Below are 114,270 nucleotides of genomic sequence, written 5' to 3'. Positions count from 1 at the left end.
GGGTCAAACGCCAGACCCAATGCAGCTGGATAACATCAAAGCCCAGCTGGACTTGGTTCTGCTGGCGCTAGAAGCCTTAGCGGACATCGGCTCTGAGGCAATGCTTCAGGCTGCTGCTGACTTAAATTTAGAGTCAATGGTGTCCGATCGTGTGGGCTTGTGGCGTCTGCGTCAATCCAACCCGATGCGTAAAAGTTCGGGAGGGCGGAAAAAGCTAGATGTGGAAGAGGCGCGATCGCTTGTTCTGATCATTTGTCACCTCGCCAAACAGCAACAGGAATTAATCCGTCGTGCTGTGGCACTCCTGGAACAAATGGCAGAACAAAACAGCGAACCCCATCGTGCTGCGCTGTTGGGAGACTATCTTGATAAGTTCAGCAACACTTATCAAGAGCGCATGGAGCAAGGAGAGAACGTATCGCCTGAGTCGCTCACGCAACTAGCGCTCAAATTGCTCATTGATTTGCTGTTCTATAGCGGTCCCAATGGTCATCGGCGTCTGTGGCTCGCCTTGCTAGAGCGAACAAGAGACTAAAGCGCCCGATTTTCTTGGAGTGAGGAGTGAAGCTGAAACGTATTTGGGTGAGCCTATTTCAAATCCTCCGCAGTTAGTCCTTAGTCCTTAGTCCTTAGTCCCAAGCTAAAGACCAATGTGACCAATGTGACCAATGACCTACGACCATTTTGTAAATCTCATGCCCTTATCAAATTCAGTCCTACGACGCTATACCCCTCCTACCTGCACACTAGAGATTGTGGCAAAAAGCTCACCCTTATCTCGTTGGGTGGGCCAATCGGTGCTGAAGGATTTACGCTTTGAGCTACGTTTTGATGACCCACGCAAGCCAGAAGAAGAACGGGTAACAATTCGAGGCGATCGCACAGAGCTAGAAATGTTGTACGACGCTGTTAATAGCTATGTACAGGAATTCCTCGACCCCTCGCCAACACAGTTACCACTCGCGCTTCGTACTTCCCCGACTACTGACGGTTCAATGCCTAGGGCTGACCCGAATCAGGACTCTGGTCCATATCCTGCCTCCGGTGTCAAGCCCTTTAATTCAGTAGCCGCTCAAGCGTTTGAGGAAGAACCAGACACTTCACCCTCAGCCCCTCGCTTGGAGTCCAACTCGAAAGTGCGATCGCTAACCCCCCGCACTCCGTCCAATATTTACCTACAACCCAACGGCTTACTCACCCACAACCTCTTTTTAGGTCATCTGGCAACTCAGGAGTCAGGACCATTTGTTGACCTAAGTGTGCTACAACTATTCGATTTAGCAACCGCTCTCGATGAATACGCCGCTGAAGTCGTTGCCTTACCAAACCTGAGTAGCCCACTCGGCTGGAAAAAAGCCCCACCCCCATGGGCGAGTGCAGCAGCCGTTGTGCTGTTAGCAGTAGGTGTCACAACGGCTGGCGTGCGATACCTGAATCAACCAAGCACTGTGCAGGAAGCGGCTGCCCCTTCAGAAGATCAACAAGCTAGCGCTACGCCGCAACTGCCAGTCACATCTCAAGTACCTGTAGCGCCAACGACACCCTTACCGTCGCCCTCAGCTTCTCCTCTACAAACGCCAGTACTACCACCCGGTCTGTCCTCTGCACCCACGTTGGCGCCCCCGTCTCCAGTTATTACCCCACCTCCGGCAACGGGTAATTTGCCCTCAACTGCTCAACGTCAGACTTTGCCAATTCTCCCAGCGCCCCAGAGGATACCAATTTCACCAAACCGTCCTGCTCCTCAGATTCTGGCGGGTGCAGGAGCATCTCGCTCAACACCTTCAGCTTCTAGTAGCAGTGGTTCTCCTCCCTCATCTGGAAGTACTACAGCTCAAAAAACGACACCAAGTACACCAACAACTCCTCCAGCGCTACCAGATTTGCCTACGCTCAGACCAACTCCCGCTACTGGTCAGGCTGCGGATACAGTTAATCCGTCATCTGCTGCCCGCAGTGCTAGTGAAGCGGCGGAAAACTCGCAGGCAGCGACAAGTGGAAATGGCAGTAACAATACCTTGTTTGACAATATTCCTCAGATTGCAGAAGCCAGAAGCTACTTCCAGCAGCGCTGGCAACCGCCTGCGGATTTAAGCCAAACCCTGGAATACAGCTTGTCGCTGAATCCAGATGGTTCAATTCAACGAATTATTCCTCTAGGACAGGCAGCAGGACAATATATAGACCGCACAGATATGCCTTTACCTGGTGAACCATTTGTCTCAGCACTACCAGGAGGAGGTAATCCAACAATTCGTGTGGTTCTTACTCCAGATGGCAAGGTCAATACGTTTTTAGAGAAATGAGCTGTAGTTCTAGTCGTAGAGACGTTCCGCCGGAACGTCTCTACAAAGTTTTATGGGTTGCCCAAAAAGGGGTAGGTAATATAACCCGGATTTGGTATGAAGCCTCACAAACCGCTTTCGTTCCTCAAGCCTAAATACTTTCAAGTGGATGACAACACTCTTGAAAACGCAAAATATTTTTTTCAAGTCGCTTTGAAGTAGCTGAACTCCTCAGCGAAGAAGCTACTCGATATCGTTGCCAAAGCAGTTGCCAAGCGGCTGGTGATAAGCTTGCAGGAAAAGATAGTTTTACCGCGCTGAGTAACTTTCCTTGTTTGAGAGCTACTAGACTCCAATGAAGTTTGAGATAGGCTTGAATATCTTGAAGTTTTGGAATATAGCTTTGATGTTTTTGATTTATTTTTGGGTAAATCTTTTCTTTGATTAGAATATTAGTATCTAGACGTTTTTGTAGAGAAAACTTTTGATTATAGGCACCAGCCCAAATTGTTCGATAGCCTAGACATTCGTTAATAAAAATAGCATCGCCAAACTGTGCAATCTTAATCCAAGAATCAATATCATCAAAGTTTGCATCTAAGCTAGAGTCCCAGCCACCAGTTTTGAGAAAAGCACTTCGCTGGAAGGCAACTTGAATTGGAGTACCAAACGGCACCATTTCCAAAAGCATTCCGTAATGAATGTCTTCCTGGGGAATATAAAATGATTTTGCAGAACCGACTTGGCGACTTCTGCTTAGTTCAACTCCGTCAGCATCAACTTGAGCCGCCTGACAAGAGCAAATCACGGCTTGGGGACGTTGTGCGATCGCTTTTGCCATTACTTCAATACAGTTAGGGGCAAGATAGTCATCATCATCTACTGGCTTAATCCAATCTCCAGTTGCTTTTTCCACGCCAGCATTCACGGATTTTGAATGACCAAGATTCTCGAAATTACGATGATAAACCAAACGTTGGTCACCAGCATCGGCTAACGCTTCACATCGCTCTTGGACATAAGCTTGCGTACCGTCTGATGAACAATCATCAACAACGACAACTTCACAAGGCATTGTTTGAGCAAGAGCGCTATCAATCGCTCGTTTTAATAAGGTTAGGCGATTATAAGTTGTGATGACAATGCTAAATTTCATCGCGTTTTCCTACAAAACACATCTGCCAAATGCACCCCTTCAGGAGCTTCTCTATCACTTCATCTCATAGGTGCTTTCTCTTCACTATGCGCGAAGCGTCGCTATCCCCTAGGAAATCCTTCCTCAACCTAATAATTCATCAACGGGTACACTGAACCCTTCTAAGATAGTTTGAGTGCTGACTACTTCCCCTTTAGAGAATAAAAGTCGTTGCTGCCCTGCGATGACAACAATCCATTGACTATCAGGCAAGACTAACCAAATTTCCTTGCAACCGGATTCTAGGTATTCATTAGCTTTGGCAAATACATCTTCGGCTGTATCTGTAGGAGAGATAATCTCAGCAATTAGTGGGAAACTCTGGGGTAGGACATTGGAGTCGCCAAATTGGGCAAGTGATTCTGGTGTGAGATAGGCAACATCTGGACGACGTACTCGATTATTGGTGCGACAGGGTGCTTCTGTGTAAACTTCTCCCCCCAAATTGTGGTTGTCCTTATAATTTCTCCAATAGGTTGCTACTTTGGCTTGAATCCGACCATGCTTTAGTGTCATTCCACTTTTCTCCACCAGTTGCCCATCCACCCATTCCATGTGTTCAGGGGGATTTTGCAGATAGTCTTCTAGAGAAAAGGCTTCTATCTGATTTGGGACAACTATAGAGGCTACCATTTCTTCTGTTCCTCGTTGCGATTCTTTCTTCTTATGATGCCTCAGCGATCGCGTAATCTCACTTTTGCCGAAATAATACTCTTGTAGGGTGGGCATCTTGCCCGCCCTCCCCTAACCTCATAATAAGGATTTCAGCGCCTGTTCTTTAGTCAGCTTATGGTGCTATGTCGTTTGAGGCTTCGGGACTAGGTGGTTCCGCCAGTGGTGGGGGTTCTATAAGTCCTTGTTCTTCAGACTGCACAGACAACTCCAAGTTGGGCGAACCCGCTTCAATAATTTTTGTCAGTGTCAGCAAGTCAAATTTATTGAGCAATGCAACCAACTCGTTGAGTAAGAGCCATTTTTCCTCAGCATAGTCATCGGCTTTCACGTCTAAGAGTTTGCAAAATTCCTCAAAGTTAATACGCGAAGACACTGTGCTGACTGAGTTGACAAAAATCTCGGTCACTACTCTTGCTGGAGATCTTTCTATATCGCAGGGTGGGCTGCTAGGTTTTTGCTCAGTCATAGTGAAAATCAACTCCTCTGCTGACATCATGGACTACTACTTTGTAAGCGATATAATCCGCCCTGAAATAAATTTCGAGCAATCGCTCAAGTCCATTAAAAAGATTACAGCGTTATCAGCGCGATCGCACTTCCAGAACATCTGCAATATATTAAAATGCGATCGCAAAACAAATGTACAGAACGTAAAGCTCAATAGTCACCAAGCTACCTCTTCAAATATGCAGAAACGCCGCTGAAATAGCTATCAGCGGCGTTACACAGTTGAATATAGCAGTGACTAAGGCAGACTCTTGACTCTCGCTTTCATACTGAAACCAAGACCCATCAATATGCATCCCTTCTGTCTTTTGCTATATGTCAAGGACAGGATTGCGCCATCCTATCTTCTTATTGATTGGGCAGAAGTTGGCTGGAGTAGGCATCTATCTGATAAGCCGGAGTGCGCTGAGTGTAGTCTATTTCAGTACCAGTAATTGATTCAGCTAGCTTTTCAAAGGACTTAGAGCGCCAGTTCCGCTCATGGATTGGCTTAGACTGCTCACCCCGGAAGTAGGCTTGGGTACCTAAGAGGACTGCTGCAACGAAACCAACAACAAATAAGGCAATCACAATAATCATGGAGACGTTCCTCTAAGAATTCTTTAGTTTTGTAACTTTATCTGTAAATAAATGTAACAAATACTTGTTAAAGGTGTCAACTTTTTGGTAGACAAGAGTGAGAAGCTTTAGTGTAAGGGATTGAAGCCTTCCCTACTACATCCTTGAAAGGATATGGCTTACAGCAACTTGTTGATGTAAATCAACGACAGGAACATCACCGAGAAAAATAGACATCATTAGTAGCGTGGACAGCAGCCGGGAGCGCAGTGTTATGCTGTGGCATTGCATTGTAGAGGCGGAAATGAAAGTCCATAGTAATCACACTTATCCCAGTTTGGATTTTTGCGGCTTTGCCAGTCGTCAATTACAGAAATTTAAACACGGCAAGATTACAGGAAAACCCCATCAACCAATTGCTCACATGGCGCTTGTCCTAGTAACTTGCTTAAGCACTGGACTAACACTCAGCGCCTGCCAAACGTCAGCGAGTAACAGCAATCCAAACTCGCCAGCTACTTCCCAAGCTGACGCAACACCCCAAGAAAATCCAGCAGAAGCAGGGGCTAGAGAATTTATTGGTACTATCTCCAAGGGACAACAAGCTTATCAACTAGAGAATCGAACATTTACATCTAAAATCGATGACTTGGGAATTGGGGAAACGAAGTCAAATGATTCCTACGAGTACCAAATTTCCCTGAGTGACGAAACGAAAGCGCAAGTAACAGCAACAGCAAAGAAGCCAGGTTTAAAGAGCTATACTGCTGGGATATTTGTCGTTGGACAGAAAGGCAATGAGCTGACAATCCGGATTCTATGTAGGACGGATAAGCCTTCTCAAACACCTCCTAAGATGCCAACTCTATCTGAAGGGCAGGCAAAGAATCCTCAATGTCCGACTGACTCTTCTGAAGTGATTTAAGCCTATTCTGAAGATGATAGCCCTAGACCTTTTGGGGCAAAAGTTTCTCACCAGTTCTGAAAGCAGGGGAAGCAGGGAGAGAGTTTATGCTGATGGTTATTTGTGCCAAGTTGGTCTAGTAGCGCTCTCTTGGAATTGTTACATCCAAAATCCGGTCGAGGTACTGCAAAATTACAATGCCAAGAATAATACTGGCAGCGGCAGCAAGCCAAAAACTATGAGCAGTTGCTTGCGACTGATCTAATACCCAACCCCCAAGGGGAGGCCCAATAAAGTAACCAATTGCCCAACATTGGGAGTTAATTGATAGATAAACCCCGCGCAGAGATTCAGGGGCTAAATCTACCACAAGGGCAGAAGCAGAAGGGGTATAAGCTACAGTAGCGATCGCTAAAACTCCCAGTGCAAAAATTGCCCAAATGATTGAGTGAGTTGAGGTAACTCCTGTAGCCCAGATCAAGATAAATCCGACTCCCCACAGTACCATCGAAATAGTTAGGGCACGCGGACGGCTAAAACGATTCAGGGTGCGGGCAATTGGTAATTGACACAGTGCGGCACAGACAATATGCCAGGTAAACAACCCACTGATAACTTTTGGTGAAAATCCCCCCTTTGCCGTTTCTCCTGATATGAAGTTAGCGAAATAGAGCGGCATCGTGCTATTGACCTGAGCCAGGTAGGTTGTAAAGATGATATTAACCAGAACATAAACCATAAGCTGGCGATCGCGTAATGCAATAATCCAGCCCTTACTCACTTGTTTAGAATGATGGTCATCAAACTTGCCAGTTTCTGCAATCACGGCATACACAATGGCAAAGAAAACAACAAACGAGATGCTATCAATCACAAACAAAGAACGATAGCTACCCGTTGCCGCAATTAATGCGCCTCCGAGTACTACCCCCATCCCTAAGCCAAGACTATCGGCTAAGCGCGTAATTGCAAAGGCTTCATTGCGCTGTTCAATTGTGGTCAAATCGGCTACAGCAGCTTCTGTTGCTGGCCAATAGAGACCAATTCCCAAACCCATGAGCAAGTTACCGATAATAAAAACAGGGAAGTTAAAAGTTAACGCCAAAATCACAGAAGAGATCGCAGAAATCGCCGCTGAGAGTAGCAACGTCGGTCTGCGTCCCCACGATTTAGAATCAGCAAACGACCCTCCTAAAAAGCGACCAATTACCCCAGTAATTGAACCACTGCCTAAGCCAATCCCAACTGCCGTTGCTGATAAACCAACTTGATTAACAAAAAATATCGGCGCATAGAACAGCGTAAAACCTGAGCCAATTTGGGATAGCAATCGACCAGCCGCAAGAATCCAAACCTGATAGCTAAGTTGCGGTAACCAGGATAATAGCTTTTGTTTTAAAGAAAAGTTCATTCAAGTTCGGGAGAAAGTAAGGACAGTTAAGGGGTAGGAGTGACAAAAGCGATTTGCCTAGAATGCTCGTATTAGAAAAACAGAGGCTGAGATGGCTGTAGTCCTGTTTATGCTCAACTGCGGGTCTTAGCTAATCATCCCAAACTTCGTCGAAGCTTATAACGATCAAGGTCTTGTTTTCGTCTCTCTTAGGGATAAGCAAGAAGCATTGAAAGCTCAGAAGGGATAAAACTTAGCTGTCCATAGTGCTGAGGTTGAGGAAAATTTTGCTACAACAGAGTTTTCAAAATACAGAGCACGAGAGATATGGATGCTGATGAAATTCGGTCGCGCTATGCAGCCGGGGAAAGAGATTTTCGTGATGCCGACCTAAGTGGGGCTAACCTTAGCGGAGTGAACCTGAGTGAAGCTAATTTGAATGAAGCGAACTTGAGTGAAGCCAATCTGAGTGGAGCTGACCTGATTGTATCTAGCCTGAGTGATGCCAACTTGAGTGAAGCGGATTTAAGTGAGGCAAATCTGATTGGGGCAAAATTGGGTATTGCCAATCTGGTTAATGCCAATCTGGTGGGTGCAAACTTGAGTGGGGCTGAACTGAGTGGGGCAAACCTGCAAAACTCTAGCTTGAGTGGGGCAAATCTAATCGGTGCCAGCATGATCAGGATTAACCTACGCGATGCCAACTTGAGTGGCGCAAACCTAAGTATCGCCAATATGATTGGGGCTGACTTGAGAGGCGCAAATCTGATTGGAGCTGACTTGAGTGGGGCAAACCTGATTGAAGCTAATTTCACTGGCGCAAACTTAAGTGGCGCGAAGTTGTATCGCTCTAACTTAGCAAATGTCAAGTTTAATAAAGCTGATTTGTCTAATGCGGACTTAACTGATGCAAACTTAGCCAAAACCGACTTGAGTGATGCCAATCTGGATAACACCAACCTAGAAGGAACAATCCTCACTTTGGGTAAAAGTGTGAATCCTAGTCCAGTAAGCTAACTACTGCGCTACAAAGAGCGATCGCACTTCAATCGAATCTAGTAAGCTAACAGATTTGAGATTACTAACTTTTTGGTCAAAGATGCGATCGCCCCTGATCAGGCAAAAATAAAATAAAGTAAATAATTTTAAAAAATTTAAGAAAGCCACCTTCGGCAGTTCAAGCTTTTATTAATCTGACCAATAATAGAACCATGACTAATCCAACTCCCACACCCAATCCAGATAGCCAACCCACAAAGAAGGCTCAAACACTACCGGGGCCACTGCAATGCTTGGCTAGTGCTTTGATTTCTAGTGGATTTGCGATCGCATTGTACTTCCTCACATCCTCCATTGCTCAAACCTTTGCGAGAAAGCCTCTTACCTCGACTAATCCAATCGCCCAGAATATCTCAGCGGCTGTTCGTACCTTAGTTGTCGGTGTCAGCACCCTCGCCACGGCTATTTTTGGGATTGTGGCTGTTGGTTTAGTCGCGCTTGCCATCCAAATCACAATTCAACAACTGAGAAATCGTCCATCTCAACCCTAAATCAAGCGCAATAATCTCCACATCTGAGCAAGCTTTAACAAGTGTCAAGGGAGCGAGGGGAGAGTAATGCAAGAAAATCACCGTCAACGAGCCATTACAGCGTTTCAAGATTTCTTGAACACACCCTTAGAAACGCTACTGGAACAACATCAGCACGTCTCTTCCCCAGCATCGGCATTAGCCTTGTTCCACTCTGTTGCAACCACAGTTCCCGCTTACCAAGCCTTCCTGAGAGAACAGGGTATCGAACCAACGTCCATCCAAACTCTAGAGGACTTCCAAAAACTGCCACTAGTCAGCAAGGAAAACTACCATAGGCGGCATCCACTAGCAGATTTGTGCCGTAATGGGGAATTAGAAAGCTGTGACATGATTGCTGTTTCCTCTGGTTCAACGGGGAAGCCGACATTTTGGCCGCGTTTTTTGGCAGATGAACTCCAGATTGCTACCCGTTTTGAGCAGATATTCCACGATGGTTTTCAGGCTGACACCCGCCGCACGTTAGCGGTAATTTGCTTTACCTTGGGAACTTGGGTAGGTGGGATGTACACGGCGAACTGTTGCCGTTACCTTGCTAGCAAAGGTTATCCAATTAGTGTCATCACTCCCGGTAATAACCAAGAAGAGATATTCCGGGTTGTGCAAGAATTGGGTTCAATGTATGAACAGGTAGTGCTATTGGGTTACCCGCCTTTCCTCAAAACGGTAATTGATACTGGGATTGCACGGGGAGTGGAGTGGCAGCAGTATCAGATCAAAATGGTGTTTGCTGGAGAGGTTTTTAGTGAAGAATGGCGTAGTCTAGTAGGCGATCGCGTTGGCTCAACTAACCCGTGTTATGATTCCGCCTCACTTTATGGAACGGCAGACGCGGGTGTGTTGGGTAATGAAACGCCTTTGAGCATCTGCATTCGCCGTTTCCTGGCAAACAATCCAGACGCGGCTCGTACTTTATTCGGGGAATCACGCTTGCCGACATTGGTACAGTATGACCCCTTGAGCCGCTTCTTTGAAGTTCACGAGGGGACGCTACTGTTTTCGGGAGACAATGGCATCCCGTTGGTGCGCTATCACATCTCGGATAATGGGGGGCTGATTCCTTACGAGGTGATGCTCAAATTCCTGGCAGAATGGGGATTTGACCCACTAGGAGAGTTACAGAAACAGGGTGGACGCGGAATACATTCTCTACCGTTTGTCTATGTATTTGGACGCTCTAACTTTACTGTCTCGTACTTTGGGGCGAATATTTATCCAGAGAATGTTGCTGTTGGGTTAGAGCAATCAGAGATTCAAGAATGGGTGACGGGTAAGTTTGTCTTGCAGGTGAAGGAAGATGCAGACAAGAACCGATTTTTATCAATTGTTGTGGAGTTAGCGCCACTTGTGGAGAGTAGTGAGGAGAAACAAAAAGCGATCGCGTCTTCCATACTCTCTCAGTTGCTGCGACTCAATAGCGAGTTTGCTAACTATGTTCCACCACCGTACCAGATGCCACAGGTGACGTTAGCCCCAATAGGTGACTCGGAGTATTTTCCGATTGGTGTCAAACATCGCTATACTCGCCAGTAAATTGTTTGAGTGGAAATGTGCGATCGCTTTCGTTTAGTTTTTTCAGTAGCGCTCAGTTGCTCGAAGCTCAGAAACAATTGAAACAGCAGAACAGCGCTTTTTGAGCGATTCTGCTAGGGAATCGTTCAATTTCTTAATGATTGTTCTGAACTTGTCAACTTCTTCCTGGGTTAATTCAAACTCAGCTAAATCAACTTTGGCTTCAGCTTCAACAACTTCTACCGCTGACCGATTTGACAATCTCACAGCAATAAGAAGATTTTCAACTACAGCCAATTTACTTGCAGGTTCCACGATCATGCCTTTTGTACGTGCATTCACTTCTCATCATCTTTCTCACTGAAGGCATTGTCACCTAACCAAAGGCTGACAGGGAAGCGACATGAGTTCTTCGGCATGGTGATGAAGAGTACAATTGCTCAAGCTATCTTACGGATATAGGGCAGGACTTCTTCATAGAACCACTTCTGAAACTGAAGTGAAACAATTAGGGAAATGGTGGTAATCAAACCGTAAAGCTTGGGCTAATAAATTGAGAAATGAAATAGTCAAATATCGTAATATTGGTCATGAATTGCAGTTCAGCAATCAACAGAGGCGAACATTAGAACAGTATTATGATGCAACTCTTTTGTTGGTGGACTGCCTAAATAATGCTTCTGATGTGACTCCCGAAATACGATCGCATATCGAAGACACCTTACTTTACCCATCGCTGAGATTGAGAAACGGAGACTCAGCAGTTGAGTGCGATCGCATCCTTCCTCAAAAAGCGATCACTGCCCTATATAAAACGCGATCGCATACGGCTTTATGATTAACTACGACATCAAATAGTACAGGGGTCAGAATGCACAGGAGGAATAAGATTGGACTTCAGACTCTCTCGCCATGCCCAGAAAGAAATAGAACGACGCGAAATTCCACTGGACTTAGTTGAAAGTGTTTTGAACAATCCACAGCAGATTGTTAACGAAAGAGAGGGTAGGAAAGCCTACCAATCCCAAATTGATTTTGGCAGTGGTAGAGTTTTTCTGTTACGGGTTATCGTAGTAGATGATGTTGAGCCAGCCGTTGTCATCACTGCATATAGAACCAGCCGAATAGATAAGTATTGGAGATAGATATGAAAGTTGTATATGATCCTGAAGTAGATGTTTTGCGTATCATTTTTAAAAATGCTTCAATAGAAGAAAGCGACGAAGAGAAACCAGGCGTTATTTTTGATTACGACAAAGACGGTAAAATTGTAGGATTAGAAATCTTAGATGCCTCAAAGCAAATGGAAAATCCTCGTTCAGTTGAGTATTCCATCACATGAAATCAACTGACCAAGTTATCGGGCGATCGCCTCCTTCCCCACAACAGCGATCGCTTTTTATCTAATTTACATTTACTTATATTTTGCACCAACCCTTTCGCCCGCCAGAGATTTAAATCCCTGGCTAATAGATCAAGTCCTCTGAAGAGGACTAAACACTGATTCAAAAGGATTTTCAGTCCATTTCAATGGACTTTTGCTATGAGCCGTGGAATTAATTCCACGGCGGGTGAATGGGTTGGTGCAAGCTCTAAGTTTACACACTAAATTTCTTTCAATGATTTTGCTTATCTTTTTAAGAACAAATACATACATTTAAACCTTTATTTTCAATTCTCCAACTGTAGAGCTATGTGAATCTAACCGACGTGGTAGTTCGGATTGTTTTCTGCAAGCTTTTTTCCTCAACAAATAATCAAACTAAATGCCTATATCCCTCGGCTGACTGGAGGTTTGGCAATATCCCCCTTTAGCACAACGTCAAGCCTAACCTGTTGTTGTTAAGTTAGCAGTAGATAAGAAGACAATTTTGGCGTAAGGGAGTTAAGGATATTATGATGAATACTAACGGACAATTTTTTGACGAGTATAACAACAACGTGGAACCCATTCCACCAGTAGTTCACTCTGATGATTATGTAGAACCTGCTATTACGGTTCAAGCTGAAGACGCTTTACATGAGACAGAAGGCGAGGCAGGAGCTGGTAATATTGCGGCTGGAGTAGCTGGAGCAGCAATTGGTAGTGTAATTGGTGGCAGAATCGCTGGTAGAAAAGGTGCAGTAATTGGTGCTGTTGCTGGTGCAGTAGCAGGTGGTTTTGCAGCTAAAGCGGCACCCGACGATGCAGGGGAAAAGCTTAAGAACGTTACTGAAAACGCAGCAGAAAAAGTGAAAGATGCGGCTGAACACGCCAAGCCATCACTCGAAAGTGCAGCAGATAAAGTAAAAGGTGCCGCACTCAACACCGCAGATCGAGTTAAAGAAGCTGCTGAGAAGGCTAAGCCCTCAATAGAGAATGCCGCAGACAAAGCAAAAGAGGCAGCTAGCAATACAGCAGACAAGGTTAAAGATACCGCTGAAAACGCTAAACCCTCAATAGAGAACGCTGCAAATAAAGCAAAAGAGGCAGCTAACAACACAGCAGATAAGGTTAAAGATACCGCTGAACAGGTCAAGCCATCGGACAACATTCAGGATGTTCACTCTGCTGATGTAAAAGAGCGAATCGTCATTGAACCAACGGCGGATGTTGTGACTGAACCAAAGTTCGTTGCTGGTACAGGGACTTATTTGGGAAGCGAAGTTGCTCCAATGGATCTTTACGAAGAGGAAGAGATAGTTACACCTGAAGTCGAAAGACAAAACATCTACACTCGTGAACCTGAGCAACGTTTCTAGTGAAGTCAATGGTGGTTGAAGCCGAAGAAGATATCAGTTGACGTGAACTAGATATCACACTCCAAGGCATAGTATCATCAATAAAAATCAATAAAACTATAGGGGCAACCATTTGTGGTTGCCCTTACAACTATAGGTACCCAATCCGCTTCACAACGCGATCGCAGGACGATTTGTACTCCAAGGTTTAGCCGCTTCTATCTGTGCCGCTAGGGCAATAATTGTCGCTTCAGCCGCTGGACGTCCCACAAGTTGAACACCCACGGGTAAACCATTCGTATCAAAACCTGTAGGAATTGCGATCGCAGGTAATCCCGATGCATTAAAGGGTGGACAGGGCGCAATCCAACTAATAATTTTCTGCAACGTCTCTTCGGGATTCAAATCAGCCCACTCGCCAACGCGAATCGTTGGAAACATATAGGTTGGCAGCACCAAAACATCATAGGCTTCAAAGAACATCACAACCCGTCGTGCAACAATCTGCATTTGGGAAACAGCTTGCAGATATTCTCCCGCCGAACCCGATTGCTCAACAATCCAACGATTCATTGGAGAGAGTGCCTCCTTCGGAATCCCTACTGCTGCCACACCCGCTTGCCAAATCTTGATAAACGGTTCAATTAAACCTGTAAAATCCGGGCAACCCGCCTCAACAATATGCCCCATTCCTTCCAACTGTTGTACCGTTTCCTGCACAGCTTGTTGACATACCATTTGTGCCTCACCAATTGGGGGAAGTGACGTTGCAAAAGCAATCCGCAACTGTCCTGGCGGTTGACGTGCTGCCTCGATGAATGAATTCTGTGGGGCAAGCAACCAGTAAGGGTCACCTGTAACATAACCCGACATCACATCCAGCAGTGCAGCAGCATCCGCCACAGTACGTGCAATTGGCCCATTCGTGGAAATGCCACTTTGATAATCACCCACAGGCGCCCAAGTTACCCGACCCCGTGAGGGTTTAATCCCCACCAATCCACAGCAGAACGCTGGCCCCCGAATTGAACCCCCAGCATCAGAACCTTGAGCAATTGGCGATAACCCAGCCGCTACTGCCGCAGCCGCACCACCACTTGACCCTGCAGCGGTATACTCAAGATTCCAAGGATTGCGAGTTGGTGGAAACCCAGGTGCCTCACTGTAAGGCAATGAACCCAGTTCTGAGGTTGCAGTTTTACCGAGAATCGTAAACCCTGCCCGCTTCATTCGCATCACCACCCCATCATCGTAGGCAGCGATTTTATCCTTCAAAACGTTTACGCCATAAGTGCAGTGAATCCCTTCAACAGCGTTGAGGTCTTTAATCGCAATTGGTACACCAAAAAAGGGTGGCAAGTCTGAATTACTCTTACTCAGTTGCTCAGTCTTAGCTTTTGCATCAGCGATCGCTTGCTCAGCGGCTACGGTAAAATAACTACCTACCTTGGAATCTAGGCGTTGAATGCGCTCCAGATAAAGCTCTACTAGTTCCAAAGGTGACACTTCGCCTTGACGGATAAGCTGTGCTTGTTCTAAAGCAGGAGCAAACGCTAAATCAATCTTATTCATGATTTTCTAAAGTTGGAGAAAACAGCTAGGGCTGACTAGTCGAGTGCCTTTAACAACGTTGCAGTTTGCAGTGATTGTGACACTTATCAGGCGATCGCTCAACCTTCAAAAGGGCGAAATGATAGATTGGGAATCTCTAAAGCCCAGCAATAGTCTACTATCTCAAAAATTCTCCAGTAGCCGGAACCCTTGTTTTATCAATGGTGACCCGCGTACCATTTGAATAATAGTAAGTTGTGGAACCATCCCCATTTCTTATAGTCACGTTCGGGAAAACCACTTCACCTTGTGGTGTGGTAATCGAACCGGATGATCTAACACGCGAACCATAGGGATAAGAACGGTTAGTGCCATACCGATTTTGCACACCTGGATTTATTCGCTCAATCGGGTCGTTTAAGAGAGTCCGATTCGGGCTTGGATTGTTTCTACTGAAGGGTTCATTCTGGGAATAAGCAGGCAAGGCGATTATAGTAGTAAAGCCCAATACTCCTAGCCAACCTGCCAGGATTCTGATGTAAGCCAGCATATTGATTAAACAACTGATTTCTAGATCTTTAGCCTAATTTCGTCAGCATTAAGAAACACCACTCCATTGGGTGAGCTACCAGAAACATTCCTGTTTAGATCCATACTAGTAGGGTGCGTAGTGATGCACCCTACTACAACTAAGATTAGTTGTTTGTTATTCGTTGTTTGTATTTTTTACAACGCATTAATAAAATCCAATAAATGATGAGCTAGCTGTAATTTGCTACAAGGTGAAATCTCTACTTGGCGTCCTTGGTTATCGAGAAAGATCGCTTGATTGGTATCGCTGCCAAAACCTGCATCTGGTTGGTCAATGGGATTAGCCGCGATCGCATCTAATTTCTTCTCTTTCAACTTCTGCAATGCTGGCTTGACAATATCACCAGTCTGTGCGGCAAACCCAATCAAACGTTGATGGGGCTGCTTGCGCTGTCCCAACTCTGCCACAATATCCGGCACAGGTTCTAAGGGTAAGGACGTCGGGAGTAATTTCTTCGGTAACTTCTCGGTAGCGTATTCTGCTGGTTTTATATCTGCCACCGCTGCCGCCATTACAATCAGATCAGCATCTGGAAAGCATCCGAGCATCGCCTGTTGCATTTGGGCAGCACTCACTACGGGAATGGCTCTAACACCCTCTGGGACTTCCCAAGTAGCTGGTGCGTGAACTAGCGTTACATTGGCTCCCCGATGCATCGCTGCTTGTGCCAAAGCCAGCCCCATTTTGCCCGTAGACGGATTACCAATAAAGCGTACAGGATCGAGATATTCCCGTGTTCCTCCTGTACTGATGAGGACTCGCTTACCCACTAAATCTTGCTTACCACCCGTGTGCAACAACGATTCAACCGCTGCCAGAATCTCTGCGGGTTCTGCCATACGTCCCGAACCAACGCGATCGCACGCTAATAATCCTGCACCAGGCCCAACACTGTGATATCTTTGCTCACTCAACAATTGTTGCCAATTTCGCTGCACTGATAGCTGTTCCCACATTTGGGTATTCATCGCTGGTGCTAGCAGTATCGGGCATTCAGAAGCTAACACTGTATTCGTCAGCAAGTTATCCGCCAAACCGTGTGCTAGCTTTCCCAGCGTGTTAGCTGTTAGCGGTGCAATGACAAAGACTTCCGCCCATTCTCCCAACTCAATATGCACAGGGCGATCATGAATCGGTTGCCAAAAGCCCTCATCGGTATACGCTGGATGACGTGAGAGCGTTGTTACCGTTAGGGGAGTAATAAACTCTTGAGAGGCTTCGGTAAGAATTGCCCTAACCTTTGCTCCCGCCTTAAACAAAGTAGAAACAACCTCACAAACTTTATAGGCGGCGATGCCGCCGCCTATACCAATTAAAACTCGTCTACCACGAAGTATCTGCATAGATATTAGTAGGAGTAAAGAGCTAAGCGATATTGGCGGCAAGAGGCAAGACTTCAATCGCTAATCTGTCATGAGGTTCTCAGCTCACAACTTATCACTCTTCAACTCATTACTTTACTTACGCTTCGTCGTAGCCTTCCAAGTCGAGTAAATAGAGATATGGTTCGGCTAACTCTGGACGTTGAAACGCCAGCGCCCGGAGTAGATGCCAATCATCCAGCCCTTCAAAGGCACTAGCATAATCATCCCGCTCTAAACGTGCAGCGAGTTCTGCAACGTCATCTACTGTGAGAGCCGAAATTTCACGCCGGGAAATGGTTAAAGTTGCCATCGCTAACGCCTCCCTTAACTAGCATCTATGTGAAACGCTGTACAGATTTAACAGCCGTTTTTATATTATCGTCATTTTCTTGCAGGACTATGTTTAAATACTACAAAGTATTATGTAAAGTAATGATGAGGTTTTGATTTTAACGTTGAGTTATTCACTAATGGATGAAAAACAAAAAACTCATTCTTCTCAACTCTTAACCACTAGTCAGAGATTCACCAGGATAAACTCTCGGATTATTTCTAAAACATCTGGTAGTATCTCATGCCCCATCTCAAATTCTTTGTATTGCATGGGTGTTCCTAGACCCATTAAGTGATCCCTTACTCTTTGCGCTGCACTTAGGGGCACAACATTATCGTGTTTACCATGCACAATTAAGACTGACGGCAATGGTGGCTCAAGTTCTTGAGGTGTCCGATGGAGATAACCGCTCAGGCAGACTAATCCTGCTAGTGGTAAGGTTAAGCCGACATCTAAGGTCATGGCTCCACCTTGAGAAAAGCCACATAAAATTGTCGATGCCAGAGGAATGTCTGTTAGATTCTCCAAAGATTGAAGCCATTCTGTTAGCATTTCCTGACTTTGGGTTAATCCCTTGTAGTCTTCCCGCTCAAGGTCATACCACATCCTGCCCTCTGGAACTTGAGGGTGAAGAAATGGCGCATTAGGAAGTAAGAACTGATAATTGGGCAAGTTTAGGACTGACGCCAGAGATGCCACGTCTTGGGCATTGGCACCCCAACCGTGCAAAATCACGATTAACCCAGCAGGTACCTGACCTGTTTCTGGGGGAATTGAAATAAAGTCGAGAGACAGGGCCTTACTCCAGAAGAATGCAACTCACCGATCAATATATTTTTGAAGCTGTCATTCTAACAGGATAATGTGGTAATTGTGCAAGAAAATCACCAATCAGAGATATCCTTGAAACTGTCGTTGTTCAGAATCAAATGGCGATCGCGATCAAAAGTAATTGCTCCTTCACTGCGTAGCTTGCTCAACAGTCGTGTCACTGTCACTCGTGTCGTTCCAATCGCATTCGCTAGGTTCTGATGGGTTAGCCGCACTCCTAAACGAGTCCCTTCCTCCACAGGTTGACCAATTTCCCGCTTCATCAGCATCAGCAGATGTTGCAAACGGTCTTCCACTCGGCGTTGACCGGATATCGCTAGGAGTGCCTCTGTCTGACGCATCCGGCGAACCAACTGTGGTAATATTACTTGCGCTAGTCGTGGGGAAGCATTCACTTCAGCTAAAGAAAACCAAGTGAGATGGACATCAGACAGTGCTGTTGCCTGATAGCTTTGTAGCAAGGAAAACCAATGACCAAAGAACGTTGAAGGTTCTGCCCAACCTAACCATATTTCCTCTCCATTCTGGCAAAGTGTAGTTAGCCGCACTAAGCCCTGGCAGACTTGCCATATACCTTGAGATACTAAAGGGATTTCTTCCCCTTTGGCATAAAAATGCAAGCGGCGTCCTTCATTCGGTTCGCGTTGATCGATTTCGAGAATTGCTCTGGAAGCTTGGGGCATGAGGTGCAACATTTTCCAGTTTTTCAACTACTGGCTTAGATAGCCAGCCTCAATGTAAGCTACTCAGGTAAAGACTCGGTAATCACGAGATTAAGTGATTAATATTACAAAAATCTTGTTAGGTGAGTTGAAAGACTATTCGGAAGGGCTTGTAGGCTATGGGTTGGACGGATTGAGCTTTTCTTCCCATAGCCTTTAGTCTTTTCCGAGCAGGTAAAAATTATTCCTCAACACCGCCTGAAGTGTCACTGACTGTTGTTGAAACAGGTTGCAGCACTGCCAGATGAAAGTCTTTCCTTACTTGAGGATTGAGATAGCGCTGTTGCAAACGCTGCCACTCCTGCCATGCTTGGTAACGAGCTTCGGTTAGCTGAGCAGCAAGTGTTGGCAGTTGAACGGTAATCTCTGAATTGAGGGCATCAGCAAGAAAACCTGCCAAGACGAAACTGTCTTGAATATCCCCTAAAATCCTTTGGATTTCTTTGATGTCGTTAAGATAGTCCTGGTATGCGGAGCTGTAGAAGTCGGTAAATAGCTCCATCTGATAGCGTACTCGCTTGGCTTGCTTACGCAGATCATGAACCAGATCTCCGTGAGTGTTTAAAAGTTGCACCACACTGTCTGAGTTAATACCGCGGGGAATTTCTATCTCTCCAGCTTCGAGTTTGACCCCAACTAGCCAAGCTGGACTGAGAAAGAATTTACTCACTGAGGGGAGTAGCAAATCTGGCAAGATTTCGTAGATTGAAATTTCAGCCAACTCTCCGTAATTCGGTTCCTCTAGCCAGTCTTTGAAGGCTCGCTTCAGTTTCGGATAGGGTTGCTCTTTGAGGGTACTCTGAACTTGCTCAAGGGACTTTTGACGCTGCTTTTCTAGCGTCGATAAAACTTTCTTGAGAGTGCCTTGTTCTTGCGTTGGTAGTGCTGGAAGGTAATGATTTTTGAGAGCATCTTGCAGTACGTCGAGGTCTCTTAGTTCGCCCAGTCGTCTGGCAACTTTGGCAATTTTGTTCTCTTGGGCAGCTTTCGGCAACTCTAGGGCGGGTGCGAAACCTGTTACGGCTGTACGCAAACGCCGCATCCCCACGCGCATCTGGTGTAAAGCTTCTGGGTCTTTATCTTTGAGAACGTCGCTTTCGTGTTTGTTCGTTTTCTGGAAGTGTTTTTGTAGTGCCAGATAAGCCCAATCACCAAAGGTTTTTGGGTCTGAGTTTTTAGTTTTTGTCATTTGAGCAGATGCTGGCTTTTAATGGTGAATTTGAATTAAAAGCCTATTTAATGAGGAATTATAGGCTAATCCTTTACTATACTATGTTTTTGACTCAATGCTTGTAGTAGAAATTACTTAATACCAAGGTGGTTGTGTGATGTCTAACGGACGAGAAACCCATAGATCATAGCGGGTTGATGTTTCGCCCGTATGGAGATGCTTGACAAAAGGCTTACCGGTCCAGATTTGGCAGCTACAAACAGGTTTCGGCTCTTGCATTTCAAATCCACCGTTGGTAGTGGCTAGTTTGAAGAATTCAATATGCCAATGCGCGGGTTCAACGGCGATATGACCAAGATCTGTCTTATCTTTCGCTGAATTGGAATGCCGATTATCGCGCTTGATGGCGGTGGGCAAAAAGTCGATATCAAGTAAATAAGACTCAAATCCCTGCTGACGGGCAAAGGCTAGGACTTCCTGCCAGTCATGAACAGGCAGACGATCGCCTTGGCGGTGGCAGTGTTGGCTAAAGCAGTATCCTCCAAATAGCCAGACGAGTTTTTCTAAGATGCTTTCGAGGCGATCGCGATCGCGTTTCATCAGTTCGGCATCTTCGGGGAGGAGAAGGCGATCGGGTACGCACCACCAATACTCCCAAGACACCTCGTGATCTAAGGGTATGGTTCGCTTAACGACACCAGGAATGCGATCGCGTCGTTGAATCTCTCGCACTTCCTCAGCATTTTGGGTATCAGGAATCGGCAATTCTAGATTTTGCTCTAGAGGATGTTTAGGTGCGATCGTGATTTCATCAGGAATAAAAGAGTCAAAGTCAATCATCAATCATCCTCTCAAGTCTTTGGTGCCGACAGCTTGCTCATTGCTTACCATAAAAGGTTGAAAATAGTAACTCTCGCTTGCCTAGTTTGCCACGCAACCATTATCTTTAAAGGATAAGTTTTTTAGACGCACTAACTACACCGAACACAATCCTTCTGTATGATGCCGAGCCAAGACTTGGGAGCAGCAGAGTCCATCGGGGCAATTAATACAAGAGACTTTTCCAGCCTAATGCCGAGACCTGGCTGGAATTGGAGCCGTCCTACAAAAGATAGATTTTTGTAGCGGTTGCTACAGCAGGAATGTAGTGAACTCAAGTAGCAAATAGCCATTATTTACTGCTTCCGCTTCACAGAAATCGTGTAGTAGTGCAGTTTTAGGGGAGGTGACATAGGCTGAGCTGTCAAAAAAAGCTTTCTGCGTTTGACAAACATCATGGATATCATGAATCGCGGCTCCACTAAGAGTTGCCATTACTATCGCAGGCTTGAAACACTCAGTCTTGGTACAACTCGTAGGTTAATCAGGAAACGACCTTTAGTTAGCGAGGCTGTTCTAAAGGGAAGGCAAAGGTTTCAGATTGACGACTTGCTTCACAAAACGTCCCTTGTTTCCTTTTATTGACATCACATTGTTTCCATCACTTTTCCCCTTTTAACTGTAGAGCCATCAGCCAATCGTGATGATTCTTGGTTAAACCAATCAAGAGTTTACCCTTGGCTCACTACCGCCTTCAATTAGAAGGGATTGATCAATCGTACTCATTTCCAAAAAACTATTAGCTAACCCCTGCCACATGAACTTTCTTTTTATCCCAAGTTGCAGTCTAGTGCAGCATTTGACGCGGAGCTTTCCGCTTTTGGTTCCCCGTGTCTTGGCATCAAATATCACAACAGAATGCAACTGGGTATTAGAAATTCATGGCGAGCCTGGGGCTGATTAACAGCCAATAAAATCAGGCAATTTTTATGAAAGCCAGTGAATTTTCAAGTGAAGATGTACTTTTGAGTCGGCATGAGACAGGAGAAAAAAATTTCTCCTGTGCCAACCTCATTGGAGCCGATTTAAGTGAAGTCAATCTCAATCGAGTCAATTTAACTTCAGCCCGTTTGAAGGGAGCAGATTTAACAAAGGCTAAACTCATTAGAGCAAATCTTAGCAATGCAGATTTGCGGTTTGCCAATCTTAAGGGCGCTCAATTGATTGAGACAACTCTTTCACGAGCTGACCTGACGAAAGCAATACTCAGTGAAGCCGATTTGAGTGGAGCGATTCTTTCTGGAGCGATTCTCTGTGGAGCAGACTTGAGGGCAGCTACCTTAATTGGCACTAGTCTGGTTGCAACTAGACTCAAAGGCGCAAAACTGACAAAAGCAAACTTGACTGGGGCAACACTCAGTCGAACGATTCTTGTGCAAGCCGACTTAAGAAAGGCAACGCTGAGTCGAGCGATTCTTAGTGAAGCTGACTTAAGTGGGGCAAACTTGAGTGGAGCGAGTTTGATGCGAACCTATTTGCATCGAGTGGACTTGCGGGGAGCCAATCTGGAAGATGCCGACTTGAGTGAAGCTGACCTTAAGGGCGCAAACCTAAGTGGGGCCAATCTGAGTGGGGTTGACCTACGAGGTGCAGACTTAAGGGAAACTAATTTGAGTGGTGCTGACCTCAGTGGGGCTGATTTGCAAGGCGCTAATCTGAGTCTAGCGAGTCTCAAGGGACTACTCCTAAAGAAAGCGAATCTCCGGGGGGCAGAACTGAGCAAGGCAAACTTGCACAAAGCCAACCTCTATAAAGCGAATCTCTCAGGGGCAAATCTGCTTGAAGCTAATTTGCGTGATGCTAACCTGAGTCATGCAAATCTGCTACGAGCGGGTTTGCTGCTAACTTATTTGACGGGAGCTAACCTCAGTGGCGCAAATCTCAGTGGTGCTAACTTAATCGGTGCAAATCTCAGTGAAGCCAATTTGAGTGATGCGGCTTTGGAAGGGGCAATTATGCCCAACGGTACAACCTATAGTTAAACGGCTTCGATTCCCGTTTTCTAGCCCCCAATCAACACTATATCGGTGTTTGTTGGGGGTTAATGTTTGCTACATATCTAAGGGAAAAATTTTCTATCAACTCAAATGCCCACACAGATGAGCCAAGGTTTTAGGAAATTGGTACTACCCCTGATTTTCGGGCTGCACTCCAAGAATTAACAGCATCGCCTCCCTGTTCTTTTGCCTGATGCAGTGCTTGTTCAGCCGCAGTAATTAGCATCTTTGGAGAATACTCATAGCTAGGAATAATGCTAGCTACTCCGAAACTCGTGGTGAGATATTGGCTAGCTGAAGGATTTGTTGGAATTTGTAATGCTTTCACTCCCTGACGAATTTCTTCTGCTACTTGGACAGCCCCTTCAGCTTTTGTCTGCGGCAGAATGATAATGAATTCCTCAAAACCATAACGTGCGACTAAGTCCGCAGGATGCCTAGCGGCTTTGAGAATCATTTGGGCAACTTTCTGTAAACATCTATCACTAGCTTGGTGACCGTAGGTATCGTTATAAACGTTAAAAAAGTCGAGGTCACAAAGAACTACAGATAAAGGTGCTTGCTCCTGCGCCATACGTTGCCACTCTTGCTCAAGATAAGCTTCAAAACAACGACGCTTTGCAACCTGAGTCAGGCAATCCAAGAAAGTTAGATGCTGCAACTCTCTACTCACTTCAAAGGAACAATTTAGTTCTGTACTTTGCTGCCATCCGCCTAAAGGTGGATGATATTCAGGAAGAAATTGACTATTCCAATGTTGTGAAGACGCTTGAGTTTCTGAAATATTTTCTATGTCTGGCATCTCTTGGTGACATTGGCTACAAAACCAGTAGGTTCTCTTGTAGGAGACATGACGAAGTAAAGGGTGGGAACAGCAAGGGCATAAATGTCTATTCATAGTAGTTTTTATCACGTTCTCTGAAGATCTAGAATGGATGTGTCAGATTTGTTGACTTAGTAACCTTATTTATCTACTTATATTTTCCTTGTTTTTTATAACAATAAGGATGTAGTTATTAGAATATTTATTGATAAGTATTAACTTGCTTCGGAATTAGGTCAATAGATGCAAAACCTCAAAGAAAGAGTCTGTTGCATTATTTGGCGATCGCTTTTCTGTCGGCAAGAATTTTTATCAACTCCAGAGGGGTGCCTACTCTAGCCATAGCGTAGCTAGATCGGCTAGGGTTTTTAATCGAGGGTAAACTGAGTCCTGCGCTCAAAACTTCAATCAGACGAGTTTGCCCTGATTTAATCGACGATGCTCAACAACCCATGCCGAACGCCGTAAAACACCCGATCAATTAGTGTCCGCTCTTGTTCATTCAGTGTTTCATCACTGAGTAAGGCAAATCTCAACAGTTGCTGATCGGTGTATGTAATTCTACGATGCATTAAAATTTGGGCAACGAGTTCCTCAATACTAACTTTGGTAGAACGAAATTTTTGTGGAAATACTTGAGCTGACATAGTATTTTCCAAAGTAAGTTTTTTCTACTCTTAATATGAGGTCTTCCTGAAGATGATTCTGTGATCCCAAAGTGGCAATAAAAGTGACACGAAGCCAACTTTATCTGTGATGTATGTCACGACAACAGACAGTATGTAAAGAAATTTGACCAAAAATCGAGGTAGGAAGAGTCGTAGTTATAATTAATCCCGCTTAACTACTTAAAATCATCACTCTGTGGCAAAAAAGAATGAGCAAAAATTGCTGCTTGAGTGCGATCGCGTAAATTCAACCGAGTCAAAATATTCGTTACGTGATTTTTGACCGTTCCTTCAGAAATATATAAAGACTGAGCAATTTCCCGATTACTCGCTCCCTTGGCAATTAGCTGCAAAACATCCTGTTCTCTAGGTGTCAAGTCATCCAAACCTGGTGGTGGTACTGGCGAGGCAGTTGGCACTTTTGCAATAATTTTCTCAACTAATCCCGGTGCTAGCTGAGTGTAACCCTTATGAATCGCTCGAATTGCAGCAGCTAACTCTTCTGAGGGTGTGTCTTTGAGCAAATATCCCATCGCCCCATGACGTAACGCGGCGGCTACATATTCATCATCATCAAACGTCGTTAGCACTAAAATTTTTGTCCCTGCAAACCGTTTTGTAATCTCTCGTGTTGCGGCTACCCCATCCATAACAGGCATCCGAACATCCATTAGCACGACATCCGGTAGACGAGAAGTAGCTTGTAATGTCTCAATTAGTTGAATAGCCGTTTGCCCATTTTCCGCTTCTCCCACGACTTGCAAATCTGTCTCTAATTCCAACAAGGCTTTTAATCCTTGACGGATGAGACTTTGATCATCAACTAACAATATGTGAATCATTGCAGCACACGGGGTAAAGGAATCGTAGCTGTAATGCAGCAACCCGCATCGGGTGCGGCATCAATTTTAAATTGACCTCCTAAAGCTAGAGTGCGATCGCGCATACTTTGGAGTCCAAACCCTGTGGTATTTTCGTCTAAATTAAACCCTTTGCCATTGTCCTGAACCGTTAGCTGCAAATCAGTCGGTGTTGCCTCTAGCCGAATTTTCACTTGGGTTGCCTGACTGTATTTAGAGATATTAGTCAGTGCTTCCTGCACAATTCGGTAAACCGCTGTTGTCACTTCGGTAGGGAGGGGACGTCCCAAGAGCATAATAAAAGCGGGTGAGATGCCAGTTGAGGAATGAAACTCTTCGGTTAGGGAAGCGATCGCTTCTTCAAAAGAATTGCCTTGCAATGGGTTAGAACGCATTGCCGAAACAGATTGACGAACATCTTGCAGTGCCGTTGAGCCTAATTTCTTCGCTTGTACCAAAAATTTAGTTGCTTTAGCAGGGTCAACTGACCATAGTTTTAGAGCAGTTTCTAACTGAAGATTCAACGCTGTCAGGGAATGTCCTAGAGAGTCATGAATATCACGAGCAATGCGATTGCGCTCTTGCAGCGTTGCTTGGTCTTCAATGCGTAGTGCATACTCCCTAAGTTGCTCATTAGCACTTACAAGTTTTTCTCGACTCTGGCGCTCAGTCAGTAGAGCATTCATTAATAGCAGCACAAAGGCTAAACTTAAGCCGAATAAAAGTGCATAGCTCAAGAGAAAAAAACGCAATCGATTTTGCAGAACGGGGCGTGCAGGGAAGTTTTGAAACCAGCGTAACAGTGTTAATAAAAATAAAGAAAATGATAAACTTGTAACGACTAAACGCCCTGGCAATTGAAAGATTAAACAACTGCGAATGACAAGCACAATGTAAGGGAATGGAAAGAGCCGCATTCCTCCTGCAAATGTGGTTACTGAAATTAAAAGGATTTCCAGGCAAGTGTATAGTAGCTTGGAAATCTGCTTCCCTGTCGGTAGTCTCAAACCAATTGCCCCATAGGCGGCAATACTTAAAAATGTTAACAGTGGCAACCGAGGAATTCTACGAAACGGGTAAGGTGAAACTTCAGAGAGAGCAGCAACAGCCAGTAGTATCCACTCTAGATAGAGCAGAAACGGAAATGGATGGTTGTGGATTTGTATAGGTCGGCTCATCAGGAACTCTTCGGTTTTATTTAGGATAAAAATTTCAGCTAATAATTGTTTGATGGTTAATCGTTTAACTCTATAAGGAGGTAAATCTAGGGTCGTGGACAACATTAGACTAATGGGTTGTCTTTTAACCCATGACTATAGTCATGATGTAGAACATGACTTTTTGGGCATGTGGTCTGACGGTTGAAATTTCTATGATGATGACATCGAACAAAGGCTCTTACAGGAGATTACAGATGAAACTCAAATTAATGCCTATGTTAGTTGGTGGAGCCGCTGCACTCGCCCTTGTTGCTACTCCCTTCGTTCTCAAAGCCGATGCCAACACTTCTGAGCAACCCTTACTAGCGCAAGCACAACGTCAAGGTCAAGGTCGGTATGCAGGACTAGACCTTACCCAGGAACAACAAGACAAAATTGCTCAAATTCGGCGGGAGAAGCGATCGCAAATTGAAGCACTCCTCACACCAGAGCAACAGGAGCAACTAAAAACCCTCAGACAGAACAACCGACAGCAGCAACGAGAAGCATCCCGAGCCGCTCGCGAGGCAGTGAATCTCTCTGACACTCAGATAGCTCAAATGCGAGAGATCAGAAAGTCTGCAAGAACCGAGATTCAAGCTATTCTAACTCCACAACAACAGGAACAGTTGCAGCAAAACATCCAAGAGCGGCGTCAGCAGCGAAACAGTAACACTAATTAATCTGTCATGCATTTAAGAAAGTGATACGCACTCATGGGACAAAGGTTAAAGGGAAACCAGCCTTTCCCTTTTCCCCTACTCTTGATCTCTACTACATTTGAACGCAACTTGGTATTAGTTCTATTTACAGGCTCAGATCGCTTGTATAGCTGTCGCCATAAATGTTAGGACATTAGCAGGAGTTTGCGTTCCTGAGCTAGAGCCGATTTGACCAAAAGCTGACCGCTGAAAGCTGACTGCTGATTGCTATAGCATAGGTTGAAGCAGTAGATGAAAATGAGATTGAAAGTCTGTAATGAAAAAAGCATTGTGGTCGAGTCTGTTGATTTTGTTGTTGCCACTGGTAGCTTGTTCGCCGCAACCAAGGGAAACTTCAACAACAGGTAAAACCGAAGCAAAACCCCTAGTTATGGGTGCGATTCCAGACCAAGACCCACAAAAGTTGCAGCGACAATACGAAAAGCTAGCAAGCTATCTGGAGAAGGAACTGGGTGTCCCAGTGGAATATAAGCCAGTAACTGACTATGCCGCAGCCGTGACTGCCTTTAAAGTTGGCGATTTGCAGTTGGTTTGGTTTGGGGGATTAACGGGTGTTCAGGCACGGTTACAAGTGCCAGGTGCAGACGCGATCGCACAGCGGGATGTCGATGAGCAATTCCACAGCCTCTTCATTGCTAACAAGCAAAGTGGGCTAACCCCAATTAAAGATACTACCGAACTCCAGCAGCTTAAAGATCGTACCTTTACCTTTGGCAGTGAGTCTTCCACTTCTGGGCGTCTAATGCCGCAATACTTCCTGGAACAAGCTGGTGTCAAACTGGAAGACTTCAAAGGTCAACCCGGCTTTTCTGGCGATCATGATAAGACAATCAAACTGGTTGAAGCTGGCACCTACGAAGTGGGGGCTGTGAATGAAAAAGTTTGGCAGAAGCGAGTTGCTACCAAAGAAGTAGACCTAAGTAAAGTGGATGTGATTTGGCGATCACCTGCCTATTACGATTACCATTGGGTAATTAATCCAGATGTCACAGATTCATACGGAAAGTATTTTATCAAGAAAGTGCAGGATGCTTTTTTGAAACTAGACCCTAGTGTGCCAGAACACAAGGAAATTCTCGATCTGTTTGAGGCGAAGAAGTTTATTACCACTCAAAATTCCAACTATACTCAAATTGAAGAGATTGGGCGAAAAATTGGCAAGATTAAGTAATTGCTAATCTGAGAGTGTTAAATGGAGACAAGCTTCAAACGAGCAGAGATGTCTGATATAGAAATCCTGATGGAGTTCATCCGGGAGTTCTGTGAGGTCGATCAGCATCCATTTGATGACTCTAGTATTCGTGTTGCCTTGGAAAAGATTGTGCGCGATGACTCTCTAGGGAGAGTGTGGTTAGTCCAACACAATAGCCAAGCAATCGGATATATTGTCCTAACGTTTGGCTATAGTTTGGAATACCGAGGGCGTGAAGCCGTTATTGATGAAATCTACATCCGCGAGAGTTATCAAGGGCAAGGAATAGGCAAAAGAGCTATAGAGTTTGTAGAAGAAGTTTCTCCCTCTCTCGAAATAAAAGTCCTTCATTTAGAAGTTGAGCGGGAAAATACCGCCGCCCAAAACTTTTATCGGAAGGTGGGTTTTGAAGCTCAGGATAGCTATTTGATGACCAAATGGATAGCAACCTGAGTGGTGAAATGAACTCAAGTTTACCCATCTTTGAACTGAAAAACGTTACACAACAATTTGGGAGTTTTCAGTCGTTAGTTGATATAAATTTGCAAATTCAAGCAGGCGATCGCGTTGCACTGGTTGGTTCTAGTGGGGCAGGGAAAAGCACCCTGATTAGTTTGCTCAACGGTACACTATTACCAACACAGGGCGAAGTTTGGGTACTCGGTCGCAACCTTGCTCAGCTTCGCCCAAAGGTGCTGCGCCAAGTCCAACGGCAGATTGGGACAGTTTACCAGCAATTTCATTTAGTCGATAATTTGCGGGTGATTCACAATGTGAATGCTGGACACCTCGGTCGTTGGTCGTTTCTGAAAGCTGCTGCCTCACTCATGGTTCCAATGGATGTTGAAACGGCTTTCAAAGCGTTGGCACAGGTTGGAATTCCCGAAAAGCTGTATGAGCGCACTGATAAGCTTTCTGGTGGTCAACAGCAACGAGTTGCGATCGCGCGTGTCCTTGTCCAAAATCCTACAGCTATCCTTGCTGATGAACCGATATCCAGCCTCGATCCAGAACGCAGCCGTGAGATTATGGACATATTGCGCCAACTAAGTCAGGACACAGGCAAGACGTTGGTTACCAGCCTTCACGCGATCGAGTTTGCTCGTAGCCATTACCAACGCATTATCGGTCTGCGACAGGGACGCATTTTGTTTAATACACCTGCTGAAGCCCTGTCAGACTCGATGATTGAAGAGTTATATCATCTTTCGAGATAAAACTAAACTCACCGTTACGGCTTTCCTGATGTGCTTTCTGAGTCCAACTATCATTAGACAAAGGCTCATCAGAAATTTTGGGATAAAACGGATGAGGAGGTTCCTGGGCAAATAAGGCAGAACCTTGGTCATGGGATTTAACCAAGCTGACTAGCCAAGGCAAAAAGTCTAGAATCTCCTCCGGGAGAAGGGTTAACTCAAAGTGCCAATCCTGATTAAGTCCTTGATGGTCTCTTCTCCACTTCGTAGCTGTAGCCACACCGCCACCTTTATTAAGAGATAACCGAAGAATAAAAGGACGCTCAGGGATTAATTGATCAGGTGCAGTGTGAACATAAATACGCAAATAATTCAGTCGTTGCTGGTCATCTATCCAAGATGCCATTGGAGGATTACCAGTGGATGAACTACCGTTAGTAACGTTCACTGGTACTTCCATCGCTGCGGCAAATAGAGAGTAGAACTCACGCCTTAGCTGAGAGATAATGCGTATCGCTTCTGGAGTCATGGTTACTGGACCTTTTGGAAAAACATATGCTAAGTGACTCTTTTTATAACTACTGAAGAGCTTGAGCCAAATAGCCTTTCATCTCGTTTACCATTTAGAGCGGGAATGTCTCTTAGATTGCTTGTGCCTTGCAATTAGTTTGCGCTTGCGTTTTTCAAGAGGCGTTTCAAAGTGGCGATGCTTCCTCATGTCGGGAAAAATTCCTGCTCTAGAAACTTGTCGCTTAAATCGACGAAGAGCTGACTCAATTCCTTCATTTTCGCCAAGAATTACTTGGGTCATCTGTTTTCCTCCATTGTCTTAGTTAGTAGCGTTTTTTGTACTGAGTAATCCAGTAAGCCGGTGTATAAAAAAGGACAGACTCGGAGCCTGCCCTTTAGACCTCAGAGCTAAATTTTTAGTCTCAAGACTCTTAGTTGTAGTTGCGCCGAGACGTTCTATTGTTGTTGCCCCAGTTACCACCGCCACCACCAGATGGTTTTCTATCTTCGCGAGGCTTAGCCTTATTTACCTTCAGATCACGCCCCATCCATTCAGCACCATCAAGTGCCTCAATTGCAGCCGCTTCTTCTGCCTCTGATGCCATTTCGACAAATGCAAAACCTCGGACTCTCCCAGTTTCGCGGTCTGTGGGTAGTTGAACCCGACTCACAGTTCCGTACTCTGCAAAGACCTGGCTGAGATCTTCTTGGCTGACCTCATAGGAGAGGTTCCCGACGTAAATTGACATAAATGTCTCCAAATCAGAGGGTGTAGAGAACTAGATTCGGAGAGAGGCTTGTCAATGCTAAAGAGCAAACTACGCAGCCGAATTTAAGCTTCCCTGGACATATTAACACACCAAGGAGAGGTAGGGTGGGAGAAAGAAGGCATAGGAGCTATAGGCTAGATCGATGGACGTGAGCGAGTGTTTTTGGATGTGATATGAGACGAAATCTAAATCATCTATCATATCCTCTCCCTCATCGCCCCTCACTCCTCAACGTTAGAAGCTTGTGGAGCTTAGTATTAGTAGCCTCTCTTGTCTGGTCATTGCACACAGCAGGTTTATTTCAGGGGGATTTGATTAACCAAGGGGGCTGGACACTTGTCCTACGTTTTCTTGCTGCGGCTATTCATCCTGAACTGAGTGCAGAATTACTGAAGCTGACACTGGAGGCATCCCTCAAGACACTCGCTTACGCTGTGTGTGGTACAGCTTTGAGTGTACTTATCGGTTTGGTCGGTGGTGTTCTCTCGTCTGAGGTGTGGTGGCAGTCTGTCTTAGCTGTGAGTCGGGGCACGACATATCGCACTCCTACTTATTGGTTGGTGGTACGAGCCGTTTTAGCAATTCCTAGAGCAATTCATGAACTGATTTGGGCATTGTTTTTCGTCAACATCTTTGGACTTGACCCACTTGTCGCAATTTTAGCGATCGCAATTCCCTTTGGTGCCATCACTGCCAAAGTCTTCTCAGAGATTTTAGATGAAACACCTCGCCAAGCCTTACTCGCACACCTCAACAGCGGCGTTCCACCGCTCAATGCCTTTATCTACAGCCTAATTCCGCAAGCCTTTCTCAATCTCCTCTCCTACAGTTTCTATCGGTTTGAGTGTTCCATTCGTTCAGCCGCCGTTCTTGGCATCATCGGTGCGGGTGGACTCGGTTATGAACTTTTCCTCAGCCTCCAGTCTCTACGCTATGAGCAGATGTGGACGTTTTTGATTGCTCTAATTCTATTAAGTGGCATCACTGATTTCTGGAGTGCGATGCTGCGCCGCCGTTTAGGGGCACCTAGTCGCCTAGATTTGAATGTCCTCAATCTTCAAGAACGCAAAAACCCAGTTTCCCAAACTGATCCAGTCGTAAAGGGTTCATTTTTGGGTGGCATTGTTTTAATTCTCTTCTCCTTCTGGTATGTTCAAGCTGACTATTCCAAGCTTTGGGCATCACGAACCGCCCAACTGTTAGCGGGAGTCGTTCAGGATGCGTTTCCACCGGATGGTAGCCAGCTAAGCCAACTGTTCACCTTGTCATTGCAGACGTTGGCAATGTCTATTCTGGCAATGGCAGTAGCAGGCTTAGGGGGCATCTTGCTTTCTTTTCCTGCCGCAAGTAACTTCCTTTTACCAGGAGGAATTTTTGACCGTGGCAAATCTGCCCAACCCTCCTTTTTCAGGGGAGATCTAAATCGCTGGTGGGGAACCAGTGTTTTGGTATGTACCCGATTCCTACTGCTTTTTGTTCGTGCGGTTCCTGAACCAATTTGGGCGTTAATCTTCCTATTTGTCTTATTTCCAGGAATTCTACCCGGAGCGATCGCACTCGGTTTGCACAATCTAGGCATTCTAGGGCGTCTGATGGCGGAAGTGACGGAAAATTTAGATGAACGCCCAATGCGATCGCTTAAAGCCTTAGGTGCAACAAGTCCTCAAGTCTTCCTGTACAGCGTCTTACCCCTCACCTTGCCTCGCTTTATTGCGTACATTCTCTATCGTTGGGAAGTCTGCATCCGCGCTACCGTAATTGTTGGCTTAGTGGGGGCTGGAGGATTAGGTCGTCTACTGACAGAGCAACTAAGTAGCTTTGACTACAAAGGACTGCTAACAACTTTAATCGTTTTTATTGCCCTTACCTTCCTCGTAGACCTAATCAGTGCCTCAGTGCGACGGACATTAAGGTAGTAGTAACAAGCCTGTCCTCACTTCGACAAAGCAGAAAATCTCGATTTTAATAGAGCAGTTGAGAGATTTTTGAGGATAATCCCTAGATGCGAGTACTAAAAAGTTTTTTTTATAGACTCCGAAGACGTAGAAAAGACTGGGTTATCTGGCTTGTTTTTACTGGCGCGATCGCTTTCTTGTTTGCGGTTATCCTCAACCCTCAAAAGCTTCCCATAAGCATTGCAACTAACGAAACAGCTACAAAAACTCGCGTTGTAGTGATGACAGATATTGGAGATGACGCTGATGATCAGCAATCAATGATTCGCTTTCTCAGCTATGCTAACGAATTTGACATTGAAGGGATTACAGTTACACCTCTCTACAGACCCGGAAGACCTAACAGTGTTGCCGCTAGTATGGCAATTATGGAAAGCTTGCTAAATGCTTATGGAACTGTTCATAGCAATTTAATTTTACATAGTTCAGACTTTCCTACAAAGGCTTATCTAGAAAGCGTGACCAAGACGGGAAATCACGGATTGAAGTTTTATACCTATGGTTACGAATCAAATATTGGGGATTGGATTGGGGAAGGAAATACACCATCGGGACCGGAGTGGGTCGCACAACCTAAGGACTCAGAGGCTTCCAATCTAATTGTTTCAAGTTTGGAAAAAAATGACCCTCGCCCAATTTGGTTTCTAGCTTGGGGAGGAACTTATCCGCTTGCACAAGCCCTTTATCGAATTGAACATTCCGGGCATAGCAAAACGGAGATTGCGGCAATGAAAAGTAAGATAAGACTTTATGACATCGACAAACAAGATACAACGTTCCCTAATTATATTCAAACGAATCACAAGGATATTAAAATCATTGCCAGTGGTATAACTTTCAACCAAATTCATACCCCTAATGAACCCGATCACAACTACAAAGATAGTAATTGGGTAGAGACAAACATCCGTAATAATCACGGAGAATTAGGTGCTAAATACCCAAACTATACAGGCGATGTAGTCGGAGTAAAAGAGGGGGATAGCCCAACATTCTTGCACCTAATCCCTAATGGCTTGAATGACTCAGAAAGACCGGATTGGGGGAGTTGGGGAGGGCGATACCAGCTAAATACAGCAAATGGCTCTCAATGGTATGAAGATATTACAGACCCTTCAGGTCTTGATATGTGGGGTCGGCGGATAGAAAGCTCAATTCCTCAATGGCGCAAGCAATTTCAAAACGATTTTGCAGCTCGAATGGATTGGCAGACCAAGAGTTATGCTGAAGCTAATCATAATCCTATCGCTGCTTTCAATGGTGAGCTTTCTAAAAATGTTATTCTCCAAAATATCTCACCGGGTCAGACAGTAACCTTGAGTGCTACTGGCTCTAGCGATCCTGATGGAGATTCACTGTCTTACAATTGGTTTCAATACAAGAAACCAGGAACTTACAGCGGCAATCTTGAAGTTAGTAATTCAAACTCTAGTAAGGCAAGCTTTGTTGCGCCGAATGCTGTAGGGCAAACTATCCATATCCTTCTTGAAGTTCAAGATAATGGAAACCCATCGTTAGTAAGCTATCGAAGGATTGTCTATACCATCAGATGAGTCGGCTGCTTCATAATCATTTACAAACTGTCTTTAGGAAGTTGTTCTTAATAAAAAATGAGGCGTAGCTTGCTCTACTGAAGCAGATTGTAAAACTTTGGAGTTAATTTGATAAAGTTTTCAATAATTTTCTTCCGGAATCAGTAACAGCTAGTTTGTAGGTTGCAGTGTTCCTACAGGAAGTTTAACAAGGCGGATAAATAATTTTTTAAAGCCAACATTCTCACTTAAATCGAGAGTTTGGTTACAAGAAGCTGTTTATCCAAAGTCTTTTTTCTGTAAAAAACACTTAAACACTAACTTACAAAATAAGGCAACAAACATGGTTAGATTTCATGGCTTTAGCCCTCGTACAGGGGAGAATTGCCCTCCTGGTCAATTTGCTCAAACCGGAAAGTTTGGCAGGATGTTTCCAGAACTTCGTGCCTTGACTCCCTCCTTGGACGCTTTGGAGGACTTGGGAGACGCGATGAATGATGCAAACCCTGAGTCTCCAAAGGGTGACAATAAAAACGTCCCAGCCGGGTACACCTACCTCGGTCAATTCATCGATCATGACATCACATTCGACACTACAGCTCTACAAGAAATCATTGTTGACCCGTTGGCGGTGAGAAACTTTCGCACGCCGATGCTCGACCTAGATAGTCTCTATGGAAGTGGTCCGAGTGTACAACCCTATCTCTATCAACTCTCTGACCCGGAACTGTTTTTGATTGGGAACACAAACGAACAGCCTTCAGGAGGAGACCCCAATGTTCCCACAAAACTTCCTAACGACCTCCCGCGTGCCCAAAGTGGTCTAGCAATTATTGGTGACCCACGCAATGACGAAAACTTGATAGTTGCACAACTTCACTTAGCTTTTCTCAAGTTTCACAACAAGATAGTTGCAGGAATTCGGGATGGTAGCATCCAACAAGAATCTCCTATTCGCAAGTCAGCGTTTGAAGAAGCCAGAGACTTGGTAATTTGGCATTATCAGTGGATTGTACTTCATGACTTTTTGCGCCGCATTCTGGATAATGAGCAACTAGACCAAGTTCTAAATGGAGGTAGACGCTTTTACAAATTTGAGAAAGAGCCGTTTATTCCGATTGAGTTTTCTGTAGCGGCTTATCGCCTCGGTCATAGTATGATTCGTGCGATTTATGACTACAACCGAGTTTTTACACCTCGTCCTGGTGGAGTCGTACCTGCTTCGTTGGAACTACTATTTAATTTCACTGCCAAATCAGGCCCACAAGGCGAGTTTACCAGTGTTCCCATTCCTAGTGACTGGATTATTGATTGGAGAAGATTTTTTGAAATAGACCCTAAGGTGCCAGTTGGGTTCAGTCGTGAACTAGACCCGTTCCTGGTTGACCCACTGAAGAATTTGCCGAATGTTCCAAAACCAAATTCACTGGCTGTCAGGAACTTGCAACGTGGTCGCAGTGTTGGCTTGCCATCCGGTCAAAGTATCGCGAAGTTCATGGGATTCAAGCCGTTGGCTAAGTCAAAGATTGCTCAAGGTCCCGATGGAAAGGTTGCTAAGAAGCATAAGTTTGATATTGAATCACCGCTCTGGTACTACATCCTTAAGGAAGCACAAATTCAAGGTCAAGGAAAGCGTTTAGGACAAGTGGGAAGCCGGATTGTAGCTGAGGTTTTTGTTGGTTTACTGCAAGCAGATAGCAGTTCATTCTTGGCGCGGAATCCAGATTGGAAGCCAACACTGCCTGCTGAGAAAGCCGGAACATTTACGATGGCAGATTTGCTGAGATTTGTGGATGACATTAATCCCATTGGCTAAGCCACTACCACTTTACTTGTGATGATTGAAAAAGGGTTACGAGCATCTACTGTAGGGAGGTACAACTGTACCCCCTACCATGAAATGTGGTGAATGCCAGTGAATCCTTAGCAAAGTGGTTCGGACAGGACTAACGTAGAGCGTACTTTCTCGAATAGCTGAGCAACTTTATCTAAATCTTTATCTCCAGGCGATCGCTCTACACCACTTGATAAATCTACCCCATTCGGTTGCAACCCGCTCAGAGCCTCTAAAATATTATCCGGTGTTAAGCCGCCAGCTAGTAACCACGGGCAATCGGGACGAAATTGCCGCAGCGTTACCCAATCTAAGGTTTTACCCGTACCTCCCAACCTTTGAGGATGATAAGCGTCTAGTAGCAGCGTATCCACACAACTGACGTAAGTATTCGAGTGGCTTAAACACTCTGGTGTCTTCACTCTGAGCGCTTTAAGAATTTCCACTTCTGGGAGAGACTCTCGCAGCCTTTGACAAAATTCTGGTGATTCACTGCCGTGTAATTGCACAGCACTCAAACCCGCTTCAGCAACAATCTGAGTGATGTCTTCAATCGTGGCATCAGCAAACACGCCAATTCGATCAACCTCTACAAGCAATGCCTCTACGATTGCCCGAATTTGCCCCGGCGTTACATAACGGGGAGAAGCTTGCACACAGATGAATCCTAAGGCTGTTGCTCCTAGTTGTGCGATCGCCTGACCTTGATCTGGTTTGGTAATACCACAAATTTTGACCCGCATTGTCTACAGTTCTCAGTTTTTGTGAATTGTATAGCTTTGTATCAAAATAACTCGTAAAAGTGTTAATTCTTCAAACAAGTTGTCAACTTTTCCCTTAGAGCTTTTTATAATGCCCTTAAATGTAAGGAGTGTAAACTGCAATCATTCCCAAGGAAGAAGGGATAATTCACTTTTCTCGGTAGTCTTCAATTACTCTATTAATGTTCTTCGTGACAAAAGGAGAAGAAAACTTGATTGACTTAATTAATTCAATTTTATTGGCAGCAGTGCAGCCGACCGTCGCTGACACGAGTACGTGGAGCTGGAGCGGTTCGCTCGTCATGAATATTTGCGTCATCCTTGGTATTATCATTGCCAAAGTTGGTATCCGCAACAAAGGAAAAGGCCCTGCCCTGCCTTTGCTGGAGCCATTTTTGGGTAAGAACTTTGGTGCGCCTGAACTAATAGCGGGCGCAAGCATCGGTCATCTATTAGGGGTTGGTGCTATTCTGGGGCTGACTAATATTGGTCTCATTACATAAAGACAATACCCAGAAAGGATAACGATCTCCAAGAGACGCTCGATTTGAGCCACTAGCGACTCAAACTGGGCGTCTAAATTTTTGGTCAGAAGCATCATCTATGCTGGTATTAACGCTCAGCTTGGAGAACTTATAGCGTTTCTCTATTTGCTGAGGTACAAAGTAGTTGGCTTTAAGGCAGAAGGCAAAGGGCAGAGGGCAAAGGGTAGAATGTATTCCACTTATTTGAGAACCGCTATAAGCTTTCCCCCATGTTTATAAGTATAGGAGTGGGTAAGAATACCTTGCTGCTTATCGCAAGTGCCACCTTCTAGGTAAAGATTTGTTCTTTTTTTGCCGTTTACGCTGGGGCTTGTACTCTAGCTGAATGCTAAATGCTGATAGCTTTTTTGGTCAAGCCTAGAAGAGAGGGAGAAGAATAGTCATGCAAGCAAGTTGGCGAATTGGCTCTTTATTTGGAATCCCACTATTTTTAGACCCATCCTGGTTTCTAATCTTAGTGTTAATCACAATTATCCATGCGTTGAACTTTTACCCTTCCTTCGGATTAGCTTTGGCTTCGAGTGCTGGGTTAGTCATGGCGCTGTTGTTGTTCGGTTCAGTTCTCTTGCATGAACTCGGTCATAGTTTAGCAGCGCGATCGCAAGGCATTAAAGTTAACTCAATTACTCTATTTCTCTTTGGTGGAGTGGCTTCCATTGATCGCGAATCCAAGACTCCAGAGGGAGCATTACAAGTTGCGATCGCAGGACCAGGTGTAAGTTTGCTGCTATTTGGGTTATTTACTGTGCTAGCGCAAGTGCTACCCAGTAATAGTGTGGCAGAGGTCTTAACGTCCAACCTCGCTAACATTAACCTGATTTTGGCACTATTCAACTTAATTCCCGGTCTGCCTCTGGATGGGGGACAAGTTTTGAAAGCGGTAGTGTGGAAGCTGACGGGTAACCGCTTTAAGGGTGTCCACTGGGCAGCTTTGACAGGTAAAGTGTTGGGAGGTTTAGCGATCGCATTTGGTCTAGGACTTGCTCTTTGGACAAGGGAGTTAGGAGCAATTTGGATTGCTTTCATTGGTGGGTTTGTGTTCCGTAATGCCAACGCCTACGACCGCATCTCAACGTTGCAAGAAGCCTTACTCCAACTTTCCGCCTCAGATGCCATGACCCGTGAGTTTCGGATTGTAGATGCCAATCAGACACTACGCTCCTTCGCTGACGAGTACATCCTGGCAGACCTCCAGACCCCGATGCCTTACTATGCCTCATCTGATGGGCGTTATCGTGGTCTAGTAGCAATTGAAGATTTACAGTTTGTAGAACGTAGCCTCTGGGAAACCCAGACTCTTGAAAGTATTGTTCGCCCTTTATCAGAAATCGTCTCAGTTGAGGAGAAAACTCCTCTGGTCGAGGTGATTAACCGCTTAGAGGCGCATCAGACCAATCGCCTGACTGTCCTTTCCCCCGCAGGAACCGTTGCTGGTGTGATTGACCGAGGCGACATTGTGCGTGCCGTGGCGAAGAAACTGAACTTACCAATTCCAGAAGCTGAAATTAAGCGTGTTAAAGCTGAAGGAACCTATCCTCAGGGATTACAACTACCTGCGATAGCGCAAGCTACAGGTCAGTAAACAATATTAGATTCTTACTTGGGTGAACCAACCTCTAAACTCGGTTGTGCCAAGATGGCTTGCCACTCCTCATCCAATAACGGCTTCTTTACCAACTGAACGCCAAAACAAGCAATGGCGGCGTTAGCCAGCGCATCTACAACCCTTTGAATTAAAACATCTCCCCGTTCAGCAATTGGTAGATGAATCGGTGGTAGTGCCTCTTCCCCAAATACTTGCTTAAATAACTGACTATCTGGCTCTAGGCGCATTGAGCCATGTTGTAAAATCGCGTTGCCACGTCGCAATTGGGCGCTACCAATTAACTTATAATTCTCAGCCGTTACCAAATCTGCACCTGTAGCTGTACCAAAACAGTTGGGATTGTGTATGTACCCTCGTCCTTCTGAACCATAGTGCAACTCAATACCAAGCGATCGCCAACCTTGAATCAAAAACTCACAAATTGCCCAATAAGCATCGAGACGCTTGCGAGTCAGCCCTGACATCACCACCATATAGGTTAAATCTCCTTGGTGCAACACTGCCCGCCCCCCAGTGGGGCGCCGCACCAACTGTATCGGCTTTTCTTGCCAAGTTAGTTGCTGCCAAGATTCTGACCAACGTCGTTGATGATATCCCAGTGAGATTGTGGGTGATTCCCAGGTGTAAAATCGCAACGCTGGCGGATGCGTCCCTGCCTGGTGTTGCTCCAGTAGCCACTGGTCAATTGCCATCTGAAGCTGTCCAGATGCCCGTATTAGTGGAATCAAACGCCAAGTTGAGTGGGGATTTTGGATTAAGTTATTTTGATTCATCTAATCTTCCAATCCCTAATCCCCAATCTCAAACTAAGCTTTATGCTGCACCAAATTCAGCTTGCAAAGCATCGTCATTGTCATCGGCAATTGTTGCAACTACAGTAATTGCACGAGAAATTTCTCCAGCAGAAAGTTCGGCTACGGTTCGCGAACTCAACACGACAACTTGATTATCGACAATGCCGAAACTGGATTCAAACGTATCAGACCAGTTCATTTCTAGAAGCTTACGCATCAACTGTGGTTCATTCTTGGCAGGTAACGGAAGCACCGAAGACCAAACGGTGAATGTATCATCATCCGTAGAACCAGTGAGTTGCACAAACACTTCAACGCTACCGTACCTGAACTTCCATAGGTGACCTTCTTCACTTTGGCTCACCATAGCGGTGTCTTCCTGGTCTAGGCTGGAGATAACGGTTTCAATAATCTCCACATGATTCACAGTAGCGGAATCCTCGATTAGCTCATTGCTAACTATATCTGCTGTTGAAAAGCTTTCAGTAGAAACCGTTTCAGGATTTGGCTGTTGGGTAGTCATGGCGGTTTGTTTTTCCCTCCTCTTGGGATTTGCTCAAGACTCAGTATCGCCTGTGGGTGTCCTTCTTGGTATGTATCTTGATATGTAGTGGTTTCTCTAATCAAGTTTTAGAGGTTAAGAGGCGATCGCCTTTTCTAGTCTTCCTTACTTAGTCTCACGTTAGGTGTGAGGTGGTAGGTGTTAGGTGATGAACTAACTTTCCATCAAACCTACCACCTTTCTCAAGAGCTAGGGGGTAGGTGATGAACTGACTTTTTCTACCACCTACTACCTACCACCTACTACCTCCCCTCTAAGCCGTAACCTTCTGTTTCTTGTTGTTTTCCCCATTAAGGCTTGCCAAGAGCATCGGCACAAGCTTTTCCATGAACATTTGAGGATTTTTGAAGACGCGCCCAGCGAGATCAATCCGAGTCATTTGCAAGTCTGGGGCGAGTAAAGTGTGTGGTAATCGATCCATCAGGTACTGCGGACGTTGCCACAATGGCATTGTCTCGGCAATATCCAAAAGTTTGCCCACTCGACGCAGTTCGGCACCTAGCATGATATCCATCCCGGATTCAAAGGCTGCTTGTTCAATCGCGATGTACTTGCGCTTTGCCTGTTCGACTTTCTGACGATTTTCCGGGCTTTTACGTGCCAGTTCTGCTAACCAGCGATTTCCCCAGCGTACATGACCCGCTTCCTCTGGAAAAATCCGTTCGATAGTTTCACGGATTTTGATGTTTTCTTCCGTTTGTGGTGCCTCTTTTAAAGCATGAATGTGAGCCGAGAAATACTCACAACCCCGTTTTTCAGTGACATTAATCGCGGCTAATGCAGCAATGATGCCATCTTCTAGGTTTCGCTGGGGGTCAAAAAATTCTCTGTCTACAAGACGATCAAATTCATCAATGTAAGAAGAACCAGGCGGTGTCCCTACGTCCTCTCCCAACTCTACTAACAAGTCAGTCAACCACATCGCATGACGCGATTCGTCAGAGATGTGATGAGACAAATCACGTACTAATTCTGGTGGTTGTCCGTTTAGCTGTTCAATAACATCTGTCAGGTCTTTACAACTGCGTTGTTCGCTGTAGCGGTAGCGGTTGAGAGTCATTAGATGAATGCCGCGATCGCTCACCACTTGCTTGAGGATGTCACGCGCACCCATTGATTTATTCAGTTTGCGGGGATAAGCAACCGTCATATCTTTATATGTCGTTTTGTAAAGTTGTTTATCTAATCGTAACGTAGATTTTTTTGATGAAACAGCTCACGCTTCGACTGATATACGGTTGCTTTACCTTATTCACCCTACTAAGGCTTATGAGCAACCCAGTACTTACTCATAAAGTGGTTTTCCGTTGCAATATCCTGGAAGCCTACTTGCTTCAGACGTTCTACCAAATCATCAGTTGTGTAATGTCTGTAGAAAGGTTCATGGAACATCGCAGGAAAGTTTTCCATCAGTGGCATCATTTCCGGAGAATCAATCGCCTGAATCGAGTCACAGATAACGAAGACTCCACCCGGTTGAGTCACTCGGAAAGCTTGCTCAATCACATGCTGACGCGCCGCAGGCGGCAACTCATGAAATAGAAAAACGCTAGTAACTCCCTGGAAATAGTTATCCCGATAAGGTAGATCCTCTGCATTCGCCTGAATCAGTTGCGGCAACTCGCCTGGATTCTCAGACAACAGTTGGTTGGCTTTACGCAGATAAGCTGGCGATAAATCCATCCCAAATAGTGAGACTTGAGGTAGCATTCCCCGAATAAACTTCAGAGTACGACCTGTACCACAAGCAATATCCAGCACCCTGATTTGCTTTTGTGGCAGTGAATTAAAAGCTTTCAGACCTTCCTTTAAAGGAGCGAGAACCCGCCGCCGCATCGCATCAGCGGAACCATTAAAGAGAATTTCCACCTGCAAATCATACAGATTGGCAGACATATCACTTAAGTAGCCATCAGTCTGATGATGGAAGTTTTGCAGGTAGTAGCTGGGATAGCCTTCCGTCTCAATCCCTGGCGAGAAATCTTGATATTTCTTTTGATTAGCTCGTTGCCAAATTGTTGGCGTATCGAGCCACAACGCTGGATAGTAGCGAAAGAAATCTTCCCAAGGATTATCAAACAGCAATGCGGCTGGGTAAACGCCCCGTTGTGCATCCTGCCAATCTGTTTCGATAATCCGATTGAGCCGCTGCTGAATTTCTAAGAGAAGCTTCGGGTCAATAGGGTTCGTCCTCAATTCATTAATAGGAGGAGAAATTAGATTCAGCAGTTGCGAACTAATGGTCTTGTGTGCCAGACCAAACACGCTTTTGCTCTGCTGAAACGTCTGATAAGCTAGCTGAGTTAAGGTGTCAGACATGGGGATTGCTTGACTCTTTTTAATCCATTGCTATGTAGTATATGAATAATTGTAACGAATAGATGAGAAATAATTCCTGACCAAAAGGTAGAGTTGGTAAGAGATACAGAAGATATAGAGGCGCTGAAACACTCATAAAAAAACCACCCTTGGGGATGGCTAATGTTATCTTTTGTTGCTAACTGCTCATTTGAGCAAGTGACGTGGAAACTTTTAGAACCGTGGTTTAGCAATCGTAGTAGAGGGCGAACTCGTAAGGGTGAGGACGCAGCCGCATTGGGTTAACTTCGTTGTCGAGTTTGTACTCAATCCAGGTGGTAATGAAGTCTTCCGTGAACACACCACTCTCAACCAAGAAGCCATGATCTTTTTCTAGTGCTTCGAGTGCCAAATCTAGAGAACCTGGGGTTGAAGGAATCTTGCTCAACTCTTCTGGAGTGAGGTCGTAGATATCAACATCCAAAGATTCACCAGGGTCAATTTCGTTCTTGATGCCATCAATACCAGCACACAGCATGGCAGCAAAAGCCAAGTAGGGATTTGCTGTCGCATCAGGGCAACGGAATTCTAGCCGCTTCGCCTTGGGATTGGTACCAGACAGAGGAATACGGATTGAGGCAGAACGGTTGCCTTGGGAGTAGGCAAGGTTCACTGGCGCTTCAAAACCAGGTACCAAGCGCTTGTAAGAATTGGTGGTTGGGTTGGTTAAAGCTAGGAGTGCTGGGGCGTGTCTGAGGATACCACCGATGTAATTCAGCGCCATCTTACTCAAACCAGCATAGCCATCACCTGCAAATAGAGGCTGTCCATCCTTCCAAATAGACTGGTGAGTATGCATCCCAGACCCGTTGTCGTTAAACACGGGCTTTGGCATGAAGGTGACAGTTTTGCCATATTTCTTAGCAACGTTCTTGATGACATACTTATAAGTCATCAAATAGTCAGCGGCTTTCACCAACGTGTCAAAGCGGAATCCGAGTTCGCACTGACCACCAGAGGCAACTTCATGGTGATGCTTTTCAATCGGAACGCCGCATTTCGCCATCGTCAGCAGCATTTCCGTCCGCATATCTTGCGAGGTATCCGTTGGGGCGACTGGGAAGTAACCTTCTTTGTAACGTGGCTTGTAGCCAAGGTTGCCACCTTCTTCTTTTTTGCCAGAATTCCAACGACCTTCTATGGAGTCTACGTGATAGTAGCCTTCATGTTGGTTTTGGTCAAAACGGACATCATCAAAGATGAAGAACTCCGCTTCTGGACCAAAGAAGGCGGTGTCACCAATGCCAGTGGAAATTAGGTAGTCTACTGCCTTCTGAGCAATGGTACGAGGACAACGACTGTAAGGTTCGCCTGTCCGGGGTTCTGTAATGCTACAGATGACACTTAATGTCGGTTCTGACATGAACGGGTCGATCCAAGCCGTTGTGGGATCGAGTACCATCGTCATGTCGGATTCATTGATCGTTTTCCAACCCCGAATACTAGAGCCGTCAAAAGGTACGCCGTCTGTAAAACTGCTTTCATCAATTTGGTTTTGGAACAGCGAGAGGTGCTGCCAAATACCTGGCGTGTCAATAAACTTTAGGTCAATAATTTGGATGTTGTTCTCTTGTACATAGGTTAGGAACTCTTGCGGGGTCTGGAACATGGAATAAACTCCTTAATCTCTCAACAATCTAGAGCTACTAGGGGACAGGCTAAACACAGGCTCAACAATTTAACGATATTCACTGCTAAGGAACGAATTGGTCAAACTTGGTACAAGTTAAGAGTTTAGTATTAGCAAATGGTAGGGCGGTTGGTTGTTGACAGCTTGGCTTTGCCTTACAAAGAGACCGGAGAAGGTTTCCCCAGAAGGCGGTAGTCTAGACAATCATCTGAATCATCCTAGGGAGAGCGAGTAGCAGCTTTTGTATCCAACGATACAGATTCTCGCTTCCTAATTTTGGGTATCTAGAGAAAATTACGAATTGTAGCAAAATTAGAAAAATCTTACCTTATGCATTTCCCAAAGTTTAATATTGTATCAGAAGCTACAGTTTATTGATTAGGGGGAAGTTATGAGTTCTAATTTCTGTGTTGATGATTTGGATCAACAAGAAGCGCTCAGATACCGACCCGGACAACGGGTAGAACTCAAAGCAAATCCTGGGGTTGTAGATGTCATTACTGAATATGACCCAATGATGGTACCCCCCATTTGGCTGGCGAATGATCCAAAGCCGCGATATCCCCATGAGTTGAGTGTGCTTGTTAAGCCGATGATAGGTATGGGTTGGTTAAGATTATCCAAGCGTTCCTCCGCCAGACCTCCAGTGCAACAGTCTCGCGTTCACATAGCAATCGGTTCTAGGTAGGGCATCATCAGTGGTGTCTACAAAACGTTACCTTATGATTGACACTTTTACAGGTCTCTTCCTATGTGATTATTAATAGATAAAGATATGCAGATTGTTGTTGGGAGAGCATTTTCATGCGAGATGCAGTCACAAATCTGATCAGGAACTACGACGGCGCAGGCCGTTACCTGGATCGTAATGCGATTGATTCACTCAAGTCTTACTTTGAAACTGGCACAGCACGAGTAGCAGCAGCGGCTGTAATTAACTCCAATGCTGCATCAATCGTCAAGCAGGCGGGGTCACAACTGTTTGACGAACTGCCAGAACTGATTCGTCCGGGCGGAAATGCCTATACGACTCGTCGCTATGCGGCTTGTTTGCGAGATATGGACTATTACCTACGTTATGCTAGCTACGCGCTGGTTGCAGGTGATACGAATGTACTCGATGAACGGGTGTTGCAAGGTCTGCGGGAAACCTACAACTCGTTGGGTGTACCAATTGCACCAACGGTTCGCGGTATCCAGTTGATGAAAGACATCGTTAAGGAACAAGTTGCAGCGGCTGGTGTGGAGAATACCGCATTTATCGATCAGCCCTTTGACCACATGAATCGGGAACTGAGCGAACAGGATATTTAAACACCAATTTAACAAAATTGAGCGATCGCACTTTTAACGGGTAATACTGTAGGGTGCGATCGCTATTTTTAGGGCTTGTTATTCCCAGCCCCAGCAAAACAGTTATCTTCTCTTGATGACAAGATTACCGTCTTGCACCTGAATATCGGTGATGTTTTTCAGCCAAGCTTGTACTCTTGGGTCAGAGTTAACCATTTGATTAAGATTCTGTGTCTTCAATGCTTGCAAAATAGCACCTTCAACTTCAGGAGGAATTTGTTGCCCGTCGGTGGTACTAATCGATGTAGGAGTAATGGCTAAGAGTCCATTCTCTACAGCAACCTTCAGAGAAAAATTCCCATTGAGGTAGCGTCCAGTAAAACCCGGTACAGCATCCAGAGGAACAGCACTTTGTACCATGACTTGATCGTTCTCTATCTTGAAGTAAGCCTTCCCCGCTAACGTGGGGCTATTGGCAACTAAAGTGTTAATGTCATCAGCACTTAAAGCCAATTCGGCTGGTTCCGCTTCAACACCAGCACCAACACTAGGAGTAGAGAAGGCTTCAATTCGACGATTAATTTCAACTGACTTTTCTGCTGAGGGTTCAATAGGGATGTCTGCTTTTTGAGTTGAGGTAATTAACTGTCTGGCTGAGTAGGTTCTATGGATTAGGAAAGCCGCGCCGCCACCAATCAGAAAGAAGGCTATGACAAGCGTCAGACTAATAAGAGAAAAATAGCCATGTTTTTTCGGCTCAAGCATTGGTTGCATTCGAGTAAGTATCCTTTATTTTGATCAATAGCAGATTATGTTTTTTGCAATAGGCGATCGCTTTCCAGAATATCGCCAAAGCGATCAGGGCTACAGTCGCCTCAGCCATCCCTATTACTGGGTACCCTTCATTTTGATTGGCAATGGATTGTAATTGATTCTGCTAAGGTTGGAGCGATGTCTCCAAATCTCCTTAAATCTGTGGTAGCGCCAAAATATTGCATAAGTTGCCTACTCACAAGAGATAGGTCTAATCAAGTAGGAAAAGATCTCCTTAGTGATACAGGTTTTGGAATTTCAACCAATGTCTAGACCTCAAAAAGCTCAGAAGAAAGCATTGGATAAAGTAAGCCTTAGATGGAGATATGCCTTTTTTATCACAGTACTTTTGGTTTCGGGACCACTTACGCATTACATTAACCAGTACAAACGAGGATACCCACTCGATATTCACTACTTCTGGAGTGAACTCTCGCCTCAAGGTATTTTTGGAGCAGGTCTTTACAATGGTTCAGGTGGGTCAGACTGGAAAATCGGTAAGGCACTGACAACGCCTTGGAGTGCAACTAGCTTACGTTCTCTACCTGAGTTAAGAGCGTTTGCTCTTGAACTGGTGAATCGCGATCGCACATTAAACAACTTGTCGCCTTTAGTCGAAGACCCTTTACTTTCCAAAGCTGCACAACTCCATGCGGAGGATATGCTTAAGCGCCAATACTTCGACCATATTTCTCCAGAGGGTAAGACTCCACGCGATCGCTTCATTAGAGTTGGTGGCAGTTCCCGTATCGGGGTTGGCGAAAATATTCTTAAGAGTAAGGAGACAGGTTTAGGGTTTACTTACGGGAAGGTTGAGGCATTTCAACGAGGTTGGATGTACAGTAACGGGCATCGAGCTAATCTGCTGACTCCTGAATACACTAAATTTGGCTATGGCTTTGTTGTAGGTGCTGGCGGTCAAACCTATGCTGTACAAATGTTTGCCGTACCTTAGCTCTGGGCTTATTGACCTCCTATTCCTGGGTACAGTATTGCGCTGCCCTCAGAAGTTATTAATTTCGTAAATTATTATTTAATAGAGGAGATTGGCGGTACCATTTACACCTCAAGTACACAAAATACCTTATACAATAGCCTGATCATAACTTTGGGGCAGCCATAATCGGTAATTAGTGTTACTGTATGGCAGCATACTGTTTTATAAGAATAAGTTTGCTGAAATACTTTGCGAAATGCTTGTCCGGAAAGTTCCCCCCAACTGTTGGAGCTTCTAGATCAACGGTATCTCCACAGCTGCCTTAAAACCTCTGAGGAGAGACTGGGTTTAACTCACTTATTAGCTCAGATTATTTCTCTGCTCAATTAATGCCCCCAACGCCTGACGCTATGACAGCAAGGCCGATTCCACGCCAACCCTCAAGTTCAACTGACAGCAGCAGTAGTAGCACTGCCGCTGAAGGCACTCCCGTTTCTGCTCTCAAAGAACTCGTGGCACGTCTGCACAGGGAACAACACAAGATTCAAGATTTGTTGAGTTCACTTGGGTTTGCCTTACGCAGTTTCAACAATTTGAATCAGTTTTTGGAGTTAATTCCTCTGATGGCATCACGGGTAACCGATGCTGACGGCGGGGCACTGATTCTATTCAAATCAAATGGTCAGGTAAGACTAGAGCGGTTACATTGCCAGGAAGGTCAAGCTTGTAATGATATTCGGAAAGCGATAGAAAAGGCAACTCGTAAAGTTACAGCGGCGAACAGTGAGGAAGGGGCTGCCTCGACGAACTCAGTTTCCGCAGATTTCATTCAATCCTCCCTTGATGAGCAAGTGAGCCAGGCTCTAGGCGCAGACGTACAGCTATTTGGTACGCCAATTCTGATCAAGAATGCCGAACGAGGGCGTCTCTATGTCTTTAGCCATGATCCAAAATACACCTGGACAGCAACACGGCAGAAGTTAGTACGATTGGTCGCCGATCAAACCGCCGTTGCGATCGCAAATGATGAACTCACGGTTGAGCTACGCAAGAAAGAACGCTTAGATCGAGAGTTAGAAATTGGAGCAGATATCCAACTGCGCCTCCTACCACGGGAATGTCCTGAGATTGAGGGCATTGATCTGGCGGCGATGTGTAAAACGGCTAACCGAGTCGGAGGCGACTACTACGACTTCATTCCGACTAACTACGACCAGCTACGCCCCAAAAAGCAAGACAGCACGGAAGCCAGCGACTCTCAGAAGGTGTCTGTCCCCTGGAGTGTTGTGATCGGTGATGTGATGGGAAAAGGTGTCCCGGCTGGATTGATTATGACAATGACACGGGGAATGCTTAGAGCAGAAGTCCTAAACCGTCACTCGCCCGCACAGATTTTACAGCACTTAAACCGAGTCATGTATGCCGACTTGGAAAATTCCAATCGGTTTGTCACGCTGTTTTATTCCGAATACGATCCCCAGACACAGATACTCTCCTACAGCAATGCTGCCCACAATCCACCGTTGTTGTGGCAAGCGTCAACTCAGTCAATTGTGCGCCTCGATACAAACGGGATGCTGATTGGTTTAGAGGCAGATTCTAAATACGAAGACGCTCAAGTCAAACTCTCCGAGGGAGACACAATTATTTACTACACAGATGGGTTTACTGACGCGGCAAATCAAAATGGCGATCGCTTTGATGAGGAAAACTTGACGCAATCTTTCCAGTGGGCTTGTGAGCATTGCGACAGTTGTCAAGAGATTCTAGATTACTTATTTGAGCAAGTACAACTATTTATTGGCTCAAAAAACCGTAATGGAGATGATATGACCTTGGTCGTGATGCAGGTAAAATCTTCCGAGTGACCTAAATTTGTCAGAGGCAAGAATCGCATGGTCGTTGAAGGACTACAAGCCGTAACTGCTGGGTTGGATAGCATCAGCCACTTGAGTGAGGCTCTAGGAACGTTAAACCATTATTTATCAAACGATTGGCTTGTGCTAGCGCAATCAGTCCAAGACCCAGAAGTTCTAACACGGATTCAAGATGCATGGAACAATTTCATTAGCACGGGTCAAGTCTGGGCACTGATAATTGGGCTAATTATTGGTTACCTCTTCCGGGGCATAACCTCATAGTGAGATTGGTCAATCGAAAGTTCTTAGTTTTTAGTTGTTAGACAAGGCTGCCCTTCTAACAACTAATAACCAACAACTAACAACTGCGAACTAAAGACTAAGGACTACTGCTGTGACAAAACAAACAACCTGGAGCCAGCGGTTTGAATCGGCTTTGCATCCTGCGATCGCTCGTTTCAATGCTAGTATTGGCTTCGATATTGAACTGATTGAGTACGACCTAACAGGCTCTGTTGCTCATGCCAAGATGCTGGCGCGTACTGGCATTATTTCCCCTAAGGAAGGAGAGCAACTGGTTGCAGGCTTAGAACAAATCCGTTCAGAGTACCGCGAAGGCAAGTTTAATCCCGGCATTGATGCTGAGGATGTTCACTTTGCCGTTGAGCGACGCCTAACGGAGATTGCGGGAGATGTGGGGAAAAAACTGCACACAGCGCGATCGCGTAATGACCAAGTAGGAACAGATACACGACTCTACCTCCGAGATCAGATTTCCCATATTCGCACTCAAGTGCGGGAGTTCCAATCTGTTCTCCTCAACCTCGCCGAAGCCAACGTCGAAACCCTGATTCCAGGCTATACTCACCTCCAACGTGCCCAGCCCCTGAGCCTAGCGCATCACCTTTTGGCATACTTTGAAATGCTACAGCGCGACTGGACGCGATTAGGGGAGATTTACCAACGGGTGAATATCTCCCCTTTAGGAAGCGGTGCCCTTGCTGGAACCACATTTCCCATTGATCGGCATTACGTTGCCAAAGAGTTGCAATTTAGTGGAATTTATGGTAACAGCCTAGATGGTGTAAGCGATCGCGATTTTGCGATCGAGTTCTTATGTGCCGCTAGCCTGATCATGGTTCACCTGAGTCGGTTGTCAGAGGAAATCATTCTCTGGGCATCCCAAGAATTTAGCTTTGTTACCCTCAAAGACACCTGCTCAACGGGTTCCAGCATCATGCCCCAAAAGAAAAACCCTGATGTCCCAGAACTGGTACGCGGGAAGACGGGTCGTGTCTTCGGTCACCTGCAAGCAATGTTGGTGTTGATGAAGGGGCTACCTCTGGCATACAACAAAGACCTGCAAGAGGATAAAGAAGCACTGTTTGATAGCGTCAAGACAGTTCAAGGCTGCTTAGAAGCAACGACAATTCTCTTGCGAGAAGGTCTGGAATTTAAGCGTGAGCGTTTAGCCGAAGCCGTTGCCGAAGACTTTTCTAACGCCACCGATGTTGCCGATTATCTAGCGTCGAAAGGCGTTCCTTTCCGAGAAGCTTACAACTTGGTTGGGAAAGTCGTGAGAACTTGTCTTGCGGCGGGTAAATTGCTGAAGGATTTGAGCTTGGAGGAATGGAAGGAATTACACCCAGCCTTTGAGGACGATATTTACAATGCGATCGCACCCACTCAAGTCGTTGCTGCCCGAAACAGTTATGGTGGCACAGGCTTTGAGCAGGTGCGTCAAGCCCTAAAAAACGCTCACGAGCGCTTAGTTGCTGAGTAAATTAGAGCTAAGTTAAGGTGTTGGCGGGATACGCTAGGTAAACCGCCTAAAAATATGAACCAAGCTTCTTTTTTCGGAGTGTTAGTTGCCATTGCACTGCCCTTCACAGGAATTGGTCTTCAACCAAGCACCGCTCAAGAAGGGCAACAACTCATCGCTCAACGCATCAACTGTACTAATCCAAATAGCACTGTAGAAATTAACGAATGTAGCCGTCGAGATGCTGCCGAATCTGACCGAAAGCTCAATCAAGTCTACCAGCAGCTAAGACCAAGATTGGTAGGGCAACAACGCCAACGATTAACTGATGCCCAACTCGCCTGGATTAAGTTTCGAGATACAACTTGTGAATATGAAAGAGGTGAGTGGGGTAATGGAACAGGTGCGCCCTATGGCTATTCGATTTGCCTTGATCGAGTAACACGACAACGGACAGAAGATTTGGAGCGATATTTGGAGAGGCTTAATCAATGATGCTGCATTGAGAATCTACTGATAAGCTGACTAAAAATCAGGAGTTAAAAGGACATTGCCATGAGGAATGAGACACTGGCAGTACACGCAGGTCGTAGCATTGACCCAGCAACAGGTGCTGTAACACCTCCGATTCATCTGTCTACTACCTTTGAGCGAGAAGCTGACGGTAGCTATCCTCATGGCTATGACTACATTCGTACCAACAACCCGAATCGAGAAGCCCTAGAAAAATGCCTGTGTGAATTAGAGGGAGGAGTTGCCGCTGCTGCTTTTTCTTCAGGTTCAGCCGCAACGGTGAGTGTATTTCAAGCCCTTGCACCAGGCGACCATGTTATTGCACCCAATGATGCCTATACGGGAACTTCCGCTCTTTTGAGAAATGTTCTTGCTCCTTGGGGCTTGCAAGTGACGTTCGTGGACATGACCAATCCTGCTGACGTTAGCCAAGCAATTCAACCGAATACACGGCTGATTTGGATAGAAACACCATCCAATCCCCTACTTAAAATTACCGATATTGGGAAAATTTCTGCGATCGCTCATCAAGCTAATGCACTGTGTGTGTGTGATAACACTTGGGCTACTCCAATCGGTCAAAAACCCTTCAACTGGGATGCTGACTTGATTGTGCATTCGATGACAAAGTATCTCGGTGGACACAGTGATGTCTTGGGAGGTGTGGTTATTTCCAGAGTTGAAGATGACTTCTTTAGGCGCATCAAGACCATTCAAACCAGTGGAGGTGCTGTTGCTTCACCCTTCGATTGTTGGCTAATCCTCCGGGGTATTCAAACCTTGCCCTATCGGATGCGGGCACATTCAGAAAATGCCTCAAAAGTAGCAACGTTCTTAAGTGACCACCCGAAGGTCGAACTTGTCCATTACCCTGGTCTCAAAGAGCATCCAGGACATGAAATTGCCGCGCTTCAAATGCCGCTTTTCGGTGGAATGCTGTCTTTCCAGGTAAAAGGAGGACGTGAGGAAGCGTTTGCGTTAGTGGCAAAAGTACAACTGTTCACACGAGCAACTAGCCTTGGTGGTGTTGAAAGCTTGATTGAACACCGAGCTTCAATTGAAGGGCTAGGAACAAGCACTCCTGATAACCTGCTGCGAGTTTCTGTTGGTCTTGAACACCCAGATGATCTAATTGCGGATTTGGCGCAAGCTTTGGGTTAGTAGTTCGTTGTTTGTTATTGGTTGTTTGTTGTTATAGCAGTAGCTAATTAGGTTAGGACATCGACTAGAAGCGAGTCCTCGCCCCTTTTGCTATTTGGCTGAAAGCTGATTGCTGAATGCTGACGGCTGATTGCGATGAAAGCAAAAACTGGGCATCAATCCGATCATAAATGGTTGATGCCCAGCTAAGTTAGAGCAAGTTTTTGCGTTGTAGATCATCTCTTGCTCACTCCTACGCAGGGATTGAGCTAATTCTCGTTTCCTATGTGCGGGAAGCTTCGCTTTTATTGACCGTAAGCGCGTGCTTTAGGGCTGTTTTGACTGCCCACAAGGTGACGCTATCAGCGAGGAGCATACTTCTAGAAATTCTCTTAAAGAGCAGAAGTATCTCGCTCGCCTCCTTGATCGCTATCTTCCTCTTCTTGGTTTTCATCCCTCGAAGTTCTGCTGTACCGCCGATTTTTAGAGAAACGACCCGTATTTTTGCGTTTACGAAACTTACGGGCGTAAGCTTGATTCCGCTGCGCCTTTTCTTTTTTTAGATTGCGGCGCTTTGCCATGTTTACCTCATGAATAACAAAAAATGTGCCTCACTTGCCTCTTGCTTTGAGATTAAGCTTGGCTTGTCTATCTTACCAGTGTTAGACCTCCTGCTTGAGAAGCTGCCTCAAAACAGGTGATGTCTAGACTACTATGTAAGGCTTGCCAATGCTAGTATCTCTTGCGATCGCCACTTGGTTCCAATGGTTTGTTTTGGGTCAAGCGTTGATAACACAGCAAAGCACGTTCAATCCATTCTGCACTATCTAGAGCAGAAATTGCAGAGTCTTCTTGGTGGAGTTGCTGAGGCGCGTGAAGAGTAAAATTCTTAAACGTTCAACGTTGAATTGCGTCAAAAAGTAGCTTTTTAACCGCTAACATGACCGAACTTGCATCAGGAGCGTCTATGATAACAGTCTGTAAGCAACCGATTACATAGGTAAAGAGAGCTTTCTCATCAATGTATCGAAAATGGCAATTTGTACAAACAGTGCTTGGAGTTATATTTCGCCATCCTGTCCCTGGCACCAGCATCATTCCAATTTTGCCGGATGGGCAAATTGTGCTGGTTCGGCGTCGTGATAATGGTAAGTGGTCACTGCCAGGAGGGATGGTAGACTGGCGCGAAGATATTGCTACATCCGTGCAGCGAGAGTTGGCTGAAGAAACAGGGCTAGAGGTGTTGGAAATTGCTCGATTAGTTGGAGTTTATTCAGCACCCGATCGCGACCCTAGGCTCCATTCTATTTGTGTCCTGGTAGAAGCAAAGGTTCAAGGAACAATACAGATACAAGACACATCAGAAATTTTGGAAGCTCAAGCCTTTCAACCCTCAGATATTCCATTAGGCACCCTCAGCCATGATAATGACCAGCAGTTGCAGGATTATTTTGATGGCAAAACAACTCTCGCTTAGAGGCTGAGGATGTAGAACAGTGAGAAGGTTGTCTTGTCTCCTCTTGTACTCTCTTGCCTAACAGCACATGTCTCACCAGAAAATGGGCAACCGTCTTGCCAATCCCCAATCCTTGAGAGTTAATCCCTTTTACCCGTCGGACTTAAAAGAAAAAGACCTTGCGATCAGGATGAATCTACCCTTACGAAATTCTCGAATTAAGCTACAGTCGGGGCAATTGTTCTGGCGTGAAGTGGGTCAGGGACCAGTTCTCGTCTTTCTACATGGCTCTTGGAATGATGGCAGTCAATGGCTACCCGTTATTCAACAATTAAGCCAGAATTACCATTGCTTAGCCCCTGACTTACTGGGGTTTGGCGACTCACTCAAACCCAAACTCCACTACTCAATCCAACTAGAAGTTGAGTGCTTAGCTGAATACCTAGAATTACTACACCTACCCCAGGTGTATTTAATTGGTCATTCCTTAGGTGGTTGGATTGCTGCTAGCTATGCCTCGAAATATCCGGAGAAAGTCCGTGGTCTTGTATTACTCGCACCAGAGGGGGTTCAGGTAGAAGGACAGCGAGGACGTTGGCGGGGTTCACGATGGTTAGTCGGGCGTTCCTCTATTGGTTATAGTATTCTGCGATCGCTTTTGCCCCTAGCACGGCTATTTGGTCGTCATAAAGGTATTGAACAAGCCCTACAGCAACGGCAACTGCTCAACAGTTCACCCACCGCTTGCCAACTTTTGTTCCAGCGACGCCGCGCCGAAATTCAAGCCGAACTCTTGCAAGAACAACTTGACTGGCTCAAAGTACCAACGTTGATTCTACAAGGCAGCAGGGATACAACGGATGCGATCGCACGTAGCCAAACCTATGGCGATAAACTGCCACAAGCTTATCTAGAGATGATTGAACACGCTGGTCATGACTTACCGGAAGCCTTCTCAGAACTGGTAGCTCAGTACATTAATGACTTTGTTGTAACGCAGGAGGAAAGCTTTCCAAGTGACAATTTAGTAGGGTACTAAAGGCAACACTGTCAAGGTGGCAGGTTTTAGGTATTAGGTGGTCGGGCGAGAAGGCAATCCACAGGAACCCAAAACCCTAATTTTTCTACGTTTTAGTCCAACTGGTGCGCTACAACCCGATCGCGCCTAAAAATTCTACTTTTCAGACGCACTCAGCTTTCCTTCCCAAATTCTCCTCCTACTCCCTCTACTCTCCTTGAATCACTGACCGCATTCCCCAAAAGATTAAGTAGGGGTCAGCCATAAGACTATATGTGTCATCAGGAAACTGGGCTTGAAGGTGAGTTAGCAGCAAGCGAGAGTCGCCGCCCGTTAGAGCAATCTGAGTATCTGGAAACTGACACCGCCAATCATTGATAAAGTCCTGGATACCTGCCAAGACGGTATAGACTACACCACTTTCAATTGCCGCTGATGTCTGCTTAGCCCAGCGAGGTGGTAGCTGTGGTGCGAGTTGGATGGCTGGTAACGCCGCTGTGCTTCCTGCCAAAGACTTTAGCTGTAACCCTAGTCCTGGTAAAATCGCTCCCCCAATTAGCTGCTTGTCGGCATCGGCACCCGTAAATGTTAAGGCGGTGCCAGCATCAATGACTAGCACCGGATAACCATAACTTTCCCCTGCACCCAACAACGCTAAGGCACGGTCAATCCCTAACGTTGGATAAAGTCCCAAAAGTGGCACTCGCTCTAGGGTAATGACATCACTATCAGAGTAGGTTTGCCAGAGTTTTGTCTGTTCTGGTACGACTGAAGCGAGATAAAGAGGTAGCGGGTTGGGATCATCCAATTGTTGAGATACTAACAAGGACGGAAAAATTTTTTCTGGCATTACCCCAACTGCCCATTGCTGAATTAGTTCCTCAACGGTGGCTATTGATAAATGGTCAGTATCCCAAGTCTCTCGAAGAATTCCCTCGACAAACCAAGCCCAGTGTAATCTGGAATTTCCAATTATTAAGGCGAGGCAGTTTCCTTTCACAGGGGTATCAGGCGGGGAATGAGTTGTTTAAGTATTTTTACTTAGCTACTATAGAAGAGTGAACCTGCTGAGTTTAGGGTTGATGCATCTTCTGCTCAAAAAAGCAAGATATCAATCTATAGCAAGATCTATGAAGAACCTATAAAAAAAACAATAACTAAATGCAGAAAAGAAATGCATTCAAATTTCAATCTTCTTACGCTTCATATTAGGTTGCTTGATAAAGCCTCTAAAAATAGTTGTGTAAAAATAAAGAAAACATAAAAAATTAAAAGTAGCTGATTAAGGAGTTAAGAAATGGTATTACTCACTGACAGAAGCCAAAAGCGATTAACGATTCAGACGGGCGAAATAGCGGCAGATACAACAACGATTCGCTCATTGGACTGGGATCGCGATCGCTTTGACATTGAGTTTGGACTACAAAATGGTACAACCTATAACTCATTTCTGATTCGGGGCGAGAAAATCGCTTTAGTTGATACCTCTCATGAAAAGTTTCGTCAGCTATATTTAGACACCCTCAAAGGATTAATTGACCCGCCTAAAATTGATTACCTAATTATTAGTCATACGGAGCCAGATCATAGCGGTTTGGTCAAAGATGTCCTCCAACTCGCGCCTGATGTGACGGTAGTCGGCGCAAAGGTGGCAATTCAGTTTCTCGAAGATTTCGTGCATCAGCCCTTTAAGCGGCAAATCGTCAAAAATGGCGACAAATTGGATTTAGGTAATGGGCACGTTCTAGAGTTCGTCAATGCGCCCAATCTACACTGGCCTGACACAATCTTCAGCTACGACGCAGGAACTCAGGTAATCTTCACATGTGATGCTTTTGGGATGCACTACTGCTCTGAGAGTACGTTTGATGAAGATTTAAGCAGGATTGAACCGGATTATCGGTTCTACTACGACTGCCTGATGGCTCCGAATGCCCGTTCTGTGCTATCTGCCCTCAAGCGGATGGGCGAGTTGGGTGAGGTGAAGATGGTTGCCAATGGACACGGGCCGTTGCTACGCCACAATGTTGAAGAATTAGTGAGTCGCTACCGCCGTTGGAGTCAAGCACAAACAAAAGCAGAGACATCGGTTGTTGTGTTTTATGCTTCAGACTACGGCTATAGCGATCGCCTCTCCCAAGCCCTCGCCAGAGGCATCACAAAAACGGGTGTTGGTGTAGAGATGATGGACTTAAAATCCGCCGACCCCCAAGAAGTACAGGAATTGGTCAGTCGTGCTGGTGGAATTGCGATCGCAATGCCTCCAGTATCCAGTAAAACGGCGGCGGCGGCTGTGGGTACAGTACTTGCTGCGGCTAAGTCTAAGCAAGCGATCGGTATTTTCGAGTCTTACGGTGGGGATGACGAACCGATTGACCCTCTATTAAGGCAACTCCGTGATTTAGGCTTGAAAGAAGGCTTTCCTGCGATTCGGGTTAAGGATACTCCAACAGAAGCGACGTATCAACTTTTTGAAGAAGCGGGTACGGATATGGGGCAGTTGTTGACACGCGATCGCGGTATCAAGCAACGAAAATCTCTTGATACTGAACTCGATAAAGCGCTAGGACGGATTAGTGGCGGATTGTATATTATCACCGCGAAAAAAGGTGATATTAAGGGCGCGATGCTAGCCTCCTGGGTATCTCAAGCCAGCTTCCAACCCTTAGGTTTGACGATTGCGGTGGCGAAAGACCGGGCGATTGAGTCGTTGATGCAAGTAGGCGATCGCTTTGTCCTAAATATCTTAGAAGAAGGTAACTACCAAGCACTAATGAAGCACTTCCTCAAGCGCTTCCCACCTGGTGCCGACCGTTTTGCTGGGGTGAAAACTCAACCTGCTGAAAATGGTTCCCCAATTTTGACTGATGCCCTAGCTTATATAGAGTGCAAGGTTTCTAGCCGGATGGAACTTAGTGACCATTGGGTTGTTTATGCGACAGTTGATGCGGGTCGTGTTTCCAAGTCTGATGCTCTCACAGCCGTTCACCATCGCAAAGTCGGGAACTATTATTAAAGGGATTCAGGGTGGGCATTTCCCACCCTACAACTATCCATAGGGAAAGGTTGGAAGATGCTAGAAAAACCAGAAGAATTGGCTATAACTTTATCGGCTTCACCCAACCTTTCTACTAAGAACTCTCGAAATCTCAACAGAACTATTGCATTAGTTGAGGAGCTATTAGCCAAATCAAAGTCACCCAATGAGGCATTAGATTGGGCTAGAGTACGCGAGGTGATTCTTCGCCAGAATGAGGAGGTTAAACGGGAGAACCACCGACGTTTTCTGGAAAAAAGCCAAATTATCTATAAGATTTCATTCTCTGGGGTTGCTTTCATAACCGGGATAGTTCTTTTTATCTGTGGCTACAAAGATGCCGTTTATCTAATCGGTGTAGGGTTTGTGCCGTTAATTTCACTGAAAAAATCTACTTAGGCATCTTAAGTCATGCCAGAAACTAAGCAGCGATATGTCCAGGTTCTCCCAATTGGTATAGAGCAACAGTACTGCGATCGCTGATTGGGTGACGCTCAACTTAGAAGAAAATACCAGTAGTCTAATTAAGAAGATAGATAAGGAAGCAGGGGAAAAGAGGTTTTACAACATTTAATCCGTGTCTACTAAAAAACCTATTAAGGGTCAAGAAGCCATGTTAGAAATGAAGCAAAGAGATGTCCAAGTTCTCCCAATTGGTGCAGAGACAACAGTTTTGCGATCGCGTACTTGGGATAGACTCAAGTTTGAAATCGAGTACGCTCTACAACGAGGCACCACAGCTAATTCTTATCTAATTCAAGCCGATAAAATTGCTCTTTTTGACCCACCAGGTGAATCATTCACTGAAATCTTCTTGGCGGCATTGCAACGCCGGATAGACCCAACTTCGTTGGATTATGTCATTCTTGGTCACGTCAATCCGAACCGAGGTGTTACGCTGAAAGCCTTACTAGAAAAAGCTCCTCAGATTACCTTTGTTTGCTCAAATCCAGCCGCGATCGCTCTACGTGCTATTTTGCCAGACCACGACCTCAACATCAAAGTCGTGCGGGGCGAACAAACCCTAGATTTAGGCAGAGGTCATCACCTGCAATTTATCCCAACCCCCAGCCCCCGTTGGCCAGATGCCGTCTGTACCCACGACCCACAAACAGAAATTCTCTTTACCGATAAGTTATTTGGGGCACATGTTTGTGGTGACCAGGTACTTGACGAAGGCTGGATAACAATTAGCGAAGACCGACGCTATTACTTCGATTGCCTAATGGCACCCCACGCACGGCATGTAGAAACAGCGTTAGATAAACTTACTGACTTCCAGGCAAGGATTTATGCAACAGGTCATGGCCCCTTAGTACGCTATAGCCTGATACTCCTCACTCAGTATTATCGACAGTGGTGTGAGCAACAAAAGTCTCAGGATACAACGGTTGCCTTGATTTATGCTTCCGCGTATGGTAACACGGCGACATTGGCACAAGCGATCGCACGGGGCATTACAAAAGCTGGGGTTGGAGTTGAATCGATTAACAGCGAAGTTGCTCAACCTTCGGAAATCAGGGAAGCGATAGAGAAATCTGACGGGTTTATTATGGGTTCCCCAACCCTTGGCGGTCATGCACCAACGCCCATCCAAACCGCACTGGGTTTGGTACTATCTACGGCTACTAAAACTAAACTTGCTGGTGTCTTTGGTTCCTACGGTTGGAGTGGTGAAGCCATTGACTTGATTGAGGATAAATTCCGCGATGCAGGTTATCGCTTTGGCTTCGAGACAATTCGGGTTAAATTCAAACCCACCGATGTCACCTTAAAGTTCTGTGAAGAAGCAGGCACGGACTTTGCCCAATCGCTAAAGAAAGCCAAAAAATCCCGAACCCCCAAGCAACCCGTCGGTGACTCCCAAGCTGCCCGTACCGAACAAGCGGTGGGGCGTTTGATTGGTTCTCTATGTATTGTCACCGCTAAACAAGGAGAAGTTAGTGGTGCGATGCTTGCGGATTGGGTGTCTCAAGCCACGTTTACACCTCCAGGTCTGACTATTGCTGTTGCCAAAGACCGGGCGATTGAATCACTGATGCACTCTGGAGATAAATTTGTCTTAAATATTCTCGAAGAGGGGAAGCATTTGGGTTTGATGAAGCATTTCCTTAAGCCATTTAGTCCCGGTGAAGACCGATTCGCTGGAGTTGCGACTCAAGAGGCTGAGAATGGCTGCCCGATTCTGACTGACTCCCTCGCTTATCTAGAATGCACGGTTGAAAATCGCATGGAATGCGGCGATCACTGGCTCGTCTATGGGGTTGTCAAGAATGGCAAAGTACTACAACCCGAAGGCGTTACGGCTGTGCATCATCGTAAATCAGGTACTCATTACTAAGCCGTCAACATTTCGTTTTCACAAGGATACTTGTGGCGATAAGTTGTAGAGACGTACCCTTTGGGAATGGCTAGGCTAGCGTCTCGCTAGTGCTGACGCACCGCTACGCTAACGCCGAACCGCCGGAATGTCTCTACAAAGTTTTATGGGTTGCCGAAAAAGGGGATAGCTGACCCGGATTCGTATCACTTGAGATTCAGGAGTTACGCAGCTAATCGCTGAAAGCCTGATTTCGTCATAGGAACTTGGCAATGCAAAGCCCGTACAGCGTGTTGAAGTGGTAACCCTAAATCATATAGTTTCGTTTCGTGAAAACTCTTCCATCGGAGGGATGGTCTTAGGTTAAGATTTGGTTAATCATAGATTAAAGAAAACCTGTTGAGCAAGACTCTATTTCTAAAATCATGAAAAATCTTGACCCAATGACCAAAAACGGCTTTCTCTATCCGCGAAGCCGCTACTATGGAGCGTTTTCGCCAGAAACTCTAGCGTTTAATGCCAATTTACAAGAATTTGCTCAGAAAATTTCTTATATTTCTGCTTTAGAGACAGGAGGTAAATTATCTCCTGAGGAAGCTTACACTCAGGTAAAGCGTTTGTGGAAGCAGTTGAAGCAGAGTAAGAAGGAACTGAGAATTGGCTCAAATCCATCACCAGAGACGAAGTAGTTATTTTAGCCAATACATCTTCCTTCATTGAAAAATTGAAACAATCTATTCAAGCCAGGGAGTTGGCAAGTGCTGCTTTTGTCGTCGTACCGTAGTCCAATTCTCAAATAGCGATCGATGGCAAAGGTATTGGTGATTGAAGATGACGAACTGCTGCGTGAGAGTATCCTACACATATTAAACACAAGAGAGTTTAATGCGATCGGCGCTGGAGATGGTCGCTGCGGATTGCAGTTAGCCAAAGAATTTGTTCCAGATTTAATTTTGTGTGATGTAAGGATGCCAGAAATGAATGGCTATGAGGTTTTGAGGTCGTTACGTCAAGACCCAGTTACGGCAAGCCTTCCTTTTATCTTTCTCACTGCTGAGTCTAGTGAAGATGTCCTTCGCCAAGGTAAATTATTAGGAGCAAACGGCTATCTGACCAAGCCCTTTGCCACAGCCGAACTTCTGGAAGTTCTTAAAACCCATCTCAGGAAATAAAACTTTTTTCTCAGGTGAAATTTCTAGGAAGTAGAAAAAATAATTAAAGGCATATCCCGTCTCGATCCCTCCCCGATTCGGAGAGGGGTATCTGGTGCCCTTGCCTCATAGAGACAGAGCAAGGAAAACAAAAAAGCTGATAGCTGGCGGCTTTCTGCTATATCTGTGACTTCCATCAATACTCTCACTGGAGTAAGCGAATGTTTAACTCTGAAGTCTGGAGACTTCTGCAGTCTTTCTTGAGCTTTCTCAAGCGTCTACTGACTAAGCATTGGCGATCACTCCTACTGCTATTAATTGGAGTTTTTTTGCCGTTACAGGTTTTTGGAGAGCTAGCTGAGGAGGTTTGGGAGAACGAAGGGGGTTTCCCTTGGGATGTGCCGCTTCTGTTAGCTATTCGCACAACAGCGCGACCTCAACTAGATGTTTTCGCAGTAACGCTGACTAAGTTTGGCGTGTTTTGGGGGGTATTTCCGGTCGCTGCTGTCGTTGTGCTAATTTTGTTCAGACAACGACGGTGGCGATCGCTTGCCTATTTAACCACTACTTTGTTAGGAAGCATCGTCATCAATCGTACTGCCAAAGTTCTGCTGCATCGAGTACGTCCCCATTTGTGGGAGTCACCAGCGCCAGAGTTTGATTATGGATTTCCGAGTGGTCATGCGATGTCGAGTATGACACTGGTAGCGGCTTTGGTGATTTTGACTTGGCATACCCGTTGGCGCTTGCCAGTACTAGTAGTTGGAGGCTTGTTTGTCTTAACGATTGGCTGGACACGGCTGTATTTGGGGGTTCACTATCCTAGTGACATTTTGGCAGGCTGGATGGCTTCAGTTGCTTGGGCAGTGGGGGTTAGTGTACTTCTGAGACTACATCCCACGAACAAGCGCTCAAAGAATCAATAGAAATAGCAGGGACAGCAGGTAAGGGAAATTTTCATGCCATCGTTGTGAGTATTGCCTCATGAGGCTTTCCCTTCTTGTGACGCTACACCTCCCTAACGGGTGAGACGTGAGGCTCCTGCGGGGTTAGCTGAATCTAGACGATCGTAAATTTTATTCAGTTTCATCTGTTAAAAGGAAGAGAAAACTGGGAACTATAGATGTGGAACGATATTTTCACACTATTAAATTTTCCATCCCAGTGGAGAGATAGAGATGCCTGAACTACCAAACTTCCGCAATGCTTCACTCCTCAGCCTTGCGCTTACTCATTGCTCCTACCGTGATGAACATGGGGGACTCGAAGACAATGAACGACTGAAGTATCTCGGTAACTCTGCCCTAGTTTTTTTGAGCAGTGCGTTTCTCTATAAGCTTTACCCAGAGATGGGGGAAGGAGAACTGACCTATCGGCGTTCTTCATTAATCAATCAGAATCAACTAGCAAAGTTCGCAATCGTCCTGGGCATCGATAAACAAATGCTAGTTGGCACAGAGGTAGTCAAAGAAGAGGGCGAGCTAAGTACAACGTTACTTAGTAACATATTTCAAGCGATTATCGGTGCCTACTTTCTAGACTCCGGCATTGATGCTGTCCGTGCTTTTGTTAAACCTCTGTTTACCTCAGTACTAAGAAAAACAACTCGTTCTCGCTCTAGCCTAGATTACAAGGCTTTGTTTCAGCAATGGTCGCTCTTAAACGTTGGTCAAGTGCCTGATTACTTCATCCTTGAAGAGTCTCAACCAAATTGCCCTACAAGATTCACCGCCGCCGCCTGCGTAAGTGGCGATGTGTATGGTGTGGCGACAGAGAGTAATCAACAATCTGCCGAGAAGCTTGCGGCTGAAGCGGCACTGAAAAAACTTGGACTAATGTTTTAGATCAAGGGAAAGGCGATCGCGTTATGGATAAAGTAAACGAAATAATAAGAATTGTACTTTCTAGGTGAATGCGAATAATTAGGCTTCTGAGCTTATTCACACTCATATAATTGACGACTGCTACAGATAGTCGTACAGGGGAAAGGTGTTAATCTTCTCCCCCTTTGTCATTACGAACAATAGGAAATATACAGCGCTTCTCAATGCCGTAAATAAATCTATGGGGGCGCACAACTGTGCGCCATTGCAACTCTTGGGAGAGACAACAACCCTAGGGCAACTGACTCAACCAGTGACTAACATCTACAGCCAGTTTTTCACCAAGCTGGAGCAACTGGCGCAGTTGAGTAGTATCCCAATCAGTTTTTGAAGGCAGTTTATCCGACTCACCCACGTCGTTATTTTCAGAAATCAACTGCGCTTGAATTGCTAGTTGGCACTGGGGTGCCAAGCGCGTTTGTAGGCTGCTGAAGTACAGTTCTTGGCAACGATCCAGGCATAACTCAAGGTGAAGCTGATTACCTAACTCAATTAGACGCTCAATGCGGTAAATATCAAATTTTAAGGTGTCTGGATTCGCGTCGTGCAAGACTTGCCAGAGCGATCGCAAAATCATCTGTTCTAGTGTTTGCCTTGCTTCTGGGATTTTGAGCTGGCAACGTAGATGCTGGGCTTCTGTTGCGATCGCTTCCAATTCCGCCAAATGATTGAATACCATCTGGGGATCGCTCGTTTCCTGCTCTAGCGATCGCAAAGAACACAAGCAACGATTTGAAAGCGCAATTTCTGCTGCCACTTGCAATTCCTGCGGGACTGACAACTCATCCCGATGGAATGCCATCAATACGCCGTAATTATCCCGGTAAACCTGAGTGTAGAGTTGATCTAATCGTGTCAAGGTTTCCTGACTTAGCAGTCCCATCATCCGGTGACGCTCCTCAGGAAACAGGTTCTGCAAGCTAAACGATTGATCACCAAACATCTGGTTCATTGCCAGAATTGCATGGGCAGCACTTGCTTGTTTCAGAGCATCAAACACCTTGTCTTTGAGTTTGCTGTAGGCACGACGTCCGGCAAACGGTTGAATGCAGCAGTGGAAGTCCCAGCCCCCTAAGTGCAGCACAGCAAATACAAGATGAGAACTTTCCCAGGTAATTTCTGAAACCAGGCGTAACTGCCCCACCGCTAGCGTCAGCGATCCCATTCGTTGTAGCTGGTAGTCGAGTTGATGAGCCTCGTAGCAGTAGAGTCGTTGCTGTTGGGGATAGCTTGTGAAGAGTGAACTAATTGCATAGTGGGCAGCTACTTGCTTAAAGCTAATTTGTGCCGACACCACCAGTTGCCGATAAACCTCTAAACCAGTTTTGAAGAAATCAACATTGCTGGGTGCAAGGGCAAGGCGTCTAAGGAAGCCTTTTTCTAACTGCACTCCCGCGACATCACCCGCTAATTCCAACGCATGAGAGGCATAACGGAGAATCTGTACCCCTTCTGGACGAGAGAGTTCTTCAAAGAACCAGCCGCAACTGGTATACATCAGCAGCGCGTGACGCTGCATTTCCAAAAGGCGTAGGGCATCGATCTGTTCGGCAGGTGAGAGTTTATGATTGCGATGACGATCCAAAAAGCTTTCGACATTCGCTGGGGAGCGATCGCGTATTACTTTGATATACTCATCCCGTGCTGCCCAAGGATCGCGGAATAACTGCCGCCCTGTCTCTTCATAAACCTTAGCTAATCGATCCCGCAGCCAATCAAGAGCATCCCGCAACGGACGCCGCCACTTCTGGTTCCAGGCCCCACCACCACCGCAACCACAGTCCTCCTGCCAACGCTCAACTCCATGAGCACAACTCCAAGCGGTTACGGGCTTAAGTACGACTTCCCAAGTCGGTGGATTGATGCTGAGGTAATGAGCAAAGTTCGTAACAGTCCAGCCTCGATTCGGAATCTCTTGGGTAAAAGCGTAAGCAAGACATTTCTCTGTCCCGCCTTTGTGGTGCCCAAAGGTTTCCCCATCTGTTGCGACAGAAATAAGCTGTGCTGGTCGATGATCCCCACGCACGGCTTGACCCAAACGCCCCAAAAAGTGAGGGGAGTAACTTAAAACATCGTTAAAGCCCATATCTCTAGAGATTGGGCCGTCGTAGAAAAAGATATCAATATACTTGCCATCAGCAAGGAAACACCGATAAGGGCGAGTGGGATCAATTTGGCTACCACCCACTTCCAGCCATTGCGTAACGGGTTGATCGTCATTGGGGAGTGGGCGACACCGTTCTGCTTGGGAGGGAGCGAGAATGATAAATTTAATTTCCTCTGCAACGAGTGCCTCTAATGTGGCATAGTCCACAGCCGTTTCCGCTAGCCACATGCCTTCGGGATCACGACCAAATCGGGAGCGGAAGTCTTCTTTGCCCCAACGAATTTGGGTGTATTTGTCCCGTTCGTTTGCCAGAGGCATGATGATGTGGTTGTAAACCTGCGCGATCGCATTACCATGACCATTTAGACGCTCAGCACTTTTGCGATCGGCTTCTAGAATCCGCTGATAAACCTCAACATCGTAGCGTTCGAGCCATGACATCAGCGTTGGCCCGATGTTAAAGCTCAAATACTCATAGTTGTTCACGATCCCCACAACTTCACCCCGATCATTCAACACCCTGGCAAAGGCATTGGGGCGATAACATTCATGGTGAATTCGCTCATTCCAGTCGTGGAACGGTGTTGCACTGGGCTGGCGCTCGATTGTGTCAAGATAAGGATTTTCACGCGGCGGCTGATAAAAATGACCGTGAACCGTCACATAAACGCCTGTAGCTGTTTGTAAGGAATCGGGAGCGATCCCTGTATCGTCTGTAAACTTTATGAGCGCATCTATTGCAACAGCTTGTGAAGCTGGAAGATCAGCAGCAGAAGTCATGAGGTTACCAAATACTAAAAAAACTACTTAGATTACTTTCCTCGCCCTACACTCGTACCCTTGCTGGGGTAGGGAACTAATATGCTCCATCAAGCCAGTATCTACTTCAACGCCAACAGTCTTGAATCAGGAACACGTAAGTAAACTTTAGCGAGGATTAAGTAAGGGACTGGTTAAGCTTGCTTTGGGGTGGAAGCTTAAAACTCTTTGATACTGTTCTTATTCAACCGCAAGGCCTAGGTTGGGCTAACGGTAGGTTCATGGAACTTGCCTTAAGTTCATAGAACTTAACTGCAAGATAACAGCTTCTCAGCATAACGACACCCTATCGAACGACATATCCTCTCTAAGTAAGAAGCGGGTATTCTAGAGTCGAATCAAAGCACGCCTTTTAAGGTACAGAAAATCTAGATGCTGACCAAAAATACAATTTTGTTTGCTTTGCTAGTGTTTGTTCCCATTTCCATTGCGGCTCATTTTCTGGAGTGGGGAGCATCCGTTGTCTTCATTACGTCTGGCTTGGCGATTGTTCCCCTGGCTGCCTTTATGGGTACGGCGACGGAAGAAATCGCTGTGGTGGTTGGGCCATCGCTAGGTGGTTTATTAAATGCGACCTTTGGCAACGCTACCGAATTAATCATTGCCCTGATTGCCTTGAATGCAGGGTTGGTGAATGTGGTGAAAGCCACAATTACGGGATCGATTATCAGCAACTTACTTCTGGTGATGGGCTTTGCCATGCTGTTGGGCGGCTTGCGCTATAAAGAACAGGATTTTCAGCCCGTTATCGCACGAGTGAATGCTTCCTCTATGAACCTTGCCGTGATTGCGATTCTAGTCCCAACGGCTGTAGATGCCACCTCAGCAGGTATTGGTGAAGCTACGTTGCAGAAACTTTCGGTTGCTGTTGCGATCGTGTTAATTCTGGTCTATGGTTTGACGCTGCTATTTTCTATGAAAACGCACAGCTATCTCTTCGACGTTGGTGTCGCAGAAATGGATGGAGAGGAGTCAAACGTAGCGAAAGAAGATCTTGAAGAGAAGCCTAACTTGACGCTTTGGATTGGCGTACTACTAGGAGTCACTCTTCTGGTAGCGGGAGAGTCAGAATTGCTTGTGGAAACCTTGGAAGAAGCAACCTCGCAATTGGGCTTGAGTACTTTGTTTACCGGTGTCATTCTCCTCCCAGTGATTGGCAATGCCGCAGAACACGCGACAGCCGTGACAGTAGCGATGAAAAACAAGATGGATCTTTCTGTTTCTGTGGCAGTGGGGTCTAGTTTGCAAATCGCTCTATTTGTTGCGCCCGTATTGGTTCTTGCTGGGTGGTTCATGGGGCAGCCGATGGATTTGGACTTCAATCCCTTTGAACTCGTGGCAGTTGCTGTGTCAGTTCTAATTGCCAATTCGATCAGTTCTGATGGTAATTCAAACTGGTTAGAGGGAACGTTGCTTCTTGCTACTTATGTGGTTTTGGGACTAGCGTTTTTCTTCCATCCGATTATTGAAGGCTTAGGCTAGTAGACGTAGAAAAATTATTTCTTTGTGTCATCAGTAGCCGCAACTCTCCGTAAAACTGGAAACCACGCTTCGATTTCTTAGAAATGAAGCGTGGTCAGTTCACAGCCTTTTTAAAACCTCGCTGAGTCCTTGTGAGTGCTTGCTGCTACTCATTGCAGTTAGCCAACTCATTAAGGCATGTGGCATAGCACAGACACTTCCCAAATGGACACGCCATTTACTCCAAGAACGTACTGCACGGGAGAAGGGATAAACGTGCCAGAACCGATTGACAGAGCAAACTATTTCATTACCTAATGCAGTTACTTCATGAAACCATCCCGCAGGAATGAAGAGGATATCTCCCCGGTTGAGGATGACTTCGTGACGGTGCTGAAGTGCTAGTTTGAACTTGGGAAATGATTGAAAGTCTGGTTTCTCAGGATAAACTTGGCTATACCCAGCACGCTTCCTTAATCCGTGCCGTAAATGAACAGCAACTGGAAACGGATAAAGATTGTACAACTGTGAGGGTGGGAAGAGTACAATTCTCTTCCCACCATGCAACTGCATTAAAGTGCCATCCATCGAGTCATAGTGAAGACAGGTTGTATGCCCTCCCAGACCCAGCCAGAGATTTAGGTCAGTGGCAGGCAGCCGCAATCCCATGCTTGCTTCCGCAGACTTGATTAAAGTAGCATCTGCCAATGGCGTATTGGTCAGGCTAGCTTTAGCTAGGTAGAGAGCGTTCTCCTTGGCTTCACCGTTCCGCAGTAGTTCGGCATACTGAAGAAAGGACATGGTTTTGGTTTCTACACCACTGCCAATGTTTGCCCATTTTCGTTTGTCTTGCTCATACCTTTGCCGCCCGTTATAACGTATTGGGAACTCTGTAGTTCCTAACTTCTCACAGAGATAGTCAAGCGTCCAATCCGCCTCGGCATCCAGCAATCCAGTAATAACAACAGGGATACCATGGTTCTGGTACTCCTCAAAGAAGATTTTGGGAGTTAGTTTTGCTGCCTGTATACGAGAGACAGGAAAATCTCGGTTGTTTAGCTTGGGTAAATTATTTTCTTCTAGCTTTGTTTGCATGACTCTATCTAGAGAGCGTTAACTTACAGTTCATGGCTGTTTTTAAAAGCTCAAAATCCGCGTTGAGGAGGGCATTACGAAGATAGCCAAAAATACTCTGAGCTTTGCGCCTATGCCTCTTAATCTTGAGAGGGTTCGGTTGCTTCAACCGAACTATTACCACATCCATCAGTAAATGGCAAGGGCTAATCTAGCCATCAGCTTGCTCAATCGCTCCGCTGCGGTCAGGTAAGATGCATCTAAAATCTAAAGATGACAACTTTTAAAGGGATCTATAGAAATGCCTTCCCACAAATCTATCCGTGGGATTTTCTCTGATCGTCGCCGATTTTACCTTAGTCTTTTAGGAGCGATCGCCTTTATCGGTGTTGGGATTGCTGTTTATTGGAGTTACTTTAAGCGCAATCCCTCGTCAATTAGTCCTTCTGTGTCTAGCACGGCTTCGGAGACTCGTCCCTCAGGCGATCGCACTACAATCACTGCATCAGGTTCAACGAGTCAATCTAAGGTAAAGTTGGCTCACATTTTAAAGGGAGATTTATCATCGTTTCACTCCCTGGCGATTAGCCAGGATGGGCAGACGCTGGTTAGCAGTAGCGATTACTCAAGTGTGATGGTCTGGAATCTGGGTGCAGGCTGTACGGGTAAGGTGTGTAATCCCCCAACGCGCACTTTGCCAATGTACTCAATCTCGGTCTACTCTGTCGCCCTCAGCCCAAATCGTCAAATTGTCGCCAGTGGTAGCTGGAAGGACATTAAAATCTGGAATCTGAATGAGGGCGAACTACTACGAAACATTTCGGGACATTTAGGGGCTGTCTATACAGTGGGAATCAGCCCCGATGGTCGAACTCTCGCTAGTGGCAGTGGTGACGATGAAGTGAAACTTTGGAATCTGGACACAGGGAAGTTGTTGCACACTCTCTCTGGTCATTCCGAGGCTGTGTATACTCTAGCCTTCAGCCCCGATGGACAGACTCTCGTCACTGGCAGTTCGGATAAAACAATTAAGATTTGGAATTTAGATAGCGGCTGTACGAGTGAAACCTGCATTAGTTCCACGCACACGCTTTCTGGACACACAGAAGATATATCCTCTCTTACGATTAGCCCGGATGGGCAAACATTAGTCAGTGCTAGTGCTGATCAAACGATTAAGATTTGGGATCTTCCGACAGCAACATTGGTTCGTACTCTTTCTGGGCACAAGGGCAAGGTTTTATCGGTTGCGATTAGCCCGGATGGCACGATGCTTGCTAGTGGTGGTGCAGATCAAACGATTAAGCTGTGGCAGTTGAATAACGGCGAGTTATTGGACACGATTCCTGGGCATTCTGATGTGGTTAATGCTGTCGCCTTTAAGCCTGATGGTCGTACTCTCTTGAGTGGGAGTGCTGATAAAACGATTAAGATTTGGCAGTTGCAGTAGTTGCTTGTTGGGGTTGAGGGTGCGATCTCGTTTTGTTCCTAATCAAAAAATCGCACCTCCCAATAAAGGAAATGCGACTAATGATTACCATCAGCAGGATTTGACCATTGCACAGGAAATAGGCAATCGTTGGGGAGAAGGAAATGCGTTGTGTAATTTTGCAGCAACTCTCATAAAACTTGGACAGTGTGCAGAAGCTCTGAAAGATTTGCAGGCGGCACTAGAGATTTCAAAAGAAGTTAGTAAAAGAACAATTACTCAGCGAACAAACATAACCTGTGACGTATCGGTGACGCATATCTCACAGGAGAGTAAACAGGATATTCTTAAGAATGACTAAATGCGATTGCTCAATAGTTATCTTTCACTTTCATTAAAATAAGGTGAGAATTCCCGTATCGGGAGCGTCACTTAAAGCTGCGATCGCAACATAGTTGTCTCGCAGCAACTTCTCTATATTCTGTGTTGAGCAATTTCCACGTCGTATCCAAATTACCTTCGGCGGAAATCCCAACAATAGACTCAATTCGCCAAAATCCGCATCCTTGGTAACAATAATATAGTCATGCTGACGAGCATACTCCCAAACTTCGCGATCGGGTGCGGTAGGTAATCCAATCCCATCGACATGAAGGGAATCAAGGTAGATATCTGCAAGACGTTCTACAAGACGGGGAGAAAGATTTTGGTCAAACAGAAGCAGTTTCATGACTGAACCACTAACATCAACCGCTCCCGTTTAGCCGCGAAACTCAAGCAAGCCAAAATATCCTGTTGGGTGAGATAGGGAAAATCATCTAGAATTTCTTGATAAGTCATCCCAGAAGCGAGATATTCCAGCACGTCATAAACAGTAATTCTCATGCCTCGAATACAAGGTTTCCCGCCCCGTTTACCCGGTTCGATGGTAATAAGATTAGTGAGATCTTGGTCTGACATGGTTTTCTCCTTTTAGCTTCTGTTGTTAATCCTACTTTCCTAAAAGGATAGCGATCGCACTCTAATCGATAGCAAAGCGCGATGCCCCTACTCCTCATCCTCAACTAACTCGCCTAAATACAGTTCAACAAACTTCTTTGCCGCCGCTGGATCAATTCCCTTCAAAGCCGTGACTATCTCTACAATTGCCTCGCCAGAAGGGTCTGTCTGTTCGTGAAACCAACGAAAAACAATAGAACGATCTACGCCTAAAGCCACTGCCAACTTGTTTTGGCTAATGCGATAGGTTTCCAATGCCTGTTTGAGGGCTTTGCCTGCTCTTCCCATGTTTCTAATCGTGTCAGAGGAGCATGATCTCGTAAATGTTGATATATTGTCCTACTTGAGTTGATATATTTGCCTACAAACCATAAACTTAAAGTTGTTAGCAAATATGTCAACAAAAAGGTAAATCTTAATGTCTGAAGAATTTATCCCAGATACCAGCGAAACCCCCACTCCACCAGCATCCTCCAACGCACCCAGCGAAGCCTCCCCACGTCGAGAACCCATCAAAATACTTGTCATTGGTTCTCCCCAAGGTGTTAACAATACAATTCACACCCTATACAAGCGGGATTTTGCCGAAGTCACTGAGTGGAGTCCGCTGCAACCGACTTCCAATCCTGGTGAGGTAATGAGCGTTTTGAGGCGGCAGATTCGGATTCACTGAATTGAGGAATCGTCAGGCGATCGCATTTCTAAATCAGTATCAAGTCGAGTGGGATTTCGTGAAGCTGCGCTGGGGTCATGAAGACACCTGCATTGTTGAAGGCAATATCAACCCGTCCATACTGCTTGGCACAAGTATCAACGAATGATTTCACTTCCTCCTCAACGCGCACATCGGCTCTTTGGAACGTCGCTTTTCCACCTGCCTCTCGGATACTTTGGGCAATCTGTTCTCCCAGTGCTTCCCGCCGCCCACAGAAGTGAACTGTTGCGCCTTCATGAGCAAACGCTCGCGCTGTCGCCTCCCCAATTCCTGATGTTGCTCCGGTAATCAGGACAACCTTGCCTGCAAATCTACCCTTTGGGTTGGCTGCGCCTGTAGCGGGAGCAACTGGGTTTTGGGTATTAGCCTGTGCGCGTCCAGTTAATATCGTCGTGGTGAGTCCGGCAATTCCCGCGCCACCCAGCATTACCCGCCGCCGGGTAAGTCCCTTTGTTGATTTTCTATTGGTGTTGTTTGTCTCAGAGGATTTTGTCTGTTCACCGTTAGCTTCCATCTCTGCCTCTTAAAAGGTTGTATTACTGATTGTTATTGGTTACTCCCGCCCTAGAAGCCAAACCAGACAGTGAAAAATTCCCCTCAGATGAAGTCTTGGTGAGTTTCATCGCTGTGATCTTCCAGCCGTCTTCAGTACGAATCAGCTTGTGGTTGTAGTAGCCGTAAAGGTGCCACATGGGAGCGCCTTCATCGTTGGGCAGATAGTGCCAAGCGTGAAAAGAAGACAGGCTTTCGGCTTCATCGCCTTGTATTGTCACTTGATGATTTGTTATCAGATGCTGTGTCGCCTTCAAGGGGGCAAGTCCCTGTTCCCAGCCTTGCATCAGATCCTCAGCCTTCACGCGCACGGGTTGACCACCAGCAAGCGAGGTGTAGTCCATATCGACTTCGTCCGCGAACTGCCTACGAACATTTGCCCAGTCCTTTCGGTCAGCAAAGAAAGCAACGGCATTGATCGCATCAATAATCTCAGTACGATCAATAAAGCGTTGCATTTTGGAGTCCATAAGCTTGAAGTCGTTAGTTTGTCGTGATTGTGCTGAAGCCTGATTCAGGCTAGTGCTAGCGATCGCAATAAGGCTTCCTACTCCACCAGCAATGACATCACGACGCGATGCTATTCTTGTGAGTCTGATGTTTTTCAAATAGTTTGTTTGATTCATTCGTGAGTCAAAAGGGATATAGGTACGAATAGGCTTTGTGGTAATTCAGTAAAACTTTCCATCCACAACTCCTTTTTAAGACACTCCGGCACCAGCAGATTCGATGAGTAGATCAGGGGAGTACCCTGTCGGTTTCAAGCCAACTGGCTTACCACCATGAATCATTCCTTGATGATTGGGTTCAAAGAACGTGTAAGGAAACTGAGGTTCAGGACGACTAATTGCCTCAAGGTGCGAGTTCAGTTCGCCTGGAATCTGAAAATCCAAGGCTTTAAGATTGTCTTCTAGCTGGGATAGCTTTGTAGCTCCAACAATCACACTTGCAACACCAGGCTGGTTCGCCGTCCAGTTGACTGCAACCTGAGCCATGCTGTGACCCAGTTCCTTAGCCACATTTTCCAGTTCTGCTACAATTTTCCAGTTTCGCTCGGTGAACTTCTGGAATGCTGAATTTTTGCTGTCTCGGAGTGCTTCAAGTCGTCCCTCGCCACTGACGCTACCCTCACTCGGCTTATATTTTCCACTGAGAAGACCGCTTGCTAAAGGACTCCACACCGTGATGCCCATATCAAGTTCCAGACCCAAGGGAATAAACTCACGTTCAATGTTCCGCTCAGCCAGCGAGTACTCAAGTTGTAAGCTATTGAGTGGTTCATAGCCGCGCCACTCGGCAAGTGTCTGTGCCCGTGCTGCGTACCAAGCGGGTGTATCACTCAGCCCCACATGACGCACCTTGCCCGATCGCACCAAATCGTCAAGCGTCCGCATCACTTCTTCGGCAGGCGTAATCCGATCCCAGGTGTGGAGAATGTAGAGATCGATGTAGTCTGTTCCGAGACGTTGTAGTGAACCCTCCACGGCTCGAAGGATATTCTTGCGTCCATTCCCACCAGCATTTGGGTTTCCGGGTTGGGCGTTGTAGCTAAACTTGGTGGCAATGACAACGCGATCGCGCACTCCACGCTCTTCAACAAACTTGCCAATCCAAGCCTCTGAAGTGCCGTTGGTATATCCATCTGCTGTATCGATGAAATTTCCACCTGCATCAACGTAGGTATTGAACAATTGACGTGCCGTATCTTCATCGGCACCCCAACCCCATTCCGTGCCGAACGTCATGGTACCCAGTGACAGACGACTGACTCGTAAACCTGAACGTCCCAGTGTGTAATAAGTATCGAGAGACATGAAGTTACTCCTTTGATTTCAATTCAGTAGAACCAGCATTTATGGTTCATGGTTCACAGCGATTTACGAAAGCTTTTATATCGTTTTCAATTCACCTACTAACCCCAACCACCACCATTTACAGACACGATCGCTTTCTCAACCAACACTTAAATGAAGAGCGATCGCTTGTACTGGTCTACATCGTGCGTACCTACATCAACTAAGATGAGCGCGTCTTCTTCCTCATCCTCAAGCCACTGCATAGCCTGTATAGGGTCTTACCTCCGGTGGGCGAACTCCAAGCACAATATGCTCTTTGGGTATTCCTGCCCGTTCTAAATCAGCCGCAATCCCTTCTTTTGTTCCATCCCGCTGAATCCAGATTTTGCCATCAATGATGTCAATATGCAGCAAACAGCCATGCACCCGGCGATCGCCATCCCAGCCTACATCCATCCACAAATAGCGATCGCGGATGCGGTCAAACACGACTTCCTGTTGAATATCTGCATAGGAATAAGGCAACGAAGCGTATTCGCTCAGAATCGCTTCAATAACTTGGCGGTAGTGTTCTAATTGGGCGTGATCCATTGTTTTACAACCTCCTGGCTTGGCTCAAAGGTTATCAGCTTCAAACGGCGATTTTTCAGCAATAGCTTCCCGATCAGGTTCTTCAAACAAATCTTCAAAGACACTGCTAGGAATTGCTAGATACAGCAACCGTTCTGGCTCTAATTCAGCCAAAATATCTTGATTTTATACCTTGAACGAGTTGCCTATGTATCCTGAAAAGACATAGTTGTAGAGTAATCAAGCAGTTATCTAGGATTGGTGCAGCGATCGCTACTTTTCGTAGATTATCACAGGAACACTATTTTCACTTTCGTACTCTTTACTAAGCTCTCTTCATGTCTCGACCAGCTTTATACCTTGCAATCACCAGCCACGGTTTTGGTCATACAGTGCGGGCGGCTTCTGTGGCGGCGGCTATCCAGCAACTTTGTCCAGAGATTCTGCTAATTCTGGTAACAACAGCACCACGCTGGTTGTTAGAGTCTTACATTTCAGGAGATTTTATTCATCGCCCACGCTCTTATGATATCGGCGTTATTCAGTCTGACAGTTTGACGATGGATAAGGCGGCAACGTTAGAGAAACTCCAGCAACTTCGCTCTGAACAACGTTCGATTGTTGCGGGTGAGGTGAACTTTATCCGGACTAATCGAGTGGGGCTAGTGCTGGGAGATATTCCCCCTTTGGCACCGCTGATTGCTTCTTCTGCGGGGGTTCCCTGTTGGATGATGAGCAATTTTGGCTGGGACTATATCTATCGAGATTGGGGAGGAGGGTTTGTTGAGATTGCGGATTGGATTAGTGAATGTTACGGAAAGAGCGATCGCTTATTTCGTTTTCCCTTACATGAACCGATGAGTGCCTTCCCCAACATCACGGATGTCGGCTTACCTGGAGGTTCGCCCCGCTACAATTTAGACGAGTTGCGAGAAAAACTAGGTCTTACTGCCCCTCCTGAGAAAATAGTTTTACTCACCTTTGGCGGGCTAGGGTTGGAGCAAATCCCTTATGAGGGACTAAATCATTTTCCGGACTGGCAATTCGTCACATTTGACAATAAAGCTCCAGATATGCCCAACTTACTAAAAGCGTCGGGTCAGGACTACCGACCTGTAGACTTGATGCCATTATGTGGGCGAGTTATGTCTAAGCCGGGACACAGTACCTTTTCCGAAGCTTTGCGTCTCGGTACGCCAATCGTTTCACTCACCCGCGAGGGCTTTGTGGAATCGTTCATCTTGTTGGATGGTATTCGAGATTACGCTTATCATCAAATCTTGACACCTGAAGAATTTTCCCAAGGCGACTGGGAGTTTCTGCGCTATCCTCTAGAACCGCCCAGGCTAGCCCAAACCGTAGCCAAAGAAGGAACAGAAGCGATCGCAAAAATGGTGGTCAACTACTTTCAGACTCAGTAACTAGGCATTAAAGATGAGAAGGCAAGATGTTTAAGCGATCGCGCTATTGTACCATCCCTTCATCACCCTCATTAACCGATATGGCACATTATCAACAGTTAATTAAAATTCAGACAACTGGTAAATCGTTATCTAAAATTACCTCAAAAGTCCAATCAATAGTTGCCGATTCGGGCATTAATACCGGACTTTGTACCATTTTCTTACGGCATACTTCAGCAAGCTTGCTGATTCAAGAAAATGCAGACCCAGATGTTCTCAAAGATTTATCTAACTTTTTTGCCAAATTAGTACCAGAGGATGGCAAAAGTTATATTCACGATGCAGAAGGCCCTGATGATATGCCAGCTCATATTCGCACCGCCCTGACAAAAACCTCGGAACAAATTCCGATCGCTTATGGAAAATTACTTTTAGGAACCTGGCAAGGAATTTATATCTGGGAACATCGTCACCATAGTCACTATCGTGAAATTGTTGTTCATATCACAGGTGACTAGTGCGGCTTTGCTCTATTTGGCATTCTCCGTCCTATAAAAATGGAGATTCTTTCGGAGATTTCGGGGGATTGCCGAAACACCCTGCAATCACGCCGTTGACGGGTAACCCTCGCCCAATGCCCTCGATCTCAACCTGTTGGATCAAGTTCAGGCTTGCTTGCTGAGCAGCATGATCTAATTCATTCACCGGTGGGCAATCGTGGGCTAATTGTTTCTGTGTATGTTGGGCTGCCCGTGTCAGTTGCTTACGCTTGGCACCGACCTTGCCAGAGGATTCCAAATTAGGCGATCGCATATTATCATCGTTCCCGGCAACCATGATCTCAATTGGGAACTGGGCGATAAAGCGTTTTCCTACGACGAAAACCGTCTACCAAAACGCGACCTGACGCAACACCAACGGCCGACCTACTTATTTGAACTCTAAATGAGAGTATCTTTCGATCACATTTAGGAGTGGCACCAGTAGGATTAGCAGGCAAGCTGAATAAACATCACCACCCCAGCCGTCATGGAGCCACTTGAAGGCGCTATCTTGTCCAGTACCATGAAAGAACGTCAAGACTGTATTGCGGATGATATTACCACTGACACTAATTATCACTGCCCCTAGTAAGAACACAGTTGTTGCCTTGCGGGAAACCCAAGTTCCTCGGCTGTAGAGTAGCATCATGCCGACATAAAGAACGGTGAATAACATTTTCAATCCGGCACAATAGGGTGCAACTTCGACTAAGCGTCCACCTACCGATAAGTAAATCTGGTTGACGCTGACATCAATGCCACACTGAATCAAAATAAATCCAGCGGTTCCGGCAATAAATTCTTGTAGAGGCAGAGTAAAGGGCGCGATTAGGTAAGGAACGGCTGTTGGAGTTGCCAAGAATACTAATAAGAGGGGAAAACTCTGAAGCTTAAAACCAGGAACACCTTTAAGCCAAAGACTGATGCCTGCTAATACAGCAGGGAACGATAAGTTTACCAATTCGGATTGACCGCTGAGATAGAAGAATCCTCCAATAATTAAGCAGACAAAACCAAGCGGATGCGTTGTATTCGGTAGCTGATGCCATGGCTGTCGATGTGTCCAGACAATATAGGCGGCAAACGGCAATCCGATTAAACCATGACTGAAGTATTCATGTTCAAGGCTGATGGTTTTGTTGAGCCAGCCATCGTACCAGTGAATGAGTAAGGGTGCATAAATGGCTACTAATAAAGCGACGATCGCACCATCGAGGAGGTAACGCTCGATCGCGATTGGAATCTTGGGACGATATAGCATGGTACTACCCTGAAATTAAAGCAATAGAACGAGTCTTCAGCAGATTTTTAAGAGAGTCAACGACTTGATTGATTTGAACTTCACTCAAGCCAGGATACATCGGTAAAGACAAAATCTCTTGGCAGAGCAGTTCCGTATGAGGGAAGTCACCAACTTTATAGCTTAAATCTTCGTAGGCGGGTTGGAGATGACACCCAATCGGATAATGAATGCCTGTTTGAATTCCTTGCTCTGCTAGTTCCTCTTGAATAACTTGTCGAGTAACAGGGCAGTCGGCACTAATCCGAATCACATAGATATGATAAATGTGACCTGTACTGCTGTGATTCTGTAAGGGAAAAATTCCTTGAGTTTTTAGCGGTGCTAGGAGAGCATCATACTGTTGAGCAATTAAATTACGAGACTGATTCCAGCCAGCTAAATGAGGCAGCTTAACATTGAGGACAGCAGCTTGGAGAGTGTCTAAACGGCTGTTTTTGCCCTCGTCAGGGTGGAAGTACTTGCGAGGTGAGCCGTAGTTACGAAGCGATCGCACTTTTGTAGCCAAACCCGCATCCTTTGTGATCAGCATCCCGCCATCCCCAAAAGCACCCAAATTTTTACTTGGATAAAAGCTAAATGCAGCCGCAATTCCTACAGAACCAGCATGATAGCCTTCTCGTTGAGCGAGGTGAGCTTGAGCGGCATCTTCAAAAATTAGTAAATTGTAAGTATTGGCTAGCTCCAATAGCTGAGTTGGTGACACCATCTGACCGTAGAGATGGACAGGAATAATTGCCTTGGTTCTGGTGGTAATTGCCTTGGGAACCGCACTTAGGTCAATCAGAGCGGTGTCCGGGTCACAATCCACCAAAACGGGTGTTGCTCCTGTATCACGAACACCGATCAGTGTGGCAATAAAGGTATTCGCTGGCAAAATCACTTCGTCACCCGCGCCTATACCACAGGCTTGCAATCCCAGTGCGATCGCATCTGTTCCCGATGCTACCCCAACACCGTATTCAACACCAGATGCTTGGGCAAATGCTGCCTCAAATTCTGCTAAGGCTTGACCCAAAACAAAATCGCCGCGTTGGATTACTGTCTGGATTGCCTGCTCCAACTGGGCTTGAATCGGCTGATGCTGGAGGGTGAGATCAACGAAGGGAATAGTTACCGGGACTTGTTGAGTCATATAGGCTGAGGGTTATTTTTATTATTTTTTATTATTAATTTTCTGGCGGGCCGCTTCTAAAAGTAGGCGTTGTTCGGCACGAGCGATCGCGTTGTAGATGCGCTCTACATCATTCACATCGACAGAAATGGATGTAATGCCCCATTCCACCAAAGCATCAATGAGTTCAGGATATTGAGCGGGTGCTTGACCGCAGATCGAGCAGGGAATACCCGCCTGTCTCGCCATTTGGATCAGTTGCTGAAGCGCTCGCTGCACTGCCGGATGCCGCCCATCTAGCGTAGAGCCTAACCGTTCTTGGTCGCGGTCAACAGCGAGCAACAGTTGTGTTAAATCATTCGTACCAATTGAAATCCCCTGAACACCCGCTTTGACATAATCCGGTAACAAAAACAAAACAGAAGGCACTTCCGCCATAATCCACAGTTGGAAGTGGGGGTTTTCCGTTAGCCCTGCCTGTTCAACACGGCGACGGCAAAAAGTGAACTCCTCAACCGCACGAATAAACGGCAACATGAGCTGGACATTGCTATAGCCATAAGCCTGAACCTGCCTTAAAGCGGCAAGCTCTAAATCAAACAAGGTTGGGTCAATCAAATAGCGCAGCGTACCACGTAGACCAACAATCGGATTAACTTCCGGTTCTGAAGGAGGAGTGACTCCGGAGAGGAAGGGAACTTCCTGTGAGGCGCGAGGTGATAACTCCGCTTCACGCCAATCTATAGAGCGATACAACACAGGACGGGGTGCAAAGGCAGCAGCAAACTGAATAATGATTTCGGCAAAGCGTGTGACTAACTCACCCTTGTTTCCCTGTTGGAGCCATTCATTAGGGTGTACATTTTCTAAAGCATCCAACATGATTAGTTCTGAACGCAATAAGCCGACTCCATCTACTGGCAAATCAATGATTTTTTCCAGGGAGTTGATTTGGCTGAGGTTGACTAATAGTTGGGTAGCAATTGGTGGGAGGAGGGGAGAGTAAGACATCACTGGTCGAGAGCGCTCAACTTCGCGGTTAGGGTCTTTGACACGATGAATTTCTCCCTGGTCACCATCCACCAGTAGAGACTCGCCAGTTTCAAACAATTGGGTAACCCCGATAGCACCAACAACGGCTGGGATACCGAGTTCTCTGGCAATTATTGCCGCATGACTGGTCATCCCCCCCTGTTCAGTCACAACAGCCGCCGCTTGCTTGAGTAAAGGTAGCCAACTAGGAGTGATGCTTTGGATAATTAAAATCCGTCCGGGAATGATGCCTGTGAGGGTTTGGCTATTAGTTGTGATCACTTGCGCCGTTGCAATCACTCGTCCGGCAGCAGCGGGTAGACCTCTAACAAGCTGTGGAGTGGGGCTTGGAGAGGAAGGTTGGCTAGAGGGGGAAAGCAAAGATTCTACAGGTGAGAGTTGAGGGGTCAACTGCATGATTTGTAGCTGCGGTTCCGGGCTTCCTGGGATTTGACACAGTGCCCACTCTAGTGAAAAAGCCGGAGAGATTTCAGTAGCGAGGCGCTGGGACAGCTCAATTAGCTGGTTGAGGGATTTTTCATCTAGGGCGTACTGTTTTTGTTGCTCTTCACTCAGGAGATAAGGTTGTACACCGCTTGTTAGGGGTGCTTCGGAGTCTTCGAGATTGTACAGATGATAGGCACGAGTTTTACTGCCTAAGCGTTGCGTTCGAGTTTGGACAGTGCCAGATGCCAGTGTTAACTGGTACTGATCGGGAAGTACTTCTCCTTTGGCGATCGCAATTCCTAGCCCCCACGTTGCTTGAATCGTCCACTCAACTGGGCTAGCGAGTAGTGTACCAGAAGCGATCGCGTCCCAAAGGGGTTGCACTAAGACGGCAACTGAAAGCTGCTGTAGTCCAATGCCCTTCCGCTGCCAGTAGAACAGACTTCTCGCCCGAAACAGTTCTGCCCAAACTTGTTTTAAACCCTTTTGAAGTGCATCCGCTTGATTTGGGCAGATGTAGGATTCCCAAATTCCCGGTGGTACGTCGGGATACTCTTGCCCGTTAGCTCTCGAATGCCCAATATCGAAGGTCTGATTGAGTGATCTTATTGATAGAGAGGGATGCAAAATCAGCGTTGGGGCTGACATTGCCTCGGCAGCGGCTAGGAATGCCGATTCCCATATTGCTGGTAAACTCGCGGCTGTAAGCTCTTGCCGAAGTTGTTGGGCGACTAGTTGTAATTGACGTGGATTGTCTACATCTACATAAAAAGAAGAATGAGGCAAGTCAGCCAAAAGGGGTTCCGACTTGCCCAGCGTTTCCATACATTCCCAAAAGGCGAGCGATGGCACGACAAAACCCGGCACAACTGGGTAGCCATGCTGTAAAAGCTGGCTCAAGTTAAATGCTTGATTGCCCACTAATGGGCGTTCGGAGCGTTGAATCTGATCAAGCCAGTAGAGATTGTCCAATGTTAGGTGTTGGTTGTTGGTGTTAGTGGAAGAGTTTAAGAGGATTCGGTTGCTTAAACAATTGCTGGATAAAGTACTGAAGATTTCAGCCAGCTTGCCACTAACAACCAATTACGAACAACCAACTACAACTCAACCTGTGTTCCTCATCCCAGCGGCAATTCCGTTGATGGTCAACAGTGCGCCACGAAGTAACTCGCCTTTACTATAGCGGGAGTGAACAATTGCCGATGTCGGTTGGTTGCTGTGTTGACGCAGACGTTTCAGCAGTGAAACCTGCAAGAACCCAAGCGGAACAATCGTACCGTTACGGAGCTGCACTGAGCGCTGTAATTCTGGATCACCATCTAGAAGGCGCTTGTGTCCGGTGATCGAGAGAACTATGTCGCACGTTAGGTTGAATTCATTGGCAATCTGTTCAAACAGTTGCTCAAAGCGTTCTTTGTCTTCCTGTCTTGACAATTCACGCACATAGTGATGAGCAATTTGGATGTCTACTTTCGCCAGCGTCATCTCTACCTTGGAAATTGCCATTTTGAAGAACGGCCACTTGAAGTAGAAGTAACGCAGCAGCTTAAGATTTTCCTCCGGTTCCTCATCCAAAAAGCCTTGGAGTGCTGTTCCAACACCATACCAGGACGGTAGGAGGAAACGGCTTTGAGTCCAGCTAAAGACCCAAGGAATCGCCCGCAGGCTGGCTAAATCTTTCTTCCCACCGCGACGGGCTGGGCGAGAACTAATCTGGAGCTGGCTAATTTCTTGGATAGGCGTAACTTGGTGGAAGAACTCAACTAAATCAGCCTGCTCGTAAATGAGCGCCCGGTAGTGGGTACGCGCTCGTGTTGCCAACTCCTCCATAATTTCGTTCCAAGGCTCAATATCATCAAAGCCAGTTCGTAACAAGCTCGCTTGAATGACGGCGGTTGTCACGGTTTCCAAGTGATAAAGCGCCAGTTCTGGGAGAGAGTACTTCGAGGCTAAGACTTCCCCCTGTTCGGTAATCTTGATTCGCCCATTAATACTGCGTCCAGGTTGCGCCAAAATCGCTTCGTAGGCAGGTCCCCCACCCCGACCAACTGAACCACCCCGACCATGGAAGATGCGTAAAGCAAGGCTATAGTCCTCAGCAATTTTCTGGAGTGCTTTTTGGGCTTTGTGGATTTCCCAGTTGCTACTCAGGAATCCAGAATCTTTATTGCTGTCAGAGTAGCCCAGCATTACCTCTTGTAGCTCTTTTGTCAGTAGTCCATCATCAGGTGCCAGTTGTTTTTTCGTTTCTCCTGATGACTGAGTGTTGCTCGCTGACAAATTCTCATACCCACCTGCAAGACAAGCGCGATACAAGGGCAGATCGAACAGCGAAGTCATCACGGCGGGGGCACGCTTTAAGTCGTCTACTGTTTCAAACAGTGGCACCACCTGAATAGTACTTGCGCCCGTTGCTGGGTCATACAGACCTGCTTCCTTTGCTAGCAACAGCACTTCCAAAATGTCAGTCCCATCGTGACACATGCTGATGATGTAGGTTTGACAGACAGGGCGACCAAACTCCTGTTGCAGTTGCCGCAGCATTCTGAAGGTTTCAACCGTTTCGCACGTTTTCTCAGAAAAGGGCAACTCAGCAGGGATTAATGGGCGTCGAGTTTGTAGCTCAGTGGTTAGCCAAAGCGATTTCTGGGATTCTGAGAGTTCGTTGTAGGACTTGGGTAAAATTTGCAGGTACTCAGAAATCTCGTTCAGGGCATCTGAGTGGCGAGAGCTTTCCTGACGAATATCCAGATGCGCCAGATTAAAGCCATAAATCTCTACCTGACAAATTAGATTCTCCAAATCCCGACAGCTTAACCCCGTTTCTGCTAGATTCCGCTCAATTAACCGCAACTCTGCTAAGAAGTCGCTTCCAGAGCGGTAAATGTAGGGGCTTGTCAGGGCGGCGAGGTCTTCTTCTAAGGGTTTGCCATGACGCAAGTGCTGATTGCGATCGCGTGTATTTTCCAGCCGTTTCTGGATGTAGGCAAGTTTCAGTCGATATGGCTCTTGTCGGTAGCGAATTGCTAAGCGCTCATAAACCTCTGGCATTTGGGAGCGATCGTGTTCTAGAGAGTCCAATAACTCTGGTAAGACATCACTCCAGTGCAACGACAGACTGAGCAAATTCGTTAAACGTCCGACTGAATTGATATATTTTTCTAGTACCAAATCGCGTTGGTAACAGGCAGTCGCCCAAGTGACTTGAGGCGTTACCGAAGGATTGCCATCTCGGTCTGAGCCAACCCAAGAGCCGAATTTACAAAAGTTATTACTTGGAGGTTTTAGCCAAGGGAACGAGGCTTTTAAGGCTTGTCCGAGACGTTGATACAGTTCGGGAATTGCCTCGAAAAGGACTTCTTGGAAGTAGTGGAGTGTGTAATCGACCTCATCGAGTACAGTTGGCTTAAATTGATGCAATTCATCAGTACGCCACCAGAGGCGAATTTCTTCCATTAGTTGTTCGGTATAGTTCTCTACCTCCCAGGAAGACGTTAACCCCAAGGCTCTCAAGGCTTCTTCTGCTTGGTCTAACTGTTGCAGAATCTTCGCAATGCGCCGCTGTTTTGCTCGAATCGTGTGCCGAACGATTTCCGTCGGATGTGCCGTGAAAACTAAGCGAATATCGAGATTGTCAATCAGCCGCTGAATTTGCTGGGGTGGCATATTCAGTTGTTGTAGGTAGGGAAATAACCAGTGAAACGTCCCAACTTCTTTGTTGGACGCTCCGTTTTCCTGCCAGCTTTTCTCTAGTAGATCGGCAACAGGATCAACACTTTGAGCCTCTGACTCAACAGAGTTTACAGACACCATTGCTGACTTTCTGTCTTCCGCATTACTGGCTTGCTTCGCCGAAGACTTTGTCATCGTGGAAGCGTTATAAGTCGCGCGTCGTGCAAGCTGTTGATCGCGCTGTTCGTAATGCTGCTCAACAATGTTGATGAGCTGAAAGTAAAGGGCAAAGGCGCGTGAAGCACGGATTGCCGCATTCAGGTCAAGTTTTTCGATGACCTTGGGGACGGACGATTCCGGTAAGTCCGTTGCTTGTCCCTCCGGGGAACACAAATCACGCAGTTGTTTGAGTAGATCGACAAGTTCCTGCCCACATTCGGAGCAAAGAACAGACTCCCACAAGTCTTCTACAACTTTGAGGCGATGGCGTAGAAATAGTTCGGAGGTTGAGGGAACGGCGAATTCTTGGTCAGACGGATGGAGGAGCGAACTCATAATGTCTGTTCACAGCAAGACAAAGATAATCCATTGTAGGGGGATAGTGTTCCGCAGAGTCGTTTCGCAGTTAACCAACTGAAGTTTTGATTTGAGTTATGGTTCCTGCTTAAACGTTGTGCCTTACCCCTCCTCTTGGCATCCTGTATCGGGGAAATGGAGTACAGGTAAGCGATCGCCTCGAAATACTTCCTCACTAGCCACTCCTGCCGCTTGCAGCCAAGAGCCAACTGCCTGAATCGAGACGATACCCAGTAGCACTGGAGCCGCCGCAAGACTTAATAAAAATTCTGTAGGAATTCCTGATGTCGCTGGGTCGCCAGCAGCCGTTTGGGGTGTGTTTTTGTTAGGAGACATTTTAAGCCAGTGAGTCAGTAACTGTATTCAGCTAGTACAAATATCCTAACGCTACCAGAAAAGGATGCAACACAGTTTTAGAGTTTAGAGTGAGTGTTATGTCAAACTATTTAGATGTATTTTGATGAAGTAAGCCGATGTAAACAACAAGTTATGTTTTATTGTGCTTACTTGCTTAATGGACTCGTACAAAAACAACTCTGTGTACTTTACATCTACTGCTCGTCGTCTACTGATTTTTAATCCTTTGGTTGTCACTGACCAAAGACATAGAGATGCCATCAATCGTGTCTCTACTTGACTACGAGCTGTCATGACTATAAGTCTAGGAGTAAGTTTTCGCCGACTTCGTAAAGTGTACTTGCCTTATGGTCATTACTCCTTGCCCATGCTGATCAGTTCTGTGAAGCACTACAAGTATGCTTAAATCGGGTGTGCGATTACTAACGAGAAAAATCATAAAAAACGGCGGGGAACCCTACTCAGATCCGGCAGGGGAGGAACCGATACCCGCTGTTGACTGTTCATACTTGACTATTGACTGTTTTGCAGTCAACGGTCAACCGTCTATAGTCAACGCTATCCCCCAACTAAAACTACGGGGAAGAGTCAATCGTCCGTTATCAGTCCAGGTGACAGATTTGTGATGTTGGATGTCGATCAGCTGGCCCAAAACGATCGTCCGTCCTCTCTAGCTCGGTGGGCATACCATGCCATCGGGCAGCCAGGGGTGTGCTTAAGAGTCCGATTGCGAGGGAATGACCTGCATATTTTATGTGAGAGCCGCCAAGGTTTAGAAGCCAAAACGGTTGTAAGTAGCTTCATCAAGGCACTCAAAAGGCAGGAGGAGGGTGATTCTCTTCCAGTTACTCCAGGAAACCCGATTTACCAAATCATCCTGTATGGGCGCACGATTGGACAGCAGCGTCCAGACTGGATTAAGCAAATCCGGATTAAGTCGCCTCAACAGGGTAGTAAGGCGGCGAAAGTATCTACAACAGCAGGAAGTGATACGGCGACGGATGCTGCATTACTGGTTTCTAATGAAATTCTTGCTCGTTCTGGCTCTCCAGAAGCGATCGCGCGTTATCTGAGCGAAACCCTCAGCCCATTGGGAGTCAGCGTTAAGGTGCTGATCCAAAACCTTCCCGATGCATCTGCTCAACCGGAAGAGGAGGAAAAAGCCGCTAGTTTATCTCCTAACCGCCGTCTTTGGGTCGTTTGTAATTCTAACTACAGCCCAGATGCCTCGTTAATTGCGGAACCTGTCGTTGAACAGTTGCGGCACTTGCAGCTCAAAGGCTTCCGTGATGCGGCGATTTGCTCTCAGGTGAGTGGGGAAGCGACACCGGAATGGATGTTGCGGGTGGATTTGACCCCCCCAGAAGAAATGCTCAAGGAGTGGGCACACTGGGGCGATGTCCAAGCGATCGCTCGAACCTTGAACCAGAGGCTCTCAAGTGTAGGGATGGAAGTTCGAGCCGTTCTCAAAGACGCTACAGTTCATTTGTTTTGCAGCCTCTTAAAGCCTAAGGGCGCTGTTGCTCCAGACAAACAACGGGCAATGAAAGCGATCGTCCCTGTACTGGAGCGAATTGCCCCCCAAGGCATCCAAGCCGCTATGGTTTATGGCGTAGAGACGTGCCATGATAAGGCTTTCCAGCAGCGATTACTCGCTCCAGAGCCAGAGGCACCCAATTGGATTGAGTGGCTCAACTTACCAGCAGCCTTCAAACCCCATTTAGCAGAATCGGCGTATTCACTAGCACAAAAAGGCAGCCAAGAAGCAATTACCTTTTTGCTCCATCGCTTACTCAATCCTGACCTGGATCGGCGCTTAGCAACGGGTGGAATTCATCTCAAAATTCGCCGTAAACAAGACCTGTTGCACATCATGAGCGAGGCACCCATTTGCCCGCCACAAGCTCAGGTAGGACCACCCATTGCCAAATTTCTGCGCCAGTTAGCCATCCCAGAGATTGTTGGAGTACGGGTTTATGGTCGTCGCGCTGGTTCAACGGCCCCGGTTTGGAATTATGGGGATGATTTTGTCCATCGTCGGCGGTTAGTACCAGAAGCAACTCCAGAGTTTGCCGCATCGGATGCTTATGTGAGTGAGCTGGTGGCTCCGACAGAGGAATCCGCTCTGCGCCCAGACTTAACCAAAGAAGACCTCAAAGATGGTTTAAGGCAGACACTTCAGGCAACAGTCCGTACACTTCGCCGTGGCTTGTGCTACTCGCAGCTATTTGTCCCCGCCGTCGAGAACCAAGACCTAGCAGCCGTTCCCCAACGTTCAACCCCTAGTAGTTTTTCAGCATCTCTAGGGTTTAAAGTGGCAATGGTTTGGGGAACGTTGGGATTGTTGCTCACAATCCAAACGGATTGGCTGGTTGGTCAGCTACTACGCTCACCAAAAACATCTCCAAGTGTGACAATAACGGACGGGTCACCCACAGCTGTACCTTTGCCCCGTATATCTTTGCAGAAAGGTGGTAAGCCAGGTACAGGCGACTTCAATGCGTCTGGGTTTACGCGAACAGGCGAGACGAGTGTCATTATTAACGAACGAACCGAGACACCGGAGAAAGCGAGTGCCGCAACAGCAGCAATTTTAGCGGCGGCGCGATCGCCAAATCCCTCGTTCAACAACCCACTGTTAGATGAGAAGATGGTAATCTACCAACAGCGCCTTCTCCAGAGTGGGCCTCCTGATGTTTTAATTGTCGGAAGTTCCAGAGCATTGCGCGGAGTCGATCCAGTTGCCCTCCAAGATGCTTTAGCGGCTCAGGGCTACCCTGATATTGAGGTGTTCAACTTTGGTATCAACGGAGCAACCGCTCAGGTTGTAGACTTCCTAATCCGTGAGGTGTTAACGCCAGAGCAACTGCCTAAATTGATTATCTGGGCAGATGGGGCACGGGCGTTTAATAGTGGTCGAGAAGATGCTACCTATAAAGCGATCGCGACTTCTGAGGGGTACCAGCATCTCAAGGCTGGAACCTTCCCTACTTTAGTGGAAGTCGGTAGCGATCGCAAAAATCGTAGTTCTAAGGGAATTAATGCTGAAGCCGCCAACCCGATAGCGTCTTGGAAAGCAAGTTATCAGTCAATTAATGATTGGCTCAATCAGTCTCTAGGAAAACTTTCTTCAACCTATCCTCAGCGAGACGAACTCAAATCGGTCTTGCAAGAGCAGTATGTCTCCCTTGTGAAACGTACCAATGTTTCTTCAGACCAAACCTTGTCTGATACCCAAAAAGAAGTATCCAACACCGAGTCCATTGACTTTGATGGCTTCCTTCCTCTTTCTGTTCGCTTCAATCCCGCTACCTACTACGAGAACCATCCTAGAGTAGCTGGGGACTATGACAGCGATTATCAATCATTCCAACTAGCTGGTGAGCAAGACGCAGCTCTTGAAGCACTCTTGCAATTTTCCAAAGCTCATGAGATCGGTGTTGTTTTTGTCAACTTACCCCTCACTAAGGACTACTTAGACCCTACACGTACAGCCTACGAGGAACAATTTCAGAAGTACATGCGTACCTCAGCTTTACAAAGGGGACTGATTTTCCGAGACTTGACTGACTTATTACCAACCAAGCATGATTACTTTTCTGACCCTAGCCACCTCAATCGCTATGGCGCATACCAAGTTGCCAAGCAACTAGCTCAAGACCCATTAATTCCTTGGGCAGTTAAGCCAACTAAGGAGTAGGAAATCAGCAATTCAAAATGCACAATTCAAACGGGAAAAACCTAAAATTAGCCAATATTTGGACTGTTTCCTACATGAACTTGAATGCACACTAGCTTGGGAACGTATTTCAGTTCGTTCAGAGTTCAGAATTTTTCTGAACTCCTGAACTCCTGTATTCTTTTTGTTCAATTATTATAAGGGTATTCCTCTGCTCCCTTTCCTATTCCTAACCATTAATTTCCAGAACAATGACATTTATTTCAATTCCCTATGCTCTATTTCTCTTGGTTGTCCTGGGAATTTACTGGTCGGTACGAAAGCAATTTTTACGCCTACGTGTATTACTCATTGCCAGTCTAGTCTTTTATGGCTCCCTGCAAATTGCGTATATCCCTTTGCTACTCATAATTACTTTAATTAACTTTGGCTTGGGAAAAGCAATTGGCTCAAATACAGCACCAGGTTCTCACGCGACTAATCAGCGTCTTTCCAATGAAGAATGGCTACTTGCTCAAGGAGTGTGGAATCGCCGACGCTTGAGGATTTTGTGGTTAGGGATTATTTTGAATGTCATCGGCTTATTGGGCTTTAAATATCTTCCTTTTTTCTTAACTAACCTTGCCGTATCGCTAAATTTGCCAGTTGTCCAAGCGGGTGCTGACTGGCTCAGTACTCACTTAATTGCTCCTTTAGGGCTTTCGTTCTTTATCTTTGAGTGTATTGCTTATCTGATTGACGTCTATCGGGGGGCACCAGCAACACAGAATTTAATGCAGTTTGCTACCTACAAATTGTTTTTTCCCAAAGTGATTTCTGGCCCAATTACTCGCTTCCATCCCTTTGCAACTGGGCTAAAGTCATTACATTTTCCTAGTTCTGATCAATTAACAGAAGGACTGTGGTTAATTGCCTGTGGTGCTATTAAAAAGGCACTACTCGCTGATCAATTAGGTATTTTTGTTGATTTATGTTTTGGTAACTTAGAACGAGCGGGTAGTGGTGATTTATGGCTAGCAATCATTGCCTACGGTCTGCAACTGTATCTCGATTTCAGCGGCTATGTAGATATTGCGCGTGGTAGTGCAATTCTCCTGGGATTTAACCTTCCAGAAAACTTTGATTTTCCCTATTTCAGCACGAGCATTGCCGACTTCTGGCGTCGCTGGCATATCACTCTAGGGGATTGGATACGCAACTATCTTTACTTCCCTTTAGGTGGTTCCCGTAAAGGTTTGGGTCGAACCTGCTTGAACCTGCTGATTGTGATGCTCATTACTGGTATTTGGCATGGTGCCGCATGGGGTTTTGTCGTTTGGGGTGGATTGCATGGTCTTGCCTTGGCGGCGCACCGCTTGACACAATCGGTATCGGAACGTCAGGAATGGGCAAAACATTGGTGGCAAAGCTGGTCAGGTGTACTGGTTGCCTGGTTGTTAACCCAGTCAATGGTTTTTACATCCTGGATTTTTTTCCGGTTACCCAGCCTCAAGCAAGCAGGCTTGGTGATTCAGCGTCTTTGGGGGCACCCAGCAGATATTCAATTTGCTCAAAAAGTTTACGTGGAGGTGGTTGGCATCGGACCCCTCCCGATTGCTCTATTACTCGCTGCCTTGATGGTGCTAATGGCTGTAGCTTACGCTATCCAACGAGGCTTAAAGCTACAGCTCAATTGGCCGTTAAAACTGCTGTTAGTACCGCTATGTCTATATATAGTCTGGGTATTAGCTCCTACGGGTGGGTTGCCTTATATCTATTTTGATTTTTAGCGGACACAAATGCGATCGCAACTTCACATCGCTTAAGACGAGTTAGCACTACTGAATCTCTACTCCTCTGGAAAGACTTTACCAACAGAGCAAGTCTGCTAGCAAAGCGAGGCGAATCCTGAAACAACAGCACACAAAGTGCTTCGGGAAAACCTATTCAACTAAATACATAAGGAAATCTGATTACAGATAGTTAAGTAATTAAACAAAAACTGTTGAATTTATAAATAACCCTAAATAATATCAAAGAAAGGGTAAGAATTACTTGCCTTGATTCAAATCAAATTGATAGTAATCATTTAAACTATGACGACCACATTACAAAGAGAGCGTAGCGGCAATTTGTGGGATCGCTTCTGCGCCTGGATCACAAGCACTGAGAACCGCCTGTATATAGGTTGGTTCGGCGTATTGATGATTCCAACACTACTCGCTGCCACCACCTGCTTCATCATCGCCTTCATCGCCGCTCCCCCAGTAGACATTGACGGCATCCGTGAGCCTGTTGCTGGTTCCTTACTCTACGGAAATAACATCATCTCTGGTGCTGTTGTTCCTTCTAGCAACGCTATTGGCTTACACTTCTACCCAATTTGGGAAGCCGCATCTCTTGACGAGTGGCTCTACAATGGTGGACCTTACCAGCTAGTGATTTTCCACTTCCTCATCGGCGTATTCTGCTACATGGGACGTGAGTGGGAATTATCGTACCGCCTCGGTATGCGTCCTTGGATTGCCGTAGCTTACTCAGCACCTGTAGCAGCAGCTACCGCAGTATTCCTCATCTACCCAATCGGACAAGGTTCTTTCTCTGACGGAATGCCCTTGGGAATCTCTGGAACCTTCAACTTCATGTTTGTGTTCCAGGCAGAGCACAACATCCTGATGCACCCGTTCCACCAGTTAGGTGTAGCAGGTGTCTTCGGTGGCGCTCTGTTTAGCGCGATGCACGGTTCTCTGGTGACCTCATCACTGGTACGTGAAACAAGCGAAACCGAATCACAAAACTACGGTTACAAGTTCGGGCAAGAAGAAGAGACTTACAACATCGTTGCCGCTCACGGTTACTTTGGTCGCCTCATCTTCCAATACGCTTCCTTCAACAATAGTCGCAGCTTACACTTCTTCCTTGCTGCTTGGCCAGTCATCGGCATCTGGTTCACGTCGTTGGGCATCAGCACGATGGCGTTCAACCTGAATGGTTTCAACTTCAACCAGTCTGTGATTGACTCTCAAGGTCGTGTGATTGGAACTTGGGCGGATGTGTTGAACCGCGCCAACCTAGGTATGGAAGTGATGCACGAGCGTAATGCTCACAACTTCCCTCTCGATTTGGCATCTGGTGAAGCAACTCCGGTTGCTCTGACCGCTCCTGCTATCAATGGCTAATTCTTAGGAATCTAGCTGAAAAAAAAGCGCTCTCCTTCAGGGGGGCGCTTTTATTAATATGAGTAAACTCTACATAGCGGTTTTCAGTTGGATGAGGTATAGCAGTCGCCAAGGCGATTAGGCTCTCGCTCTCATACTGAAACCAAGACCCGTCAATCTTTTCGCTTCTGCCTTCTGCCTTTTGCCCTCTGCCTTTTGCGATACATCTCAGGGGTATGAAATTTAGAGAGAGCAAGGAGAACAAAAAAGCTGATAGCTGACTGCTAACGGCTATAGAACCGTTTTCTACTTTTTACTGGGCCACCACTGCTGATTGGATAATACAGGAAATCGTTCACTCAGCAGAGAAGCTAAATCTCCATAAACCTGAGTTCCTGCGAGTCCGAGAGACAAGACAATACTACCGATAAGGATTGAATTTTTAAATTTGGCAAGTTTGGTTAACACTGGTTTGACACCAGTGCTTGAAGCACGATGTTGACGTAGGAAAGCTTCTAGTCGCAGGCTAACGAGCGAGTCAGTAAACTCAGGTTGCTGTTTCGGTACATGAGGGGGTTGCCAGGTGTGGTCAATTGCGGCGATACGCTGCAAAATCACCTGAGCATTGTGAGGTCGATTGCTGGGTAAGGGAGCCATCAAGTCATCAATCAAATCCGTTACTGATTTTGAGACTTGTGGCGCACGGTGTTGCCAAAGTAACTCACCAGTACGTGGATCTTCGGGAAAGTCATTGGGCGATTTGCCTGTAAGCAGATAGACAAAGGTACGTCCCAAAGCAAAGAAATCAGATTGTGGTACGGCTTTGCCATTAGCTTGCTCAAGTGGTGTGTAGCCTGGAGAAGTAACGCTAATGACATCACGCTCACTACTCACTCTTACCAACGAGGTGTGGCTAACTTCCCTGGCGCTGCCAAAATCGATTAACACTAATTGCCCGTTACGTGTGATCATGATGTTGGATGGCTTGATGCCGCGGTGGCAATACAGTTGCTGGTGAACTTGATGCAAAATTTCTACCAGTTGTTTTAGCCAGCTTAGGGCTTGTGCTTGAGAAAGGGCTTGATTTTGCTGATGTTGCCACTCTTCCAAGTTGATGCCTTCAATTTTTTCCATCACCAGGCAGTGAAGGGGTTGGTGCCTATCTTTTGGGAAGAAGGTAAAGTAACCATCCGGCTCAACTTTGGGAATACCGGGATGAAGCAGTTGACTCAACACCCGTGCCTCTTGCTGCAACAAGGCTAAGGCTTTTGGGTCATTAAGTAGCAGAACTTTTAAAACTTTTGCTGTTCCTCGATCATCCACCTCATAGGTTTTACCAAAGCGTCCTTCGCCAAGCAGTTGCTTCACGCGATAGCGCCCTTGCAGCAATAGTTGGGAGCCACAATGAGGGCAGGCTAAATTGTGAGCATTTTGTGGATCTGCTGGCTTCGGGCATTTAGGACTTATGCAATAGCTCATAGGACGCTACAAAATTTGCGTACTTCTTTCTATGATTAGCGTTCACACTCTGTAAGCATAACGGTAGATCTACAAAGGCGATCGCTTATGCGGATCATCTCTCAATCGCCATCCCAAAATCGTGTCTTGGTATTTATGATAGGCGATCGCTTCTAGCTCCCTTAGGTTACTTTAAATCCTTTAATTTAGTGCTTCTTCATAGAAATTGGTATCAGAACTACCAAGCCTCTATCTAGTAGAATCATACTTAGGATAGAGGCATAGATAATTTTATATGGACTCTAGTACCATTTGCGCCTTACCAAGACTGAAAGGCTATTCAGTAACATCACCTTCAGCAATGTTCATCTCGATACATACTCAGGATTTGGTGATACTCCTGGTACTTACATCGCTTGAGCTAAACTAACACCCGCTTCTACATAGAACGTTTAAATATGAACACGAGCGATCTGATTAGCTTGATTCATCCTGCACTCGCAGTAGTGATTGTATTTCCATTAATTGGCATGGTGGTTAACTTTGCATGGCAGACTCGCCAGCGACGCTTGCAAACAGCCGTTGGGGGCAAAAGTAAAATTCCACCAATCGTTGGACGTGAACACGTTAACCTAGGGAACTGGCTAACTGGTTCAGTTGTAGGAGTGGCATTAATTGGACTTGCTTACGCGATTGTTGAGCATATATTGTCTAAAAATGTCTGGGGTACCAATCCTTCCCAAGTTATCTTCATCGCATTGATGTTTGCCGTGACTATTGCTTCCTTGGTATTTCTTTATCGTGCAAGGGAGCGGCACTGGCGGGCAATTTTTGCCACCCTAACAGGTACAGGCTTAGTCGTTCTCGGTTGTCAGGACGGGGTTTTTCGGCGCACGAATGAGTGGTATTGGTCACACTACTATATTGGGATAGCTGCTGCCCTGCTGATGGTGTTTTCACTAGCGATTGTTGAAGATATCTACAAAGATCGCTCCAATCGCTGGCGCTACATCCATATCATTTTAAATTGCTTAGCCTTGCTTTTATTCATCGGACAAGGCATGACTGGCACAAGAGACTTACTAGAAATTCCTCTTAGTTGGCAGAAACCCTACATTTATCAGTGTGATTTTGCCAATAAGACTTGTCCGCAACCCCCTCCCCAACAACAAGGCTAAGTAGAAGCATTGAACTAACAGCGTTTCAGGACTAAAGGTTATCTGGTGACAGATTCATAAACTTTGTCACTAGTGCAGCATGGCGGAAATAACTATGCAGTTGAAAAAGGTTAAAAAGCTTACTTTACAAGTTTTCTTTCCTCCTGCCTCCTGCCTTCTGCCCTTTTGCACTAGTAACCTTATTAAAGTAGCAATAGTAAACGCTCAGTTAGAAATTTAGAATTACTAGAATAAGAATTATGGCTTGCCAAAATTAAGGGATTAACTTATGTCCTCTATAAAAACCTGGAGTCAAGAACAGGTTACTATTGATTTTCATCAAGATGTTTACGAAAATATACGAAATCAATATCAAGATGTCAATGATTTTTCAAAAGACCTAAAAAGATTGATAGCTATCCTCATTAAGAATAAAGAGCTATACAATATCAACCCTTATAGTGATGGAGTCAAAAAAGGTATTCATATCTTAGGCAAAGATGAGCTTGAGTTAAGGATATTTCCTAATCCCCAAATAGCAATGAAATGCTCCCAAGGAAAACCTTTTACAGAAAATTTAAGAAAACAGTTTTATCGAACTGTTGAACTTGCCGAAGATTTTGAAACTAAATTAACGGGTCAGCAACAAAGATTACTTCAAATTTGTCCAGTTTATTTTCATGTTCAAGACGCTAAACCCAATTCTTTCTTCAAACAGCTTTTGTTTATGAGGAGAGTTAGTCAAGGTATAAACTTAGGACAGACTAATACTGGGTTTGATACTGAGTTTCGCCAAGCTTTTGATATACCAACCTTAGAAGAAATTCGGCATAAACACCAATTCAATTTACATCGGAAGGTAGACAAAGATAAGAAGCGTCAATTATTAAAGATTCAAACGACCTATTTATTTCGACGATTACTCGATAAAGACATCAAAATTTGTAGTCTTAATCAAAAAAATGTATTAGTTGACAAGATACCGGAAACGGGTCAGACGAGATATATAATCATTGACTCTACAGAAGACTTATTTCCACCCCTATCACCGATGTACAATATCGTGACTCATCAACTATGCAAATAAGCCAAAAAATTTCATTGATAAGCTGATAGCTGACTGCTGAATGCTGATTGCTTTTACAATTCTCCTGGCATCTGACTTGTTCGCTCTATTAAGATTGCTCTTAACCCAGCCGATCTAGCCCCCTGATAGTCTTGTCTAAAGCTGTCACCAATGTGCCATGCATCCTGAGCATCGCAATAATGTTTTTCTAAGGCAGAAGTAAAGATTTTGGGGTCAGGCTTTGCCACACCAATCTGAGTAGAAATGGTGATGGAGGTAAAAAACTCGCTTAGTTTTAGTGCATCTAAGACATAGTTAAGGCGGGAATCAAAATTAGACACAATCCCTAACTGAATCCCAATCCGTCGCCACTGTTCTAACGCTGGGAGAACATCGGGGTAGATAAACCAAGGTTCAGCCGTCGCAAAATGCTGGTAGAGTTCGTCAAAAAACTCTGTAAAGTTGGCAAATTGGTCAAAAGCACCGACTTGACGGAATGTCAGTTCAGCAACCCTGTGCCACCATTCAAACTCACAATAGGGAATCTCGTCTGACGTTGCTCCTGGAAAAACTGGAGGAGGAAAGGCGGCGAACGCTTGGAGAAAGGCATCGTTCAAGGCTTCCGCCTGAACTTGTACACCAAACTCAGCCGCGATCGCACTATAAACCTCACCCACACTCCCCCGGACACCAAATAGTGTACCGACGGCATCAAGAAGAATTACTTTTGGTTGTTGCATTGCCTAGCTTCTCATCCTTAGCCCCCAGCTAGCAAATCTAGCACAGGTCGAGCAATCCAGTTGAAGCCAACTTTCAGCTTGTGGTCTAAGGTAGGCATCCGATAGAGATAGGCAAGACGACGAGTTAGGTAGGCTAAAGGACCATCTAGCTTGATTCCTGCACCTGTAAACGTCGCATTATCTGTACCCAAAGTCATCATCTCTCCGAGGTGCTGATAGCGGAAGGGAAGCAGAGGACGCCCAGTAAGTGAAGCCCAGATATTCCAAGCTGTATAATCAGCTTGCTGGAATGCCGCTTGCGCTGTACTCGGAACTTGCTGACCTTCGGCATCAAGGGAATCGGCTAAGTCACCTAGAGCAAAGATTTCTGGATGGTCAACAATTTGTAGTGTCGATGTTGTCGTTAGCTGACCACGATTATTTTGCTTGAGAGGAAGCGATCGCACAACTGGCGCAACTCTTGTCCCTACTGTCCACAACACTAGGTCAACCGGAATGGTATCCAATTGTCCTTTGTACAACAGGGAAATGGTATCAGGCCCAATCGACTCAACTCCGGTTTCCAGATCGATCCAAACCTTCCGATCATCCAAGGCTTTGTGTGCTGCATCGCGATTAAAGTCTGGTGATGTTCTGAGTATCAAATCACTCAGTTCAACTAACCGCAACCGTCCTCGCTCTCCTAAGCGTTCTGCCAGCTTACACGCCAACTCTACACCGCAGTAACCCCCCCCAACAATGGCAACTCGGATTTTATCAGCGTCCGACTCCTCCAAAATCCGCAGCCGTTCTTCCAAGCGATAGGCATCAGCAACGGTGCGGAACGGGATAGCATATTCAGCCGCGCCTGGTGCCATATCCAGGGGTGTCTCACCACCCAGCGCTAAGACCAAACGTTCATACGAGAATTCTGGCCCATCTTGTAGGTGTACCCGCCGCTCATCTACGTCAATTCCTGCCACAGCCGCTTGAGTGAAGCGCACACCTGTGTTTGCCAAGATTTCTTCAAAAGGTGGGGCAATCTCCCAAGTTTGCAGTTCGCCTGTCAGCAGTTCATACAGGAGTGGCGAAAACACAAATCGGTCATTGTGGTCAACCAAAATAATCTCTGGTCGTTGCGATTTTTCCCAAGGTAGCTGGCTCAAGCGCAGGGCAGTATATAGACCCCCAAAGCCTCCACCAAGAATACAGACGCGAGTGGGTTGTTCAGTCATCGTTCAATGCGCTCATCTTCCGAGCAGGGCAATTTCCTTCATTGTAAGAAGTCTTTCCTTAAGCCAGTGAATTACTAGCTCCTAATTATCTAAGCAATCAGCTTTTTGCAGAGTTCCTTAAAGAGCGATCGCTAGCTAGGATTTGCTGACTTGGGGGAAATACTGGCGTGAAAAAGCTCTGTCAGTTGATTGATTTTAGACTTCAGTTGGTGGATGCCAACCAACTGAAACCCAGGCTTGTCTGACAGTTACTGCATAGGCATTGTTGAGTTGTAAGGCTAAAACTGTTGCACGACCGCAGGCTGTCTGACCCATAATGTGTGTATCATTGTTAGTCCAAGCAAAATGCCGTGACCACTTTTGTTGACGAGGATTAAATAGTTTAGCCTTGCGATTCATAATTGGGTCTTGTCCGTGGGTTTGAATGCCTTTGAACGAGTTGCATAGCCTACAGGAAAGCCACAGGTTCTCTTCGTCATCTGTGCCACCCAAGGCTTTCGGAATAATATGCTCAATCTCCAGAACTCCTAATACATACTTCTGGAGACTGCGACAGTAGCCACATTGATTCTTAGCTTGTATTCGTACCCTTGCCCGAACTTCCTCTGAAATCTGGCGAGAACTCACGAACTTAAAGGCTCCATCAACCCACGCTTGACAGCTTCGCTTAAGGCTGTGGCTTTTCGCAGTAAACCCTCTTGATAAATCTGCATCAGGGTTTGCAACTCCTTGCGTTCTGTCTCAGTCAGAATGCCTGACTGTTGCCTGTCTAGCAAGTCACTTAAACGAGCATCTTGCTCTGGTTCCATTTGCAATTGTGTCAGCGCTATGACTTGCTCATCACTGAGGGTTGAGATCGGTTCAAGGGCTGCTGCTTCTGGGCTGATGGCTGGGATGGAAAGTTGGATGGTGTCAGCTAGAACACTAGCTAGGTCGCGGTTTGCCAGCCGTGCGAAACGCTCTGCTCGTTGGTAAACCTCATCGGGCAAGGTAATAGTGATTTGGGTACTCATAACTCTCCCGAATTCTCCTTGTGTAGCGCATCTGAAACGCGATCGCTTACTCGTCTCATTTTATGGCAAAGGGCAAAAGGCAGAGGGCAGAAGGTTTATTATTGGTACCCGATCGCTTACTCGTCTCATGTTTAGTTGCCTTTCCTAAAGGGCGATCGCTTTTCTCGCTCAAAAAAACTGTTTGCGCTACGTGCGAAACAAGGGAAGAGAAAACAGAGCAAAGGGCAAAAGGGGAAAAGTGTAAAGGGCTAGAAAGTCCTCGGAAACTCGCACACAACCCGAAACCCAATATAGTCGTCGTCGAAGTCGGGGCTGTAGTCGAGGCGAGACGCGGAACGGCAATCTCCTGGATTGCCGTCCCAGGAACCGCCGCGTAGTATCCTTCTATTTTGATTAGCATTCTCATATACCCAAGCACTTCCGTCAGTGGGCGCTCCGTTGTAATTTTCATGCCAGGTATCTTGACACCACTCCCACACATTCCCGTGCATATCATGCAACCCAAAGGTATTAGCTGGAAAACTTCCTGTATCGGTTGTTTGCTCGCGATACTGACCTTTGGAGCCAGAACCATAATTATAATTCCCGTTGTAATTGGCTAAATCTGTCGTAATCGTCTCACCAAAGTGAAATGGGGTAGTCGTTCCAGCACGACAGGCATATTCCCACTCTGCCTCGCTAGGTAGCCGATACTCTCGCCCCGTTGCTTTTGACAATCGCGCACAAAACTCGACGGCATCATTCCAGGAAACTCTCTCTACTGGACGATTTGCGCCTTTGAAGTTGGATGGGTCAGATTTAAGGTCAATGTTGACCTTAGGTAAGCTTACGACGGCTTGCCACTGCGCCTGAGTGACTGAAAATTTACCCATGAAAAAGGGTTGAATAGTAACAGTGTGCTGTGGACTTTCTCTACCACTCCGTCCTTGTTCACTCTCTGGAGAACCCATCAGGAATGTGCCACCTGGAATGGCTACCATTTCCAACGTTATCCCATTACCTAGGTCTTCTGTAAAGTTTGATGGAGTCGATTGAACTGCTTTAATGGAGACGAGAAGTTGTTCCATCGATGCAATCAATCCGATCGCTTTTTGCTCACCGATAATCCGTTCTTCAATTACCGCAACATCTTCATCCCTCAACCCTAAATGTTGCTGATAGTCTCTTAAGTCATTAAGTGTGGTTTCGCTCAGCGTTGACTCAGCTTCGATCGCCTCAATCAGCGTTGACTCATACTCTTCTAACTTGCGCTGATACTCCAGGTAAGGTTGTTGAACTTCAGCTTCAATAGCTGCCGCAACTTCAGCGTCAAGCTTCAACTGGCGATACAGTGAATTTAATAGACGACGCGCAGGAATGGAAAACTTACCGCGATTGATGCGGCGTTCTACTTCCTTCCTATACTTCAGCTTCGGGTCATCTTTGGGCGACTTTGCCAGCAGAATTTTGTGCCCTTCCTGCACCGGATAAAATTCTGGTGTCATTGCTGGAGCGGCTTCTCTCACCTTGCTGCTAGCATACTCATGCAGCTCATCAATAGAAATCCAGCCATCATTGTCTTGATCTGCTGCACCTTTTTCGATGCCTTCAACCAGATACTGAGTATAGACAGAGAGTTCCGAGCCTTCTTGCTCAAAAGAGTACTGGGTAGACGTAGAAGAAGTCAGGATTGCTCGTCCCTTACCGCCTAGCTGTTCTTGGACATTCACCGTACCATCATCCTTCACACTCATCCCTTTTGCGATCGCGCCGCTAAAGCAACAATCCAAAATCACCACCTGTCTCTGAGATTTACTCTCGTTGATACTCTCGTGTAATGTACTGGCGGCGACGGCTGATGGTTTAACAAGTCTCCCATTGTTTTTATGAGTCGCACGGGTTGACAGGTAAAGCTTACCGCTTTCATCTTTAACCCCATGACCAGAAAAGTAAAATAGCAGTAAGTCATCCTTCTGGCGATTGTCGAACAACTTGTAGATAGCATCTTCTATCGCCTGCCGTTGAGGATTTTTTAGCACTGTGATATTTTCCTGGGCAAAGCCGCCCATTTCTGGGTGTGCCAAGACTTGATGCATTGCCTCAACATCTTTGACAGCACCTGGTAGTGGGTTTAAGCCAGGTTCGTACTCGCTGACACCAATCAGCAATGCTACTTTCGTCATTTCGACTGTCTATGGCTTGAGAAATTCCTGGGCTTTCTGATAGGCAAAGTCAAACTCAGCTTGACTACTAGCTTTAATACTGAGTTCTCTACCATCAGGTGCTTTGAGAGACATTTCAATGGGTTGACCACCTAAGCGATCGCTCAAAAACCCAAACAAAGCCTTAATATTAGCAGGATTCACCTCAGCCGTTAGTATCCCCAACAAAAATCCTCCCAAGGCTTTTGAGCCTTCAGGGGCTTCTTCAATCGGTACTTTAGCTGCCTGTGCAACTCCATCTACCTCTCTAATCTGCGGTAGTAAATTCTCCACTTCCTCGTCCAATTCCTCATCATTCAAACTTGGATCGGCTAGGGAAATCGTGATCTGAATATCAGATGTACTTGCCATGTGACTCTACCAACTGTCCTTAGAGTGATTCTTACTCTATTCTGGTGAGTTTTAAGGCGATCGGGAAGAGGTTAACGCCTACAGTACCATCTACAGCACCACAGGATAAGGGCGCACAGCCGTGCGCCCCTACGAACGAAAAGAGTGAAAATCGCCATAACTAAAAAATTGTGCGATCGCCTTCCTAACCGCCTTAGCGTTATGCGATCGCTAACTCGCTTATCTAACTTCTCCAGTCATTTTGATTGAAGCTTTATCTAATTCAATTATCTGAAAAAATAGATTCTGATTCTGTTGAAGTAATCGGTTGCTTTGGACTAGGCGAACTATCGCTTCCACATTGATGAGACTGAGGCAGACTGTCCAAACCTAGCACGGCTGTTCCATAGAGGCGATTGAATTCCCGCTCATAGTGTGCCGCAACCGTTGGGTTATCGATCGCAATCAATGTTTCATCATTCAAGTAGTTTCCAGAATTAGACCAGTTAAGACTACCAGTAATCACTAATCTCCCATCCAAGATCGCCATCTTACTATGTACGCCGCGATCGCCTACAGGCGCTATAGGGAATCCAACTGTAGTTATGGGATTTTGCCAGGGCTTGACTTGAATTTTGCTCTTTCTTTTACCTGGCTTAGGACAAACTCCCATTGCATCATAAGCTTTGGAGTAAACCCGTCTATAAAAATCAGGGTCTATTAAAACTTTGATATCTTCCACCCCTTTATCATGTACCTCGCCTAATGTGTCGCTAATCGTCTGGTCAGAATACACAAACACCGCGATATGTACACTTGATGAGGCTTGCTGTATGTAGAAGGCAATCATTCCATTACTAGTCGTCCCAATGTCTTGCTTTCTTCTCGCGGGTGAGAAGTTAATTGTTATAGTTCCCTCTCCGACTGGAATTGTTACAGGAGGTCTGTAGGGCTTATGGTGTCCATTAAAGAATTAATGGTCAGTTTTAAAGAATTAGTGTCCATAAGGAATGAAAGAATGGGCTTTTCAGGCTTAATGAGGTTCTTTGCCTGCTACTAAAGCAGTTTTAAAGAATTAGTGTCCAGACAAAATGGTGTTGGGTGGCGGTGAATAGTAATGGTCAAGAGCGAACAAAGACATTGTAATGATGTACAAAGTACCGAATCGCAGCGATGTGATTGCTCAATTTTTTAGAGAAGGACAAGGTTTGACGAACCAAGCGTCCTACTCGCTGCCGTAGAGTGTTGTTGAACCGCTCAATATAATTGGTTTTCCTGTTTTTTTGCCAACCGCTTGGGCACACACTTGCAGTTCATCATTGTCCCAGTCTTTCAACCCACCCAAGAGCGGCAAGGTTGATGAAACTCCCATCGGAGAGGAAAGTATAACAATTAACTTCTCTTTCAACCTACCCAAGAGCGTCAAGGTTGATGAAACCTTGGTAAAAGAATTGCCATCGTAAGTATAAAAATAACTTTCAACCTACCCAAGAGCGGAAAGGTTGATGAAACTTTAAAACCAAAATCCATAACCATATGATATTCATCTTTCAACCTACCCAAGAGCGGAAAGGTTGATGAAACATATCCGTTATCGATAGTATTTACTAGTTGTATATTCTTTCAACCTACCCAAGAGCGGAAAGGTTGATGAAACTTTATTGACCATGTTCCATGAGTATCATGCATATGAACTTTCAACCTACCCAAGAGCGGAAAGGTTGATGAAACCTTTTCTTTACTAATCCCTTCACTAGGATTATAATCTTTCAACCTACCCAAGAGCGGAAAGGTTGATGAAACCGCGTCCGCTGAAACCCTTATCTACATAAGCTGACAAATGAATTTTTGACGGCTGATGTTAAATTCCTCATTCCAGCTTTTTCTCCGAGGAGAATGCTGACTTTGTAAAAGTCTCAAACCAAGACTAGACAGGAGTTTTGAGCTTTTGACGGGACTCCCAGGATTTTGACCCCACTTCGACCCGTCAAAAAATAGATTGGGAGGACTCCTCCTTGCTCGGAGGCGATTCGGTAGCTGCCACGACACGTACTCCTGTATCCTTATAACCAGAGGCACTTACCACTAGTTATAAAAACATAGCTCCTTGATGCTAGGCACGACCCTGCACCCTATCTACGGAGAAGTTCCGCAGAAGGAAGGTCATTTACGAAGCAAGCTCCGTTAACGACCTGTCTCTCAAAAGAATTAGAGAGACGCGGACAACTACACAGGGCGGAAAGCAATTAAACTGCCCTTACACTTATCATCTGTTCACGGGGAACGAGACGCGCTATTGAACAAATATTATCTTGTCAAGGTACAAATGCTTGATTGCTGAAATCATGAAATCTTGACATTGGAGGAAGATAGAGCAATAGCTATGGCTTTTTGCTCCAACTCTCCTACAGAGGACTGTTGCCGGACAACAACAGCTATACCCTCTTTAGAAGCACACTCCTTGATGCACTCAGATAGTCTGTTGTAACTCCAACGATGGAAGCTAGACCGATAATCTTTGGCATATTCCTTCTGGCGCTCCTTTTCATTGGGAAACAGACGCTCGGCTCTGGCTCGAATATCACTTTCAACACTTTCACGAATGCCCTGTAGTTGTGGAATGGCAATAGTGCCTGCTTTTCGTTGAAGGGCAAGCTCGACTATCTCAGAAGCGATGAGTCGCTCAACATAGAGTCCTAGATTTGAGTCTGAGTTGCTACTTCTATAACGGTCTTGTTTTTGCTCCTCACTCCTACGCTGAGAATTTTGCTGGTGCCGTTGATGGAGTTGCTGAACCAGGCGATAGGGTTTCCTGCGAACACGCTTTCCCTTCCTGATATAGAGTTTGCCTCCATTTGGATGTCGTTGTTCCGTTCCATCTTTTATCAAAGGTTCCTTTTTACCATTTCTCCAGATGTATTGGGCTTCTCCCCTGTTCAACAGTTCCTTAGCACTCTGGCACTCTAAAACTTCTTCTCTTTCGACATCTACAACAGCAATAGCAACAGGTTCATGACGACTGAAACTAACTCCAACAATGATGTGAGGTTGCCCTTCATAAGGTTTAGCATTAGGGCGAAGTGGAGGTGAATTCTTCTCCAGATAATTTAAGGTGGAGCTTTTCTTTGCAAGACTTTCAATCTGAGCCTTAGTAAGCCCTAATTGCTCTAGCTCTAAATCTTGAAGTTTCTCTTTACCAAGTGTTTTATTAAGTGTCTTAATCACCGCCTTCTTCTTTGCTTCTCGTACCTGCTCAGTTCCCTCTGCTGTGAGCAGTTGCCTGTCTACATTACAATGAAGATAAAGACGATGATTATTCCAAGGTTTTAGTTGGTCTTCTTGATTGTCAGTCGTTCTTTTTTTGTTGCTGCCGTGTCTACTATCATCCTTACGCCAGATTAGACAAGCTGAGCGCAGTGCAAATAGCCCTTCCGAGAAACGTTCTTCATCGGGCAGTTCTTGATGAGTCTGATAATCAATCAGAAACTGTCGAAATATTGATAGCTGACGACGGTCGCACTGAATCTTGAAGGTATGATCTTTGGTTCCCTTAAATCGGACACAGATTCGTTCTTCAGGTCGCTTGCAACGTTTCTTCTGACGCTTCTTGCTCTTTGGCAACTCTTGATGAATTCCATTCTCTGCGTCAAAAGGATTCGATGTGTCCTGAGTTTCAACAGACCAGTACAAGTCACCAGTACTACCAAACTGAATTGGGTAAGGCAATTCTTTGAGCAGAGGAAGTTGTTGCTGAACCGTCAGCGTCTCTAGTTCCACTGCCAACTTCTCAGGGTTATCCCTTAATTCTGGAAGAGCAGTTATGTGACATAGCGTTTCTAAATATCGCTGTTCGGTCGGGTCTCTTCCCTTCGGAAGTCGGCTAATTAGCTGATCCTCAATGCGCTCAATCTCTTTCCTTTTCTTGTCTAGACGCTCGGAAAGCTTTTCGAGATTCTGTTCTTTCTCACTAATTTTCAGGTTATTGATGAGTAGATGATTAATCGCACGACGGCTTAGAGGAGCTTCAGCCGTCTCATCATGCATCTCTAACACAATCTTTAGATCTAGAGCTTTGTGCTTTTTGCCTCGCCCGTTCAGCTTTTGTATCGCCTTGTTCTGAATCTCACGAGCCTTGACCCGAACCTTATCGGGACTAAAATTAGTGGTTGCTAACAATTCAAATTCGCTTTCTACTGCCTGTAACCAACGCTTTTTGCCAATTAGTTGAAGCTGTCGTTCTTTCTGTAAGGCAAGCCAAGACTTGTAGGTGTAACAAGATATCAACTCAGCGGAAGTGTAGAAGCGACCAGGCAATCCCGCATAGCGTGGATTTTCCTTAAGAGGAGCGAGAATTCCTCTTACTGGGTTGCGAGAAATAGCACCCTTTTTCTGCCACTCCTGAAACTGGGGATGTTGAGCAATCTTTTCTAACAATTCGTTGACTAGAAGCGTGTGTTTCTCCATCAATTCCCAAAAGTACTGTCGCGTTTCCTCGCTGGCAGAAAGACTGCATTGAGTTGTAAACACCGACATATTCATCAGGTAGACGCTCCCAATAATTAGGACTCAGTTTCCCTAATGCCACCAAACTTGAACTGAGTGGGGGGCTAGTAGGGTGATAGAACGTTCGATGGATTCCATAGATGAAGATATCATAACTCTATATCTTGTCATTATGACAAGTAGGTTGGATATGAGTATTGCTCCAAGATCTCCTGCTCAGGGACACTGGGAGGCGTTAAAGACGTACTTCCAGCCCCTTGGTGAGCAGCTAATGGAACTCAATGAGTTTCTTAAACATTGGAATGTATCGCGTGAGGAGCTAGCTTTTATCTGTGATTGCTCTCTCACGACCGTTAATCATTGGTTCTCGCAAGGTGAGCATCGTAGAGTACCTAGTGATAAACACAAACAAAGGATGTCAATCGCCCATCACATCTGGACTACAGTCGAAACTGAGCCAGAGTATTTACAGCTCCTCAGGGAAATGTACAACAAGAATCGAAGACGGAATTCTTAACATCAATCTTCTTGTCATTTGGCAAGAGTTTCTTGTCAATATGGCAAATTTAGATTTACTCTTCGAGAGAGCTTGGAGATTTTAGAGATTGTGTCTGAATTCACCTTCCAAATACCACCTTTCGCCTTGCCCTTATGTAATAAGGGTTTGAGCGCAAACAGCTAGTCAAGACTCGTCACCAGTTGATGACAGTAGCCAACTTAGTTATCAGAGTCGGTACCACCATGCCTTATATTCCTTCCCAAGTTTCATTGGAAACCACGGTACAAAAAGTGGCATATGAGCAAGCACTCCATGATTTTGCACTCACAGACCTGTTTACTCACTTACAAAACTGCTTTAGTTCGGAATTCGATAGCCAGCACATCACTAAACCAGAATCAGAGATGATTGCAGCCCTATTGGTTCAGCAGTTAGCTAAAAATCTCGACTCCCATTTAGTTGCTGCCTATCTCAAGGCAATTCGCCAAGGAAAGGAGGAAGTCGTCCCTGAACCGATAGCTATGGAATATCCTGAATCAACAGACCTTCCTGCCAAGTTCCCTACTGCTACTCCTATTCCTCGCTTCATCTATGGCGACCGCTTACGTCTGTGTCCTGTCAGTATCGACGGAGAAGTAGAAACCGACACTGATACGGGACGTTACATCGGGCATTATTATGCCTATGCTCCCCATCATTGTCACTGGATGTGGAAATATGTGATTTGGCTTGATAAGGATTCAGTAAGTGCCTCTTGGTGCGTTGCCACAATCGCTTGGGAGGATGAACTTGAAGCCGTAACCCAAGAGGAGTCAATATCATGAACGGATACTCCTTTGGGGAAGAGGAACAAAAACTGCTTCAACGCTTTGCTTGCCGACAACCGTTGACACTAACACCTCAACAGCTAGCAGAGAAATGGTCAGGCATTACTCGTAACGAAGTTGCCTTCGTCTGCCAAACCGATATATCGCGTGTCAATCGTTGGCTTAGCAGGGGGCGAAGCTATGAGGAACCGAGTCCTTACTACTCGCAAACCCTTGCACTGCTTGATATCTTCTTAGAATTTCACGAAGAGCTTCCAGAAAGCTTGATTAGTCACTATTGTAATCGTGACTAGCGCAGAGCTAGCTACTTTGATTGTCTTCAAAAGCTGTCTACCCCATCTCAACTAACAAGCACCAGAGACAGTAGCCGTCTTTATCCTGCCAGAGAGTAAGGCATTAGATGTAAAAAATGTGGAATAAGGGTTTCGTGACAGACGTTTTTGAAAGCCTTGAGTCACTCACGACAAATTAAAGTCAATCTTCTTTCAAAAACGTCTTACATTAGGCTACGGAAAGGTAAGACGTTTATGAAACAGTTAGGTAAAAAATGTGTTAGAGAAAAAAGAAGCGGACTAATTAGAATCTTCTATAGTCAAGCAGTATTTTGTATTTTTAAATACTTTTTTGTGGAGAAAATAAAGCTTTCGTAGGTAAACCTGAATAGGGAATTAACAAAAACTATTTCAGAGATAAGCAAAACTGCTCTCAGAGTAATAATTTATCAATAATTCCTTTTTTAGAGAAATTCAATTGATAAAAATAATTGATTTAATGGTGATTTACATCACACAAACTAGGGCTTAAAATTGGCAGTCTTAAAAGAAATCCACTTGTGATAGGGCTTAAATAAGTATCTTCCAGTTTTAATGATTAAAATTTAGGTAGACTTACAAACAGGAGAGTGAGCGTTACAGGCAAGTAAAAGCAGCGTTTCAAGCTTGCTTGTCCGTAAGTTTATTAAAGAGATTAGACTTAGATATGAATAGAAAATTTCTTTTAGCTGGTTTAGTCGCTATATTGGCTACTTCTGTTACTTTTGTTTCTAGCACTTATGCCCAAGATGATAGACAAAGATCAATACAGATATGTAGCAATCCACCCAATTCTAATGGAGGGCAACAAACACTAGCAGCCAAACCAGCAGATGTTAACGGCTACCGAGTACGTGTTGAACTGCGGTCATCTAACCAATCTAGAACAAAATGGGTCAGAGCTTGTGTGCCACGAGGTACAACTTTGTATCTTAAAGACGAGTTTGGTAAGCGATATGTCCCATATATTACTCAAGTCACTGGATGGAACTATGGTGATAAATTAAACTCTACAAAGCGATTCCAGGCTTGTGCAGATTATCCCAATGTAGGGGAGTTATGTACAGACTTTAGATAATTAAAAATAAATTCTGAACAACTTTTGAAGTAACATAATTTACCTAGTAATTAGGTTGAAGAACATCTTAGCACTTGTGTTAATACTTTACACAAGCTGAGAAACAATCTACCATAAAATTATCAAAAAAAACAAAACGTTGCTAAGTCGCAAAAACTAAAAATCAACCTAAAAAACATGGAAAAAATACGTTTGTTTTTTCTTCTTATGACATTTTTTAGTATGTTACTTAGTGGCTGTAAAAATTTTTTGCACCAGGACCCGCTCTGTAAGAACACCTCTTGTATGAGCTTAGATGCTAGAAACCAAGGATGTGCTATTGATGCTGAAACTATACTAGAAGAGAAAATTAATGGCATTTCAATTGAGTTGAGATATTCAGCTAAATGTGATGCTAGTTGGTCAAGAGCTATAGTTCCTCCTGGTTCACGTATTTATGTTGAAGATGCTCAGGGTAAAAAATACGGTGACAATTATAGGATACCTCCAAATGACCCAGTAAAAGGCGCACATTATGGCAACATGGGTCCAGGAAGAAACCTTAAAGCCTGTATTGAGATACCCAAAAAACAGGTTATTTGCACAAAAACAGCTAGCTGAAAAAGCTCTTTTTTAGTAGTAAATGGAGTTTTATTTTATAGGAGTAACTATGCCGTCAAGATTTTATAGAGGAAATTGGGCTGGACACAATTTTGAAGGCGCTGATATTAGAGGTGTAATTTTTACTGAGGCAAATCTTAGCAATGCAAATTTTAGAGGAGCAAAATCTGGACTGCATCCAATTTGGCAAACTTCTCTGTTACTTATATCATTCACATTAAATGCTTTATTAGTAACTTGCTTTGAAATAGCAGGACAACTTGTTGCAAATAGGCTAATTCCTGTAGATTCTCAGGGTATTTATCCTGATGATACATTAAATAATTATATTATTGCGACAATTACTTTTGAGATATTCATAGTTTTTTTTGTATTCTCATTTTATAAAGGGCTAGAAGAAGCTTTTAAAATAACAAGTATAGTGGGAGTTCTAACTATAGGTTTAATTGTATTTCTTGCTTTAATTTCAGCAGGAATTGCAATTTTGTCTTTAGGAGATATGATTGCCCTTATTAATGGTTCTATAAATGGAAGTGTTATAGGGTTGGGAGTTGGATTCTTGGCTTTTACTATAGCCATAATTATATGTACAGTCAAAATTATAAGTGGAAATAGGATTAAAAAGTTACTAACACTTTTTACTTTCTTTATAGCAATACCTGTAGCAATATTTTTATATCAAAGCAAAGCACATAACCTAACTATTATTATTGGTTGGTCTTTTGCTTGGCTTGGTGTAATTCTAGGTAAGTATATTGCAAAACTTGCTTTGAATAGAGACAAAAGATATGCTTTGGTTTTTAACATTGCTGTTTTTATAGCTTGCCTGGGTGGAACAAAATTTCGTGGGGCTGATCTAACTGAAGCTAATTTTCAAGAAGCAATCCTAAAATGTACAGATTTTAGAAGCACTGATAAAAAAATAACAAATATCACGCGCACATCTTGGTTACATGCAAAAGAACTTGATTTCGCTCTTGTTGGAGAAAGCTATCTTCAATACCCGCAAGTGCAGAAATTACTAGTTGAAAACTACGGGCAAGAACAAAATTTAGATGGCTTGAATTTAGAAGGAATCAGTTTAAAAGGAAGAAATTTAGTAGACACGAGCTTTATTGGAGCAAACCTGAACCATGCCAACCTTCAGGATGCGGATTTATCTGGGTCAAAACTGAAACAGACACAGCTAGATGGGGCAGATTTTACAGGAGCTACACTCACAGGAGCTTACATAGAAGATTGGAATATTACGAGCGATACTAAGTTTTATGGAATTAGCTGTAAATATGTATACATGCGGCTTCCTACCAAAGAGAAGCCCAATCCTCTCCGCAAACCTGACAATGAAGATGAAGTCTTTGAAGACGGGGATTTTGGTGATTTTATTAAGCCAATCATTGAAACACTTGATCTTTACCACAATCAGAATGTTGATCCACGCGCTATTGCCATTGCTTATGAGAAACTAGCAGAAAAAAACCCAGAAGCAGAATTAGAAATTGTGGCAATTGAAAAACGAGGAGAAGATAAGATTTTACTGCGAGTTAAAACTGCTATTAACGTAAACCTTTCTATACTAAGTGCTAAATATTTTTTATACTATAACGATATTAAGAAATTAATTGAACCAGAGTTCCAGCAGATATTAATAGAAAAAGATAGTAGGATTAGGGATTTGCACACTACAATAAACACGCTACTGTCCACTCCTAAATTAGAATTTATAACAACTATAGATAATCGTTCTATCAACACAAATGGCGGCAATTATAACGAAAATATTGAAGGAGACTATATACAGAGAGATTATTCAGAAAGCTAGAATTATGAAAAGAGAATTAATATTATCAGCTAATCTTACGGCTTTAATTGGGCTTGGCAAGTACAGATGTAGTAGGGAATATAAATAATTTACCGCGTGTTAGGACTTTCTGATATGTCCGCTTTAATACACCTTGTATTGCCGTGATACAAAGGCATCCAAAACGGATTCTGCACAGCCACAACTATTATCAGAATATGACAAGCACTCTAGCATCATTACAGTTATGGGTAGGTGCCCCGATGGTGCTTGTTGCTGATAAGCAATGTCAGAATATAGAATCCACTCACTCTCCACACGCCAACCAACGCGGTCGCCAAAAGCCTCATAATCTTTGTTAACTTCTCTCCATATCTTCTTCTGAACGCTAAATCCGAAGCGTCTATTGCTGTAATTAACCCAGAGATTATCTATACGGAGTAGGTCTTCACCAGGAATCCATTCGATATAGTCATCTAAACTACTGTATACCAACCCTTCCTGCTCTGCCTGCCTGAATCCCTGAACTATAATACGTGCGGTTTCTTCATCAGCGTCTCTCCACTTCCCGTCTGCGAGTAGGCGCTCCAGTCTCTGGTAATTTGCAGATCCAGTTGAACTTAAAGCCCCAGACTGAATATTGAAAACACTAGCTGCTTGAACAACGGTTCTAGCGGCTTCAAATAGAGAAGTATGGGGTGCTGTATCGCCTACAGATTTCCGCCACCTCCGAAGCTTTACTCTAACAGTAGGATTACTTGTTGCTTGACTTGCTAAGTCGTTAGTAACTCGCTGTAAAGCCTCCTCTAGATCACATCCTTGAACCTCAAGCTGAGTTATAAGCTCCTGGAGCTGAGCTGTAGCCTCGGGTAAGTTCGAGTTCATGTTAATGTAATCGCCTTGTATGTAATGACCGGATATAAACTCGTTATAGTTGCCACCGCCTGTATTAATGGTAGGGTTGTCATAGGCGGTATCGTCATCAAATGAGCTTATGCCTGAATTGTATTGCCTGGAAAGCAGTAAGTTACCACCAATACCCATAGCAAAGGCTCCAGCGATAAGACGAGAAAGAGCAAGGAACTTATCAGGTTGAAACCCATTACCAGGCTTAACAACCAGTACGAGAAAGCCCCACAGAGCTACTAGGGCACCAGCTACAGCGAGTGATAGACCAAAGTAATACTTTAACTTTTGCCTCGGTGGGAGCAAATACCTGGGTAGATGAAACCTTGGTGGCATCTGCTACCCTTTACCTTTCATAGTTCGGCTTCTGATATAAGTTAAGAGTTCGAGAGAAGTAGGGCTAAGTGCCTTTGGTTTTTTTCCAATCATCTAACGCACCGATTACAAAGCTAGCGGCGGGATGATTGAGAAGCTGTGCAATAGCTTCAATGCTACCAGCCTGCAACGCACTAACTATCCGTTCAGCCAAACCAGGATTACTCTCAATGCGGCTCATCGCTTCAGTAGCAAGTGCCATCTTTCCAGTAGTGGTGTCTATTGGATAAGACTTATCCAGTTGTTCGAGTAACTGCTGAATCTCGGCAGCGGTTTCAACGATACTTTTGTGTTGACCAGCTGCGTAGTAATTGCCTTGGACGTAATTACCTTCAATTCGCTCGTTGTAATTGCCACCACCAGTGTTGATAGCACGACGATTATCAATCATATGTTTATTTAGGCTTAAGTTGTAATTGGAAGCTTCTAACATTGCCATCTGGCGATATTTATCATCAGTCTTTATCTCTTCATCATTATCTAAAGCCTTTGTAAATAAAGTTCTTAATTCTTGTATTTCTTCTGAAGAAACGCTTCCATTGATGGTAAATACTAATCGCTTTTTGTCAATGACTTTTATATCTTCGTTATACTCGAAAATCTTGGAAATTGAAAATTGAACATCTTCAACTTTAATTCCCTCTACTTCTGTAAGTTGCCCAGATTTGAATAAAGATTCAATCTGCTCCAGGCTTTCTTGAGTACCTTCTAAAATTAGTTTAACACTTCCTTTTTCAATATCAACGATTACTAGAGAAGTATCTCCAGTAATTTTTTGCAAACATCCAACAATAGCCTTTAATTTCTGTATATCAATCTTAGATACACTGCCAGCAATGGCAAAGGCTAATCTTTCTTCAGCCGTTTGATTTTGTTCTTTAGTTCCAGCCACTGCCTCAGTCAATACACCGATGCTGCCACATCGCTCTTGACTACTCTCGCTGGTATTTCCTTGTAATGTTTGCACCCTACTACCATCGCTGCCAAGAGATTTGCTTAATTGCTCTTCTTCTGTTTCAAAATCGGCAATTTCTCCCACTGTCAATTTTAATTCACTGCAAATGGCTTCAAAAATACGCTTCTCAACATATCCTCTAGCAAAAAATTTATTTACAGTTGGACGAGTACATTTGACGCTCCCGGCTAGATAGTCCTGTGACCAACCTGTGAGATTAAATGCTTCTTTAGCTCTTTTAAGCCCTTCTTCCGAGGCTCTGAACGACCTTCCCATAACTTCCAAATAAACTTTTACACAAGTTTGGCATAACTTTAACGTCTTAGTTTGACCTTAGTTTGACCACGACTTATTGTTATTTGCGGACACTCGAAGAGTACAGCATCACAGGAACTTGAGAGGGTTAAGCAATGTATAACGATAACGACATTTCTAAGCAGTGGTATCAGGAACGCGCTCGTGAAACCAAAGCCAGCTTCAACTTAGCTATCAGTCTAGCCGCAACAACGGCTGTCTTTGGTCTTGTCGCCGCTGCTTCACTGTTCCTGGGTAACGTATCTGCCACAGCGGCTACTACCGCCGTTGGATTTGTCTCTGGCGTGGCTAGCCGTCATACTTTTAAGCTGTACCAACAAGCAAGCCAAAGCTTTGATGAGGCAGCAAAGGTACTTTTGGACGACTAACGCGGGTTGTGCAACAGCCGTCCAAGAAGACCAATTTTCCTGACTAACAGTATAACCCCTGGCTTAACAGCTAGCACCTAGGGGTAGCTTGTCAGAAAAGTCAGATCCTAACCCGATGCAACGAAAGGCGGCTAGGGTGTAGTAAACCCTGAAACCCTAGCATTTCTTTGCTAATAGCAGCGTTGCTATCAATTTTATAGTAAGTACCTCAACTACAATCCGCTCAAAAAGTCAATATCAAAACAGCATTATTAAAATGATTACTCTGCGTTAACTCAGGTACAAACTTAAAACTT

At 45.4% G+C, this 114,270-nt stretch carries 114 protein-coding genes, 2 pseudogenes and 1 CRISPR repeat array (1 of these 117 running past the window's edge); of the genes and pseudogenes, 58 read left to right on the top strand and 58 right to left on the bottom strand.

The genetic code is table 11. The features are described 5' to 3' along the window. The 3 genes from H6F98_RS26485 to H6F98_RS26475 form a co-directional block, all read left to right on the top strand. On the top strand, positions 1–535 hold the 3' portion of the coding sequence (locus H6F98_RS26485; RefSeq protein ID WP_192221690.1) for a DUF3038 domain-containing protein. Its footprint begins 56 nt before the window's first position; only the last 535 of its 591 coding nucleotides appear in the window; its start codon lies beyond the left edge, outside the window; its stop codon occupies positions 533–535. 133 nt (positions 536–668) lie between these two features. Further along, positions 669–2,306 (top strand): DUF4335 domain-containing protein, encoded by a 1,638-nt coding sequence (locus H6F98_RS26480; protein WP_242058704.1) that lies wholly within the window; start codon positions 669–671, stop codon positions 2,304–2,306. Next, positions 2,303–2,440 (top strand): hypothetical protein, encoded by a 138-nt coding sequence (locus tag H6F98_RS26475; RefSeq protein WP_192221689.1) that lies wholly within the window; start codon positions 2,303–2,305, stop codon positions 2,438–2,440. Before H6F98_RS26480 ends, H6F98_RS26475 begins: the two co-directional genes overlap by 4 nt. Here the strand turns inward: H6F98_RS26475 and H6F98_RS26470 are convergent. The 3 genes from H6F98_RS26470 to H6F98_RS26460 all read right to left on the bottom strand — a co-directional run bounded on the left by H6F98_RS26470 (position 2,437) and on the right by H6F98_RS26460 (position 4,528). Then, positions 2,437–3,441, bottom strand: a complete 1,005-nt coding sequence (locus H6F98_RS26470) for a glycosyltransferase family 2 protein (protein ID WP_192221688.1) — start codon at positions 3,439–3,441, stop codon at positions 2,437–2,439. The genes H6F98_RS26475 and H6F98_RS26470 overlap by 4 nt on opposite strands. Before the next feature lie 123 nt (positions 3,442–3,564). Further along, entirely contained in the window at positions 3,565–4,209 is a 645-nt protein-coding gene (locus H6F98_RS26465) for a Uma2 family endonuclease (protein WP_396813499.1), read from the bottom strand. Positions 4,210–4,267: 58 nt separating this feature from the next. Next, complete coding sequence (locus H6F98_RS26460; RefSeq protein WP_206759679.1) at positions 4,268–4,528, bottom strand: hypothetical protein; 261 nt, start codon at positions 4,526–4,528, stop codon at positions 4,268–4,270. A 121-nt stretch (positions 4,529–4,649) separates the two neighbouring features. On the opposite strand from H6F98_RS26460, the gene H6F98_RS26455 reads away from it, so the two are divergent. After that, positions 4,650–4,859 (top strand): hypothetical protein, encoded by a 210-nt coding sequence (locus H6F98_RS26455; RefSeq protein WP_192221686.1) that lies wholly within the window; start codon positions 4,650–4,652, stop codon positions 4,857–4,859. 151 nt (positions 4,860–5,010) lie between these two features. Here H6F98_RS26455 and H6F98_RS26450 read toward each other — a convergent pair whose 3' ends face one another. Next, entirely contained in the window at positions 5,011–5,241 is a 231-nt protein-coding gene (locus H6F98_RS26450; protein ID WP_192221685.1) for a photosystem II protein, Psb35-related, read from the bottom strand. A gap of 253 nt (positions 5,242–5,494) precedes the next feature. Between H6F98_RS26450 and H6F98_RS26445 the strand changes: the two genes are divergently transcribed. Next, entirely contained in the window at positions 5,495–6,145 is a 651-nt protein-coding gene (locus tag H6F98_RS26445) for a type IV pilin-like G/H family protein (RefSeq protein WP_192221684.1), read from the top strand. Between the two features lie 115 nt (positions 6,146–6,260). On the opposite strand, the gene H6F98_RS26440 is transcribed toward H6F98_RS26445, so the two are convergent. Continuing rightward, complete coding sequence (locus H6F98_RS26440) at positions 6,261–7,535, bottom strand: MFS transporter (RefSeq protein WP_192221683.1); 1,275 nt, start codon at positions 7,533–7,535, stop codon at positions 6,261–6,263. Positions 7,536–7,841: 306 nt separating this feature from the next. Here H6F98_RS26440 and H6F98_RS26435 point away from each other — a divergent pair, with 306 nt between their 5' ends. From H6F98_RS26435 to H6F98_RS26425, 3 genes are all read left to right on the top strand, one after another. Further along, the gene (locus H6F98_RS26435; RefSeq protein ID WP_192221682.1) at positions 7,842–8,531 is read left to right on the top strand and encodes a pentapeptide repeat-containing protein; all 690 of its coding nucleotides are present in this window, start codon (positions 7,842–7,844) and stop codon (positions 8,529–8,531) included. A gap of 194 nt (positions 8,532–8,725) precedes the next feature. Then, entirely contained in the window at positions 8,726–9,064 is a 339-nt protein-coding gene (locus H6F98_RS26430) for a DUF3082 domain-containing protein (RefSeq protein ID WP_192221681.1), read from the top strand. 66 nt (positions 9,065–9,130) lie between these two features. After that, the gene (locus tag H6F98_RS26425; RefSeq protein ID WP_192221680.1) at positions 9,131–10,636 is read left to right on the top strand and encodes a phenylacetate--CoA ligase family protein; all 1,506 of its coding nucleotides are present in this window, start codon (positions 9,131–9,133) and stop codon (positions 10,634–10,636) included. A gap of 42 nt (positions 10,637–10,678) precedes the next feature. On the opposite strand, the gene H6F98_RS26420 is transcribed toward H6F98_RS26425, so the two are convergent. Then, positions 10,679–10,930, bottom strand: a complete 252-nt coding sequence (locus H6F98_RS26420; protein WP_192221679.1) for a hypothetical protein — start codon at positions 10,928–10,930, stop codon at positions 10,679–10,681. Between the two features lie 226 nt (positions 10,931–11,156). Here H6F98_RS26420 and H6F98_RS26415 point away from each other — a divergent pair. From H6F98_RS26415 to H6F98_RS26400, 4 genes and pseudogenes are all read left to right on the top strand, one after another. Further along, a pseudogene (locus H6F98_RS26415) lies at positions 11,157–11,453 on the top strand (hypothetical protein); the annotation flags it as partial. A 52-nt stretch (positions 11,454–11,505) separates the two neighbouring features. Beyond that, positions 11,506–11,760: a DUF4258 domain-containing protein gene (locus H6F98_RS26410; protein ID WP_192221677.1), complete on the top strand. Its 255-nt coding sequence runs from the start codon at positions 11,506–11,508 to the stop codon at positions 11,758–11,760. Positions 11,761–11,762: 2 nt separating this feature from the next. Further along, the gene (locus H6F98_RS26405) at positions 11,763–11,957 is read left to right on the top strand and encodes a DUF2283 domain-containing protein (protein ID WP_192221676.1); all 195 of its coding nucleotides are present in this window, start codon (positions 11,763–11,765) and stop codon (positions 11,955–11,957) included. A gap of 554 nt (positions 11,958–12,511) precedes the next feature. Then, positions 12,512–13,357, top strand: a complete 846-nt coding sequence (locus H6F98_RS26400) for a hypothetical protein (protein WP_192221675.1) — start codon at positions 12,512–12,514, stop codon at positions 13,355–13,357. Between the two features lie 150 nt (positions 13,358–13,507). Here the strand turns inward: H6F98_RS26400 and H6F98_RS26395 are convergent, their stop codons facing one another. The 8 genes from H6F98_RS26395 to H6F98_RS26360 all read right to left on the bottom strand — a co-directional run bounded on the left by H6F98_RS26395 (position 13,508) and on the right by H6F98_RS26360 (position 20,741). Further along, entirely contained in the window at positions 13,508–14,908 is a 1,401-nt protein-coding gene (locus tag H6F98_RS26395; protein WP_192221674.1) for an amidase, read from the bottom strand. A gap of 157 nt (positions 14,909–15,065) precedes the next feature. Beyond that, complete coding sequence (locus H6F98_RS26390) at positions 15,066–15,437, bottom strand: hypothetical protein (RefSeq protein ID WP_192221673.1); 372 nt, start codon at positions 15,435–15,437, stop codon at positions 15,066–15,068. 176 nt (positions 15,438–15,613) lie between these two features. Next, positions 15,614–16,822 carry a bifunctional phosphopantothenoylcysteine decarboxylase/phosphopantothenate--cysteine ligase CoaBC gene (gene coaBC, locus H6F98_RS26385; RefSeq protein WP_192221672.1) on the bottom strand — a complete coding sequence of 403 codons (1,209 nt, stop codon included), beginning with the start codon at positions 16,820–16,822 and terminating at the stop codon, positions 15,614–15,616. A 118-nt stretch (positions 16,823–16,940) separates the two neighbouring features. After that, complete coding sequence (locus tag H6F98_RS26380) at positions 16,941–17,153, bottom strand: DUF2555 domain-containing protein (protein ID WP_192221671.1); 213 nt, start codon at positions 17,151–17,153, stop codon at positions 16,941–16,943. Positions 17,154–17,360: 207 nt separating this feature from the next. Beyond that, positions 17,361–17,972, bottom strand: a complete 612-nt coding sequence (locus H6F98_RS26375; RefSeq protein WP_192221802.1) for an alpha/beta hydrolase — start codon at positions 17,970–17,972, stop codon at positions 17,361–17,363. 89 nt (positions 17,973–18,061) lie between these two features. Next, complete coding sequence (locus H6F98_RS26370; RefSeq protein WP_192221670.1) at positions 18,062–18,691, bottom strand: Crp/Fnr family transcriptional regulator; 630 nt, start codon at positions 18,689–18,691, stop codon at positions 18,062–18,064. Positions 18,692–18,911: 220 nt separating this feature from the next. Continuing rightward, a complete protein-coding gene (locus tag H6F98_RS26365; RefSeq protein WP_192221669.1) occupies positions 18,912–19,919 on the bottom strand; it encodes a CHAD domain-containing protein in 1,008 nt (335 codons plus the stop codon). A gap of 117 nt (positions 19,920–20,036) precedes the next feature. Then, complete coding sequence (locus tag H6F98_RS26360; RefSeq protein ID WP_192221668.1) at positions 20,037–20,741, bottom strand: hypothetical protein; 705 nt, start codon at positions 20,739–20,741, stop codon at positions 20,037–20,039. A 968-nt stretch (positions 20,742–21,709) separates the two neighbouring features. On the opposite strand from H6F98_RS26360, the gene H6F98_RS26355 reads away from it, so the two are divergent. Then, entirely contained in the window at positions 21,710–22,762 is a 1,053-nt protein-coding gene (locus tag H6F98_RS26355; RefSeq protein ID WP_192221667.1) for a pentapeptide repeat-containing protein, read from the top strand. A 130-nt stretch (positions 22,763–22,892) separates the two neighbouring features. On the opposite strand, the gene H6F98_RS26350 is transcribed toward H6F98_RS26355, so the two are convergent. The 4 genes from H6F98_RS26350 to H6F98_RS26335 all read right to left on the bottom strand — a co-directional run bounded on the left by H6F98_RS26350 (position 22,893) and on the right by H6F98_RS26335 (position 26,306). Continuing rightward, positions 22,893–23,579 carry a diguanylate cyclase gene (locus H6F98_RS26350; RefSeq protein WP_242058703.1) on the bottom strand — a complete coding sequence of 229 codons (687 nt, stop codon included), beginning with the start codon at positions 23,577–23,579 and terminating at the stop codon, positions 22,893–22,895. 449 nt (positions 23,580–24,028) lie between these two features. Continuing rightward, positions 24,029–24,247 (bottom strand): hypothetical protein, encoded by a 219-nt coding sequence (locus tag H6F98_RS26345; protein WP_192221665.1) that lies wholly within the window; start codon positions 24,245–24,247, stop codon positions 24,029–24,031. Positions 24,248–24,444: 197 nt separating this feature from the next. After that, positions 24,445–25,110 (bottom strand): response regulator transcription factor, encoded by a 666-nt coding sequence (locus tag H6F98_RS26340; protein ID WP_192221664.1) that lies wholly within the window; start codon positions 25,108–25,110, stop codon positions 24,445–24,447. Then, complete coding sequence (locus H6F98_RS26335; protein WP_192221663.1) at positions 25,107–26,306, bottom strand: sensor histidine kinase; 1,200 nt, start codon at positions 26,304–26,306, stop codon at positions 25,107–25,109. The genes H6F98_RS26340 and H6F98_RS26335 overlap by 4 nt, the downstream gene beginning before the upstream one ends. Positions 26,307–26,542: 236 nt before the next feature. On the opposite strand from H6F98_RS26335, the gene H6F98_RS26330 reads away from it, so the two are divergent. From H6F98_RS26330 to H6F98_RS26315, 4 genes are all read left to right on the top strand, one after another. Then, entirely contained in the window at positions 26,543–27,010 is a 468-nt protein-coding gene (locus H6F98_RS26330; RefSeq protein WP_192221662.1) for a Spy/CpxP family protein refolding chaperone, read from the top strand. A gap of 295 nt (positions 27,011–27,305) precedes the next feature. Continuing rightward, entirely contained in the window at positions 27,306–28,220 is a 915-nt protein-coding gene (locus H6F98_RS26325) for a putative selenate ABC transporter substrate-binding protein (RefSeq protein ID WP_192221661.1), read from the top strand. 21 nt (positions 28,221–28,241) lie between these two features. Further along, positions 28,242–28,694, top strand: coding sequence for an N-acetyltransferase (locus H6F98_RS26320; RefSeq protein ID WP_192221660.1), 453 nt, complete (start codon positions 28,242–28,244; stop codon positions 28,692–28,694). An 8-nt stretch (positions 28,695–28,702) separates the two neighbouring features. After that, a complete protein-coding gene (locus H6F98_RS26315; protein ID WP_192221659.1) occupies positions 28,703–29,458 on the top strand; it encodes a phosphonate ABC transporter ATP-binding protein in 756 nt (251 codons plus the stop codon). Here H6F98_RS26315 and H6F98_RS26310 read toward each other — a convergent pair. The 3 genes from H6F98_RS26310 to H6F98_RS26300 form a co-directional block, all read right to left on the bottom strand. After that, positions 29,394–29,966, bottom strand: a complete 573-nt coding sequence (locus H6F98_RS26310; RefSeq protein ID WP_242058702.1) for a hypothetical protein — start codon at positions 29,964–29,966, stop codon at positions 29,394–29,396. The genes H6F98_RS26315 and H6F98_RS26310 overlap by 65 nt on opposite strands. Before the next feature lie 87 nt (positions 29,967–30,053). Next, entirely contained in the window at positions 30,054–30,248 is a 195-nt protein-coding gene (gene rpsU / locus H6F98_RS26305) for a 30S ribosomal protein S21 (protein ID WP_192221658.1), read from the bottom strand. 130 nt (positions 30,249–30,378) lie between these two features. Beyond that, positions 30,379–30,696 (bottom strand): RNA-binding protein, encoded by a 318-nt coding sequence (locus H6F98_RS26300; protein WP_192221657.1) that lies wholly within the window; start codon positions 30,694–30,696, stop codon positions 30,379–30,381. 194 nt (positions 30,697–30,890) lie between these two features. Between H6F98_RS26300 and H6F98_RS26295 the strand changes: the two genes are divergently transcribed. The 3 genes from H6F98_RS26295 (at position 30,891) to H6F98_RS26285 (ending at position 36,020) form a co-directional block, all read left to right on the top strand. Next, positions 30,891–32,633: an ABC transporter permease gene (locus H6F98_RS26295; protein ID WP_192221656.1), complete on the top strand. Its 1,743-nt coding sequence runs from the start codon at positions 30,891–30,893 to the stop codon at positions 32,631–32,633. 86 nt (positions 32,634–32,719) lie between these two features. Further along, positions 32,720–34,225, top strand: a complete 1,506-nt coding sequence (locus H6F98_RS26290; RefSeq protein ID WP_192221655.1) for a nucleoside hydrolase-like domain-containing protein — start codon at positions 32,720–32,722, stop codon at positions 34,223–34,225. A 322-nt stretch (positions 34,226–34,547) separates the two neighbouring features. Further along, a complete protein-coding gene (locus tag H6F98_RS26285) occupies positions 34,548–36,020 on the top strand; it encodes a heme peroxidase family protein (protein WP_192221654.1) in 1,473 nt (490 codons plus the stop codon). 107 nt (positions 36,021–36,127) lie between these two features. Here the strand turns inward: H6F98_RS26285 and H6F98_RS26280 are convergent, their stop codons facing one another. Next, positions 36,128–36,781 (bottom strand): phosphoribosylanthranilate isomerase, encoded by a 654-nt coding sequence (locus tag H6F98_RS26280; RefSeq protein WP_192221653.1) that lies wholly within the window; start codon positions 36,779–36,781, stop codon positions 36,128–36,130. A 209-nt stretch (positions 36,782–36,990) separates the two neighbouring features. Between H6F98_RS26280 and psaK the strand changes: the two genes are divergently transcribed. Together psaK and H6F98_RS26270 are read left to right on the top strand one after the other, a co-directional pair. After that, on the top strand, positions 36,991–37,302 hold the full coding sequence (gene psaK, locus H6F98_RS26275; RefSeq protein ID WP_313929947.1) for a photosystem I reaction center subunit PsaK: 312 nt from the start codon (positions 36,991–36,993) through the stop codon (positions 37,300–37,302). A 424-nt stretch (positions 37,303–37,726) separates the two neighbouring features. Further along, positions 37,727–38,926, top strand: coding sequence for a site-2 protease family protein (locus H6F98_RS26270; RefSeq protein ID WP_192221651.1), 1,200 nt, complete (start codon positions 37,727–37,729; stop codon positions 38,924–38,926). Positions 38,927–38,940: 14 nt separating this feature from the next. On the opposite strand, the gene H6F98_RS26265 is transcribed toward H6F98_RS26270, so the two are convergent. From H6F98_RS26265 to glnA, 5 genes are all read right to left on the bottom strand, one after another. Then, entirely contained in the window at positions 38,941–39,723 is a 783-nt protein-coding gene (locus H6F98_RS26265) for a lipoate--protein ligase family protein (RefSeq protein ID WP_192221650.1), read from the bottom strand. A gap of 40 nt (positions 39,724–39,763) precedes the next feature. After that, positions 39,764–40,267, bottom strand: a complete 504-nt coding sequence (locus H6F98_RS26260; RefSeq protein WP_192221649.1) for a YbjN domain-containing protein — start codon at positions 40,265–40,267, stop codon at positions 39,764–39,766. Between the two features lie 292 nt (positions 40,268–40,559). Next, a complete protein-coding gene (locus H6F98_RS26255; RefSeq protein WP_192221648.1) occupies positions 40,560–41,456 on the bottom strand; it encodes a ferritin-like domain-containing protein in 897 nt (298 codons plus the stop codon). A gap of 110 nt (positions 41,457–41,566) precedes the next feature. Then, positions 41,567–42,625: a class I SAM-dependent methyltransferase gene (locus tag H6F98_RS26250; RefSeq protein WP_192221647.1), complete on the bottom strand. Its 1,059-nt coding sequence runs from the start codon at positions 42,623–42,625 to the stop codon at positions 41,567–41,569. Between the two features lie 226 nt (positions 42,626–42,851). Beyond that, on the bottom strand, positions 42,852–44,273 hold the full coding sequence (gene glnA, locus H6F98_RS26245) for a type I glutamate--ammonia ligase (RefSeq protein WP_192221646.1): 1,422 nt from the start codon (positions 44,271–44,273) through the stop codon (positions 42,852–42,854). 412 nt (positions 44,274–44,685) lie between these two features. Here glnA and H6F98_RS33750 point away from each other — a divergent pair, with 412 nt between their 5' ends. Continuing rightward, entirely contained in the window at positions 44,686–44,982 is a 297-nt protein-coding gene (locus H6F98_RS33750; protein WP_242058701.1) for a hypothetical protein, read from the top strand. A 116-nt stretch (positions 44,983–45,098) separates the two neighbouring features. Beyond that, positions 45,099–45,608 (top strand): allophycocyanin subunit beta, encoded by a 510-nt coding sequence (gene apcB / locus H6F98_RS26235; RefSeq protein ID WP_192221645.1) that lies wholly within the window; start codon positions 45,099–45,101, stop codon positions 45,606–45,608. 102 nt (positions 45,609–45,710) lie between these two features. Here apcB and H6F98_RS26230 read toward each other — a convergent pair whose 3' ends face one another. Next, positions 45,711–46,361 carry a hypothetical protein gene (locus H6F98_RS26230; RefSeq protein WP_192221644.1) on the bottom strand — a complete coding sequence of 217 codons (651 nt, stop codon included), beginning with the start codon at positions 46,359–46,361 and terminating at the stop codon, positions 45,711–45,713. A 304-nt stretch (positions 46,362–46,665) separates the two neighbouring features. Between H6F98_RS26230 and H6F98_RS26225 the strand changes: the two genes are divergently transcribed. The 6 genes from H6F98_RS26225 (at position 46,666) to H6F98_RS26200 (ending at position 52,632) form a co-directional block, all read left to right on the top strand. Then, positions 46,666–47,355, top strand: a complete 690-nt coding sequence (locus tag H6F98_RS26225; RefSeq protein ID WP_192221643.1) for a CAP domain-containing protein — start codon at positions 46,666–46,668, stop codon at positions 47,353–47,355. Positions 47,356–47,747: 392 nt separating this feature from the next. Next, complete coding sequence (locus tag H6F98_RS26220; RefSeq protein WP_192221642.1) at positions 47,748–49,205, top strand: PP2C family protein-serine/threonine phosphatase; 1,458 nt, start codon at positions 47,748–47,750, stop codon at positions 49,203–49,205. A gap of 27 nt (positions 49,206–49,232) precedes the next feature. Further along, positions 49,233–49,478 (top strand): hypothetical protein, encoded by a 246-nt coding sequence (locus H6F98_RS26215; RefSeq protein WP_199348906.1) that lies wholly within the window; start codon positions 49,233–49,235, stop codon positions 49,476–49,478. A 112-nt stretch (positions 49,479–49,590) separates the two neighbouring features. After that, complete coding sequence (gene argH, locus H6F98_RS26210) at positions 49,591–50,979, top strand: argininosuccinate lyase (RefSeq protein WP_192221641.1); 1,389 nt, start codon at positions 49,591–49,593, stop codon at positions 50,977–50,979. A gap of 54 nt (positions 50,980–51,033) precedes the next feature. Beyond that, positions 51,034–51,453 carry a lysozyme inhibitor LprI family protein gene (locus H6F98_RS26205; protein ID WP_192221640.1) on the top strand — a complete coding sequence of 140 codons (420 nt, stop codon included), beginning with the start codon at positions 51,034–51,036 and terminating at the stop codon, positions 51,451–51,453. Between the two features lie 60 nt (positions 51,454–51,513). Next, entirely contained in the window at positions 51,514–52,632 is a 1,119-nt protein-coding gene (locus tag H6F98_RS26200; RefSeq protein WP_192221639.1) for a PLP-dependent aspartate aminotransferase family protein, read from the top strand. 371 nt (positions 52,633–53,003) lie between these two features. Here the strand turns inward: H6F98_RS26200 and H6F98_RS26195 are convergent, their stop codons facing one another. Continuing rightward, positions 53,004–53,192: a hypothetical protein gene (locus H6F98_RS26195; RefSeq protein ID WP_192221638.1), complete on the bottom strand. Its 189-nt coding sequence runs from the start codon at positions 53,190–53,192 to the stop codon at positions 53,004–53,006. Between the two features lie 440 nt (positions 53,193–53,632). On the opposite strand from H6F98_RS26195, the gene H6F98_RS26190 reads away from it, so the two are divergent. Continuing rightward, on the top strand, positions 53,633–54,088 hold the full coding sequence (locus H6F98_RS26190; RefSeq protein ID WP_192221637.1) for an NUDIX hydrolase: 456 nt from the start codon (positions 53,633–53,635) through the stop codon (positions 54,086–54,088). A gap of 67 nt (positions 54,089–54,155) precedes the next feature. After that, positions 54,156–55,106: an alpha/beta fold hydrolase gene (locus tag H6F98_RS26185; RefSeq protein ID WP_396813466.1), complete on the top strand. Its 951-nt coding sequence runs from the start codon at positions 54,156–54,158 to the stop codon at positions 55,104–55,106. 187 nt (positions 55,107–55,293) lie between these two features. Here H6F98_RS26185 and H6F98_RS26180 read toward each other — a convergent pair whose 3' ends face one another. After that, a complete protein-coding gene (locus H6F98_RS26180) occupies positions 55,294–56,085 on the bottom strand; it encodes a pantothenate kinase (protein ID WP_192221636.1) in 792 nt (263 codons plus the stop codon). 297 nt (positions 56,086–56,382) lie between these two features. Here H6F98_RS26180 and H6F98_RS26175 point away from each other — a divergent pair, with 297 nt between their 5' ends. The 7 genes from H6F98_RS26175 to rnc all read left to right on the top strand — a co-directional run bounded on the left by H6F98_RS26175 (position 56,383) and on the right by rnc (position 63,437). Then, positions 56,383–58,101, top strand: coding sequence for a diflavin flavoprotein (locus H6F98_RS26175; protein WP_192221635.1), 1,719 nt, complete (start codon positions 56,383–56,385; stop codon positions 58,099–58,101). Between the two features lie 57 nt (positions 58,102–58,158). Further along, a complete protein-coding gene (locus H6F98_RS26170; protein WP_192221634.1) occupies positions 58,159–58,521 on the top strand; it encodes a hypothetical protein in 363 nt (120 codons plus the stop codon). Positions 58,522–58,735: 214 nt separating this feature from the next. After that, positions 58,736–60,463: a diflavin flavoprotein gene (locus tag H6F98_RS26165; RefSeq protein ID WP_192221799.1), complete on the top strand. Its 1,728-nt coding sequence runs from the start codon at positions 58,736–58,738 to the stop codon at positions 60,461–60,463. 404 nt (positions 60,464–60,867) lie between these two features. Beyond that, positions 60,868–61,131, top strand: coding sequence for a hypothetical protein (locus H6F98_RS26160; protein WP_242058700.1), 264 nt, complete (start codon positions 60,868–60,870; stop codon positions 61,129–61,131). Between the two features lie 117 nt (positions 61,132–61,248). Further along, on the top strand, positions 61,249–61,614 hold the full coding sequence (locus H6F98_RS26155) for a response regulator (RefSeq protein ID WP_192221633.1): 366 nt from the start codon (positions 61,249–61,251) through the stop codon (positions 61,612–61,614). 200 nt (positions 61,615–61,814) lie between these two features. Further along, positions 61,815–62,519 carry a phosphatase PAP2 family protein gene (locus tag H6F98_RS26150; RefSeq protein ID WP_192221632.1) on the top strand — a complete coding sequence of 235 codons (705 nt, stop codon included), beginning with the start codon at positions 61,815–61,817 and terminating at the stop codon, positions 62,517–62,519. 252 nt (positions 62,520–62,771) lie between these two features. After that, positions 62,772–63,437, top strand: a complete 666-nt coding sequence (gene rnc / locus H6F98_RS26145; RefSeq protein ID WP_192221631.1) for a ribonuclease III — start codon at positions 62,772–62,774, stop codon at positions 63,435–63,437. 271 nt (positions 63,438–63,708) lie between these two features. Here rnc and H6F98_RS26140 read toward each other — a convergent pair whose 3' ends face one another. Beyond that, entirely contained in the window at positions 63,709–66,363 is a 2,655-nt protein-coding gene (locus H6F98_RS26140; RefSeq protein WP_192221630.1) for a DUF3536 domain-containing protein, read from the bottom strand. 411 nt (positions 66,364–66,774) lie between these two features. Here H6F98_RS26140 and cax point away from each other — a divergent pair, with 411 nt between their 5' ends. Beyond that, positions 66,775–67,884: a calcium/proton exchanger gene (gene cax, locus H6F98_RS26135; RefSeq protein WP_192221629.1), complete on the top strand. Its 1,110-nt coding sequence runs from the start codon at positions 66,775–66,777 to the stop codon at positions 67,882–67,884. 99 nt (positions 67,885–67,983) lie between these two features. On the opposite strand, the gene H6F98_RS26130 is transcribed toward cax, so the two are convergent. Beyond that, entirely contained in the window at positions 67,984–68,958 is a 975-nt protein-coding gene (locus tag H6F98_RS26130) for a cupin-like domain-containing protein (RefSeq protein WP_192221628.1), read from the bottom strand. A gap of 280 nt (positions 68,959–69,238) precedes the next feature. Here H6F98_RS26130 and H6F98_RS26125 point away from each other — a divergent pair, with 280 nt between their 5' ends. Further along, on the top strand, positions 69,239–70,387 hold the full coding sequence (locus H6F98_RS26125; protein ID WP_192221627.1) for a WD40 repeat domain-containing protein: 1,149 nt from the start codon (positions 69,239–69,241) through the stop codon (positions 70,385–70,387). A 19-nt stretch (positions 70,388–70,406) separates the two neighbouring features. Beyond that, positions 70,407–70,727 carry a tetratricopeptide repeat protein gene (locus tag H6F98_RS26120; protein WP_192221626.1) on the top strand — a complete coding sequence of 107 codons (321 nt, stop codon included), beginning with the start codon at positions 70,407–70,409 and terminating at the stop codon, positions 70,725–70,727. A 33-nt stretch (positions 70,728–70,760) separates the two neighbouring features. Here H6F98_RS26120 and H6F98_RS26115 read toward each other — a convergent pair whose 3' ends face one another. The 3 genes from H6F98_RS26115 to H6F98_RS26105 form a co-directional block, all read right to left on the bottom strand. After that, the gene (locus tag H6F98_RS26115; protein WP_192221625.1) at positions 70,761–71,096 is read right to left on the bottom strand and encodes a DUF5615 family PIN-like protein; all 336 of its coding nucleotides are present in this window, start codon (positions 71,094–71,096) and stop codon (positions 70,761–70,763) included. After that, on the bottom strand, positions 71,093–71,326 hold the full coding sequence (locus tag H6F98_RS26110; protein ID WP_192221624.1) for a DUF433 domain-containing protein: 234 nt from the start codon (positions 71,324–71,326) through the stop codon (positions 71,093–71,095). Before H6F98_RS26110 ends, H6F98_RS26115 begins: the two co-directional genes overlap by 4 nt. Before the next feature lie 87 nt (positions 71,327–71,413). Further along, positions 71,414–71,653 (bottom strand): helix-turn-helix transcriptional regulator, encoded by a 240-nt coding sequence (locus H6F98_RS26105; RefSeq protein ID WP_192221623.1) that lies wholly within the window; start codon positions 71,651–71,653, stop codon positions 71,414–71,416. Positions 71,654–71,783: 130 nt separating this feature from the next. On the opposite strand from H6F98_RS26105, the gene H6F98_RS26100 reads away from it, so the two are divergent. After that, positions 71,784–72,038 carry a hypothetical protein gene (locus H6F98_RS26100; RefSeq protein WP_192221622.1) on the top strand — a complete coding sequence of 85 codons (255 nt, stop codon included), beginning with the start codon at positions 71,784–71,786 and terminating at the stop codon, positions 72,036–72,038. Positions 72,039–72,066: 28 nt separating this feature from the next. Here the strand turns inward: H6F98_RS26100 and H6F98_RS26095 are convergent, their stop codons facing one another. From H6F98_RS26095 to H6F98_RS26085, 3 genes are all read right to left on the bottom strand, one after another. Then, positions 72,067–72,594: an SDR family NAD(P)-dependent oxidoreductase gene (locus H6F98_RS26095; RefSeq protein WP_199348904.1), complete on the bottom strand. Its 528-nt coding sequence runs from the start codon at positions 72,592–72,594 to the stop codon at positions 72,067–72,069. 22 nt (positions 72,595–72,616) lie between these two features. Then, positions 72,617–73,258: a nuclear transport factor 2 family protein gene (locus tag H6F98_RS26090; protein ID WP_192221621.1), complete on the bottom strand. Its 642-nt coding sequence runs from the start codon at positions 73,256–73,258 to the stop codon at positions 72,617–72,619. A 75-nt stretch (positions 73,259–73,333) separates the two neighbouring features. Then, positions 73,334–74,446 (bottom strand): aldo/keto reductase, encoded by a 1,113-nt coding sequence (locus H6F98_RS26085; RefSeq protein ID WP_192221620.1) that lies wholly within the window; start codon positions 74,444–74,446, stop codon positions 73,334–73,336. A gap of 41 nt (positions 74,447–74,487) precedes the next feature. Here H6F98_RS26085 and H6F98_RS26080 point away from each other — a divergent pair, with 41 nt between their 5' ends. Next, the gene (locus H6F98_RS26080; RefSeq protein WP_192221619.1) at positions 74,488–74,652 is read left to right on the top strand and encodes a hypothetical protein; all 165 of its coding nucleotides are present in this window, start codon (positions 74,488–74,490) and stop codon (positions 74,650–74,652) included. Positions 74,653–74,677: 25 nt separating this feature from the next. Here the strand turns inward: H6F98_RS26080 and H6F98_RS26075 are convergent, their stop codons facing one another. Both H6F98_RS26075 and H6F98_RS33745 read right to left on the bottom strand, forming a co-directional pair. After that, the gene (locus H6F98_RS26075; protein WP_192221618.1) at positions 74,678–75,019 is read right to left on the bottom strand and encodes a XisI protein; all 342 of its coding nucleotides are present in this window, start codon (positions 75,017–75,019) and stop codon (positions 74,678–74,680) included. A gap of 24 nt (positions 75,020–75,043) precedes the next feature. Beyond that, the gene (locus H6F98_RS33745; RefSeq protein WP_242058699.1) at positions 75,044–75,172 is read right to left on the bottom strand and encodes a XisH family protein; all 129 of its coding nucleotides are present in this window, start codon (positions 75,170–75,172) and stop codon (positions 75,044–75,046) included. Positions 75,173–75,336: 164 nt separating this feature from the next. Here H6F98_RS33745 and H6F98_RS26070 point away from each other — a divergent pair, with 164 nt between their 5' ends. Then, positions 75,337–76,419 carry a glycosyl transferase gene (locus H6F98_RS26070; RefSeq protein ID WP_192221617.1) on the top strand — a complete coding sequence of 361 codons (1,083 nt, stop codon included), beginning with the start codon at positions 75,337–75,339 and terminating at the stop codon, positions 76,417–76,419. 80 nt (positions 76,420–76,499) lie between these two features. Then, complete coding sequence (locus tag H6F98_RS26065; protein WP_192221796.1) at positions 76,500–76,919, top strand: secondary thiamine-phosphate synthase enzyme YjbQ; 420 nt, start codon at positions 76,500–76,502, stop codon at positions 76,917–76,919. 31 nt (positions 76,920–76,950) lie between these two features. On the opposite strand, the gene H6F98_RS26060 is transcribed toward H6F98_RS26065, so the two are convergent. The 6 genes from H6F98_RS26060 to H6F98_RS26035 form a co-directional block, all read right to left on the bottom strand. Next, positions 76,951–77,238 (bottom strand): hypothetical protein, encoded by a 288-nt coding sequence (locus H6F98_RS26060; RefSeq protein WP_192221616.1) that lies wholly within the window; start codon positions 77,236–77,238, stop codon positions 76,951–76,953. 93 nt (positions 77,239–77,331) lie between these two features. Continuing rightward, complete coding sequence (gene crtB, locus H6F98_RS26055; protein ID WP_192221615.1) at positions 77,332–78,204, bottom strand: cyanoexosortase B; 873 nt, start codon at positions 78,202–78,204, stop codon at positions 77,332–77,334. A gap of 4 nt (positions 78,205–78,208) precedes the next feature. Further along, positions 78,209–79,378, bottom strand: coding sequence for a DegT/DnrJ/EryC1/StrS aminotransferase family protein (locus H6F98_RS26050; protein WP_192221614.1), 1,170 nt, complete (start codon positions 79,376–79,378; stop codon positions 78,209–78,211). Between the two features lie 21 nt (positions 79,379–79,399). Then, positions 79,400–81,808, bottom strand: coding sequence for a putative PEP-binding protein (locus H6F98_RS26045; protein WP_192221613.1), 2,409 nt, complete (start codon positions 81,806–81,808; stop codon positions 79,400–79,402). 132 nt (positions 81,809–81,940) lie between these two features. Next, positions 81,941–85,063 (bottom strand): phosphoenolpyruvate carboxylase, encoded by a 3,123-nt coding sequence (ppc, locus tag H6F98_RS26040; protein WP_192221612.1) that lies wholly within the window; start codon positions 85,061–85,063, stop codon positions 81,941–81,943. Positions 85,064–85,186: 123 nt separating this feature from the next. Further along, positions 85,187–85,420, bottom strand: coding sequence for a hypothetical protein (locus H6F98_RS26035; protein ID WP_192221809.1), 234 nt, complete (start codon positions 85,418–85,420; stop codon positions 85,187–85,189). A gap of 646 nt (positions 85,421–86,066) precedes the next feature. On the opposite strand from H6F98_RS26035, the gene H6F98_RS26030 reads away from it, so the two are divergent. From H6F98_RS26030 to psbA, 3 genes are all read left to right on the top strand, one after another. Then, positions 86,067–89,141, top strand: a complete 3,075-nt coding sequence (locus tag H6F98_RS26030) for a DUF1574 family protein (protein ID WP_192221611.1) — start codon at positions 86,067–86,069, stop codon at positions 89,139–89,141. Positions 89,142–89,371: 230 nt separating this feature from the next. Continuing rightward, on the top strand, positions 89,372–90,889 hold the full coding sequence (locus H6F98_RS26025) for an MBOAT family protein (RefSeq protein WP_192221610.1): 1,518 nt from the start codon (positions 89,372–89,374) through the stop codon (positions 90,887–90,889). A 306-nt stretch (positions 90,890–91,195) separates the two neighbouring features. Next, entirely contained in the window at positions 91,196–92,278 is a 1,083-nt protein-coding gene (gene psbA, locus H6F98_RS26020; protein WP_192221609.1) for a photosystem II q(b) protein, read from the top strand. 285 nt (positions 92,279–92,563) lie between these two features. Here psbA and H6F98_RS26015 read toward each other — a convergent pair whose 3' ends face one another. Further along, the gene (locus tag H6F98_RS26015) at positions 92,564–93,736 is read right to left on the bottom strand and encodes a serine/threonine-protein kinase (RefSeq protein ID WP_192221608.1); all 1,173 of its coding nucleotides are present in this window, start codon (positions 93,734–93,736) and stop codon (positions 92,564–92,566) included. Positions 93,737–94,173: 437 nt separating this feature from the next. On the opposite strand from H6F98_RS26015, the gene H6F98_RS26010 reads away from it, so the two are divergent. Then, complete coding sequence (locus tag H6F98_RS26010) at positions 94,174–94,893, top strand: DUF4079 domain-containing protein (protein ID WP_192221607.1); 720 nt, start codon at positions 94,174–94,176, stop codon at positions 94,891–94,893. Between the two features lie 268 nt (positions 94,894–95,161). Further along, positions 95,162–95,959, top strand: a complete 798-nt coding sequence (locus H6F98_RS26005) for a hypothetical protein (RefSeq protein ID WP_192221606.1) — start codon at positions 95,162–95,164, stop codon at positions 95,957–95,959. Positions 95,960–96,012: 53 nt separating this feature from the next. Here the strand turns inward: H6F98_RS26005 and H6F98_RS26000 are convergent, their stop codons facing one another. The 9 genes and pseudogenes from H6F98_RS26000 to cas12k form a co-directional block, all read right to left on the bottom strand. Beyond that, positions 96,013–96,678: an HAD family hydrolase gene (locus H6F98_RS26000; RefSeq protein WP_192221605.1), complete on the bottom strand. Its 666-nt coding sequence runs from the start codon at positions 96,676–96,678 to the stop codon at positions 96,013–96,015. 17 nt (positions 96,679–96,695) lie between these two features. Then, positions 96,696–97,892, bottom strand: coding sequence for an NAD(P)/FAD-dependent oxidoreductase (locus tag H6F98_RS25995; protein WP_192221604.1), 1,197 nt, complete (start codon positions 97,890–97,892; stop codon positions 96,696–96,698). A gap of 195 nt (positions 97,893–98,087) precedes the next feature. Then, on the bottom strand, positions 98,088–98,519 hold the full coding sequence (locus H6F98_RS25990) for an HNH endonuclease (protein WP_192221603.1): 432 nt from the start codon (positions 98,517–98,519) through the stop codon (positions 98,088–98,090). Continuing rightward, the gene (locus H6F98_RS25985; RefSeq protein ID WP_192221602.1) at positions 98,516–98,905 is read right to left on the bottom strand and encodes a hypothetical protein; all 390 of its coding nucleotides are present in this window, start codon (positions 98,903–98,905) and stop codon (positions 98,516–98,518) included. Before H6F98_RS25985 ends, H6F98_RS25990 begins: the two co-directional genes overlap by 4 nt. Positions 98,906–99,153: 248 nt before the next feature. Further along, positions 99,154–101,067 carry a caspase, EACC1-associated type gene (locus H6F98_RS25980; protein WP_192221601.1) on the bottom strand — a complete coding sequence of 638 codons (1,914 nt, stop codon included), beginning with the start codon at positions 101,065–101,067 and terminating at the stop codon, positions 99,154–99,156. A 9-nt stretch (positions 101,068–101,076) separates the two neighbouring features. Beyond that, positions 101,077–101,457: a sugar ABC transporter permease gene (locus H6F98_RS25975; RefSeq protein WP_192221600.1), complete on the bottom strand. Its 381-nt coding sequence runs from the start codon at positions 101,455–101,457 to the stop codon at positions 101,077–101,079. A gap of 262 nt (positions 101,458–101,719) precedes the next feature. Then, positions 101,720–102,286 (bottom strand): phospholipase D-like domain-containing protein, encoded by a 567-nt coding sequence (locus tag H6F98_RS25970; RefSeq protein WP_242058698.1) that lies wholly within the window; start codon positions 102,284–102,286, stop codon positions 101,720–101,722. 271 nt (positions 102,287–102,557) lie between these two features. After that, positions 102,558–102,727 (bottom strand): annotated as a pseudogene (locus H6F98_RS25965) (IS1 family transposase); the annotation flags it as partial. A gap of 38 nt (positions 102,728–102,765) precedes the next feature. Continuing rightward, a CRISPR array of direct repeats spans positions 102,766–103,239; the repeat unit is 37 nt; unit sequence CTTTCAACCTACCCAAGAGCGGAAAGGTTGATGAAAC. 540 nt (positions 103,240–103,779) lie between these two features. Then, the gene (cas12k, locus tag H6F98_RS25960; protein ID WP_192221599.1) at positions 103,780–105,975 is read right to left on the bottom strand and encodes a type V CRISPR-associated protein Cas12k; all 2,196 of its coding nucleotides are present in this window, start codon (positions 105,973–105,975) and stop codon (positions 103,780–103,782) included. A gap of 154 nt (positions 105,976–106,129) precedes the next feature. Here cas12k and H6F98_RS33140 point away from each other — a divergent pair, with 154 nt between their 5' ends. The 6 genes from H6F98_RS33140 to H6F98_RS25935 all read left to right on the top strand — a co-directional run bounded on the left by H6F98_RS33140 (position 106,130) and on the right by H6F98_RS25935 (position 111,076). Further along, positions 106,130–106,456 carry a hypothetical protein gene (locus H6F98_RS33140; RefSeq protein ID WP_242058697.1) on the top strand — a complete coding sequence of 109 codons (327 nt, stop codon included), beginning with the start codon at positions 106,130–106,132 and terminating at the stop codon, positions 106,454–106,456. Positions 106,457–106,641: 185 nt separating this feature from the next. After that, positions 106,642–107,262 (top strand): hypothetical protein, encoded by a 621-nt coding sequence (locus H6F98_RS25955; protein WP_192221598.1) that lies wholly within the window; start codon positions 106,642–106,644, stop codon positions 107,260–107,262. Further along, positions 107,259–107,558, top strand: coding sequence for a helix-turn-helix domain-containing protein (locus H6F98_RS25950; protein WP_192221597.1), 300 nt, complete (start codon positions 107,259–107,261; stop codon positions 107,556–107,558). Before H6F98_RS25955 ends, H6F98_RS25950 begins: the two co-directional genes overlap by 4 nt. A 685-nt stretch (positions 107,559–108,243) precedes the next feature. Further along, positions 108,244–108,654: a hypothetical protein gene (locus H6F98_RS25945; RefSeq protein ID WP_192221596.1), complete on the top strand. Its 411-nt coding sequence runs from the start codon at positions 108,244–108,246 to the stop codon at positions 108,652–108,654. Between the two features lie 177 nt (positions 108,655–108,831). Continuing rightward, positions 108,832–109,254 carry a DUF2690 domain-containing protein gene (locus H6F98_RS25940; protein ID WP_192221595.1) on the top strand — a complete coding sequence of 141 codons (423 nt, stop codon included), beginning with the start codon at positions 108,832–108,834 and terminating at the stop codon, positions 109,252–109,254. 49 nt (positions 109,255–109,303) lie between these two features. Further along, a complete protein-coding gene (locus tag H6F98_RS25935) occupies positions 109,304–111,076 on the top strand; it encodes a pentapeptide repeat-containing protein (protein ID WP_192221594.1) in 1,773 nt (590 codons plus the stop codon). Positions 111,077–111,199: 123 nt separating this feature from the next. Here H6F98_RS25935 and H6F98_RS25930 read toward each other — a convergent pair whose 3' ends face one another. Both H6F98_RS25930 and H6F98_RS32935 read right to left on the bottom strand, forming a co-directional pair. Then, the gene (locus H6F98_RS25930) at positions 111,200–112,297 is read right to left on the bottom strand and encodes a GUN4 domain-containing protein (protein WP_192221593.1); all 1,098 of its coding nucleotides are present in this window, start codon (positions 112,295–112,297) and stop codon (positions 111,200–111,202) included. A gap of 64 nt (positions 112,298–112,361) precedes the next feature. Next, a complete protein-coding gene (locus H6F98_RS32935) occupies positions 112,362–113,567 on the bottom strand; it encodes a hypothetical protein (protein WP_199348902.1) in 1,206 nt (401 codons plus the stop codon). A 134-nt stretch (positions 113,568–113,701) separates the two neighbouring features. On the opposite strand from H6F98_RS32935, the gene H6F98_RS25920 reads away from it, so the two are divergent. Then, complete coding sequence (locus H6F98_RS25920; RefSeq protein ID WP_192221592.1) at positions 113,702–113,974, top strand: TRADD-N-associated membrane domain-containing protein; 273 nt, start codon at positions 113,702–113,704, stop codon at positions 113,972–113,974. Positions 113,975–114,270: the final 296 nt, after the last annotated feature.

This window comes from Microcoleus sp. FACHB-SPT15, from assembly GCF_014849525.1.
GTDB lineage: Bacteria > Cyanobacteriota > Cyanobacteriia > Cyanobacteriales > Coleofasciculaceae > Symplocastrum > Symplocastrum torsivum.
The sequence above is the reverse complement of the archived record's forward strand: the minus strand, read 5'-3'. Positions and strand labels throughout refer to the sequence as shown.

Excerpts from the sequence above, each read along its gene's own strand:
- rpsU (WP_192221658.1), bottom strand. The coding sequence starts at position 30,248 with ATGACCCAAGTAATTCTTGGCGAAAATGAAGGAATTGAGTCAGCTCTT.
- H6F98_RS26105 (WP_192221623.1), bottom strand. The coding sequence starts at position 71,653 with ATGGGAAGAGCAGGCAAAGCCCTCAAACAGGCATTGGAAACCTATCGC.
- psbA (WP_192221609.1), top strand. The coding sequence starts at position 91,196 with ATGACGACCACATTACAAAGAGAGCGTAGCGGCAATTTGTGGGATCGC.
- cas12k (WP_192221599.1), bottom strand. The coding sequence starts at position 105,975 with ATGAATATGTCGGTGTTTACAACTCAATGCAGTCTTTCTGCCAGCGAG.
- H6F98_RS26440 (WP_192221683.1), bottom strand. The coding sequence starts at position 7,535 with ATGAACTTTTCTTTAAAACAAAAGCTATTATCCTGGTTACCGCAACTT.
- H6F98_RS26220 (WP_192221642.1), top strand. The coding sequence starts at position 47,748 with ATGACAGCAAGGCCGATTCCACGCCAACCCTCAAGTTCAACTGACAGC.
- H6F98_RS26360 (WP_192221668.1), bottom strand. The coding sequence starts at position 20,741 with ATGATTGACTTTGACTCTTTTATTCCTGATGAAATCACGATCGCACCT.
- H6F98_RS26010 (WP_192221607.1), top strand. The coding sequence starts at position 94,174 with ATGAACACGAGCGATCTGATTAGCTTGATTCATCCTGCACTCGCAGTA.
- H6F98_RS25920 (WP_192221592.1), top strand. The coding sequence starts at position 113,702 with ATGTATAACGATAACGACATTTCTAAGCAGTGGTATCAGGAACGCGCT.
- H6F98_RS26100 (WP_192221622.1), top strand. The coding sequence starts at position 71,784 with ATGTCTGAAGAATTTATCCCAGATACCAGCGAAACCCCCACTCCACCA.
- H6F98_RS26070 (WP_192221617.1), top strand. The coding sequence starts at position 75,337 with ATGTCTCGACCAGCTTTATACCTTGCAATCACCAGCCACGGTTTTGGT.
- H6F98_RS26265 (WP_192221650.1), bottom strand. The coding sequence starts at position 39,723 with ATGAATCAAAATAACTTAATCCAAAATCCCCACTCAACTTGGCGTTTG.
- H6F98_RS26080 (WP_192221619.1), top strand. The coding sequence starts at position 74,488 with ATGGTTCATGGTTCACAGCGATTTACGAAAGCTTTTATATCGTTTTCA.
- H6F98_RS26325 (WP_192221661.1), top strand. The coding sequence starts at position 27,306 with ATGAAAAAAGCATTGTGGTCGAGTCTGTTGATTTTGTTGTTGCCACTG.
- H6F98_RS26230 (WP_192221644.1), bottom strand. The coding sequence starts at position 46,361 with ATGCAACCAATGCTTGAGCCGAAAAAACATGGCTATTTTTCTCTTATT.
- H6F98_RS26140 (WP_192221630.1), bottom strand. The coding sequence starts at position 66,363 with ATGACTTCTGCTGCTGATCTTCCAGCTTCACAAGCTGTTGCAATAGAT.
- H6F98_RS26280 (WP_192221653.1), bottom strand. The coding sequence starts at position 36,781 with ATGCGGGTCAAAATTTGTGGTATTACCAAACCAGATCAAGGTCAGGCG.
- H6F98_RS26085 (WP_192221620.1), bottom strand. The coding sequence starts at position 74,446 with ATGTCTCTCGATACTTATTACACACTGGGACGTTCAGGTTTACGAGTC.
- coaBC (WP_192221672.1), bottom strand. The coding sequence starts at position 16,822 with ATGCAGATACTTCGTGGTAGACGAGTTTTAATTGGTATAGGCGGCGGC.
- H6F98_RS26480 (WP_242058704.1), top strand. The coding sequence starts at position 669 with ATGACCTACGACCATTTTGTAAATCTCATGCCCTTATCAAATTCAGTC.
- H6F98_RS25940 (WP_192221595.1), top strand. The coding sequence starts at position 108,832 with ATGGAAAAAATACGTTTGTTTTTTCTTCTTATGACATTTTTTAGTATG.
- H6F98_RS26330 (WP_192221662.1), top strand. The coding sequence starts at position 26,543 with ATGAAACTCAAATTAATGCCTATGTTAGTTGGTGGAGCCGCTGCACTC.
- H6F98_RS25970 (WP_242058698.1), bottom strand. The coding sequence starts at position 102,286 with ATGATTGCCTTCTACATACAGCAAGCCTCATCAAGTGTACATATCGCG.
- H6F98_RS26185 (WP_396813466.1), top strand. The coding sequence starts at position 54,156 with ATGTCTCACCAGAAAATGGGCAACCGTCTTGCCAATCCCCAATCCTTG.
- H6F98_RS26455 (WP_192221686.1), top strand. The coding sequence starts at position 4,650 with ATGGACTACTACTTTGTAAGCGATATAATCCGCCCTGAAATAAATTTC.
- H6F98_RS26075 (WP_192221618.1), bottom strand. The coding sequence starts at position 75,019 with ATGGATCACGCCCAATTAGAACACTACCGCCAAGTTATTGAAGCGATT.
- H6F98_RS26430 (WP_192221681.1), top strand. The coding sequence starts at position 8,726 with ATGACTAATCCAACTCCCACACCCAATCCAGATAGCCAACCCACAAAG.
- H6F98_RS25945 (WP_192221596.1), top strand. The coding sequence starts at position 108,244 with ATGAATAGAAAATTTCTTTTAGCTGGTTTAGTCGCTATATTGGCTACT.
- H6F98_RS26205 (WP_192221640.1), top strand. The coding sequence starts at position 51,034 with ATGAACCAAGCTTCTTTTTTCGGAGTGTTAGTTGCCATTGCACTGCCC.
- H6F98_RS26390 (WP_192221673.1), bottom strand. The coding sequence starts at position 15,437 with ATGCTGGCTTACATCAGAATCCTGGCAGGTTGGCTAGGAGTATTGGGC.
- H6F98_RS26290 (WP_192221655.1), top strand. The coding sequence starts at position 32,720 with ATGCGAGTACTAAAAAGTTTTTTTTATAGACTCCGAAGACGTAGAAAA.
- H6F98_RS26000 (WP_192221605.1), bottom strand. The coding sequence starts at position 96,678 with ATGCAACAACCAAAAGTAATTCTTCTTGATGCCGTCGGTACACTATTT.
- H6F98_RS26255 (WP_192221648.1), bottom strand. The coding sequence starts at position 41,456 with ATGACGGTTGCTTATCCCCGCAAACTGAATAAATCAATGGGTGCGCGT.
- cax (WP_192221629.1), top strand. The coding sequence starts at position 66,775 with ATGCTGACCAAAAATACAATTTTGTTTGCTTTGCTAGTGTTTGTTCCC.
- H6F98_RS26380 (WP_192221671.1), bottom strand. The coding sequence starts at position 17,153 with ATGGCAACTTTAACCATTTCCCGGCGTGAAATTTCGGCTCTCACAGTA.
- H6F98_RS26450 (WP_192221685.1), bottom strand. The coding sequence starts at position 5,241 with ATGATTATTGTGATTGCCTTATTTGTTGTTGGTTTCGTTGCAGCAGTC.
- H6F98_RS26060 (WP_192221616.1), bottom strand. The coding sequence starts at position 77,238 with ATGGTTGCCGGGAACGATGATAATATGCGATCGCCTAATTTGGAATCC.
- H6F98_RS26165 (WP_192221799.1), top strand. The coding sequence starts at position 58,736 with ATGTTAGAAATGAAGCAAAGAGATGTCCAAGTTCTCCCAATTGGTGCA.
- H6F98_RS26300 (WP_192221657.1), bottom strand. The coding sequence starts at position 30,696 with ATGTCAATTTACGTCGGGAACCTCTCCTATGAGGTCAGCCAAGAAGAT.
- H6F98_RS26425 (WP_192221680.1), top strand. The coding sequence starts at position 9,131 with ATGCAAGAAAATCACCGTCAACGAGCCATTACAGCGTTTCAAGATTTC.
- H6F98_RS26345 (WP_192221665.1), bottom strand. The coding sequence starts at position 24,247 with ATGTCAGCTCAAGTATTTCCACAAAAATTTCGTTCTACCAAAGTTAGT.
- H6F98_RS26030 (WP_192221611.1), top strand. The coding sequence starts at position 86,067 with ATGTTGGATGTCGATCAGCTGGCCCAAAACGATCGTCCGTCCTCTCTA.
- H6F98_RS26115 (WP_192221625.1), bottom strand. The coding sequence starts at position 71,096 with ATGAAACTGCTTCTGTTTGACCAAAATCTTTCTCCCCGTCTTGTAGAA.
- H6F98_RS25955 (WP_192221598.1), top strand. The coding sequence starts at position 106,642 with ATGACAGTAGCCAACTTAGTTATCAGAGTCGGTACCACCATGCCTTAT.
- H6F98_RS26160 (WP_242058700.1), top strand. The coding sequence starts at position 60,868 with ATGAAAAATCTTGACCCAATGACCAAAAACGGCTTTCTCTATCCGCGA.
- H6F98_RS26465 (WP_396813499.1), bottom strand. The coding sequence starts at position 4,209 with ATGCCCACCCTACAAGAGTATTATTTCGGCAAAAGTGAGATTACGCGA.
- H6F98_RS26175 (WP_192221635.1), top strand. The coding sequence starts at position 56,383 with ATGGTATTACTCACTGACAGAAGCCAAAAGCGATTAACGATTCAGACG.
- H6F98_RS26170 (WP_192221634.1), top strand. The coding sequence starts at position 58,159 with ATGCTAGAAAAACCAGAAGAATTGGCTATAACTTTATCGGCTTCACCC.
- H6F98_RS26475 (WP_192221689.1), top strand. The coding sequence starts at position 2,303 with ATGAGCTGTAGTTCTAGTCGTAGAGACGTTCCGCCGGAACGTCTCTAC.
- ppc (WP_192221612.1), bottom strand. The coding sequence starts at position 85,063 with ATGAGTTCGCTCCTCCATCCGTCTGACCAAGAATTCGCCGTTCCCTCA.
- H6F98_RS26470 (WP_192221688.1), bottom strand. The coding sequence starts at position 3,441 with ATGAAATTTAGCATTGTCATCACAACTTATAATCGCCTAACCTTATTA.
- H6F98_RS26395 (WP_192221674.1), bottom strand. The coding sequence starts at position 14,908 with ATGAATAAGATTGATTTAGCGTTTGCTCCTGCTTTAGAACAAGCACAG.
- H6F98_RS26215 (WP_199348906.1), top strand. The coding sequence starts at position 49,233 with ATGGTCGTTGAAGGACTACAAGCCGTAACTGCTGGGTTGGATAGCATC.
- crtB (WP_192221615.1), bottom strand. The coding sequence starts at position 78,204 with ATGCTATATCGTCCCAAGATTCCAATCGCGATCGAGCGTTACCTCCTC.
- H6F98_RS26025 (WP_192221610.1), top strand. The coding sequence starts at position 89,372 with ATGACATTTATTTCAATTCCCTATGCTCTATTTCTCTTGGTTGTCCTG.
- H6F98_RS25935 (WP_192221594.1), top strand. The coding sequence starts at position 109,304 with ATGCCGTCAAGATTTTATAGAGGAAATTGGGCTGGACACAATTTTGAA.
- H6F98_RS26200 (WP_192221639.1), top strand. The coding sequence starts at position 51,514 with ATGAGGAATGAGACACTGGCAGTACACGCAGGTCGTAGCATTGACCCA.
- H6F98_RS32935 (WP_199348902.1), bottom strand. The coding sequence starts at position 113,567 with ATGGGAAGGTCGTTCAGAGCCTCGGAAGAAGGGCTTAAAAGAGCTAAA.
- glnA (WP_192221646.1), bottom strand. The coding sequence starts at position 44,273 with ATGTTCCAGACCCCGCAAGAGTTCCTAACCTATGTACAAGAGAACAAC.
- H6F98_RS25985 (WP_192221602.1), bottom strand. The coding sequence starts at position 98,905 with ATGAGTACCCAAATCACTATTACCTTGCCCGATGAGGTTTACCAACGA.
- apcB (WP_192221645.1), top strand. The coding sequence starts at position 45,099 with ATGCGAGATGCAGTCACAAATCTGATCAGGAACTACGACGGCGCAGGC.
- H6F98_RS26155 (WP_192221633.1), top strand. The coding sequence starts at position 61,249 with ATGGCAAAGGTATTGGTGATTGAAGATGACGAACTGCTGCGTGAGAGT.
- H6F98_RS26355 (WP_192221667.1), top strand. The coding sequence starts at position 21,710 with ATGAAAGCCAGTGAATTTTCAAGTGAAGATGTACTTTTGAGTCGGCAT.
- H6F98_RS25995 (WP_192221604.1), bottom strand. The coding sequence starts at position 97,892 with ATGACTGAACAACCCACTCGCGTCTGTATTCTTGGTGGAGGCTTTGGG.
- H6F98_RS26130 (WP_192221628.1), bottom strand. The coding sequence starts at position 68,958 with ATGCAAACAAAGCTAGAAGAAAATAATTTACCCAAGCTAAACAACCGA.
- H6F98_RS26125 (WP_192221627.1), top strand. The coding sequence starts at position 69,239 with ATGCCTTCCCACAAATCTATCCGTGGGATTTTCTCTGATCGTCGCCGA.
- H6F98_RS25930 (WP_192221593.1), bottom strand. The coding sequence starts at position 112,297 with ATGCCACCAAGGTTTCATCTACCCAGGTATTTGCTCCCACCGAGGCAA.
- H6F98_RS26065 (WP_192221796.1), top strand. The coding sequence starts at position 76,500 with ATGGCACATTATCAACAGTTAATTAAAATTCAGACAACTGGTAAATCG.
- H6F98_RS26340 (WP_192221664.1), bottom strand. The coding sequence starts at position 25,110 with ATGATTCACATATTGTTAGTTGATGATCAAAGTCTCATCCGTCAAGGA.
- H6F98_RS26190 (WP_192221637.1), top strand. The coding sequence starts at position 53,633 with ATGTATCGAAAATGGCAATTTGTACAAACAGTGCTTGGAGTTATATTT.
- H6F98_RS26310 (WP_242058702.1), bottom strand. The coding sequence starts at position 29,966 with ATGACTCCAGAAGCGATACGCATTATCTCTCAGCTAAGGCGTGAGTTC.
- H6F98_RS25975 (WP_192221600.1), bottom strand. The coding sequence starts at position 101,457 with ATGGCAAGTACATCTGATATTCAGATCACGATTTCCCTAGCCGATCCA.
- H6F98_RS26095 (WP_199348904.1), bottom strand. The coding sequence starts at position 72,594 with ATGGAAGCTAACGGTGAACAGACAAAATCCTCTGAGACAAACAACACC.
- H6F98_RS26400 (WP_192221675.1), top strand. The coding sequence starts at position 12,512 with ATGATGAATACTAACGGACAATTTTTTGACGAGTATAACAACAACGTG.
- H6F98_RS26370 (WP_192221670.1), bottom strand. The coding sequence starts at position 18,691 with ATGCCCCAAGCTTCCAGAGCAATTCTCGAAATCGATCAACGCGAACCG.
- H6F98_RS25950 (WP_192221597.1), top strand. The coding sequence starts at position 107,259 with ATGAACGGATACTCCTTTGGGGAAGAGGAACAAAAACTGCTTCAACGC.
- H6F98_RS26225 (WP_192221643.1), top strand. The coding sequence starts at position 46,666 with ATGTCTAGACCTCAAAAAGCTCAGAAGAAAGCATTGGATAAAGTAAGC.
- H6F98_RS26435 (WP_192221682.1), top strand. The coding sequence starts at position 7,842 with ATGGATGCTGATGAAATTCGGTCGCGCTATGCAGCCGGGGAAAGAGAT.
- H6F98_RS26050 (WP_192221614.1), bottom strand. The coding sequence starts at position 79,378 with ATGACTCAACAAGTCCCGGTAACTATTCCCTTCGTTGATCTCACCCTC.
- H6F98_RS26195 (WP_192221638.1), bottom strand. The coding sequence starts at position 53,192 with ATGGCAAAGCGCCGCAATCTAAAAAAAGAAAAGGCGCAGCGGAATCAA.
- H6F98_RS26350 (WP_242058703.1), bottom strand. The coding sequence starts at position 23,579 with ATGCCAGACATAGAAAATATTTCAGAAACTCAAGCGTCTTCACAACAT.
- H6F98_RS33140 (WP_242058697.1), top strand. The coding sequence starts at position 106,130 with ATGAGTATTGCTCCAAGATCTCCTGCTCAGGGACACTGGGAGGCGTTA.
- H6F98_RS26035 (WP_192221809.1), bottom strand. The coding sequence starts at position 85,420 with ATGTCTCCTAACAAAAACACACCCCAAACGGCTGCTGGCGACCCAGCG.
- H6F98_RS26365 (WP_192221669.1), bottom strand. The coding sequence starts at position 19,919 with ATGACAAAAACTAAAAACTCAGACCCAAAAACCTTTGGTGATTGGGCT.
- H6F98_RS26015 (WP_192221608.1), bottom strand. The coding sequence starts at position 93,736 with ATGAGCTATTGCATAAGTCCTAAATGCCCGAAGCCAGCAGATCCACAA.
- H6F98_RS26005 (WP_192221606.1), top strand. The coding sequence starts at position 95,162 with ATGTCCTCTATAAAAACCTGGAGTCAAGAACAGGTTACTATTGATTTT.
- H6F98_RS26110 (WP_192221624.1), bottom strand. The coding sequence starts at position 71,326 with ATGTCAGACCAAGATCTCACTAATCTTATTACCATCGAACCGGGTAAA.
- H6F98_RS26250 (WP_192221647.1), bottom strand. The coding sequence starts at position 42,625 with ATGTCTGACACCTTAACTCAGCTAGCTTATCAGACGTTTCAGCAGAGC.
- H6F98_RS26445 (WP_192221684.1), top strand. The coding sequence starts at position 5,495 with ATGCTGTGGCATTGCATTGTAGAGGCGGAAATGAAAGTCCATAGTAAT.
- H6F98_RS26335 (WP_192221663.1), bottom strand. The coding sequence starts at position 26,306 with ATGAGCCGACCTATACAAATCCACAACCATCCATTTCCGTTTCTGCTC.
- H6F98_RS26320 (WP_192221660.1), top strand. The coding sequence starts at position 28,242 with ATGGAGACAAGCTTCAAACGAGCAGAGATGTCTGATATAGAAATCCTG.
- H6F98_RS26405 (WP_192221676.1), top strand. The coding sequence starts at position 11,763 with ATGAAAGTTGTATATGATCCTGAAGTAGATGTTTTGCGTATCATTTTT.
- H6F98_RS26315 (WP_192221659.1), top strand. The coding sequence starts at position 28,703 with ATGAACTCAAGTTTACCCATCTTTGAACTGAAAAACGTTACACAACAA.
- H6F98_RS26090 (WP_192221621.1), bottom strand. The coding sequence starts at position 73,258 with ATGAATCAAACAAACTATTTGAAAAACATCAGACTCACAAGAATAGCA.
- rnc (WP_192221631.1), top strand. The coding sequence starts at position 62,772 with ATGCCTGAACTACCAAACTTCCGCAATGCTTCACTCCTCAGCCTTGCG.
- H6F98_RS26150 (WP_192221632.1), top strand. The coding sequence starts at position 61,815 with ATGTTTAACTCTGAAGTCTGGAGACTTCTGCAGTCTTTCTTGAGCTTT.
- H6F98_RS26270 (WP_192221651.1), top strand. The coding sequence starts at position 37,727 with ATGCAAGCAAGTTGGCGAATTGGCTCTTTATTTGGAATCCCACTATTT.
- H6F98_RS33750 (WP_242058701.1), top strand. The coding sequence starts at position 44,686 with ATGAGTTCTAATTTCTGTGTTGATGATTTGGATCAACAAGAAGCGCTC.
- H6F98_RS26295 (WP_192221656.1), top strand. The coding sequence starts at position 30,891 with ATGAGACGAAATCTAAATCATCTATCATATCCTCTCCCTCATCGCCCC.
- H6F98_RS26285 (WP_192221654.1), top strand. The coding sequence starts at position 34,548 with ATGGTTAGATTTCATGGCTTTAGCCCTCGTACAGGGGAGAATTGCCCT.
- H6F98_RS26260 (WP_192221649.1), bottom strand. The coding sequence starts at position 40,267 with ATGACTACCCAACAGCCAAATCCTGAAACGGTTTCTACTGAAAGCTTT.
- H6F98_RS25980 (WP_192221601.1), bottom strand. The coding sequence starts at position 101,067 with ATGACGAAAGTAGCATTGCTGATTGGTGTCAGCGAGTACGAACCTGGC.